The sequence below is a fragment of the Allofournierella massiliensis genome (assembly GCF_964241245.1).
Lineage (GTDB): Bacteria > Bacillota > Clostridia > Oscillospirales > Ruminococcaceae > Allofournierella > Allofournierella massiliensis.
The window spans coordinates 1-109,187 of the sequence record NZ_CAXSWZ010000008.1 but is presented as its reverse complement, the minus strand read 5'-3'; the positions used below and the strand labels follow the sequence as shown (position 1 = coordinate 109,187).

General features: G+C 59.6%; 100 protein-coding genes and 2 tRNA genes. 82 read left to right on the top strand and 20 right to left on the bottom strand.

The annotated features are described in order from the left end of the window. Nucleotides 1–135: 135 nt before the first annotated feature. The 4 genes from ACESYO_RS06320 to ACESYO_RS06305 all read right to left on the bottom strand — a co-directional run bounded on the left by ACESYO_RS06320 (nt 136) and on the right by ACESYO_RS06305 (nt 4,095). The gene (locus tag ACESYO_RS06320) at nt 136–969 is read right to left on the bottom strand and encodes a MetQ/NlpA family ABC transporter substrate-binding protein (protein ID WP_373209601.1); all 834 of its coding nucleotides are present in this window, start codon (nt 967–969) and stop codon (nt 136–138) included. 117 nt (nt 970–1,086) lie between these two features. Then, entirely contained in the window at nt 1,087–1,755 is a 669-nt protein-coding gene (locus ACESYO_RS06315; RefSeq protein WP_058963647.1) for a methionine ABC transporter permease, read from the bottom strand. A gap of 4 nt (nt 1,756–1,759) precedes the next feature. Next, nucleotides 1,760–2,497, bottom strand: a complete 738-nt coding sequence (locus ACESYO_RS06310) for a methionine ABC transporter ATP-binding protein (RefSeq protein ID WP_058963646.1) — start codon at nt 2,495–2,497, stop codon at nt 1,760–1,762. A gap of 476 nt (nt 2,498–2,973) precedes the next feature. Further along, nucleotides 2,974–4,095 carry an N-acetyl sugar amidotransferase gene (locus ACESYO_RS06305; RefSeq protein ID WP_058963645.1) on the bottom strand — a complete coding sequence of 374 codons (1,122 nt, stop codon included), beginning with the start codon at nt 4,093–4,095 and terminating at the stop codon, nt 2,974–2,976. Between the two features lie 334 nt (nt 4,096–4,429). Here ACESYO_RS06305 and ACESYO_RS06300 point away from each other — a divergent pair, with 334 nt between their 5' ends. Beyond that, nucleotides 4,430–5,074: a DUF1648 domain-containing protein gene (locus ACESYO_RS06300; protein WP_058963644.1), complete on the top strand. Its 645-nt coding sequence runs from the start codon at nt 4,430–4,432 to the stop codon at nt 5,072–5,074. Nucleotides 5,075–5,162: 88 nt separating this feature from the next. On the opposite strand, the gene ACESYO_RS06295 is transcribed toward ACESYO_RS06300, so the two are convergent. From ACESYO_RS06295 to ACESYO_RS06280, 4 genes are read right to left on the bottom strand one after another with little or no spacing between them, the layout of a single operon-like run. Then, nucleotides 5,163–6,398 carry a lipopolysaccharide biosynthesis protein gene (locus ACESYO_RS06295; protein ID WP_373209600.1) on the bottom strand — a complete coding sequence of 412 codons (1,236 nt, stop codon included), beginning with the start codon at nt 6,396–6,398 and terminating at the stop codon, nt 5,163–5,165. 6 nt (nt 6,399–6,404) lie between these two features. Further along, complete coding sequence (locus ACESYO_RS06290) at nt 6,405–7,730, bottom strand: surface carbohydrate biosynthesis protein (RefSeq protein ID WP_373209599.1); 1,326 nt, start codon at nt 7,728–7,730, stop codon at nt 6,405–6,407. Between the two features lie 49 nt (nt 7,731–7,779). Beyond that, on the bottom strand, nt 7,780–8,736 hold the full coding sequence (locus ACESYO_RS06285; RefSeq protein WP_373209598.1) for a hypothetical protein: 957 nt from the start codon (nt 8,734–8,736) through the stop codon (nt 7,780–7,782). 30 nt (nt 8,737–8,766) lie between these two features. Continuing rightward, nucleotides 8,767–10,281: an MBOAT family O-acyltransferase gene (locus tag ACESYO_RS06280; RefSeq protein WP_373211220.1), complete on the bottom strand. Its 1,515-nt coding sequence runs from the start codon at nt 10,279–10,281 to the stop codon at nt 8,767–8,769. 11 nt (nt 10,282–10,292) lie between these two features. On the opposite strand from ACESYO_RS06280, the gene ACESYO_RS06275 reads away from it, so the two are divergent. The 19 genes from ACESYO_RS06275 (at nt 10,293) to ACESYO_RS06185 (ending at nt 32,213) form a co-directional block, all read left to right on the top strand. Next, entirely contained in the window at nt 10,293–10,610 is a 318-nt protein-coding gene (locus ACESYO_RS06275; RefSeq protein WP_373211218.1) for a hypothetical protein, read from the top strand. 175 nt (nt 10,611–10,785) lie between these two features. After that, on the top strand, nt 10,786–11,769 hold the full coding sequence (locus ACESYO_RS06270) for an NAD-dependent 4,6-dehydratase LegB (protein ID WP_373209596.1): 984 nt from the start codon (nt 10,786–10,788) through the stop codon (nt 11,767–11,769). Nucleotides 11,770–11,917: 148 nt separating this feature from the next. Continuing rightward, the gene (locus ACESYO_RS06265) at nt 11,918–13,585 is read left to right on the top strand and encodes a DUF2142 domain-containing protein (protein WP_373209595.1); all 1,668 of its coding nucleotides are present in this window, start codon (nt 11,918–11,920) and stop codon (nt 13,583–13,585) included. Nucleotides 13,586–13,622: 37 nt separating this feature from the next. Continuing rightward, nucleotides 13,623–15,641: a hypothetical protein gene (locus ACESYO_RS06260; RefSeq protein WP_373209594.1), complete on the top strand. Its 2,019-nt coding sequence runs from the start codon at nt 13,623–13,625 to the stop codon at nt 15,639–15,641. Beyond that, nucleotides 15,638–16,267 (top strand): hypothetical protein, encoded by a 630-nt coding sequence (locus ACESYO_RS06255; protein WP_058963636.1) that lies wholly within the window; start codon nt 15,638–15,640, stop codon nt 16,265–16,267. The genes ACESYO_RS06260 and ACESYO_RS06255 overlap by 4 nt, the downstream gene beginning before the upstream one ends. 2 nt (nt 16,268–16,269) lie before the next feature. Beyond that, entirely contained in the window at nt 16,270–18,297 is a 2,028-nt protein-coding gene (locus ACESYO_RS06250; RefSeq protein ID WP_132587351.1) for a hypothetical protein, read from the top strand. Next, nucleotides 18,294–18,935, top strand: a complete 642-nt coding sequence (locus ACESYO_RS06245; protein ID WP_058963634.1) for a hypothetical protein — start codon at nt 18,294–18,296, stop codon at nt 18,933–18,935. The genes ACESYO_RS06250 and ACESYO_RS06245 overlap by 4 nt, the downstream gene beginning before the upstream one ends. Before the next feature lie 58 nt (nt 18,936–18,993). Beyond that, nucleotides 18,994–20,154 carry a LegC family aminotransferase gene (locus ACESYO_RS06240; RefSeq protein ID WP_058963633.1) on the top strand — a complete coding sequence of 387 codons (1,161 nt, stop codon included), beginning with the start codon at nt 18,994–18,996 and terminating at the stop codon, nt 20,152–20,154. A gap of 31 nt (nt 20,155–20,185) precedes the next feature. After that, nucleotides 20,186–21,235 (top strand): sugar phosphate nucleotidyltransferase, encoded by a 1,050-nt coding sequence (locus ACESYO_RS06235; RefSeq protein WP_341439598.1) that lies wholly within the window; start codon nt 20,186–20,188, stop codon nt 21,233–21,235. A 96-nt stretch (nt 21,236–21,331) separates the two neighbouring features. Continuing rightward, entirely contained in the window at nt 21,332–22,327 is a 996-nt protein-coding gene (gene neuB / locus ACESYO_RS06230; protein ID WP_058963632.1) for an N-acetylneuraminate synthase, read from the top strand. Between the two features lie 75 nt (nt 22,328–22,402). Next, nucleotides 22,403–23,593 (top strand): UDP-N-acetylglucosamine 2-epimerase, encoded by a 1,191-nt coding sequence (gene neuC / locus ACESYO_RS06225; protein WP_058963631.1) that lies wholly within the window; start codon nt 22,403–22,405, stop codon nt 23,591–23,593. Continuing rightward, nucleotides 23,577–24,689 (top strand): metallophosphoesterase, encoded by a 1,113-nt coding sequence (locus tag ACESYO_RS06220; RefSeq protein ID WP_058963630.1) that lies wholly within the window; start codon nt 23,577–23,579, stop codon nt 24,687–24,689. Before neuC ends, ACESYO_RS06220 begins: the two co-directional genes overlap by 17 nt. Nucleotides 24,690–24,742: 53 nt before the next feature. Beyond that, nucleotides 24,743–25,720 (top strand): Gfo/Idh/MocA family protein, encoded by a 978-nt coding sequence (locus tag ACESYO_RS06215; RefSeq protein WP_058963629.1) that lies wholly within the window; start codon nt 24,743–24,745, stop codon nt 25,718–25,720. A gap of 45 nt (nt 25,721–25,765) precedes the next feature. Continuing rightward, nucleotides 25,766–26,692, top strand: a complete 927-nt coding sequence (locus ACESYO_RS06210) for a Gfo/Idh/MocA family protein (RefSeq protein WP_058963628.1) — start codon at nt 25,766–25,768, stop codon at nt 26,690–26,692. 66 nt (nt 26,693–26,758) lie between these two features. Beyond that, a complete protein-coding gene (locus tag ACESYO_RS06205; RefSeq protein ID WP_058963627.1) occupies nt 26,759–27,523 on the top strand; it encodes an acylneuraminate cytidylyltransferase family protein in 765 nt (254 codons plus the stop codon). 55 nt (nt 27,524–27,578) lie between these two features. Continuing rightward, a complete protein-coding gene (locus tag ACESYO_RS06200) occupies nt 27,579–30,131 on the top strand; it encodes a YfhO family protein (RefSeq protein WP_276870188.1) in 2,553 nt (850 codons plus the stop codon). Further along, the gene (locus tag ACESYO_RS06195) at nt 30,128–30,898 is read left to right on the top strand and encodes a threonine/serine exporter family protein (protein ID WP_276870186.1); all 771 of its coding nucleotides are present in this window, start codon (nt 30,128–30,130) and stop codon (nt 30,896–30,898) included. The genes ACESYO_RS06200 and ACESYO_RS06195 overlap by 4 nt, the downstream gene beginning before the upstream one ends. Beyond that, a complete protein-coding gene (locus ACESYO_RS06190; RefSeq protein WP_276870184.1) occupies nt 30,895–31,347 on the top strand; it encodes a threonine/serine exporter family protein in 453 nt (150 codons plus the stop codon). Before ACESYO_RS06195 ends, ACESYO_RS06190 begins: the two co-directional genes overlap by 4 nt. A 299-nt stretch (nt 31,348–31,646) precedes the next feature. Next, on the top strand, nt 31,647–32,213 hold the full coding sequence (locus ACESYO_RS06185) for a glycosyltransferase (RefSeq protein ID WP_276870183.1): 567 nt from the start codon (nt 31,647–31,649) through the stop codon (nt 32,211–32,213). Here ACESYO_RS06185 and ACESYO_RS06180 read toward each other — a convergent pair. Continuing rightward, the gene (locus ACESYO_RS06180; protein ID WP_276870180.1) at nt 32,159–33,076 is read right to left on the bottom strand and encodes a pseudouridine-5'-phosphate glycosidase; all 918 of its coding nucleotides are present in this window, start codon (nt 33,074–33,076) and stop codon (nt 32,159–32,161) included. The two genes, ACESYO_RS06185 and ACESYO_RS06180, sit on opposite strands and share 55 nt — an antisense overlap. Continuing rightward, nucleotides 33,073–34,002 carry a PfkB family carbohydrate kinase gene (locus ACESYO_RS06175; protein WP_058963621.1) on the bottom strand — a complete coding sequence of 310 codons (930 nt, stop codon included), beginning with the start codon at nt 34,000–34,002 and terminating at the stop codon, nt 33,073–33,075. Before ACESYO_RS06175 ends, ACESYO_RS06180 begins: the two co-directional genes overlap by 4 nt. 214 nt (nt 34,003–34,216) lie before the next feature. On the opposite strand from ACESYO_RS06175, the gene ACESYO_RS06170 reads away from it, so the two are divergent. Next, nucleotides 34,217–34,963: a M23 family metallopeptidase gene (locus tag ACESYO_RS06170; RefSeq protein ID WP_058963620.1), complete on the top strand. Its 747-nt coding sequence runs from the start codon at nt 34,217–34,219 to the stop codon at nt 34,961–34,963. A 94-nt stretch (nt 34,964–35,057) separates the two neighbouring features. On the opposite strand, the gene ACESYO_RS06165 is transcribed toward ACESYO_RS06170, so the two are convergent. From ACESYO_RS06165 to ACESYO_RS06145, 5 genes are all read right to left on the bottom strand, one after another. After that, nucleotides 35,058–37,187, bottom strand: coding sequence for a PTS transporter subunit IIABC (locus ACESYO_RS06165; protein WP_132587350.1), 2,130 nt, complete (start codon nt 37,185–37,187; stop codon nt 35,058–35,060). Nucleotides 37,188–37,192: 5 nt separating this feature from the next. After that, nucleotides 37,193–38,077: a BglG family transcription antiterminator LicT gene (licT, locus tag ACESYO_RS06160; RefSeq protein WP_058963618.1), complete on the bottom strand. Its 885-nt coding sequence runs from the start codon at nt 38,075–38,077 to the stop codon at nt 37,193–37,195. A 291-nt stretch (nt 38,078–38,368) separates the two neighbouring features. Further along, nucleotides 38,369–40,663: a putative bifunctional diguanylate cyclase/phosphodiesterase gene (locus ACESYO_RS06155; RefSeq protein WP_058963617.1), complete on the bottom strand. Its 2,295-nt coding sequence runs from the start codon at nt 40,661–40,663 to the stop codon at nt 38,369–38,371. Between the two features lie 210 nt (nt 40,664–40,873). Continuing rightward, on the bottom strand, nt 40,874–43,105 hold the full coding sequence (locus ACESYO_RS06150; RefSeq protein ID WP_058963616.1) for a sensor histidine kinase: 2,232 nt from the start codon (nt 43,103–43,105) through the stop codon (nt 40,874–40,876). Then, nucleotides 43,080–43,781: a response regulator transcription factor gene (locus ACESYO_RS06145; RefSeq protein ID WP_276869882.1), complete on the bottom strand. Its 702-nt coding sequence runs from the start codon at nt 43,779–43,781 to the stop codon at nt 43,080–43,082. Before ACESYO_RS06145 ends, ACESYO_RS06150 begins: the two co-directional genes overlap by 26 nt. 248 nt (nt 43,782–44,029) lie before the next feature. Here ACESYO_RS06145 and ACESYO_RS06140 point away from each other — a divergent pair, with 248 nt between their 5' ends. From ACESYO_RS06140 to pgsA, 32 genes are all read left to right on the top strand, one after another. Then, nucleotides 44,030–44,953, top strand: coding sequence for a sugar nucleotide-binding protein (locus tag ACESYO_RS06140; RefSeq protein WP_058963614.1), 924 nt, complete (start codon nt 44,030–44,032; stop codon nt 44,951–44,953). Beyond that, nucleotides 44,950–45,735 (top strand): sugar phosphate isomerase/epimerase family protein, encoded by a 786-nt coding sequence (locus ACESYO_RS06135; RefSeq protein WP_058963613.1) that lies wholly within the window; start codon nt 44,950–44,952, stop codon nt 45,733–45,735. The genes ACESYO_RS06140 and ACESYO_RS06135 overlap by 4 nt, the downstream gene beginning before the upstream one ends. Beyond that, the gene (locus ACESYO_RS06130) at nt 45,732–46,529 is read left to right on the top strand and encodes a glycosyltransferase family 2 protein (RefSeq protein ID WP_058963612.1); all 798 of its coding nucleotides are present in this window, start codon (nt 45,732–45,734) and stop codon (nt 46,527–46,529) included. Before ACESYO_RS06135 ends, ACESYO_RS06130 begins: the two co-directional genes overlap by 4 nt. 15 nt (nt 46,530–46,544) lie before the next feature. Then, nucleotides 46,545–47,681: an FAD-dependent oxidoreductase gene (locus tag ACESYO_RS06125; protein ID WP_058963611.1), complete on the top strand. Its 1,137-nt coding sequence runs from the start codon at nt 46,545–46,547 to the stop codon at nt 47,679–47,681. Then, on the top strand, nt 47,662–48,585 hold the full coding sequence (locus tag ACESYO_RS06120; protein ID WP_058963610.1) for a glycosyltransferase: 924 nt from the start codon (nt 47,662–47,664) through the stop codon (nt 48,583–48,585). Before ACESYO_RS06125 ends, ACESYO_RS06120 begins: the two co-directional genes overlap by 20 nt. A gap of 34 nt (nt 48,586–48,619) precedes the next feature. Then, a complete protein-coding gene (locus tag ACESYO_RS06115; RefSeq protein WP_276869886.1) occupies nt 48,620–50,326 on the top strand; it encodes a hypothetical protein in 1,707 nt (568 codons plus the stop codon). Beyond that, entirely contained in the window at nt 50,311–51,525 is a 1,215-nt protein-coding gene (locus ACESYO_RS06110) for a BaiN/RdsA family NAD(P)/FAD-dependent oxidoreductase (protein WP_276869888.1), read from the top strand. Before ACESYO_RS06115 ends, ACESYO_RS06110 begins: the two co-directional genes overlap by 16 nt. A gap of 54 nt (nt 51,526–51,579) precedes the next feature. Continuing rightward, nucleotides 51,580–52,242, top strand: coding sequence for a (d)CMP kinase (gene cmk / locus ACESYO_RS06105; RefSeq protein ID WP_276869889.1), 663 nt, complete (start codon nt 51,580–51,582; stop codon nt 52,240–52,242). Between the two features lie 36 nt (nt 52,243–52,278). Then, nucleotides 52,279–52,896 (top strand): lysophospholipid acyltransferase family protein, encoded by a 618-nt coding sequence (locus tag ACESYO_RS06100; protein WP_058963606.1) that lies wholly within the window; start codon nt 52,279–52,281, stop codon nt 52,894–52,896. A 39-nt stretch (nt 52,897–52,935) separates the two neighbouring features. Then, nucleotides 52,936–54,861, top strand: coding sequence for a bifunctional 4-hydroxy-3-methylbut-2-enyl diphosphate reductase/30S ribosomal protein S1 (locus ACESYO_RS06095; RefSeq protein ID WP_276869890.1), 1,926 nt, complete (start codon nt 52,936–52,938; stop codon nt 54,859–54,861). Between the two features lie 191 nt (nt 54,862–55,052). Beyond that, the gene (locus ACESYO_RS06090; RefSeq protein WP_156417371.1) at nt 55,053–55,193 is read left to right on the top strand and encodes a hypothetical protein; all 141 of its coding nucleotides are present in this window, start codon (nt 55,053–55,055) and stop codon (nt 55,191–55,193) included. After that, on the top strand, nt 55,193–55,858 hold the full coding sequence (gene deoC / locus ACESYO_RS06085) for a deoxyribose-phosphate aldolase (RefSeq protein WP_373209592.1): 666 nt from the start codon (nt 55,193–55,195) through the stop codon (nt 55,856–55,858). Before ACESYO_RS06090 ends, deoC begins: the two co-directional genes overlap by 1 nt. Before the next feature lie 148 nt (nt 55,859–56,006). After that, nucleotides 56,007–56,240 (top strand): hypothetical protein, encoded by a 234-nt coding sequence (locus ACESYO_RS06080; RefSeq protein ID WP_058963603.1) that lies wholly within the window; start codon nt 56,007–56,009, stop codon nt 56,238–56,240. 29 nt (nt 56,241–56,269) lie between these two features. Further along, nucleotides 56,270–56,515 carry a hypothetical protein gene (locus tag ACESYO_RS06075; protein ID WP_058963602.1) on the top strand — a complete coding sequence of 82 codons (246 nt, stop codon included), beginning with the start codon at nt 56,270–56,272 and terminating at the stop codon, nt 56,513–56,515. A 178-nt stretch (nt 56,516–56,693) separates the two neighbouring features. After that, nucleotides 56,694–57,353: a response regulator transcription factor gene (locus tag ACESYO_RS06070; protein WP_058963601.1), complete on the top strand. Its 660-nt coding sequence runs from the start codon at nt 56,694–56,696 to the stop codon at nt 57,351–57,353. Further along, nucleotides 57,350–58,753, top strand: coding sequence for a sensor histidine kinase (locus tag ACESYO_RS06065; protein WP_373209591.1), 1,404 nt, complete (start codon nt 57,350–57,352; stop codon nt 58,751–58,753). Before ACESYO_RS06070 ends, ACESYO_RS06065 begins: the two co-directional genes overlap by 4 nt. Then, the gene (locus tag ACESYO_RS06060) at nt 58,750–59,520 is read left to right on the top strand and encodes a hypothetical protein (RefSeq protein ID WP_373209590.1); all 771 of its coding nucleotides are present in this window, start codon (nt 58,750–58,752) and stop codon (nt 59,518–59,520) included. The genes ACESYO_RS06065 and ACESYO_RS06060 overlap by 4 nt, the downstream gene beginning before the upstream one ends. A gap of 20 nt (nt 59,521–59,540) precedes the next feature. Continuing rightward, on the top strand, nt 59,541–60,746 hold the full coding sequence (locus ACESYO_RS06055; protein ID WP_373209589.1) for a hypothetical protein: 1,206 nt from the start codon (nt 59,541–59,543) through the stop codon (nt 60,744–60,746). Further along, nucleotides 60,743–61,621, top strand: a complete 879-nt coding sequence (locus ACESYO_RS06050) for a hypothetical protein (protein ID WP_373209588.1) — start codon at nt 60,743–60,745, stop codon at nt 61,619–61,621. Before ACESYO_RS06055 ends, ACESYO_RS06050 begins: the two co-directional genes overlap by 4 nt. After that, nucleotides 61,621–61,926, top strand: a complete 306-nt coding sequence (locus ACESYO_RS06045) for a hypothetical protein (protein WP_373209587.1) — start codon at nt 61,621–61,623, stop codon at nt 61,924–61,926. The genes ACESYO_RS06050 and ACESYO_RS06045 overlap by 1 nt, the downstream gene beginning before the upstream one ends. Before the next feature lie 83 nt (nt 61,927–62,009). Further along, the gene (locus tag ACESYO_RS06040; protein WP_373209586.1) at nt 62,010–62,660 is read left to right on the top strand and encodes a GDSL-type esterase/lipase family protein; all 651 of its coding nucleotides are present in this window, start codon (nt 62,010–62,012) and stop codon (nt 62,658–62,660) included. Between the two features lie 64 nt (nt 62,661–62,724). Next, a complete protein-coding gene (locus ACESYO_RS06035) occupies nt 62,725–63,483 on the top strand; it encodes a ZIP family metal transporter (RefSeq protein WP_373209585.1) in 759 nt (252 codons plus the stop codon). A 70-nt stretch (nt 63,484–63,553) separates the two neighbouring features. Next, on the top strand, nt 63,554–64,837 hold the full coding sequence (locus ACESYO_RS06030; protein WP_373209584.1) for a hypothetical protein: 1,284 nt from the start codon (nt 63,554–63,556) through the stop codon (nt 64,835–64,837). A gap of 42 nt (nt 64,838–64,879) precedes the next feature. Next, nucleotides 64,880–65,578 (top strand): response regulator transcription factor, encoded by a 699-nt coding sequence (locus ACESYO_RS06025; RefSeq protein ID WP_058963593.1) that lies wholly within the window; start codon nt 64,880–64,882, stop codon nt 65,576–65,578. A 28-nt stretch (nt 65,579–65,606) separates the two neighbouring features. Beyond that, a complete protein-coding gene (locus tag ACESYO_RS06020; protein ID WP_058963592.1) occupies nt 65,607–67,058 on the top strand; it encodes a sensor histidine kinase in 1,452 nt (483 codons plus the stop codon). 33 nt (nt 67,059–67,091) lie between these two features. After that, nucleotides 67,092–69,008: a hypothetical protein gene (locus tag ACESYO_RS06015; protein WP_373209583.1), complete on the top strand. Its 1,917-nt coding sequence runs from the start codon at nt 67,092–67,094 to the stop codon at nt 69,006–69,008. A 60-nt stretch (nt 69,009–69,068) separates the two neighbouring features. Beyond that, the gene (locus ACESYO_RS06010) at nt 69,069–70,001 is read left to right on the top strand and encodes a DUF1385 domain-containing protein (protein WP_373209582.1); all 933 of its coding nucleotides are present in this window, start codon (nt 69,069–69,071) and stop codon (nt 69,999–70,001) included. Further along, nucleotides 69,995–70,858 carry a peptide chain release factor N(5)-glutamine methyltransferase gene (gene prmC / locus ACESYO_RS06005; RefSeq protein ID WP_373209581.1) on the top strand — a complete coding sequence of 288 codons (864 nt, stop codon included), beginning with the start codon at nt 69,995–69,997 and terminating at the stop codon, nt 70,856–70,858. The genes ACESYO_RS06010 and prmC overlap by 7 nt, the downstream gene beginning before the upstream one ends. Nucleotides 70,859–71,038: 180 nt before the next feature. Beyond that, complete coding sequence (recA, locus tag ACESYO_RS06000; RefSeq protein WP_087180814.1) at nt 71,039–72,205, top strand: recombinase RecA; 1,167 nt, start codon at nt 71,039–71,041, stop codon at nt 72,203–72,205. Between the two features lie 4 nt (nt 72,206–72,209). Next, a complete protein-coding gene (locus tag ACESYO_RS05995; RefSeq protein ID WP_373209580.1) occupies nt 72,210–72,722 on the top strand; it encodes a regulatory protein RecX in 513 nt (170 codons plus the stop codon). Nucleotides 72,723–72,936: 214 nt separating this feature from the next. After that, nucleotides 72,937–74,289, top strand: coding sequence for a 30S ribosomal protein S12 methylthiotransferase RimO (gene rimO, locus ACESYO_RS05990; RefSeq protein ID WP_058963586.1), 1,353 nt, complete (start codon nt 72,937–72,939; stop codon nt 74,287–74,289). Continuing rightward, the gene (pgsA, locus tag ACESYO_RS05985) at nt 74,273–74,848 is read left to right on the top strand and encodes a CDP-diacylglycerol--glycerol-3-phosphate 3-phosphatidyltransferase (protein WP_058963585.1); all 576 of its coding nucleotides are present in this window, start codon (nt 74,273–74,275) and stop codon (nt 74,846–74,848) included. Before rimO ends, pgsA begins: the two co-directional genes overlap by 17 nt. 87 nt (nt 74,849–74,935) lie before the next feature. On the opposite strand, the gene ACESYO_RS05980 is transcribed toward pgsA, so the two are convergent. Next, nucleotides 74,936–75,790: a MurR/RpiR family transcriptional regulator gene (locus tag ACESYO_RS05980; protein WP_058963584.1), complete on the bottom strand. Its 855-nt coding sequence runs from the start codon at nt 75,788–75,790 to the stop codon at nt 74,936–74,938. A gap of 351 nt (nt 75,791–76,141) precedes the next feature. On the opposite strand from ACESYO_RS05980, the gene ACESYO_RS05975 reads away from it, so the two are divergent. The 4 genes from ACESYO_RS05975 (at nt 76,142) to ACESYO_RS05960 (ending at nt 80,020) form a co-directional block, all read left to right on the top strand. Then, the gene (locus tag ACESYO_RS05975) at nt 76,142–77,488 is read left to right on the top strand and encodes an ABC transporter substrate-binding protein (protein WP_058963583.1); all 1,347 of its coding nucleotides are present in this window, start codon (nt 76,142–76,144) and stop codon (nt 77,486–77,488) included. A gap of 163 nt (nt 77,489–77,651) precedes the next feature. After that, entirely contained in the window at nt 77,652–78,596 is a 945-nt protein-coding gene (locus tag ACESYO_RS05970) for a carbohydrate ABC transporter permease (RefSeq protein WP_373209579.1), read from the top strand. Between the two features lie 13 nt (nt 78,597–78,609). After that, nucleotides 78,610–79,443 (top strand): carbohydrate ABC transporter permease, encoded by an 834-nt coding sequence (locus ACESYO_RS05965; protein ID WP_058963581.1) that lies wholly within the window; start codon nt 78,610–78,612, stop codon nt 79,441–79,443. A gap of 106 nt (nt 79,444–79,549) precedes the next feature. Next, complete coding sequence (locus ACESYO_RS05960) at nt 79,550–80,020, top strand: YhcH/YjgK/YiaL family protein (protein WP_058963580.1); 471 nt, start codon at nt 79,550–79,552, stop codon at nt 80,018–80,020. A 94-nt stretch (nt 80,021–80,114) separates the two neighbouring features. Here the strand turns inward: ACESYO_RS05960 and ACESYO_RS05955 are convergent, their stop codons facing one another. Then, nucleotides 80,115–80,318, bottom strand: coding sequence for a hypothetical protein (locus ACESYO_RS05955; protein ID WP_373211217.1), 204 nt, complete (start codon nt 80,316–80,318; stop codon nt 80,115–80,117). Between the two features lie 159 nt (nt 80,319–80,477). Between ACESYO_RS05955 and ACESYO_RS05950 the strand changes: the two genes are divergently transcribed. From ACESYO_RS05950 to ACESYO_RS05870, 17 genes are all read left to right on the top strand, one after another. Continuing rightward, complete coding sequence (locus ACESYO_RS05950) at nt 80,478–82,082, top strand: ABC transporter substrate-binding protein (protein ID WP_058963579.1); 1,605 nt, start codon at nt 80,478–80,480, stop codon at nt 82,080–82,082. Between the two features lie 156 nt (nt 82,083–82,238). Beyond that, complete coding sequence (locus tag ACESYO_RS05945) at nt 82,239–83,201, top strand: ABC transporter permease (RefSeq protein ID WP_058963578.1); 963 nt, start codon at nt 82,239–82,241, stop codon at nt 83,199–83,201. 19 nt (nt 83,202–83,220) lie between these two features. Beyond that, a complete protein-coding gene (locus tag ACESYO_RS05940; protein ID WP_087183655.1) occupies nt 83,221–84,117 on the top strand; it encodes an ABC transporter permease in 897 nt (298 codons plus the stop codon). A 12-nt stretch (nt 84,118–84,129) separates the two neighbouring features. After that, on the top strand, nt 84,130–85,155 hold the full coding sequence (locus ACESYO_RS05935) for an ABC transporter ATP-binding protein (protein ID WP_373209578.1): 1,026 nt from the start codon (nt 84,130–84,132) through the stop codon (nt 85,153–85,155). 2 nt (nt 85,156–85,157) lie between these two features. Beyond that, a complete protein-coding gene (locus tag ACESYO_RS05930; protein WP_058963575.1) occupies nt 85,158–86,168 on the top strand; it encodes an ABC transporter ATP-binding protein in 1,011 nt (336 codons plus the stop codon). A gap of 1 nt (nt 86,169) precedes the next feature. Beyond that, on the top strand, nt 86,170–87,816 hold the full coding sequence (locus ACESYO_RS05925) for an FAD-binding protein (protein WP_373209577.1): 1,647 nt from the start codon (nt 86,170–86,172) through the stop codon (nt 87,814–87,816). Further along, on the top strand, nt 87,813–88,262 hold the full coding sequence (locus ACESYO_RS05920; protein WP_058963574.1) for a YhcH/YjgK/YiaL family protein: 450 nt from the start codon (nt 87,813–87,815) through the stop codon (nt 88,260–88,262). Before ACESYO_RS05925 ends, ACESYO_RS05920 begins: the two co-directional genes overlap by 4 nt. A 68-nt stretch (nt 88,263–88,330) precedes the next feature. Further along, entirely contained in the window at nt 88,331–89,248 is a 918-nt protein-coding gene (locus tag ACESYO_RS05915; RefSeq protein ID WP_087180828.1) for a dihydrodipicolinate synthase family protein, read from the top strand. A gap of 105 nt (nt 89,249–89,353) precedes the next feature. Next, nucleotides 89,354–90,565: an AGE family epimerase/isomerase gene (locus ACESYO_RS05910; RefSeq protein WP_087183650.1), complete on the top strand. Its 1,212-nt coding sequence runs from the start codon at nt 89,354–89,356 to the stop codon at nt 90,563–90,565. Nucleotides 90,566–91,043: 478 nt separating this feature from the next. Next, entirely contained in the window at nt 91,044–93,098 is a 2,055-nt protein-coding gene (gene glgB, locus ACESYO_RS05905; RefSeq protein ID WP_276869913.1) for a 1,4-alpha-glucan branching protein GlgB, read from the top strand. Between the two features lie 72 nt (nt 93,099–93,170). Beyond that, nucleotides 93,171–94,388: a glucose-1-phosphate adenylyltransferase gene (locus tag ACESYO_RS05900; protein ID WP_058963570.1), complete on the top strand. Its 1,218-nt coding sequence runs from the start codon at nt 93,171–93,173 to the stop codon at nt 94,386–94,388. Next, nucleotides 94,382–95,506, top strand: coding sequence for a glucose-1-phosphate adenylyltransferase subunit GlgD (glgD, locus tag ACESYO_RS05895; protein WP_058963569.1), 1,125 nt, complete (start codon nt 94,382–94,384; stop codon nt 95,504–95,506). Before ACESYO_RS05900 ends, glgD begins: the two co-directional genes overlap by 7 nt. 118 nt (nt 95,507–95,624) lie before the next feature. After that, nucleotides 95,625–97,043 (top strand): glycogen synthase GlgA, encoded by a 1,419-nt coding sequence (glgA, locus tag ACESYO_RS05890; RefSeq protein ID WP_283128581.1) that lies wholly within the window; start codon nt 95,625–95,627, stop codon nt 97,041–97,043. A gap of 75 nt (nt 97,044–97,118) precedes the next feature. After that, nucleotides 97,119–97,313, top strand: a complete 195-nt coding sequence (locus ACESYO_RS05885) for a hypothetical protein (RefSeq protein WP_276869917.1) — start codon at nt 97,119–97,121, stop codon at nt 97,311–97,313. Between the two features lie 11 nt (nt 97,314–97,324). After that, nucleotides 97,325–97,525, top strand: coding sequence for a hypothetical protein (locus tag ACESYO_RS05880; protein WP_373209576.1), 201 nt, complete (start codon nt 97,325–97,327; stop codon nt 97,523–97,525). Between the two features lie 101 nt (nt 97,526–97,626). Beyond that, nucleotides 97,627–97,836, top strand: a complete 210-nt coding sequence (locus ACESYO_RS05875; protein ID WP_058963565.1) for a hypothetical protein — start codon at nt 97,627–97,629, stop codon at nt 97,834–97,836. A 165-nt stretch (nt 97,837–98,001) separates the two neighbouring features. Continuing rightward, nucleotides 98,002–99,033: a serine hydrolase gene (locus ACESYO_RS05870; protein WP_373211215.1), complete on the top strand. Its 1,032-nt coding sequence runs from the start codon at nt 98,002–98,004 to the stop codon at nt 99,031–99,033. A gap of 86 nt (nt 99,034–99,119) precedes the next feature. On the opposite strand, the gene udk is transcribed toward ACESYO_RS05870, so the two are convergent. Then, on the bottom strand, nt 99,120–99,737 hold the full coding sequence (udk, locus tag ACESYO_RS05865) for a uridine kinase (protein WP_346671914.1): 618 nt from the start codon (nt 99,735–99,737) through the stop codon (nt 99,120–99,122). Nucleotides 99,738–100,041: 304 nt separating this feature from the next. Between udk and ACESYO_RS05860 the strand changes: the two genes are divergently transcribed. Further along, a complete protein-coding gene (locus ACESYO_RS05860) occupies nt 100,042–100,524 on the top strand; it encodes a GNAT family N-acetyltransferase (protein WP_276869922.1) in 483 nt (160 codons plus the stop codon). A gap of 132 nt (nt 100,525–100,656) precedes the next feature. On the opposite strand, the gene ACESYO_RS05855 is transcribed toward ACESYO_RS05860, so the two are convergent. Further along, nucleotides 100,657–100,732 (bottom strand) — tRNA-Pro (locus tag ACESYO_RS05855). A gap of 39 nt (nt 100,733–100,771) precedes the next feature. Beyond that, a tRNA-Gln gene (locus ACESYO_RS05850) sits at nt 100,772–100,845 on the bottom strand. 230 nt (nt 100,846–101,075) lie between these two features. On the opposite strand from ACESYO_RS05850, the gene ACESYO_RS05845 reads away from it, so the two are divergent. The 7 genes from ACESYO_RS05845 to ACESYO_RS05815 all read left to right on the top strand — a co-directional run bounded on the left by ACESYO_RS05845 (nt 101,076) and on the right by ACESYO_RS05815 (nt 108,940). Beyond that, on the top strand, nt 101,076–102,152 hold the full coding sequence (locus tag ACESYO_RS05845; protein ID WP_276869923.1) for a 6-phosphofructokinase: 1,077 nt from the start codon (nt 101,076–101,078) through the stop codon (nt 102,150–102,152). Nucleotides 102,153–102,519: 367 nt separating this feature from the next. Beyond that, nucleotides 102,520–105,147 (top strand): valine--tRNA ligase, encoded by a 2,628-nt coding sequence (locus ACESYO_RS05840; RefSeq protein WP_346672281.1) that lies wholly within the window; start codon nt 102,520–102,522, stop codon nt 105,145–105,147. Between the two features lie 182 nt (nt 105,148–105,329). Further along, entirely contained in the window at nt 105,330–106,088 is a 759-nt protein-coding gene (locus ACESYO_RS05835) for a VanZ family protein (protein WP_077138506.1), read from the top strand. After that, nucleotides 106,060–107,337 (top strand): bifunctional folylpolyglutamate synthase/dihydrofolate synthase, encoded by a 1,278-nt coding sequence (locus ACESYO_RS05830; protein WP_373209575.1) that lies wholly within the window; start codon nt 106,060–106,062, stop codon nt 107,335–107,337. Before ACESYO_RS05835 ends, ACESYO_RS05830 begins: the two co-directional genes overlap by 29 nt. A 140-nt stretch (nt 107,338–107,477) precedes the next feature. Continuing rightward, the gene (locus ACESYO_RS05825) at nt 107,478–107,774 is read left to right on the top strand and encodes an anti-sigma factor antagonist (RefSeq protein ID WP_058963558.1); all 297 of its coding nucleotides are present in this window, start codon (nt 107,478–107,480) and stop codon (nt 107,772–107,774) included. Nucleotides 107,775–107,790: 16 nt separating this feature from the next. Then, nucleotides 107,791–108,225: an anti-sigma F factor gene (gene spoIIAB / locus ACESYO_RS05820; protein ID WP_058963557.1), complete on the top strand. Its 435-nt coding sequence runs from the start codon at nt 107,791–107,793 to the stop codon at nt 108,223–108,225. Between the two features lie 40 nt (nt 108,226–108,265). Then, a complete protein-coding gene (locus ACESYO_RS05815; protein ID WP_058963556.1) occupies nt 108,266–108,940 on the top strand; it encodes a sigma-70 family RNA polymerase sigma factor in 675 nt (224 codons plus the stop codon). The last annotated feature ends 247 nt before the right edge of the window (nt 108,941–109,187 follow it).

Sequence of the window (109,187 nt, the reverse complement as noted above, 5' to 3'; positions counted from 1 at the left end):
CCCCACACCATTATACCGCATTCCCTTTCCTTATACGAGAAAAAGACCACCGATAGGTGGCCTTTTTCGACAGGCTGAGAGGAAGCCTGCGGGCTTCCTCTTTTTTATTGGTTGCATTTTTTGGGGATGGGGAAATTACTTGCTGAACACGCTCAGATCGGCGGTCTTGCCCGGGTAGATGCCCATGGGCTCGTAGTGGGGGGTGACCACGCTCACGATGTGGGTGCCCTGCTCGGCGTTGAAGTCATCCAGATAGGGCTGGTGCTGGAAGTAGTTGGCATCCAGGCTGCCGTCCTCCACGGCGGTGTTGGGCATCACGTAGTCGTCGAATTCCACGATCTCCAGAGTCACGTTATGCTCGGCCAGAATGGGGGCGGCATACTCCAGAATCTCGGCGTGGGGGCTGGGGGAAGCGCCCACCTTCAGGGTAACGGGCTCGGTGATTTCGGGGATGGTGGCGTCGGTTACGCCCATGGGCATCACCACGCCGTTGTAGTTGGCGGCAATCCAGTCCTGCACGTCCCGGCTCATGAGCACAGCGGCCAGCGCCTGAATGGCGGGCTCGTTCTCCCGGCCCTCCTTCACGGCCAGCACATTGCCGTAGGTCTGGGCGGCCACGCTCTCGGCGTCCTCACTCACCAGAACGGTGTCGCCGATGCCGGCGCCGGAGGCGTAGTTGCCGTTGATCACGGCGAAGTCCAGATCAGGCAGGCTGCTGGGCAGGGCAGCGGCCTCCATGGGAACGATTTCCACGTTGTAGGGGTTTTCGGCAATGTCCCGCTCGGTGGCCTCCAGACCAACGCCCTCGGTCAGGGTCAGGATACCCTGCTTCTGCAGCAGCTGCAGGGCGCGGCCGCCGTTGGTGGCGTCTGCCGGGATGCCGATCTTGTAGCCGCCGGATTTGCCGCCGCAGGCGGCCAGGCTCACGGCCAGAACGGCACACAGAGCCAGAGAAATCAGTTTTTTCATGATACACACTCCTCTATGTTGATGGGTTGATAATAAGCGTTGAAAAGCGAAAACAGCGCACCAGTCAGGCTCGCGCGCCGCCGGGCGGGGCGCTGTTTTTTCAAAAGGAAAAGGGAATCAGCGGTTGCGCTTGTCGGCCTTGCGGGCCAGCAGGTTGCAAACGCTCTGGATGATGCACACCAGAATGACCACCAGAACGATGGTGGCGTACATCACGTCGCTCTGGTAACGCTGGTAGCCGAAGCGGAAGGCAATGTTGCCAAGGCCGCCTGCGCCCACCGCACCGGTCACGGCGGTGTAGCCGAAGATGGTGATGATGGTGATGGACAGGCCCCGCAGCAGGCTGGGCACGCTTTCCACCAGCAGCACCCGGGTGATGATCTGCCAGTTGGTGGCGCCCATGCAGCGGGCGGCCTCCACAACACCGGCGTCGATCTCCTCCAGGCTCTGCTCTACCATGCGGGCCACGAAGGGAGCCGCCGCGATGGACAGGGGAACGTTGGCGGCAGTAGCGCCGATGGAGGTTCCCGCGATCAGCCGGGTGAAGGGGAGAACGAAGAAAATCAGAATCATGAAGGGAATGCTGCGGAACAGGTTTACAAACCAGCCGAACACCGCGTTGAAGCGGGGGGCGGCCATGATGCCGCCGGACTTGGTGGTGGTGAGCAGCACGCCCAGAGGCAGGCCGATCAGATAGGCCACCATCGTGGGAACAAAGGTCATATAAAGGGTTTCCAGCGTGCCCTCCCACAAAAGGCTGCCGTATTCTGCGAAAAATTCTGCCATGGGTTTATTCCTCCTTGCCCAGCAAAAGGCGGGCCACGTCGCTTTGGGGATGTTCAAAAATCTGGGCCGCGTCGCCCTGCTCCACAAAGCGGCCGCCGTCGATGACCACCATCCGGTTGCAGATGGCCTTGACCACCGCCAGCTCGTGGGTGATGATGATCACCGTCACGCCCAGTTTTTTGTTGATGGCCTGCAAAAGCTCCAGTACGCTCTTGGTCGTCAGTGGGTCCAGTGCGCTGGTGGGCTCGTCGCACAGCAGCACCTGGGGATTGGACGCCAGCGCCCGGGCCAGGGCCACCCGCTGCTTCTGGCCGCCGGAAAGCTGGCTGGGGTAGCTGCCGGCTTTATCGGAAAGACCTACCAGCTCCAGCAGCTCGGCCACCCGTTTTTCCACCTCGTCCTTTTTGTAGGGGGTGAGTTTTAAGGGGAAGGCCACGTTCTCGGCCACGGTTTTCTGCATCAGCAGGTTGTAGCCCTGGAACACCACGCCCATCTGGCGGCGGGCCTCCAGCAGCTCCTTGCCCTTCAGGTGGGCAAGATCCTTGCCGTTCAGCAGAATCTGGCCCTCGGTGGGCTTTTCCAGCAGGCACAGGCAGCGCAGCAGGGTGCTTTTGCCTGCGCCGCTCATGCCGATGATGCCGAAGATGTCGCCATCCTGAATGGTGGTGGAAACATCCCGCAGGGCTTCCACCTTATTGGCGCTTCCCGTAAAGATTTTGGACAGATGTTTGATTTCAAACATGATTGCTTTCTTTCGCTCCTTTTTTCGGTTCGGCGGTAAAACGGCAAAACAAAAAGGCTGCCGTCCTTGCAACACAACAAGGACGACAGCCTGTAACAGACTTCGTGGTACCACCTTGGTTCACCGGCCCCTTGCGGGGACAACGGCCTTTCCGGCTGCGGCAGAAATGAACTGATTACAGCCTGACGCTTTAACGGGCGTTCCCGGCGGGCACTTAGAACTCATGCTCTTCGCACACGCAGCTCCGAGACCATGTTCAGCTTCCTGTTCCCTGCCCGTTTCCACCGTCGGGGCTCTCTAGTAAGGGTCGATGCCGAAAGCCTACTCTTCTCTTCTTCGCTTTTGGATGATAGTATGCGTTTATGATACCGTCGAATTTACGGTTTGTCAAGCATTTTTTTGCGCGGTTTGACGACAAATGCAAAAAACGCCCCGCTTTTTTGCCAAAAAGCGGGGCGCAGTATCACAAATTGTGATTATTTATTCTCTTCCCAGATGGGGTGATTCAGCACCCAGCGGCTGTACTCGTCCTTGTGGAAGATGTCGGTGTTGTAGAACTTGTCCAGAATGGCCCAGAACTCGCTCTCGGTGTAGCCGCAGAACTCGCAGAAATCACGCACGCACAGGGGATCCAGCGCGCCGTCCCGCTCCCTGATCAGAGGAATGGCCTCTTCACGGGTCATCAGGCCGTAGCGGATGTAGCGGGCGGTGTAGTCGGTGGCGGCGGCGTGGCCGAACTTGGGGTATTTCAGCCAGGAGTGCACCAGATAGGCGCGGGAGTCGATCTGGTCGAAGTTTTCCACATGATGGCGGCGATCCCACTCGTGGGTCAGGTCGTGGAAGCCGCGGCTCTTGGCCAGCTGGTAGTTCTTGTAGCTGTTCCAGGGCAGGAAGTAGCTCATGTAGAAGGGGTCAAGGCGAGCCAGCTCCTCGGCGGTGGGGGCCTTGGTCAGAGCCAGGTCGTTGGCAGAGACGCCGTAGCTGAGCAGCTCCTCCTCGGGGAAGCCGACGGCCACACCGTTTTCAATCTGGCCGCGGGCGGAATAGGTTTCCTCGTCGGCGTTGCCGCCGTACTCAAAGCTCACGTTCTCGCCGTAGCACAGCAGGGGAGTGTTGAACTTCAGGGCCATGTGCAGCGGGAAGGTGTAGATCAGCCGGTCCACATACCAGGTGGGCTTGCCGTATTTCTCGAAGAAGGCGCGCATCAGGGTTTTCTGGGCCTTGATGTTGGGCTTGCAGCTGATGATGGTGCAGCCGAACTCCTCGCTGATGTTCTTCAGGTTGTGCTTGCCTGCCTCGGTCATGGGGAAGTTGTCCTCCACGCTGAACAGGATGGGGTTCATCTTCATGACCTCTTTCAGGATGTACACCTGGAAGTGGCTGTCCTTACCGCCGGACACGGCAACGGCGCAGTCGTAGCCGCCGGGGCCGTTGCAGCCGCGGTATTTGTCGCACAGGGCTTCAAATTCCTTCCAGCGGGCATCCCAGTCCACCTTCGAGCGGCTCTCGTAGTGGCGGCAGGCGCTGCAAACGCCCTCGGCATCGAAGGTGATGCCGGGCCGGGTGTCGGGCATGGTGCATTTTTTACAGTATTTCATGGGTCGATCCCCTCCCTTGAAGTTAAGGCTTGTGCACAGGGGTTCCTGTGCCGTCGCTTCATTATAGCATGCCCCGGGCCATATTACAAATTCCCACCGGGCCACCGGCGCAGAATTCATGAATTTTTTGCAAAACAGCGCCCCGCCCCGCCCGCAAAAGAGCCGGGGCGAACGGGCCGGACAAACGGCGCAAAACCGCCCGCCGCCGGGTTTGACCGGGGCGGCAAAAGCGCGTTATGATAACAGTAGAAAAATATCCGCATCCCATAAGCGATGCGTTCCGTTCGATCGCGTCGGCACAGGGATGCCTGAGCAGGAAAGGAAGTGCTGTGGGATGAAAAAGCAGATACAAACTCCGTTCTGGGCGGGCCTTGCGGCCTGCGCTCTGCCGCTGGTGGCCGGGCTTCTGGCCTACGGCCGCCTGCCCGGGCAGATGGCGGTGCAGTGGAGCGGCGAAACCGGCGAGGTGATCAGCCTGATGAGCAAGCCATGGGCGGTGATCGCCATTCCCGCCGTGCTCATGGTGATGCACTGGGTGGTGTATGCCACGGTACACAGCATGGTGCTGGGCCCCCGGCTGATGGGCGCGCTGCGGGAAGGTCTGGGCTGGCTGATCCCGCTTTTGAGTGTGGCCATGTACAGCGTGATCTTTGCGGCGAACCTTACCGGCAGGATACAGATTCTGGTGCTTTTGTTCAGTCTGGTGGGTCTGGCGGTGCTGATCGTGGCGGCCCATGTGGCCGAGCTGCCCTTCGGTTCCCGCTGGGGCGTGCAGGAGCGCTTTTCCATGGCCAGTGAAGAGAACTGGACCCATATCCACATGGTTACCGGCGGGATCTGGGGCCTGTGCGGCGCGGCGGTGATTCTGGGCAACTGGCTTTGGCCCCAGAATACAGGCAGAATGATGATCTGGCTGGTTCTCATGGGTGTACCGGGGATCTATTCCCACTGGATGGGCCGCCGGATGCAGAAAGGCTGAACGATACGAAAGAAACGGATACAACGACAGCCCCTTCCCTTATGTCATAATGGCTAAGGGAAGGGGCTGTCGTTTTGCATTTTTGAGTTTATTGATTGGCCGCAAACTGCTTTTTGCAGCGAACGAGCAGGAAGGCCAGCAGGGCGATGGCCTGCACGCCGATGCCCAGAATGGTGGCCCAGGCCGCGCCGTACACATCGAAGGCGCGCAGCAGGGGCTGGCTGGCCAGGAGAGCGGAGGCAAGGCCTGCCAGATTGCCCAGGATCAGACCACGCATCTCCCGGGCGATGGTGAGCAGATGGCACAGCACCGTGGCCGCCACCGTGCACACAGTGGCCAGCACCAGCGGCCCAAGCAGCGGCGCGTAGTCCAGCACCTCGGGGGTGGTGGGGTACAGAATCGACAGCCCCCACCGGCCCAGCAGGGCCACGCCGATGGTGCCGACAATCCACAGGGTCACCAGTGCCGCACCCAGCAGGCGCAGCCCCTTGTAAAAGCCCTTGCCGTTCCGGTCGGTCCACAGGCGGGCAAAGGTGGTGATGAAGGGCACAAACAGATAAATCACCGCCACCTGCAGAATCATCACTGGCAAAAACACGTTGTTGAAATAACCCAGTTTCACGCTGCCCAGAATCCGCTCGCAGTAGTAGCGGGGTACCGAGGCGATGGTGGTGTTCAAAAAGGCGTACACCGCAAGCGGCAGGCATTCCAGCAGCAAAGCCTTCACGCCTGCACCGCCGGTGCGTTTGAAATCCGCCCGGCGGCGGGCCAGGGGAATGTCCACCACCAGCACATAGGCGGCGTTCAGTGCAAACAGAACGGCCAGCGTGAGCACTAGATCTTTGGTGAGCAGAAGGCCCAGCGTCACGCTCAGGGCGGTTACGATGCCGCGAACCCCGAAGCTGATGCCCACGATGTCGATCCGCTCGGCCTTTTGCAGATAGCCGTGCCACACGTCCGACCAGCTTTCGATCAGCCGGTAGCCGGTGTAGAGGAAGATCACCCACCGCTGCTCGGCAGAATAGCTGTTCACAAAGGAGAATACAAGGCAGCCCAGCCCCGCCGCGGTCAGGGTGATATAGCGGCTGAGCAGGTAGCTGCGGTCGGTGTATTTGCCCGAAAGGTCAGACACCTGAAAGGTGCGCATGCCGTAGCTGGCAGCGGAAAGACACACGTTGGCAATGGTCATGCCGGTGGCCAGCAGGCCGTTGGCCTCGGCTCCGGCCAGTGCGGTGACCAGCAGGGTGATGGCCGCCTGACAGATATAAAAAAGCAGGCTGCCCGCGGTGTTGAACAGCACGTTGCGGCGCATTTGGCGTTCCATGGCAGGTTACTTGCCCCCTTTCATCACGAAGGGGCGGATCTTGTCCTCCATGGCCCTGATCTGGGCCTTCGGCACATAGGCTTTTTCCACATAACCGTAGATGCGCTGTGCAAAATCCGCCAGCCCCTTGTGGAAGAAGAACACCTTCTTCGGGGGCAGGCGCAGGGCGAACAGGATGTGCACGCCCCACAGCGCGAAGAACTTGAGCAGGTTGAAATGGGGCGTGAAGCCTTCGCCCATGGGCTCGTCCCGGGGCGGCTCCTTATACACGGTTTCCAGCAGGTCCGCCATGCGAATGTAAGCGGGGGTTTCGCTGGGGTCAAAATAGCCCTCGATCACCTCGCGGGCGATGGGGAAGGGCGGGGTTTTGTCCGCCATGGCGGCGAGGAACTCCTCGTAGCTGGTCACATACTTTGCGCCGGCGTAGATCACCGGGTCGTATTCGTGCTCGATGGGGGCCGGGCGCAGGATGTGGCAGCTCTTGCCCGCCATGTATACCTCGGCAATGGCGGTGCTCATCCAGATGGAGATGGAGTCCGCCGCCATGATCCAGTCCTTCACGCCGTAGGCGAAGATCACATGAAAGTTGGGCCGCTTTTTGGCCAGCTCGGCCAGCTGGGGGCTGTTCCACTCGCTGGGGTGGCGGCGGTAAACCAGCTCCACCTCCGGGTGCTGACCCAGATACTCGTCGAACCAGCGCAGGGTTTCGGCCATGCTCACCCGGTTGGTGGCGGCAAAGCCGGTGAAGTCGGTGCCCGCCATCTCGCTCAGCTCTTTGACCTCCTGCTCGGTCATGCTGGCATAGCCGAAGCTGGAAATGTACAGGTGCAGTTCCCTGGAGGCGTCCAGCCCGAACTCGGCGCACAGGTCTGCCTTGTTTTTGAAATAGCCGGAAAATTCCGGCCGCACGAAGTCCATCATCACCGCGCCGGTCACCGGGCAGTTTTTCTCCTCCATGCCGTGGGCGATCAGCCGGTCCGCGGTGCGGCGGCCCCAGCAGGTCTGCACGCACTTTTTGGCGTTGCCGTTGAAGTTGAACCAGTCGCCCTCCTCCTGGGTGTCGCTGAGCATCTGCTCCCAGTGCAGGTTCACGATCTTGTTCAGCCTGCCCACGTTGTTGTAAACGTGGCTGTTGATGGCCTCGTTGTCGTACATGCAGCTGGACACCAGCACCTTGGGCTTTTTCCAGGTGAAGTACTTCAGCTTTTTGCGGTCCAGCAGCTGGCGGATTTCGGCGGTGTAGCCCCGCCGCTCCAGCTCCAGCTTCAAAAGAAGGTCGCTTTCGTATTCCCGCACCGTGTGCTCATAGAGGATCAGAAAATCAAGACTCACTTTTTTCGCTCCTTTTTGTGGGGGCTTTTTCAGGCAGTAACGGCTGCCCTCAGCCCAGATCGGTGAACAGCTGCTCGGTCCACTGGGGCAGGCCGTAGCGCTCGTCCAGATGGAAGCCGTCGTAGAATTGGGTATCGTCGTCAAAGTCTGGCCGGTTCGACCATTCGTAGTCCAGCACCGAGAGGCCCAGTTCGGCGGATTTTTCCGCCAGCTGGGGCAGCACGGTGGTTTCCATCTGGTCGGTGATGGTGCCGCCCTCGCCGTACACATCGCAGACTTTGGTTTTCACGATGTCCGCCATGGGGGCCAGCACCACGGTCAGCTTCACGCCCTGTTCGGCACACCGGGCGGCGGCTTCGTACAGCCGATCCAGCTGGCTGGTGTTCAGCGCCCAGTTTTCACACTTGGTGATCAGGGCGGCGGGGTACTCGGCCAGCAGGGTGTGCACCTCATACACAGTGCCGTCGGCAGCGGTGTAGTCCTGCGGGTAAACCCAGTCGCCGGTTTCGGGGGCGTCCACCCGGCCGGTGATCTGGTTTTGCAGGTTGGTGAGCATGTTCACGTTGTATTCCAGATTAAAGAGGTAGGCGAAGGGATTGTTCAGCGTCTTTTCCAGGTTGCTCATCCGGTCGGTGTCGTAGCCCTGGTTGATGGTGTAGAAGGAAAAGCCGAAGATCACTTCCTCCAGATCCGGGTTTTCGTCCAGCGCCCAGTTTAAAAGGTCAATGCCCTCCCGCAGCGACGCGCCGCCGAAGGCCAGATTCTGCCAGCTGCGGCCGCTGGTTTGTTCCACCAGCTCCATGTCGAAGTGGGCAAAGCGGGAATCGCCGATGATGATGGAATTGCCGGGCTCGCGTTTGAAATCCTTCAGCCGGCTGATGGGGGCGTCGCTGTCGGTATTCGGGTGCAGGCCGAAGTAATTGTTGGGCTCAAAGGCCACAAACAGGCAGAAGTACGCCAGCACCGGAACCAGCAGCAGCGCAAGGTTGCGTAGAATATGTTTCATGGGGCCGTGGGTTCCTTTCTGCAAAAATGATCAAAAGCCGCCGTAGGCAAAGCTGCCCCCGGCAAAGCCGCCGTTCTGCATGACGAGCCCGGCGAAGCTGAACAGCACCAGCGCATAGTAAAGCGCCCAGCGTACAGCGGGCTTCTGGGCGGTGAGCACCAGCTCCTCGCTCTTGTTCTTGAACTGGAAGTTGCGCTGCCAGTCCAGCCAGAAGGCCAGCGCCAGCGTGCAGGCCAGCATCAAAATCCAGGCCGCGCCCATAAGGGTGTTGTTGTAGAAGCCGCCCAGAATGGCCTGCCAGCTCTCGGAAGCAAAGCGGGCGGGGGACCAGCCGGCGAACCAGCCTTTTACAATGGCGAAGGCCTGGCCCACGCCGTAGCTTTCGCCCTCCGGCTGGCCGATGGCGCTGCCCATGGCGAAGAACACCATGCTGAAGTTCCACAAAAGGAACACGCCCAGCCGCTTGGCCCACTGCTGGCGGGCAGGGGCTTTCTTTTTGGGCTTGCCCAGCTTCTGGTGCAGCAGCTCTTCGCCCACCCGGTAGGCGGCCTGCAACAGGCCCCAGATCACAAAGGGCAGGGTGTTGCCATGCCAGAAACCGGAAACAAAGAACACGCAGAACACGCAGAACACCGGCGAGAAACGGCTGATCTTGCGGCCCAGCAGCGGCAGCTTGGAAGCGTCCGCCCAGACCAGCGTGGTAAACAGGTAGTCCTGCAGCCAGCTGGAAAGGCTGATGTGCCACCGGCTCCAGAAGCCGGAGAAGTTGGTGGCGAAGAAGGGGGTCTTGAAGTTTTCCGGGATTTCCAGCCCCAGCAAAAGGGCGCTGGCCCGGGCCATCTGGGAATAACCCACGAAATCAAAGTAAAGATAAAAGGTGTAGCCCACCGTAGCCGCCAGCAGCGCGGGGCCGCCGTGGCCGGGAATGTCTGCAAAGACCTGGCTCACGTACATCATCAGCACATCCGCCACCGCCACCTTTTTGAAAAAGCCCAGCGCGAACAGCTGCAGCGCCCGCACGGTGCGGGCCGCGTCGAACCGGTGTTCCTCATTCAACTGGGGTAACACCTTTTGAGCCCGGCAGATGGGCCCGGCGGTGATGGTGCCGAAAAAGCTGAGGAAGGCTGCCAGATTGACAAACTTTTTTTCGGCAGGCATGTCGCCCCGGCTCACGTCGATCAAATAGGAGAGAGCGGCGAAGGTATAGAAGCTGATGCCCAGCGGGAAGGGCAGCCGGTGCAGCACGCCGGGCGCGAAGGGCAGCACGGCCAGCGCCAGATTGAAGTACTTGAACACCGCCAGCACCGCCAGCAGCACCACCACAGCTGCGGCAAGTTTCCGCCCGCGCTGTTCGGGCGGGGCGGCCTGCAGGCTCAGGCCCATGCGCCACACGAACACACAGCTGGCCGCCAGCAGGGCAATGGGAAGAGCCTGCCACAGACCGGCAAAACCGTCGCCGGTGGGGCGGTTGCACCAATAGAAAACAAGGCTTGCCGCAAGCAGAAAATGATTTTGCCAGCGCCGGGGCATAAGCTTCAGATACACAAAAGCCACCAGTGGCGCAAAGGCAAGGTAAGAAAGATTTTGAAAGCTCAAAACGGTTGCCCATCCTTTTTATTTCGGTATATTGTGGGAACTTCTTCCCAAACCCTCATTATACCGGCTTTTTTGGGGCCTGTAAAGGAAAACGGGTGTTCAGGCGTGCTGACGATGGGCAAGGGTGCTCTTTTCAGGCAATACCGCACAATTCCAGGTGGTGGAGCACGCCGGAAAATTTTTTGCGATATGAACCAAAAAGCGCAGCCAATCCTTGGTGGATTGGCGAGCATTTTTGGAAAATAGCACGGAAAATTTTGGCGGGATACGCCGCCTGAGCCTCGGGGCGTGAATTGTGTGGTGTTGCCTTTATTGAAATTATCGATGGTTTATATTATACTTAGTAACAACTGGGTAACAACCAAAGCGGCCCCTCCCTGCTATGCAGCGGGCGGCGGGGCGGCAGATTTTTAGAATAAAAACAAACGAAGTTGTAAAGGAGATTTTTGCGATATGGCGAACACTGTGATGGTCACCGGAGCCGACGGCTTCATCGGCAGCCACCTCACCGAAGAGCTGGTGCGGAAGGGCGAGAAGGTCAAGGCTTTCTGCTACTACAATTCCTTCGGTACCTGGGGCTGGCTGGACACCCTGCCCAGGGAGATCAAAAACGAGATTGAGGTGTTCATGGGCGATATCCGCGACCCCAACGGCGTGCGCCATGCCATGGAAGGGCAGGACATCGTTTACCATCTGGCGGCGCTGATCGCCATCCCCTTCAGCTACCACAGCCCGGACAGCTATGTGGACACCAACATCAAGGGCACCCTGAACGTGCTGAACGCAGCCCGTCAGGTGGGCACCAAGCGTCTGCTGGTCACCAGCACCAGCGAGGTGTACGGCACCGCCCAGTATGTGCCCATCGACGAGAAGCATCCCTATCAGGGCCAGAGCCCCTATTCCGCAACCAAGATCGGCGCGGACCGTCTGGCCGAGAGTTTCTACCGCAGCTTTGATCTGCCGGTCACCATCGTACGGCCCTTCAACACCTACGGCCCCCGCCAGAGCGCCCGGGCCGTGATTCCCACCATCATCACCCAGCTGCTCACCGGCGCCACCGAGATCAAGCTGGGCAGCCTGACCCCCACCCGCGACTTCAACTATGTGAAGGACACCGCGGCGGGCTTTATGGCACTGGCTGGCTGCGATGCCGCCATCGGCCAGGAGGTGAACATCGCCACCGGCGAGGAGCATTCCATCGGCGATCTGGCCAATGAGCTGATCCGCCAGATCAACCCCGAGGCGAAGATCGTGTGCGACGAGCAGCGCCTGCGCCCCGAGAAGAGCGAGGTCAACCGTCTGCTGGGCGATGCCACCAAGATCCGCTCCATGACCGACTGGAAGCCCCAGTACACCTTCGAACAGGGTCTGGCGGCGACCATCGAGTTTTTGAAAAACAATCTGGACCGCTACAAGCCGGACGTTTATAATCTGTAAGCTCACGGGCAGGGCATGCCCCCGGGCTTGCCTTGCCATTGCCGGGCGGACTTTTGCAAAAAGGTCTGCCCGGCTTATGCCGTTTAAAAAGGGGAGTTTTCCCGCCGCGGAGAAACGGCAAAAAACAACAAAGCGAAAAGGAATTTCTATGACGCAACAAAACATTTTGGCCCGGCTGCGGCGGCTGCCCGGCGGGGTGTTCTGGCTGCTGGGCTGGCTGTGCGCCTGCGCCGGTGCCGTGTGCTTTGCCTATTACTGGCGGGTGTTTTATTATCTGGAAGGCCGCATCGGGGCGCTGCCCCTCACGGCGGCGATGGTGGGGCTGGCCAGCGCCGCCACGCTGGCGGTGTTTCTGCTGGTGCGTTTTGTCAAGCAGCTGGACACAAGGGCCGCAATCTGCATTTTTCTATGCGGCGCGCTGTTCTGCTTTGCCAACCCGCCCCTGCAAACGCCGGATGAGACCAATCACTTTCTGCGCAGCTATTCGCTGAGCCTTGGGCATCTGGACTTCGACGCCAGCCGCACCTATCCGGATGTCGTGGCCAAGCTGGTGGAGAGTTTCCCCGGCGCCTGGGTGAACAGCCACACCAGCCAGGGCATGACCACCGATGAGGACGGCAACCCCAGCGTCTACACCACCGAGGGCTATGCCCTCAAGCAGCAGGGCGAGGGCGGGCCGGTGAGCGGCGTGGCCGACGGCTTTGCCGCCTACTTTGACGGCCAGCCTGCGAAAACTCAGGTGAGTGAGCCCTATTTCTTCATGACCATCTCCATGGCGCCTCAGGCGCTGGGCATCCTGATCGCCCGGGTGCTGGGCTTCGGCGCGCTGGGCTGCATGTACGCTGCCCGGCTGGCCAATCTGGCCGCCTATGCGGCGCTGTGCTGGCTGGCGCTGCGCAACTGCAAACGCTACAAACCGGTGTTTCTGGCCTTCATGCTGCTTCCGTTGAGCCTTTACATGGCCGCTTCGGTGAGCTACGACGCCACCCTGCTGGGCTTTTACTATCTGGTGGCCAGCTTCTACTGCAAGGACGAGATCACCGACCGGGACATCGGTCTGTTCCTGTTCGCCTTCGTGATGATGAACGTGGCCAAGCCCTACATCAACCTGCTGTGGCTGGTGCTGCCCATCGTGCTGCCCAAAAGCGCATGGAAAACCCGCTGGAAAAAGTGGCAGCTGGCACTGGCCTGTCTGATGGGCGGGTTTGCTCTGGGCAAGTTCTTCGACTGGTACGGCACCGCCTTCCGCTACAACTACCCCTATGTGGGGCGGCAGATTGCCGGGGCCAGCGAGGTGGACCAGCTTGCGTTCATCCTCTCGAACCCGCTGCGTTACATCGCGGTGCTGCTGGGCACCTTTTACGAGAACAACTTCTATGTGGGCCAGATGGGCGTGTTCGGCGCGCTGGATCTGGAGGTGCCCTTCATCAGCCTGATCAGCCCCATGCTGCTGTTGTTCGGCGCGGTGCTGTCGGTGCATGAAAAGAGCAGCCTGAAGCCCGCGCCCGCGCTGGGCCTGGGTGCGCTGAGCGTGCTGTACATCGCCGGCGCAGCCACCGCCATGTATATCACCAGCACGCCGGTGGGCATGATTCGTATCATCGGCGTGCAGGCGCGGTACTTCCTGCCTGCCTTCCTGATGCTCACGGTGCTGCTGGCAGCGGTGCTCAGCCATGTGCTGGAGCCCCGCCTTTCCGCCGGGCAGAAAAAGCCCCAGGCAGTGGCGCTGTGGACCTTTGCCGCCTTCGGTATGCTGGGGGCGGTGCTGCTGTTCCAGCATTACTTCATCGGGCCGGTGTTTGTGCTGCCCGCATGATGGATTCTGACTTGACTGAAAAGGGGGAAAACGCGCGATGGTGATGGTAACGATCAGCGGATTCCTGGCGCTGGCGGCCATTGGGCTGTACAGCGCCTGCCTTGCCCGGCTCTGCCGGGCGGATGCTGCCCTGTTTGCGCTGCCGGTGATCGGCGGCGGGGCGGTGTGGCTCTGCCTCTGGGGCTTCGCTGGCCTTTTGCCGGTGGGCGGCTGGCTGTTTTATCTGGGCGCGGCGGCGCTTGTGGCCGTTCTGCTGGCCCGCCGCCAGCTGGCCGAAACGCTGGAGACCCTGTTCACACCGGCCTTCGGCGTATTTCTGGCGGCTGGTGTGTTCTTTCTGGTGGTGTTCGCCATCACACGGCCGGAATTTGCCCAAAACGACGAGTTCACCCTGTGGGGCTCCGCCGCCAAACTGACCAAGCTGCAGAATGTGCTGCATCCGGCGGCCCAGGGCAACCTGCTGGCCAAGGCCTCCAACCCGGGCATGATGCTGGTGGTCTATCTGTTCCAGTTTTTCAGCGCCGGGTTCTCGGAGTGGAGCGCCTACTTTGCCTACGATGCCATGCTGGCCGCGGCGGTGGCCGCCATGGCTGCGCTGGCGGGCAAACGCTGGAGCAGTACGTTGGTGCTGGCAGGCTGCGGCTTCTTGCTGCCTTACTTTTTCAGCGCCCCCTCGGTGGGGGAACTGTCCACCGTGTATCTCTCGGTGCTGGGTGACCTGCCCCTGGGCTTTGTGTTCGGGGCCACGGTCTGCCTGTATTTTGCGTTAAAGGATAAGGTCTGCTGCCTGCCGGTGCTGCTGGTGCAGGTGAGCTTCCTGACCCTGATCAAGGACATGGGCCTTGCCTATGCCCTGATCGCGGTGGGCCTTGTCTGCGCGGATGCCCTGTTCACCGGGCCGCTGGCGGGCTTTGGCCGCCGTCTGGCCAAGGCAGTGGGCGGCGGCGTGCTGTTGGCCATTCCGGTGGCCGGGTTTTATCTGGGCTGGACCCGCTATGTGGCGGCCATGACCGGTGCGGACAAAACCACTGTGGGCAGCGGCGATGCGGCCATGAGTCAGGGCGCGGCCATCCTTTCCGGCGTGCGGCAGCTGCTGCGGCTGGAGGAGCCCACCGAAAAGTTCACCCAGGTGAGTGCCCTGATGCTGAAAAGTCCGGTGAGCGTGCCGGTGTGCCTTTTGGGCGGCGGTGCGCTGGCGCTGGCGGCCATTTTCCTTGTGCTGGCTGTGGTGTTCTTTGCCCAGAAAAAGGGGGAGGAGCGCCGCCGGCCGGTGGTGCTGGCAGTATTCGGCACCCTGGCGCTGGTGGCCTTTCTGGTGTTCCACCTGTTCTTGTATGTGTTCAACTTCAAGGACGCGGAGGCCCTGGAGCTGAAGGATTACATCCGCTACATCGGGCCTTATTATCTGGGCTTTTTCCTGATGGCGCTGGGCCTTCTGGCCCGGGCGGGCTTTGGCGGCGCGTGGCAGAAGCTGGCCCGGCTGGCCGGTGTGGGCGTGCTGGCGGTGTTCTGTGTGCTGATCGGCTGGCGGGGCGTGCCCGCCGCGGGCTTCTGGAACTACCCCCATGTGGTCTACTCGGTGCGGGATGACGTGAAGGAGCGGGCCGGGCAGGTGAACGACCTGCTGAGCTGGGACGACATCGTTCTGCTCATCAGTCAGGGCGACGACGCCACCCGCTGGAACTACTTCGGCTACGATCTGAACGCCACTCTGGCCCGGGGCTTCGGCGGCTTCGGCTACGGCCACGAGGGCGACTGGAGCTGGGACACCACCCACATGAATCTGGTGGACCCGGCCCGTGCGCAGGAGGGCATGCCGGAGGTGTACAATTACCAGACCGTCTGCACGGCGGACGATCTGCGCCTGTTCCTGCTGGACAAACGCTACACCCACATTCTCATTGACGAGAGCGACGATTACATCGCCGGAACCATCGGCCCCGCCTTCGGTGTCGACGATCTGCCCGACCGGCGCACCGATTCGGTGATTCTGCTGCGGGTGGAGTATGAGGGCGACACCGTGCGCTGGGTGTATGAGGAAGGAGGCGCGGCATGAAACGACCGATTCGCTGGCTGGCGGCGGCCTACCTTGCCGTGCTGGCCCTCTGGCTGATTCTGAGCGGGGTGAGTTTGGGCAAAAACGCCTGGTACGCCCACAAGGGCATGAAGGCGCAGACCGAGCTTGCCTGGCAGGATTTGACCGGCGTGGGCGTGCAGGAGCTGGAAGGGCAGGGGGAAGGCGTGTGGTACGTCTCCACCGATACCGACCCCCAGCTGCACTGGATTGCCCCGAACCCGGAAGGGATTTATCTGGAAACGGTGGAACTGCGCATGGAGCAGCTTACCCCCGGTCAGGCAGTGGTGCTTTACTGGAAAGCGCCGGGTCAGGCGGATTTTTCCGCGGCCCAAATGGTGTATGCCCAAAAGACCGCCGACGGGGTGTACCGCTTTGATCTGGGCGGGTGCGTGGTAAGCGAGATCCGCCTGGACCCGGACAGCGTGGGCGGTGTGACCACCCGCTTTGACGGGGTCACCCTGAACCCGGCCGAGGGCTGGTATACCGCCTTTGTTCCCACCGCCACCGGCCTTGTGCTGGGGCTGCTTGTGCCGCCGGTGCTTGTTGCGGTGCTGTGGGAGCTGTGGGCAATTTTAGAGCCTGAACCTTTCAAAAAGGAGAAATGAGCTTGCAGTATTTTGATCTGGTTTTAAGTTTTACGGCCCTGTTCGGCCTGTGCGCCTTCCTTACGCTGAAGGCACGGCTGCACAGTGCGCTGGCTCCGCTGACCGCGCTGGGCATCACCGGCATCTGGTTTACGTTGGTCGGCGTGGCGGATCTGCTGGTGGCGGGCGGCTGGGTGTTCTATCTGGCGGCCTGGGGCCTGGGCGCGTTTGCTCTGGTGCAAAAACGCAGCGAGGCCCGGCGGCTGCTCAGCCCCGGCGCGGTGGTGTTCTGGGGATTGGCAATCAGCTTCGCGGTGTATTTTTCCATCCGCCAGCCCATGTTCCACAAGTTCGACGAGTTCAGCTTCTGGGGCCCGGCGGCACAGATGACCAGTACCACCAACCACCTGTACACCATCTGCGAATACGGCGCCCCCTGGCAGGCCACCCAGAACTGCGGCCTGATCGTGCTGAGCTATTTTGTGCAGTTCTTCGGGGCCTTTGCCCCCTTCAAGGTATATCTGGCCTACGACCTGCTTCTGTTTGGCTGCATTGCCGCGCTGGTGGGGGCCATCGGGTTCAAAAATTACCGGCTGGCCCTGCCCATGGCGGTGATCGGCTGGTGCACGCCCTGGTTCTTCACGGTATATGCCCGCACTATCTACCTGGACGACACCTACATGAGCACCTACGGCGACGTGCCCGCCGGTATGCTGGCGGGCGGCGCGGTGGCCATGTGGATCGCCCTGCGCAGCGAAAAGGGCACGGGGCCCCGCTGGGCGGTGCTGCCGGTGCTGGCTCTGATGGCTAACATCAAGGACAACACCTTCCCCATTGCGCTGATTGTGGCGGGCTGCATCGCGGCGGATGCCTTCCTCTTTGACTACGCGGCCCGCTGGAAAGAGGGCCTTGCCCGGCGCTTCGGTTTTGCGGTGCTGTGCCTGGCGGTGCCCATGGCCCAGTATAAGGTGTGGAGCAACTATATCGCGGTGCTGGTGCAGAAAAACGCCGAGAGCGGCGGTACCGGCACCACCTCGCTGAGCCCCTTTGGCGCAGCGCTGCAGGGAACGAAGATGCTTCTGGGTCTGTCGGTACCGGAGGAGTACGCTGCCCGACAGGAGCAGTTCTACACCGCCATGGCCAACATGTGGGACGCATTTTTCAGCAGTGAAAAATGGACTCTTTCCATGATCGGCCCGGGCGTGGTGGTCACGGTGCTGATCCTCGTTCTGTTTGTGATCGCGCTGGTGTTCGCAAAGGGAATGCGCCAGCGGCTGCGTGTTTTGTGCTGGATGGGCTTGAGTTCCCTCGGCTTTGTGGCGTATAACTATGTGTTGGCGCTGAGCTACGGCTTCATCTTCAAACCATCCCAGGCCACGGATCTGATCGATTATTCCCGTTATATGTACACCTATTACATCGCCTGGTTCCTGATGGCCGCGGCTGTTCTGGCCTGGGTGGTGCAGACCGGCCGATGGCGGCTGCTGGGGCAGGCCGGTGCGCTGACCTTTGCCTGCCTGATGCTGGTGCGGGTGAACATGATGGTGCTGCCCCAGATGAGCGTGCTGGGCTTTTCCGATGCCACCTTTGCGGATCAGTATCTGATCATGGAAAAGGTGGACGCGGTGAAGGATGAGATTGACGAGGACGACCGCATCTTCTTTGTGAGCCAGGGCGACGACGGCCTGCTCTGGTTCACCTACAGCTGCTACTTCCAGCCCAACATTCTGGATTACAGTGGTTGGGAGAAAAACGAGGAATCCGGCCTGTACGGTGCGGGCGGCGGCAGCTTCTGCCTGCCCGAGAACATGCCCGACCCCAGTGTGGAGGGCGCGATCTACTTCCACGCCTACAGCACCGAGGACTTTGCAAAGGCAGTGGCCGAGAGCGGTTGCGACTACATCTTTGTGGACAAGCTGGACGCGGGCTTTGTGGCCGGATACGGCAGCCTGTTCACCGACGGCTTGGCCGCCGCCGAAAATGGCGAGACGTTGCTCTACCGCATCACGCCCGACGGCTATGAGCCGGTCGCAATGGAGGTGCCCCGATGATCGCAAAACTGAAACAATGGCTGGGCCGCCCGGCCTTTCTGCCGATTTTGTGCTATGCGGTGGCGGTGATCGTCTGGCTGGGGAGCAGCGTGTGGAGCCTTGGTACGGACATGATCGCCAAGGCGGGCGGAACGCTTTATGAGTGCGAGCTCACGGTGGACAATTTTGAACTGGTGGACATGCAGCTGCTGGAAAACGGCAGCTACATCACCACCAGCGGCGACCCCCAGATGATCTGGCGCAACACCGACGGCATGACGGTGCGAACTCTGCGCCTGACCGCCAGCTTTGACCGCAGCCCTCGGGAGATGTGCCTGTACTACACAAACGCCGAAGGGGAGCCCTTCAGCGTGAACAAGCGGGTGTTCGCTGCCCAGCAGGACAACGGCAGTTATGTGTACACCCTGCCCCAGGGCAACATCGCCGCTCTGCGGCTGGACCCCTGCAGCCCGGAGGAGGAAAAGCCCGTAACCATGACGCTTTCCGGCTTTTCCATGAACGAGTCGGCCAGCGTGGTCAGCTACTTTGCCCCCGGCTGGTACGGGGCCATGGAACTGGTGCTTTACCCGGGGCTCGCAGCCTGCGCACTGTCGCTGGCTCAGAGCGCCTGGCAAACATACAAAAGCAAGAAGCGCTGAGCGCCGCCCCAAAAGCGGCCCGGCGCCAGCCCAATGTTTGGAAAAGAGGTTATTGAAAATGGCAAACTTTATTCCTTTGTCTGTTCCCAATTTTTCCGGCAAGGAAAAAGAATATGTGAGTGACGCGGTGGTCAGCGAGTGGGTGTCCACCGGCGGCAGCAAGGTGGGCGACTTTGAAAAGGCCATCGCCGACTATGTGCACATGGACCGGGCCGTGGCCTGCAACTGTGGCTCCTCCGGCCTGCATTTGGCCATGCTGATTTCCGGCGTGGGTGCGGGCGACGAGGTGATCGTGCCCACCCTCACCTTCATCGCCGCGGTCAACCCGGTGCGCTACGCAAACGCCGAGCCGGTGTTCATCGGCTGTGACGACAGCCTGTGCATGGATCCCGCCGCCGCCGAGCGCTTCTGCAAAGAGGAGTGCCACATGGAAGACGGCAAGCTGATCAACAACACCTCCGGCCGCCATGTGAAGGCCCTGCTGGTGGTGCACGTGTTCGGCAATATGGCGGATATGGTGGAGTTCACCCGCATTGCAAAGGAATACAACCTGATCCTGATCGAGGATGCCACCGAGGCGCTGGGCACCTACTACACCAGCGGCCCCTTCGCGGGCAAATACGCCGGCACCATCGGCGACGTGGGCGTTTACAGCTTCAACGGCAACAAGCTGATCACCACCGGCAGCGGCGGCATGGTGGTTTCCAACCATCCGGACTGGGCCGAGCATGCAAAGCATCTGTCCACCCAGGCCAAGGCCGACGAGCTGCAGTTCTTGCACGACGAGGTGGGCTATAACTACCGCCTGACCAACCTGCAGGCGGCGCTGGGTCTGGCTCAGATCGAGCAGGTGGAGGGCTTCATCGCCCATAAGCACGAGATGTGGCAGATGTACAAGGACGCGCTGGACGGCAAGAACGGCTACCGCATCCTGCCCTTCCGGGACGACTGCACCCGCCCCAACAAGTGGTTCTTCTCCCTTTATCTGGAGGATCCCCGCCATCAGCGGGATCAGGTGATCCAGGCGCTGAAGGAGCAGAAGATTCAGACCCGCCCGGTGTGGGCCCTGATCCACGAGCAGGCCGACTACGGCAAAAATCAGGTGTTCAGCGACGAAAAGGCCCAGGATTACCGGGCCAAGATCGTGAACCTGCCCTGCTCCACCAACCTGACCCGCGAGGACTGCCAGCGGGTCATCGACGCGCTGCTGGCGCTGTAACAATACATCGACGAAAGAGAGGCGAGCGCCCATGCTGCGCATCGACGAGCTGCTGATCGACGAAAACACCAGTGTGCTGGATACCCTGAAAAAGCTGGACGAGACCGGCCAGCGCATCCTGTTCATTGCTCCGGAGGGAAAGTTGGCGGCAGCGGTGACCGACGGCGACATCCGCAAGTACATTCTGCGGGGCGGCGCGCTGGAAGGCCCGCTGCGCGAAGCCGCAAACTACCACCCCAAGAGCCTGCCGCTGGAGCAGCGTGCCCGGGCCCGTTCCTACATTGAGGAGCAGGGTATCGACGCGCTGCCTCTGCTGGACAAGCAGGGCCGTATTGCGGACATCATCTTCACCAGCGGCGTGGATCTGGACAACCGCACCTGCGCCGGGCTGCCGGTGGTTATCATGGCCGGCGGTCTGGGCACCCGCCTGTACCCCTACACCAAGATCCTGCCCAAGCCCCTGATCCCGGTGGGCGAGCGCCCCATCCTGGAGCTGATCATCGACCGCTTCTGTGATTTTGGCTGCACCGATTTCCATCTGGTGGTCAACTACAAAAAGAACATGATCAAGAGCTACTTCAACGATCTGGAGAAGAGCTATCGTGTTTCCTATGCGGATGAGGACGAGCCTCTGGGCACCGGTGGCGGTCTGTGCCTTTTGAAGGGCAAGCTGGACAACACCTTTTTCCTGTCCAACTGCGACATCCTGCTGGATGCCGATTACGGCGATATCCTGAACTACCACAAGAGCCAGGGCAACATCATCACCATGGTCTGTGCGGTGAAGCACTTCACCGTGCCCTACGGCGTGATCGAGCTGAACAACGACGGCACCATCCAGACCATGCGGGAAAAGCCGGAGATGAACTTCCTCACCAACACCGGCGTGTATGTGGTGGAGCCCCGTGTGGTGGAGGAGCTGGAGGACGGCAAAAAGCAGGGCTTTACCGACATCATCGAGCATTACCGGGCTGCCGGCGAAAAGGTGGGTGTATACCCCATCAGCGAGCAGAGCTGGATGGACATGGGCCAGATCGAAGAGCTGGATCACATGCGCCGCCGGCTGGAAGGAAACAGCTGAATTTCCACAAAACGGCCGGAAGTCGGTCGAAAACCGGTGAAAATCAGTTGAAAAGTGTATAAAAATTACGTTTTGTATAAGAAATGGAGCGATTCCATGAGCGTTTTGATCATTGCGGAAGCCGGTGTGAACCACAACGGCAGCCTGGAGCTGGCCAAGAAGATGGCCCTTGTGGCCAAGGAGTGCGGCGCGGATGTGGTGAAATACCAGACCGCCGTGCCCGAGCTGGTGATCTCCAAATTTGCCCAGAAGGCGGAGTACCAGAAGCGGGAGACCGGGGCCGAAGAAAGCCAGCTGGAGATGGTGCGCCGCATCCACTTCGGCTTTGAAGCCCATAAGGAGCTGAAGGAATACTGCGATTCCATCGGCATCCAGTATCTGTCCGCCCCCTTCGATCTGCCCAGCGTGGAGTTTCTGGCCGGGTTGGATCTGCCCATGTGCAAGGTGCCCAGCGGCGAGATCACCAACCTGCCCTATCTGGAGGCGGTGGGCCGCACCAAAAAGCCGGTGATTCTTTCCACCGGCATGAGCACCCTGCCCGAAATCGAGGATGCCCTGAGCATTCTGGAGGACAACGGCTGCCCCGGGGTGACCGTGCTGCACTGCAACACCGAGTACCCCACCCCTTATGAGGATGCGAACCTGCTGGCCATGCTGGAGCTGGGCGAACAGTTCGGCCTGCCCTACGGCCTTTCCGACCACACCTCCGGCTGGGAGTGTGACGTGGCGGCGGTGGCACTGGGAGCTACGGTCATTGAAAAGCACTTCACGCTGGACAAAACCATGGAGGGCCCGGATCACAAGGCAAGTCTGGAGCCCGCCGAGCTGAAGGCCATGGTGCAGGCGGTGCGCCACACCGAGGCCGCCCTGGGCACCGGCCGCAAGGCAGTGAGTGCCAGCGAGGCCAAGAACAAGCCCATCGCCCGCAAGAGCATCGTGGCGGCCCGGGCCATCAAGGCGGGGGAGACCTTCACCGCCGAAAACCTGACCACCAAACGCCCCGGCGACGGCATCAGCCCCATGCGCTGGTACGAGGTGCTGGGCAAGACCGCTGGGCGCGATTTTGAAGAGGACGAAAAGATCGAGCTGTAATGCGTGCAGCGCCGCGCTTTTGACGCTCTGTGTTTCAGGGCGGCGCGATCCAAAAAGCAAAAGGGGGTGCTGCCCATGGCAGCCCAGCCAAAGACCCTTGCGGTCGTCACCGGAACCCGGGCCGAGTACGGCCTGCTGCGTCCGGTGATCCAAAAACTGTTGAAATCGGACGATTTTATACTGAAAGTATTGGTTACCGGCGCCCATCTGGCCCCGGAATTCGGCAATACCGTGCAGGAGATCGAGGCGGACGGGGTACCCATTGCCGCTCGTATCCCCATTCTGAAATTCGGCACCGGCCCGCTGGCTACGGCGGACACGGTGGCTTATACCATCCAGCAGTTCAGCCGCTGGTTCTGGGAGCATAAGCCGGACGCAGTGCTGGTGCTGGGCGACCGGTACGAGATTTTTGCAGCGGCACAGGCCGCGGCCATGACCGGGGTGCCCATCGCCCACATCAGCGGCGGCGACGTGACTCTGGGTGCAGCAGACGACTACTACCGTCACTGCATCACCAAAATGGCCCACCTGCATTTCCCCAGCTGCGCGGAGTATGCCCGGCGGGTCATCCGTATGGGCGAAGCGCCGGACACCGTGTTCAACGTGGGCGGTCTGGGGGATGAGAACATCCGCACCATGCCCAAGATGAGCCGGGAAGAGCTGAGCGAGAGCTTGGGCTTTGACCTGAGCGGGCCCTTTGCGCTGGTCACCTTCCACCCGGAGACTGCCGGAGGGGCCAGCCCCACCCAGCAGGTGGCCCAGCTGCTGGATGCCATGGAGCAGCTGCAAAAGACCCAGCCGGTGCGCTGGCTCATCACCAAGGCCAACGCGGACGCGGGCGGCCTTGCCATCAATGAGCTGATCGACCGGTGGGTAGAAAAATATCCCGACAGGGCAATTGCCTTTACAAGCCTCGGGGTCAAGCGGTATCTGTCCGCCATGGCCTGCGCGGCGGCGGTGGTGGGCAATTCCTCCTCCGGTGTGGTGGAAACCCCCACCTTTGGGGTGCCCACGGTGAACATCGGCGAGCGGCAGGCCGGGCGGATCATCTGCCCCAATGTGATCTGCTGCCCCGCCGAGAAAACAAAAATTCTGACGGCGCTCAAAACCGCCTTTAGCCCGAAATTTGCTGCAAAGGCAAAGCGGACCGTGAGCCCCTACAATGGGGGCGATACCAGCGGTCGCATCGTGCAGATTCTGCGCCAGCAGCTGGCCCGGCCGGAGTTTGGCGCGCCCAAGGGGTTCTACGATGGACCCGTGGAGTAAGCATTATCCCATGGCCCCGGGTATGGTCCGCAAAGCGGCGTTCAAACCGGGCCAGCGGGTGCTTGCCATCAGTGACATCCATGGCTGCAAAGCCCTGCTGGAACGGCTTTTGCAAAAGCTGGACTACCGCCTCGGCACCGATGCGCTGGTGCTGGCGGGGGATCTTCTGACCAAGGGCGAGGAGAACATGGCCATGCTGGAATTCGCCATGGAGCTGGCAGCGTTGCCGGACGTGTACATTCTGCTGGGCAACTGCGACGGCATGAACGATGAGGCCGAGGCCCCCTGGCTGCCGTTCTTTCTGGACCGCCAGCCAAGGCAGCTGTTCTGGGAGCAGTGCGCGAAACAGGGCATTGGCCGCAGCGAGGCGCTGGCGGATGCCCACGGCACCATTCAGGCCCTTTGCCGGGCCTATCCGAAGCAGGCGGCCTTTCTGGCTGGGCTGCCCCGGATTCTGGAAAGCGAGCAGTACTATTTCGCCCACGCGGCCATGGATGCGGCCCTGCCGCCGGATAAACAGGATCCGGTGGATGTGATTACCCGGCGCGCCTTTCTGCAAAGTGCCGGGGCCTTTGACCGGCTGCTGGTGGTGGGCCATTACCCGGCCTGCAATTACGACCTGACCGAGTGCCGCCTTTCCCCTTATGAGGATAAGGCGCGGAAGATCCTCTGCATCGACGGGGGAAACCGGGTCAAGACCGGCGGCCAGCTGAACGGCGCGGTTTTGCAGGATGGAGAATACCTGGGCTGTGAGTGGGTGGACGATCTGCCCGCCGTGCGGGTGCTGTGCCCGCAGACGGAAAGTCCCGCCACCGTGAACATCAACTGGCCCAATTACGCGGTGCAGCCGCTGGAATGGCAGGGCGGCTGGTGCCGCTGCCGCCACGAGGCCACCGGCCGGGAATTCCGTGCCCCTGCAAAGCTGGTGAAGCAGACGGAAACCGGCTGGAAGCTGGCGGACGATTACACCGACTACCGCCCGCCGTTGAAAGCGGGCCAGCAGGTGGGCCTTGCCGCCCGGGCAGGGGACTGGGCCCTTATCAAAACCGGCGACCGGCCCGGCTGGGTTCCGGCCGACCGGCTGCAACTGGAATGATTCCCGGCGGGCGGCAAAAGAACCGCCGGAACAAAAACGCGAGGTGTGAACAAATGAAACTTTTGATCGTGGGTCTGGGCAGCATGGGCAAGCGCCGTGCCCGCCTGGCCAGGGGAATGGACGCATCCATCCAGATCAGCGGCGTGGACACCACCGAGTCCCGCCGGGCCGAGGCCGAGGGCCTGGGCATCACCGCCTATGCCAGCATCGGCGAAGCGGTGGCGGCGGACAAATTCGACGCGGCGCTGGTCTGCACCGCCCCCATCACCCATGCGGCCATTATCAGCGAGCTGCTGGACGCCGGCCTGCCGGTGTTCACCGAGCTGAATCTGGTGAGCGACGGCTACGAGGAGAACATGAAAAAGGCCAGAGAGAAGGGCCTGCCCCTGTTCCTTTCCTCCACCATGCTCTACCGGGGCGAGACCCAGTACATCAAGCGGCAGGTGGAAGCCTTCGATAAACCGGTGAACTACATCTACCACATCGGCCAGTACCTGCCGGACTGGCACCCCTGGGAGAACTACAAGAACTTCTTCGTGGGCGACAAGCGCACCGGCGGCGTGCGGGAGATCTTCGGCATCGACCTGCCCTGGCTGCTGGATACCTTCGGACCGGTGAAGAGCCTGCATGTGGAAAAGGATAAGATCAGCCAGCTGGAGGTGGACTACCCGGACAGCTATTTTGTGACCCTGCGCCACGAAAACGGCGTGAAGGGCATGCTGGCGGTGGATGTGGTAAGCCCCAAGGCGGTGCGCAACTTTGAATGCTTTGGCGAAGGGCTGCACCTGTTCTGGGAGGGCAACCCCAGAAGCCTTTACACCTTCGACCACGACAAGGGCGAAAAGCTGCCGGTGAACACCTACGAGAGCTTTGAGCACGATTCCCGTTACAGCGACAACATCGTGGAAAACGCCTATGTGGACGAGCTGGCCAACTTCTTCGCGGTGCTCAAGGGCGCCGAGCAGCCCCGTTACAGCTTTGAAAAGGATCTGGAGACCATCCGGCTGATCGAGGCCATCGAGGAGGCGTAAGCCTGTTTTGGCCAATCTCCAACACAAAGAAAAGGAGGAAGCACCATGAAAGTATTGTTTGTGGGCCTGGGTTCCATCGGCAAGCGGCATCTGAACAACCTGATCCACATCGCCTCCCGACGGGGCATTCCGCTGGAGGTGGACGCGCTGCGCTCCAGCCTGAAGCCCCTGCCCCCGGAGCTGGCGGCGGTAATCAAGCACCAGTACATCGACTTTGAGCAGCTGGGCCATTACGACGTGGCCTTCATCACCAACCCCACCAGTCTGCACGCTTCCACGCTGGCGGATCTGGCGGGCAAGGCCGAGAATCTGTTCATCGAAAAGCCCATCTTTGACCACACCAATTACGATCTGGCCGAGCTGGGGCTGGAAACCCAGAAGGCCTATGTGGCCGCGCCCATGCGCTGGTGCGGCACCTTTCTGGCGCTGAAAAAGCTGATGCCCACCCTGCGGCCCTATTCTGCCCGGGTGATCTGCTCGTCCTATCTGCCGGACTGGCGGCCCGGCGTGGACTACCGGAAGGTCTACTCCGCCCACAAGGACATGGGCGGCGGCGTGACCATCGACCTGATCCACGAGTGGGACTATATGGTGGAGCTGTTCGGAAAACCTCTGGAAAGCTACAACTTCAAGGGTACCTACTCTGATCTGGAAATCGATTCGGACGATCTGTCCGTCTACATCGCCCGGTATCCCCACATGCTGGCGGAGATCCATCTGGACTACTTCGGCCGCACCTACCGGCGCACCATCGAGCTGTTCTGCGCCGACGGCACCGTGACTGCCGACTTCGGCGCGGGTACCCTGACGCTGGCCAACGGTCTGGTGCAGCATTTTGAGGAGCCGGTGAACGACCGCTATATGCGGGAGATGGAATACTTCCTGGACTATGCCATCAACGGCCAGGGCGAGAGCATCAACAGCCCGGCCATGGCGCTGGATGTGCTCAAGCTGACTCTGGGCGAGGAATAAAGCAAGGGGGCCGCCTGCAATCATGCGGTGGCTCCCGAGGAATCAATCCGAAAGAAGGAACGAAACGTGGAAAAACTGCTCATCACCATCTGCGGCCGTGCCGGCAGCAAGGGATTTAAAAACAAGAACCTGAAGGTGTTCTGCGAAAAGCCGCTGGTGTATTACACCCTGAGCGCCGCTTCGCTGTTCAAGGCCACCCGGCCGGACGTGCAGGTTGACATCTGCCTGAACACCGACAGCCAGGCGCTGGCGGATCTGGTGGCCGCCAAATACCCGGAGGTGGTGTTCCTGCCCCGCGGCGAGGCTTTGGGCGGCGACACCGTGCCCAAGATGGCCGTCTTTCAGGACAGCCTGGCCCGCATGGAAAAAGCCAACGGCTGCACCTATGATTATGTGATGGATCTGGACATCACCAGCCCGCTGCGCACCGCAAAGGACGTGCAGAACGCCTTCGAAATGAAGGCTTCCCGCCCGGATCTGGATCTGGTGTTCAGCGTGACCGAGTCCCGCCGGAACCCCTGCTTCAACATGGTGCGGGACTGCGGCGACCATGTGGAAAAGGGCATCGACAACGCCACCTACACCGCCCGCCAGCAGGCCCCGGTGTTCTACGATGTGAACGCCAGCATCTATGTGTTCCGCCGGGATTTTCTGACGAACAACACCACCGGCATTCTGTGGGACGGCAAGATCGGCGTGAGCAAAATGCTGGACACCGGCGTGCTGGACATCGACAGCGAGGAGGATTTCCTGCTGATGGAGGTTATCGCGGGTCATCTGTTCAAAACGCTGTCGGAGTTTGCCCAGGTGCGGGACAACATTCGGGAATAAGACGCGGCGCGGGGGCAAAATGCCCTCGCGCTGAAATCTGTTATCGAGGGATACCATGGGAAAGACACAAACATCCTGCGCCCGTGCGCAGCGGAATAACCTGATTTTCTGCTTTGCACTGGCCATGGTGCTGGTGGGCGGCATCTATCTGCTGTTGGGCTTCTGGCCCTTTGGCGATGGAACCATGCTTACCGGTGACCTGAACGGCCAGTATGTGGCCTACCTGGCCGATCTCAAACGCCGGGCAGCGGAAGGCGGCTTTTTTTACAGCTTCGCCAAGCTGTGCGGCGGCAGTACGCTGGGGCTGTTCGCCTATTACATGGCCAGCCCCTTTAATCTGATCCTGCTGGCGCTGCCACTGCGCATGATTCCGGTGGCGGTGCAGCTGATGTTCTGGCTGCGCACCGCCTTTACTGCCACGGCCTGCTGCTTCTTTTTGCAAAAGCATCTGAACAGCGCCAGCCCGCTGCTGGCGGCAATCAGTCAGGGCTACGGCCTGTGCGCCTTCTGTGTGGTGTACAGCCAGAATGTGATCTGGATGGACGTGGTACTGCTGGCGCCGCTGGTGCTGTGGGCGCTGGAGCGGCTGGTAGACACCGGCCGCCACTGGCCCTTTCTGTGGCTGGTGTTTGCCTGCGTGGTATTGAATTTTTACAGCGCCTGGGCGGTGTGTCTGTTCAGCGTGATCTACTTTTTCTATTACTGGGTCACCAGCGAGCGGCTGGCGCAGCGCACGGCACAGCTGTTTGCCCGGCGATTCGCCCGGTTTGCCGGCAGCGGTGTGCTGGCGGCGGGGCTGGGGATGGTGCTGCTGTATCCGGCACTGACGGAAATTGAAGAGAGCAAGGGCGCGCTGTTCGCCATGGGTCTTTCGCTGGAAACGAATTTCAGCCTGCCCCGGCTGGTGTGGCAGCTGTTCTTCGGCAATTTCTTCTGGGAGGACGTGACCGGTGGCCTGCCCAACATTTACTGCGGCGTATTCTGTGTGGCGCTGGGGCTGTTCTTCTTTTTCAGCGACCGGATTCGCCTGCGGGAAAAGCTGGCCGCGGCCGGGGTGCTGGCGGCGCTGGTGCTCAGCTTCTGGGTCAGCGGTATTGACCTTGTCTGGCACGGCTTCAAGGAGCCGGTCTGGTTCCCCTACCGTTACAGCTTTCTGGCCAGCCTGTTTCTGTTGCTGCTGGCGGCGCGGGCACTGCTGACAGCACGCCCAAAGCTCTGGGCTTTCGCCGCTGCCGCCGTGCTGGGGGCACTCTGGCTGGCGGGTTACACCGCCACCGCCGGTGAGGAATTCTCCGCCCTCAAGCTGGTTATGTGCGGCGGGCTGTATTACGGTGTTCTGATCTGTGTGTGGCTGCTGGGCGCAAAACGCAGCGCAGCCCTGCTGGGCACGGCGGGCTTTTGCTGCCTTGCTGCGGCGGACATGGGCGCCAACAGCATGCTGAGCCTGCGCAAGTTCGAGAGCTACTCCAAAAGCGGTTTTGAGACCTTTTATGATCAGGGCCGCCAGGTTGTGGAGGCGCTGGAGCAGAAGGACGAGGGATACTACCGGCTGGAAAAGAACTACATGCGCACCCTCAACGACCCCATGCTGCTGGGCTACTGGGGCATCAGCCATTATTCCTCCACCAAGGCCAGCACCGCAAAGCCCATGTTGGAGCAGCTGGGCTATGTGAACTATACCACCTACGGCTGGGGCTCCACCGCTGTGGCAGACAGCCTGCTGGGCATTAAATACTTATATACCGACGGCAGCCGCCCGATACCCGGGCCCTATCAGAAGCTGGAGCTGGGCACCGAGCTGGAGGTGTACGAAAACCCCTATGCGCTGCCGCTTGCCTATGTGGGCAGCACCGATGCGCTGGCTGTGGACGTGGAAAGCAGCGGAAATACCTTCCAGCTGCAAAACGAAATGCTGCAGGCGCTGGTGCCCGGCACGGCCGACGCGCTGCTGCCTGCCGGGAACGTTACGGTGGACGAGCAGGCCAAGGGGCTCACGGTGTATTTTACTGCACCGGTGAGCGGGCCCTGTTATCTGGCGGTGCCGGATACCGGCAACTTCCTGCCGGCAGACGTGAAGGTGGACGGAGAGCTGCTGGGCGAGTATTTCCAGGGGGATTCTCTGGGCGGCGTGTTCCCGCTGGGCAGCTTTGAAGCAGGCCAGACCGTATGCCTGCAGCTGGGCGTGGAGGATCCGGCGCAGTATCTGGACAAACTGCAGGTTTACAGCCTGAATGAATCGGTGCTGGCCGGGGCCGTTGACCGGCTGAAGGCGAGCGCCCCTGTTGATCTGACCATCCGGGAGGGGGGCAGCATCCGGGTGACCGCGCAGGGCGGCGAAGAGAATGATCTGCTGGTGCTGCCCTTTGCCTGGGAGGATGAAGCCCACTGGACCGCTGAGCGAAACGGCGAGCCGGTGGCGGTGGAGCAGGTGTTTGAGGGCATGATGGGCGTGCGGCTGGAACCGGGCGAAAACCAGATCCGGCTGACCTACCATCACCCGGGTGCGGCTGTTGGTGCGGCAGTAAGCGGCCTGTGCCTGATTGCCGTGCTGGGCTGGTATGGAGCGCAGCGATACAAAACCCAGAAGGATAGGAGAGAAACGATATGAACGACCAGCAGAGCGTGCTGGAATTTGTGATGGAGGCAGCCGAGGTACTGCTGAAAAACGGCGCCGAGGTGAGCCGTACGCAACAGACCATGGAGATCATGGCCAAAAGCCTGGGAGTGGACAGCTTCCACGGCTATGTGCTCACCAACGGTCTGTTTGCCAGCATGGGCTTGGATTACGGCCAGCCTGCCCAGATCCGCAGTGTGCCTGCCAGCGAGGTGCATCTGGGCCGGGTGGAGGCGGTGAATGCCCTTTCCCGAAAAATCGCCCAGGGGCAGGTGAGCCTGGGGGAGGCCCGTGAGGAGCTCCAGCGCATTAAAACCATGCCCTACGCGCCCAACCGGGATCAGATTCTGGCCTGCGGCGTGGGCAGTGCCTGCTTTGCGCTGATGTTCGGAGGCATCTGGCAGGACGGCCTGATCGCGCTGGCGGTGGGCCTGGGTCTGCAGGTGTTTCTGCTGTGGATGGGCCGCTGGGGCCTGAACAAGCTGATCACCAAGTTCCTTGGGGCGGCTTTTGTGGCGCTGGCCACCATGCTGCTGTTCCTCACCGGTTTCGGGCAGAACATGGACAAATCCATCATCGGTGCGCTGATGCCGCTGGTGCCGGGTATGGCGCTCACGCTGGGAATTCGCGACCTGATCATGGCGGACTTTCTCTCCGGAACCATCCGCATGCTGGACGCTCTGCTCACTGCTGCCTGCATTGCCTGCGGTGTGGGCCTGATCCTTGGTCTGGCCACCATGATTCCGGGGGTGAACGTATGATGATGCTGATTGAATTTCTCCGGCAGCTGGCGCTGGCTTTTTTGGGCACCGTCTGCTTTGGCCTGCTGTTCCATGTGCCGCCCCGGCATTTTGCCGCCTGTGGCATTGTGGGCGCCATCGGCTGGCTGGTCTACTGGGTCATGATGCTGGTGCAGCCCAGCGCGGTGCTGGCAAGTCTGGTGGCGGTGATTCCGCTTACCGTTGCCACCCGGGTGTTCGCGGTGGTACGCCGCGCTCCGGTCACCCTGTTTCTGATTCCCGGCATCTTTCCGCTGGTACCCGGTGCAGGCATCTACTACACCGCCTACGCCTTCATCACCGGCGACACCGCCCAGTGTGCGGCCAAGGGCGCCGAGACGCTGAAGATCGCCGTGGCGCTGGCAATGGGAATTGCAGTGGTCATGTCCATCCCCATGAAGCCCAGCAACCTGCGCCGGGATCGGCGCTGAATGAAAACAGAAAAAATTACTTTCCATAAAAATCCCCCTGCGGACGGCAAGCCGCAGGGGGATTTTTTGCGCAAAAGGGCGACTCCGGGCGAAGTGTTGCCCGAACCGTCCGGAACCCTGTTCCCGCTTTCGGCATAGCCTGTCGAAAAAAGGGGGGATTCGGGTGAAGAAAAAATTCATCCTTTCCGTGGGGTTCGGCGTGCTGTGGCTCACACTGTCGATATGGCTGTCGATCCCGTGGATTCAGTCGGCCGCAGAGTTTTTTGCCACCGGTCTATGTGTGGGCGGTGCTCACGGGGGTGGCGTTTCTGTCGGGCTATCCGATGAGCGCCATGTTCTTTTCCAATCTGCTGCACCGAAGGGTGCGGGAATATCCGAAAACCGATGAGGATACCACAGTCATTCTGTGCGCCCACAACGAGGAGGAAAGCATCGCCGGCACCATTCAGGCGCTGTTGTGCCAGAACTACGGCGGACGCATCTGCATTCTGGCGGTGGACAATGCCTTCACCGACGGCACAAAGGCCCGGATTCAGGCTATGGCACGCCTTGCGCCGCAGAATCGGCCGGTGCGGTATCTGTACTGCGGCCAGCCGGGCAAGGCGAATGCGCTGAATCTGGGGCTCAGTCGGGTGCGCACCCGCCATTTTCTCACGGTGGATGCGGACACCTGGCTGGAGAAAAACGCGGTGCAGCGGATCATGAACCATATCACGGCGGCCAGACGGGGCTGCGTGGCGGGTAACCTGTTTGTGCAGAAAAAAGCCCCCTGCCGGCAGGCAGAGGGCTTTTGCGGGTTTGAGAAAAACGCTTACAGCGCGGTGTACTCGCGGGCGATGCGGGCAGCCACACGGGCATTGTTGTAGGCCAGCTGGATGTTGGTGGCCAGGCTGCGGCCCTGGGTGTATTCCACAATATGGGCCAGCAGGTAGGGGGTGATGTTCTTGCCGCGCACGCCGTCGGCGTTGGCGCTGGCCAGAGCCTTGTCGATGATGGCGCTCATCTCGTCGAAGTCCATGGCGAACTCCTCGGGCACCGGGTTGCCGATCAGCATGCCACCGGCAAGGCCCAGATCCCACTTGGTCTTGGCGATCCTGGCAACGTCGGCAGCGTCCTTGGCGGCGTAGTCCACGCCGAAGCCGCTCTTACGGCAGTAGAAGGCGGGGAAGTCGCTGGTCTGGAAGCCCAGAACGGGAACGCCCATGGTCTCCAGATATTCCAGAGTCAGGCCGATGTCCAGAATCATCTTGGCGCCCGCGCAGACCACGGCCACAGAGGTGTGGGCCAGCTCCTGCAGGTCGGCGCTGATGTCCATGGTGGTTTCGGCGCCGCGATGTACGCCGCCGATGCCACCGGTGGCAAAGAACTTGATGCCAGCCAGGCTGGCCAGAATCATGGTGGAAGCCACAGTGGTGGCGCCGGTGCCGCCCTCGGCCAGAATGATGGGCAGGTCGCGGCGGCTTACCTTCACAACGCCTTCGCCCTTGCACATCAGCTCCAGCTCCCCGGCAGACAGGCCCACCTTCATGCGGCCGTCGATGATGGCCATGGTGGCGGGAACAGCGCCCTCGGCGCGGATGATCTTCTCTACCTCAGCGGCGAATTCCAGGTTCTGGGGGTAGGGCATACCGTGGGAGAGGATGGTGCTCTCCAGCGCAACAACGGGCTTGCCCTCTTCCAGAGCGGTCTTAATCTCGGGGGTGATGTCCAGATACTGCTTCAGATTCATTTCACATACTCCTTTATCATTTGTTGAATGGCTTGTTCGCTCATGTCGGGGTTGATGGTGTCCTTGCCGCTGATGGCCACAAGGCCGGCGCCCAGAGCCCAGTCCAGAATCTCACTTTCGTCCAGCCCCTTGCGGGTGGCGTGCAGGATGCCCGCCATGGTGGCGTCGCCTGCGCCGGTGGCATTGACCATCCTGTCGAAGCGGCGGCTGCGCCGGTGGATGCTGCCGCCCGGCCCCTTGTAATAGATGCCGTCCGCGCCGAGACTCACAAAGACCCGGCGTACGCCTGCGGCAAGCACGCGGGTGCAGGCCTCTTCCAGATCCTCTTCGGTGGCAATGGGCATGTCCGCCAGAATCTCCATCTCCAGCCGGTTGGGTTTGATGGTGTCGAACCGGCCCAGAATGGGCACCAGCTTGCGGGCCCAGGTGGTGCTCACCGGGTCCACACACAGGGGCGCAGTGCAGTGGGCGGTCAGATAATTCAGCGCGCTGGCGGAAAGGTTACCGTCGCACACCACCAGTTCGGCCCCGTTCAGAAGCTCCATCTGGCCGGCCACAAAGCCCTCGTCCATCTCGGTGAGAATGCGCATGTCGCTCATGGCTACCAGCATATCGCCGGCGGAGTCCATGATGGAGATGTAGGTGGAGGAGGAATGCCTCGGCCGGGTGAGCATGCCGTCGGTGCCCATGCCCAGTGCCTGGCAGCCGGTGCGCAGCATCTGACCGTAGGCATCGTCGCCCACTGCAGTTACAATCTGGCAGGCTTCGCCCAGACGGGTGAGGTTGTCCAGAATATTGCGCATCACGCCGCCCATGGACAGATGCAGCCGACCGGGATTGGAATCCCGCATGATCAGGGGCGCGAAGCTCTGGCCGTGAATGTCCACGTTGGCGCCGCCGATGCCGGCAATGTAAGGTTTCGTCAAAAACAGCCCCCCGTTCCTTGAATTGGCCGCCGCCTGCGGCCGGTGAGGTTTTTCAACCTTATTGTACTATCCGCAAAAGGGGATTTCAAGTGACAGACGGCACATGTATAAACCGGCGGCTTTGGCGCAAAACTAAAGGCAAAGCGGCAACGGAACACCGACGAGGCAACCGGCTGTGCCGCCGCAAAACTGCAAAAGATAAGGAGCAAAGGGAATGAAATGGATCGCTTCGTTGTTTCGGGGCAGGGGGCTGTACTGGGCCCTTTCGCTGTGCATCGTGATCGCGGCGGCGTGCAGCTTTTTTGCCGTGAAAAACATTGTGGAACAAAACAAACCGCAGACCGATCAGGGAGGTGAGGCAGTATGGGATTTGCCCAAAGCGCCGGTAGAACAGGATGTGGAGGATGTGCCCATCAAGGCCACTCCCGCCCCCACCGCTACGCCCAGGCCCAGCGCCTCGGCCAGGCCATCGCCCTCGCCGGCTTCCTCCTCTGGCTCGTCGGAGCAGCCCGCGCCTACTGCCGCACCCGAAGAGCCTGCCGCTGCGCCGGCGCCCTCCTTCGTGTGGCCGGTGGATGGGCAGACCGGGCAGGAATATAGCGGCGATGAGCTGGTGTATAACGAGACCCTGAAGGACTGGCGCACCCACAACGGACTGGACATCTTCTGTGAGGCCGAAAGCCCGGTAAAGAGCGCGGTGGCCGGGCGGGTCACCGCCGTGTATGAGGACGGCATGTGGGGCCAGATCGTGGAGATCGACGACGGCGCCATCACCTGGCGCTACTGCGGCCTTGCCAGCGGAAGCGTGCTGGTGAAGGCAGGCGACGAGGTGCTGGCCGGTCAGGCCATCGCTACGCTGGATCAGGCCCCGGCGGAAAGCGCACTGGAGCCGCACCTGCATCTGGAAACCCTGCGCGGCGGCAATTACGAGGACCCCCGCCAGTATCTGAGCGAGGGCTGAGCCTATAAAACATCAAAACAAACACAAAGCCCCGGCCTGAAAACAGGCCGGGGCTTTGCGCATCTGTGTATTTAGGAGTTGAGAGGATAGCAGATCAGAAAACTTCCATCACCGCGTCGCCGGCCTTTACCTCGCCGGTGCGGGTCAGCTTGAAGCCGCCCAGATCGGCCAGATTGCCCACCACAACGGGGGTCACGGTGCGGTAGCCTGCGGCCAGAATGGCGGCGCGGTCCATGGTGCCGATGGGCTGACCGGCCTTCACGACATCGCCCTGCTTGATGCTCAGGGTGAAGGGTTCGCCGTTCAGGCGGATGGTGTCGATGCCCATGTGAACCAGAAGATCCACGCCCTGGGCGGTGCGCATGGTGAAGGCGTGCTTGGTGTCGAACACCAGAGTGATCTCACCGTCCGCCGGGGCCAGAACCTCGTCCGCCTCGGGTTCCACGGCGAAGCCGTCGCCCACCATCTTTTCACTGAATACGCCGTCGGCAACCTCTTCCACTGGGATGATCTTACCGGCCAGAGGGCTTACCACGGTCAGTCGCCCGCCTCCGGCCTTGGGGGCGTCGGCGGGTTTGGTCTCAACGGGTTTCGCTTCCTGCGCGGGCTTTGCCACCGGAGCGGGATGATCGGAAGCGGAGGATTTCAGGTAGGCCTCCAGATCGGACTTGATCACGGATACCCGGGGACCGTAAACCACCTGAACGCCCTGGCCCTTGCAGATTACGCCGGAAGCGCCGGTGGATTTGAGCAGCTGCTGGTCCACCTTGGCGGGGTCCTTCACGGTGCAGCGCAGGCGGGTGATGCAGCAGTCCACGTCGGAGATGTTGTCCTTGCCGCCAAGGCCCTGGGTGATCTGAGCGGAGAGCTCGTCCGCCGCTTCGGCCTCGGTTACTTCACCGGCCTTCTTGCGGGCTTCCAGATCCTTACGGGTATAGAGCTTGGCCTCGGCGTTGTCGTCGCGGCCAGGGGTCATGTAGTTGAACTTGCGGATCATGAAGCTGAACACGAAGTAATAAACCACGAAGTAGACGACGCCCACCACGGGAATCCACAGCCAGCTGGTCTTTTCGTTGCCCTGCATGATGCCGAACAGGGTCAGGTCGATCAGGCCGCCGGAGAAGGTCAGGCCCACGCCCACGTTCAGGATGTGCATGATCATGTAGGAAGCGCCGGCCAGCACACAGTGCACCATGTACATGGCGGGAGCCACGAACAGGAAGGTGAATTCCAGGGGCTCGGTGATACCGGTGAGCATGGAGGTGAGGGCTGCGCTGAGCAGCAGGCCGCCCACAGCCTTGCGGTTCTCGGGCTTTGCGCAGCGGTACATGGCGAAGGCAGCACCGGGCAGGCCGAAGATCATCAGGGGGAACTTGCCGGTCATGAAACGGGTGGCGGATACCGAGAAATGGGTGATGCCGGGGGTAGCCAGCTCGGCAAAGAAGATGTTCTGCGCGCCTTCCACCAGCTGACCGCCCACAACGGCGGTGCCGCCCACGGCGGTCTGCCAGAAGGGGATGTAGAACACATGATGCAGGCCGAAGGGGATCAGTGCGCGTTCGATGAAGCCGTACAGCCAGGTGCCCGCGTAGCCGGAGGCCAGCACAAAGCCGCCCAGAGCGTTGATGCCGATCTGAATGGTGGGCCAGATGTAGTACATGGCGATGCCCACCAGCAGGTAAACGGCGGAGGAGATGATGGGCACGAAACGGGTGCCGCTGAAGAAGGAGAGCACCTGGGGCAACTGGATCTTATAGAACCGGTTGTGCAGCGCCGCGGTGCCAAGGCCCACCAGAATGCCGCCGAACACGCCCATCTGCAGGCTGGTCATGCCCAGCACATCGGCGGTGGCGCCCGCCAGATCCGGCGCGCCGAAGGCGCCGATCATGGCGCCGATGGTGGCGTGCATGATGAAGAAGGCGATGGCGGAAGCCAGGGCCGCAACTTCCTTTTCCTGCTTGGCCATGCCGATGGCTACGCCCATGGCGAAGATGATGGGCAGGTTGTTGAACACTACCGAGCCGGCGGAGTTGAGCACCTGCAGAATCGCGTTGGCAAAGGTGCCGGGGCCCAGCAGGCCCATCAGGCCGTAGGCCTCCAGCATGGTCTCGTTGGTCAGCGAGCCGCCGATGCCCAGAAACAGGCCGGCCACCGGCAGGATGGCGATGGGCAGCATGAAGGAGCGGCCCACACGCTGCAATACGCCGAAGATTTTGTCTTTCATAGGTTTCATTCCTCCTCTGTACTCAGGCCCATCGACACCGAAAGCCGGTGCAGATGGACGGTTAAAAAGAACTGTTCGCTGCTGGGAAAGTTCAAATCAAAGGTTTCGCGGATGTGCTGGCCGATGGCCTGTGCGCATTCGTAGTCGGCTGCGTAGTGACGGGCGATCAGATTCTGGAAGCCGGTATCGCCATCCGGCGCGTAGCGGCCCTGGAACAGCCGCTGGGCCAGAAACTTCAGGTGCACCACGAATCTCTCGTAGTCCACCGAGCTTTCGTCAAAGGTCACGCCGTAGTAGGCCTGGGCGTAGTTGACCACCTCGCGGATCAGCTTGGTGATGGGAACCATGTCCGCCATGCGGCCGTCCAGCTCGGCGTTCACGATATGAAGCGCCATGAATCCGGCTTCGTCCTCGGGCAGCCGCAGGCCCAGCACGCTTTCGATCACGTCCAGCGCCTGCTGGCCCAGTGCGTATTCCTGGGGATAGAAGTTTTTGATCTCCCAGAGCAGCTGGTTGGGGTATTCCACCCCGTTCCGGAGCCGCTCCACCGCAAAGGAGATATGGTCCGTGAGGGTGATATACACGTTTTCGCTGAGCCGCCGCCCCAGCACCCGCTCGGCGGTTTCGATGATGTGGGTGCTGATGTCCAGATATTCGCTGGGAACATCCTGCATCAGCTGCATCAGCCGGTCGCACTGGCCGGGATCCCGCAGGGCATAGATCTTTTCCACCCGGGCGGCGGGCAGAAGATCCCCGGCAGATTTTTTGAACCCGATGCCCAGCCCACGCAGAATGATTTCCTGGCCGCTGGAGTCCTGGGAACAGACGAAGTTGCTGCCGATCACCCGCACAATTTTGTAGGTGCCGTGCTGTTCCATGGGGGAGGTCATGCGTGCATCCCCCCGGAAAACGCACCGGCAGACATGCCATGCTTCATGCGTTTTATCACCTTTCCTTCCATCACGTAGCCTTGAAACGACCGGTTTCGGCAAATAAAAAAGACCAAACCACACCCGGCGATCAAATCGCACCGGGAGAAGTTTGGTCTTGCCTGCATTACCAGTCACAAGCCGTATCGACTTTGAACTGTTCACAGAATAGCACAGGTGGGAAAGCCTTGTCAATAAAAAAACAGGGGCGAAAAAAACTTTGGAAGTTCTGCCGGAAATGCAGTGAAAATCTTATGAAATATGCCGATCCGGATGGGGGATGGGCAGGTATTTCTGTTCGAATTCCTCCACACTGATGGGCCGGTCGAAGTAGTAGCCCTGGGCCAGATCGCAGTGCATGCGGCGAATGAAATCCAGCTGAGCCTCAGTTTCCACACCCTCCACCACGGTGGTGATGTGCAGCTCCTGGGCCAGATGAATCACATTTTTCAGAACCAGATCCCGTTTTTCCTCGTCGGTTTCATCCCGGGCGGCCAGGAATACCCGATCCAGCTTCAGCTCGTCGATGGGCAGATCCTTCAGGGTATTCAGCGAGGAGTAGCCGCTGCCGAAATCGTCCATCGAGATGGAAAACCCCTGACCATGCAGCCCGAGCAGCACGGCCCGCACCCGGTCGATGCTTTCCAGCGCAAGGCTTTCGGTCACCTCCAGCACAATCAGCCGGGGCGGAATGTTCCAGCGGTTCAGAATGCTGCACAGGCGCTGCACATACCCTGCCTCATACAGCATCAGCCGGCACTGGTTCACCGAGATGGGAATCACATCGCGCCCTTCGTCCAGCCAGCGGCGCAGGGTGCGGCAGGCCTGATCCACCATGTAAAAATCCAGATCCACACAGAAGCCGTTCTTTTCGAATACGGGAATGAACTGGTCCGGGTAGAAGGAAAGCCCGTCCGGCCGGACCCAGCGCACCAGCGCTTCGGCACCGCCGGGGCGGCCGGTGACAAGGTCGATTTTGGGCTGCAGCTTCATCACGAATTCACCGCTCATCAGTGCGGCGTCCATGCTTTCCTCAATCTGATTGCGCAGGATGACCGGTTCGTAGATGGCCGGGTCGAAGAAAAGCAGTTCGTCCTGCCGGGAACCGGAGGTGGTTTCGGCGGTCATGGCCGCTTCGGTGATCGCCCGCTCCAGGTCCGGGGTGGTGTTGGTCACAAAACGCACACCTGCCGAACACACCGCCTGATAGTTCTGATGCTCCGACACCCGGAACCGGCGGATCTGAGCAAAAAAGCGGCTCATGCGCTGATGTACCTGATCCGGGTCTGAGCAGTCCAGAAGCAGCAAAAAGCGTTCGTTGCGGCCCATGCAGAACAGCTCGGTGGGGCCTATCTGCTGGTCCAGCGCCTCCTTGATATGCCGCAGCAGGGAGTTGAAGCGCTCCAGTCCGTACAGGTCTTTGATGGTGGGGGCGTTGTCGATGTCCAGCACGATCAGGGCTTTGGGGTCGGCGGTGAGCTTGCTGGGCATCTCCTGCAAAAAGCGAACCCGGTTGTAGGCCCCGGTGATGGAATCGAAATAAGTCAGTTTGTTCATAGAGCGGTTGTTCTGGCGCATCATCCGGTAGATATAGAGGGTAAGCAGGATCACCAGCAGGAAAATCACAAAAAAGGTGATGCGCTGCAGGTTAAACCACTGGCTCAGATCGGTGACCAGAATGCGCTGGGGAACCACGCACATGATGTACCAGTCGTTGACTCCCATGGGAATCAGCGCCACCTCATACAGGGTACGCTCGTTGGTCAGGCTGAAAAAGGCGGATTCGTTCACGGCGAAGGCGCTCAGGATGGTCTGCTGCAGCTCATCGCTGAAGGCGGGGGTATCGAAGATGCTGCGGGCGTCTTCGCTGATGAAATAGGTCTGGTTGCGCACTACGAACTTGCCCTCAGAGTTTACGATATGGGCGTGGACCTGGCCGTTCAGCAGCAGGCTGGGGCTGAGCAGCTCCCGCAATGCGTCGGTGTTGTTGGTGCCGGTGAGCACTCCGATCACCGGACCGTCCACGCCGCCCTGGTAGATGGGCACCGCGTACCGGTTCACATAGCAGCCCAGGGTATCATCCCAGAAGGTGAAGGAGATGTTGCCTTCACCGGCCAGTGCCCGCTGCACGGCGGAATCCTGGCTCAGGTCCTGCTCCAGCTGGGCGCTGCCGTCCAGCAGAACAAAGCTGCCCTGCCCGGCGGTGTCCACCACACCCATGCGCAGAAACGCATTCTGAGAGTTTACCACATCCAGCTGGTCCAGAAAGGCGGGATCGTGAAGCAGCTGCTGCGAATTGAGCCCATCCGCGGAGTCGTAGCCGATAAAGGAGGAAAGAGTTACCAGTGTTTGCAGATTCCCCTGAATGTGGGAATTCACAATATTGCGGGCGGTTTCCGCAGTGGCTTCCAGCGAATGGGCTGCTTCTTCGTGCTGCACCTGCGCGCCGTTGCGGGAAAAAATATAGAAGGAAACGGTGAGCGCGATACAAACAGCGGTAATCAGCGAAAAAGCCACCACGATCTGGCGATGAATATGTTTGGTCACGGGCAACGCTCCCTTCCTGGCAGAGCTCCCCCGGCAAGTGTACGGGGGATGTATTGTGAAAAAATCAACTGTATTTTATACAGTATAATCGAATTTTGAACGGAAGGAAAGAGCCGCGGAGGGATTTGACGGTTACTGTTGGCGGAAAACGGTGGATTTTCCACCAGTGAATAAAAAATCTCCCCGGCCCTGAAAGCCGGGGAGATATGATCAGACGGGTGGCTCTGCCGGGTCAGATGGCTCATAAGCCGGTTGAGAAGGATACTCTGTTTCCGGTTCCGATGCAGGCGGCGGGCAGAGGGGAAACTCCACCAGTACACAGAACAGATCCGCCACCGCGTGAACCGAGAACCGGCCGCCGCAGGCCTCGGCAAAGCTCTTGGCGATGGAAAGGCCAAGGCCGCTGCCCTCGCCGCTGCGGGCGGAATCCCCCCGCACGAACCGTTCCAGAAGATGCTCCGCATCCTCCGGGGCAATGGGATCCCGGGTCACGTTTTTGATGCTGATGGAAACCCGGCTTTCGCCCCGTTCCATCTGGGTATAGACCCGGCTGCCGGGCAGCGAGTAGGCCAGTGCGTTGGTATAAAGATTCTGGAACACCCGATACAGCCGGTCGCCATCCGCGCAGACCCAGGCCTGTTCCGGCAGCTGGGTCACAAAGGAGAGGGGGCTGGCTGCAATGGCTTCATCCATATCCGCCAGCGTCTGGCGGATCAGCTTTGCCAGATCCAGCGGCCGGGTCTGCAACGGCAGCTCGCCGCTGGCGGCCTTGCTCACCTCGAACACATCCCGCACCATGGTTTTCAGCCGGTCAGCCTTGACCTTCAGGATTTTGGCGTAGTCCGCCGCGGGCTGGTCAAGCGGTTCCTCACAGAGAAGCCCCGCATAGTTGATGATGCTGGTCAGGGGTGTTTTCAGGTCGTGGGACACATTGGTGATCAGCTCCAGCTTGAGCCGTTCGGCCTTCATCTGCTGTTCCACCCGGGCCTGAATGCCTTCTTCCAGCGCGTTCAGGTCCGCCGCGGGCACCGCACAGAGAGAACCCTCGGGCAGGGCCAGCGGGGCGGTATGCTGCCCGGCGCGCAGGGCGGCCAGCTTATCCGCCAGTTGATTCGCCTGCTCCAGAAAACGGAGCAGACGAACAATACCGGCTACAAAAAGGAAAGCACCGCCCAGGAAGAGGGCAAGAAACAGAAGAACAGCCAGCTGCAAATCCAAGAAATAAAAGACCTTGTAATAGCAGAAGAAGGACAGAGGCAGCGCCGCCATCAGGCAGGGAGGCCCGATCAGGATAGGCGCCAACAGGCTCAGGGCTGCCTGACGTTTCCATGGCTGGGCGGCGGCAAACTGCTTGTATCGGCGGATCAGGCGGGCGGTCAGGCTGGTGCGCAGGGTGTGGCGCAGATTAAAGCGGAATTCCAGCCAGAACAGCCAGACCAGCGGCAGATCGATCACCAGAAGAAACGCCGTCAGGAAGGGGGACGCAAAGAAGGTGACCGAGTAGCCATACAGGTAGCTTTGCGCCGCGCAGCTCAGGATGGCCAGCAGAAGATAGCCGGAGAAGAGCAGGAAAATCAGAGCAGGCAGCTTCACCAGCAAGGGAACCCGGCGCAAAAGCCCGGCCGCCCATTGGGCTGCCGCCCGCCGCTTTTTCCACAGAGCAAGCCATACCGCCAGGCAGAGCAGCCCCCAGGCGCCCAGCCCCACCAGAATGCGGGCGATGATGGGCACGGTGGAATTGTTGATCCACCGGTAGGCAAAGCCGAGGGTGCCGGTGTCGCTGGAGGGGACCTGCTTGACCGCGATCACCAGCTTCGCATTGGACAGAAAGCCCTGCGGTTCCACCCGGGTGGGGGTGATGTCCTCGACAAGAATCTCCTGAGTGCTGCTGAAGGCGGTTACACTGACCAGATAAGACATCTGGTCACAGACGTCCAGCAAAAGGCTGTTGCCGCCGATGCTGCCGTCCTTCAACTGAAAGACGATTTCGTAGCCCTGGGGGATCTCATCCGGAGAGCGGAGCAGGGAGGATGAGATGGTCTCTTCGCCCTCGGCGCTCAGATACAGCAGGATGTCCCGGCTGGTGTATTCCTCACTCTGCTGCAGTTGTTCCAGCGCCTGCCGGGAAAGCAGCTTCTGCTGCGCTACCGCCTGGGGAGCGAGGGCCTCACCGCTGGGGGTGACCAGCCCGTCGGCGCACAGCACCCGGGCATGGTAGTAAACGGTGCTCAAAAAATACTGGTATTCCGGTACCGCCTCGATTTCCCGGTTCATCAGCGCAGAATAGGAGCGGGGCCCCTGCAGAAAAATCTGCACCAGCCGGTCATCCAGCGGGATGCAGTAAAAGATCAGAAACGCGCACACCGCCGCCATCCAGCCCGCCAGAATGCGAACGATCAGCGGCCATTTTTTGCCCTCAGTGCTTTTCCAGTTTATAGCCAAGACCCCACACCACCTTTACATATTCCGGTTCCTTCGGATTCAGTTCAATTTTTTCCCGGATGCGCCGGATGTGCACCATCACGGTATTCTCCGGGGCGTACACATTGCCCTCGCCCCAGGCGCCGGCATAGATTTCTTCCGCCGAGAACACCCGCCCCGGGCTGCGGAAGAACAGTTCCATGATCCGGGTCTCGGTGGGGGTCAGCCGCACCGGCTCGCCGTCCGCCGTGAGCTGATGGGCTTCAAAGTCGTATTCCAGCCGCCCCACCCGCACCAGCGGGCCGCCGGACTGCGCGCCGCCCAGGGTCAGGTACCGGCGCAGATGACTTTTCACCCGTGCTACCAGCTCGGTGGGGCTGAAGGGCTTGGAAATGTAGTCGTCCGCCCCGATGGAGAGCCCCAGCACCTTGTCGCTGTCCTCGGTTTTTGCGCTCATCACCAGAATGGGCAGGTTGCGTTTCTGCCGGATGCGCAGAATGGCGGAAAAACCGTCCATCCGGGGCATCATCACATCCATTAAAATCAGGTGTACTGTGCGCTGTTCAAGAACATCCAGCGCTTCAAAGCCGTCCGACGCGCCGTATACGCAAAAACCCTCTTTTTCCAGATAAAGCCGCACCGCGTTCACGATGTCGGCGTCGTCGTCCACCACCAGGATACAGGCCTGCTGGTCCATGAAACCGCCTCCTCTTTGCAAAACCGCTCTTTTGTTGATTGTAGCCAAAACCGGGGCGTTTTCCAAGGCCCCTTTGAGCGCATCCTTATTATAGCAAAGGATTCTTACAGCCGGAGGGTGGTTTCTCTTACGGTTTTCTTACAATGGAAAAAGGGCCTCAAACGGGCGCGAACCTTGTAACTTCGGGGCTTTTTGTGTATAATGTACCCTGTATGACTATGAGAAAAAGCGGCGAAAGGAGCAGCGGCATGGCAAACAGTGTTCTGGTGGGCAGTACCGGCTTTGTGGGAGGCAACCTGATGGCGAGTCATCCCTTCGATGCGGCCTACCATTCCAGCAATGTGCAACAGGGCTTTGGCAGGGAGAACGATCTGGTGGTTTATGCCGGTGTGCCCGCCGCCATGTTTCTGGCCAATCAGGACCCGGAGGCGGATCTGGCGGTAATGCGCGCGGCCCGGGAAAACCTGCGTCGCCTTGCGCCCAAAAAGCTGGTGCTGATCTCCTCCATCTGTGTTTATGTAGATAGCAGAGGCAAAACCGAAGCGGACGAGCCCCAGCCTGAGGGCCTTGCGGCCTACGGGGCCAACCGGCTGCAGCTGGAGCGCTGGGTGCGCGAGGACTGGCCGGACGCTCTGATCGTGCGCCTGCCCGCCCTGTATGGTCTGGGCCTGAAAAAGAACTTTCTGTACGACCTGCACACCATTACCCCGGCGCTGCTGCGCCCGGCCAAGTATGAGGAGCTGGCGGCAAAGAGTGAGCTGGTGAAAAACGCCTACTCCGACGCGGGCAATAACTTTTATAAATTGAACGGCAGTCAGGACTCCGCAGCCTTGAAACAGTGGTTTGCGGCCAACGACTTCAACGCGCTGGCCTTTACCGACAGCCGCTCGGCCTACCAGTTCTACGACCTGCGCCGCCTCTGGGCGGACATTCAGAAGGCTCTGGAGCTGGATTTGCGGGTGCTGCATCTGGCAACGCCCCCGGTGAGCGCCGCCCGGGTATATGAGGCGGTGGCCGGCGGCCATTTTGAAAATCATCTGGCGGCGCAGCCCTTCGACTACGATCTGCGCACCCTGCACGCCGAGGCCTTCGGCGGCAGGGATGGCTACCTTTGCACCGAGAAAGAAGAGCTGGCGAATATCTGCGCCTTTATGAAAGGATGGACGGAATGAAATTATCGGCTTCCAACATCGGCTGGGCCGCTGAAAACGACGAGCAGGTCTGGCAGCTTTTGAAGGACCTGGGCTATCAGGGCATCGAGATCGCCCCCACCCGGGTGATCCCGGAAAACCCCTATGACTGCCCGGCGGGCGCGGCCCTGTTTGCCGGCGTCATGCACCAGAAATACGGCTTTGCCGTCCCCAGCATGCAGAGCATCTGGTTCGGCAAAACCGGCAATATCTTCAACCCGGACGAGGCGAAGGAGCTGGAGGAATACACCCTGCGGGCCATTGAGTTCGCGGTGAGCTGCCGCTGCCGGAATCTGGTGTTCGGCTGCCCCCGCAACCGGAATATGCCGGAAGGCGCCGACCCGCAGCAGGGTGAGGACTTTTTAAGCCGCATTGCCTGGATGGCGGCCCAGCGGCAGGTGGTCATCGGTCTGGAGGCGAATCCCCCGGTGTATAACACCAATTACATCAACACCACCGCCGATGCCTTCGCCATGGCTAAAAAGCTGGACAGCCCCGGCCTTGGCGTCACGCTGGACGTGGGCACCATGATCGCCAATGGCGAGCGGCCCAACGACTTCGCGGCGGATATGAAATATGTGAGCCATGTGCACATCAGCGAGCCGGGCCTTGCCCCCATCGAAAAGCGGGCGATTCACCGGGAACTGGCGCTGCTGCTGGGCGCGCTGGATTATCAGGGCTATGTGTCGCTGGAGATGAAAACCGCGGACACGGACACCGTGCGCCGCAGCCTGGAATATGTGGCGGAGGTGTTCGGCGCATGAGCGAATGGGTGAAAAACGTGCCCGGCGTGCCGGACTACACGGTGGACGCCTTCCGGGAAAAGCGCAGTGACTACTGCCTGCTCATCCCCATCATCAACGAGGGCAAGCGCATCCTCACCGAGTTGGAACGGGCCCAGAAGGGCGCCGTGGATGGTCTGTGTGACATCATCCTGTGCGACGGCGGCTCCACCGACGGCAGCATGGAGCCCCGGGGCCTGGAGCGCCGGGGCGTGAACACTCTGCTCACCAAAAAGGGCCCCGGCAAGCAGGGGGCCCAGCTGCGCATGGGCATCCACTATGCGCTGGAACGGGGCTACGAGGGGATTCTGACCATCGACGGCAACAACAAGGATTCCATCGAGAGCGTGCCCCTCTTTATTGAAAAGCTGGAGGAAGGCTACGACCTGATTCAGGGCAGCCGGTTTATCCCCGGCGGCAAAGCCATCAATACCCCCGTCAGCCGTTACTGGGCGGTGCGCCTGATTCACGCGCCGGTGATCAGTCTGGCGGCCCGCCACTGGTTTACCGATACCACCAACGCCTACCGGGGCTACAGCCGGGCCTATCTGACCCATCCGCTGGTGAAGCCCCTGCGGGATGTGTTCGTGGGCTACGAACTGCTGGCTTACCTGAGCGTGCGTGCCACCCAGCTGGGCCTCAAGGCCTGCGAGGTGCCGGTGGAGCGAGCTTATCCCAGGAACGAGCCCACCCCCACCAAGATCAAGGGCTTGCAGGGCAACACCAATCTGCTGAAAATTTTGTTCGCCGCACTGCGGGGAAAATACAACCCTTAAAGGGGAGAATGCGACATGCAGGTTTACGATAAGATCATTGTGGGCGCGGGCCTTTATGGCCTGTACGCGGCGCAGAAATGCGGCGCTGCGGGCCAGCGGGTGCTGGTGCTGGAAAAGGATGCCGGCCCCTTTATGCGGGCCACCTACATCAACCAGGCCCGGGTGCACATGGGTTACCACTACCCCCGCAGCTATTCCACGGCCATCAAGAGCGCCCATTATTTTGAGCGCTTCTGCCGGGATTATGACTTCTGCCTTTTAAAGGAATTCGATCAGGTCTATGCCACCAGCGCCCATTTTTCCTGGACCAATGCCCGGGAGTTCCGGGATTTCTGCGCTGCGGCGAACATCCGCTGCGACGATGTGGCCCCCACCAAATATTTCAACCCGGGCCAGTGCGACGGCGCGTTTCTGACCACCGAATACACCTACGACGCTCAGGTGCTCAAGGAGTATTTTCTGAAGGAGCTGGCCAAGCTGCCGAACGTGACCATTGCCTACGGCCACAAGCCGGAAGCGGTGGAGCGGGTGGGCAGTGCCTGGCGGGTGAAGGCGGGGGACATCGCCGCCGAAGCGCCTTTCCTTTTGAACGCCACCTATGCCGGGGTGAATGAGCTGCACGCCATGCTGGGCTTCGAGCCCTTTAAAATCAAGTATGAGCTGTGCGAGATCATTCTCTGCACCGTGGACGACAGGCTGAAAAACACCGGCATCACCGTGATGGACGGGCCGTTTTTCTCCATTATGCCCTTCGGTCAGACCGGCTACCACAGCCTGACCAGCGTGACCTTTACCCCCCATGTGACCAGCTACGACAGTGTGGCCACCTTCGAGTGCCAGAGCCGCAGCGGGGGAAAATGCCGCCCGGGCGACCTTTACAACTGCAACGAGTGCCCGGCAAAGCCCGCCAGTGCCTGGCCCATGATGAGCCAGCTGGCCCGCAAATATCTGAAGCCGGAATACGGCTTCCAGTATGCCGGGAGCCTGTTCAGCATGAAGCCCATTCTGAAGGCCAGCGAGATCGACGACTCCCGCCCCACGGTAATCCGGCAGTATACGTCGGATCCGGCCTTTGTGAGCGTGCTGTCCGGCAAGATCAATACCGTTTACGATTTGGATGAGGTGCTGCAATATGGCGCAGATCACGAATAAGGAAAAGAATTTTGTCTCGGCGGTGGTCTATCTGCACGACTGTGCCGGGCAGGTGGAGCCGTTCTTTGACCGGCTGCTGGCTCAGCTGGAGGAACATTTCACCTACTACGAGATCGTGGCGGTGAACGACGGCTGTACCGACGACACCGTGGCCCGCCTGAAGGCCTTTGCCGCCGCAAAAATGGAAAAGCCCCTGACCATTCTGAACATGAGCCTGCATCAGGGGGTGGAGCAGGCCATGAACGCCGGTCTGGACGCAGCCATCGGCGACTTCGTGTTCGAGTTCGACAGTCTGGACACCCCCTATCCCGCCGAGCTGGTCTGGCAGGCATACGAGACGGCACTCACCGGCTTTGATGTGGTGACCGTCAGCCCCAGCAGCCAGAAGGCGGCCAGCCGGGCCTTTTACACCCTGTTCAATGCCTTCAGCAACAGCGTTTACAAACTGGAAAGCGATGCCTTCCGGCTGGTGAGCCGCCGGGCCATCAACCGGGTGAAGGCCATCAGCGAGAACCTGCCCTACCGCAAGGCGGCCTATGCGGCTAGCGGCCTTGCCTGCAAAACGCTGCATTTCGAGGGAAGCATCCGCGGCCAGCGGGAAGCCCGGCTGGACAAGGCCATCGACAGCCTGGCTCTTTACACCAATGCCGGCTACAAGATCAGCTTCGGCATTTCCTGCATGATGGCGGTGCTTACCCTGATTGCGCTGGTCTACACTGTGGTGGTATGGCTGGTGGGCGAGCCGGTTACCGGCTGGACCACCACCATGCTGGTGCTCAGCGGCGGTCTGGCCGGCATGTTCGTGATCCTGACCATTGCGGTGAAGTACCTGAGCCTGCTGGTGGATCTTTCCTTCCGCAAACAGGCCTACCTGATCGAGGGCATCGAGAAGATCCAGAAATAACCGATATGTCTACATCTACAAAGGGAGAAACGCCATGAACAAACGGCTGCGCAGTGCGCTGCAACAGGATATGAGCCGCCGGGCCTTCTGGGTGCTGGTGGCGCTGGTGGTGCTCGTCAAGCTTCTGATGACCCGCTTCCAGATGGCCTATGTCTGGGTGGGCGGCGCCCCGCTGGACGATGAACTCATGTTCCGGGCGGCTCAGAGCATCACCGACGGCCAGTGGCTGGGCGCCTACGACTGGCTCACCCTTTCCAAGCACATGTTCTTTGCGGTGTGGCTGGCTGTGTGCAACCTGCTGCACCTGCCGTATCTGGCGGCGGGCCAGCTGCTCACCTGTGGGGCGGCGCTGGCCTGCGCCTTTGCCTTTGCGCCGGTGATGCGCCGGTGGAAGAGCAGGTTTGCCCTGTTCGCGCTGCTGGCCTTCAGCCCGGCGGCTACCGCATCCTTCACTCTGCGCGTCTACCGGGATAATATCTTCCCCGGCCTGTGCATGCTGTTCTTTGCCGGGCTGTGCGGCTATGCGCTGCGCTGCCGCCGGCCGGTGAAACAGGGCATCGGCTGGCTGGTGCTGTCCGGCGTGGGGCTGGGCCTCGCCTGGCTCACCCGGGAGGACGGCGTGTGGCTGCTGCCCTTCGCGGCGGCGGGCACCCTGATTCTGATCCTCACCGCTCTGCGGGATAAGGGCTCTCTTGTAAAAAAGCTGGGCCGCTGCGCTCTGCTGGCGGTGCCTTATGGTCTGCTGGCAGCGGCAATCCTTGTTTACAGTGCGGTAAACTACGCCTGCTACGGTCTGTTTGCGGTGAGCGATTTCTCCTCCGGCAGCTTTGCCGCAGCGGTGGGGGCCATGAGCCGGGTGAAGGCCGAGGAATGGAAGCCCCTGTGCAGCGTACCCACCGACGTGCGCATGAAGCTGTACGATGCGGTGCCCGAACTCAAGCCGCTGGAATACTGGCTGGAGGAGGACGAGAACCTGCAGAACAGCTTCCGCAACCCGGAGCTGGACGATTACCAGTCCGGCAGCTTCTACTGGGCGCTGCGCAAGGCTGCCTGGAACGAGGGCGTGTACGACAGCTCGCAGAAGGCGGAGGAATACTGGCAGCAGGTGGCGGACGCCATCAATGCTCTGTGTGATTCCGGTCAGCTGGAGTCCAATGGGCCAAAGCGCAGCAGCACCACCCCGCCCATCCGGATGGAATATGTGCCGGACGTGCTGGCGGAGGGAGTGCGCAGCCTGCTGCATACCCTCACCTTCCGGGACTGCGCACCTTACTATGCCGACCAGCGCAGCCTGATCCTGCCGGAGGACGAGGCGGTTTATGAGGCATATCTGGGCCAGCAGGTGAACAGCGCGGCCCAGGCGGGCAGCGATCTGCCCTATTACAGCCCGCTGCAGAAGCTGGTGTTTGCCGGTATGGAAGCCATCCGTCTTGTGTATGCAGTGGGGCTGCCGGTGTTGTTTGCGGCTGCGGTGGTGCTGCAGATCCGGCAGGGATTCAGGCTGCTGCAGCTGAGAAAGCAAAAGGCCATTCAGCCCGGGCGGGCCCTGTTGTGGGTGCTGCTGCTGGGCCTTGTGGCCATGGCGCTGCTGCGCTGCTTTATGATCGCGTTTGTGGAGGTGGCCTCCTTTAACATCGGCACCTCCACCATGTACCTTTCCACCGTGCATCCGCTGTTGCTCCTTTACAGCGGGGCCGGTATCCTGACCCTTTGGAGGAAAAATCAGTGGCAAACATCCTGATTGTGGGCGCGGGTGCGGCCGGGCTGATGGCTGCGGGCGCGGCCGTGCGGCTGGGCCATTCGGTCACCGTGCTGGAGCACACCGAAAAGCCCGGCCAGAAGCTGCTTATCACCGGCAAGGGCCGGTGCAATGTGACCAACAACTGCGACGAAAATACCTTTTTGCAGAATGTGCGCACCAATCCGCGTTTTCTGTATTCCTCGCTCTACGCCTTTCCGCCAGCAAAGACCATGGAGCTGTTCGAGGAGCTGGGCGTTCCCTTAAAAACCGAGCGGGGCCGCCGGGTGTTCCCGGTGAGCGATAAGGCGGAGGATATCCGCCAGGCTTTGCTGCGCTACGCGGACGGGGCACAGATCCTGTACGACGGGGCGGAAAAGCTTTTGATTGAGGAAGGCCGGGCCGCGGGCGTTGTGACCAAAAGCGGCCGCACACTGACCGCGGATGCGGTGCTGGTGGCCACCGGCGGTGTGAGCTACCCGGTGACCGGTTCCACCGGCGACGGCTACCAGCTGGCCAGGCAGGCGGGCCACAAGATCGTTCCCACCGTGCCCAGCCTGTGCAGCCTGGTCTCGCCGGACGAGGATTGCCGGGCCATGATGGGCCTCTCGCTGAAGAACGTGACACTGACCCTTTACCGGGACAAAAAGGCCGTGTTTACCGAAATGGGCGAGATGCTGTTTACCCATTTCGGTATCTCCGGCCCGCTGACCCTGATGGCATCCAGCTACATCAAGGACATGCAGAAACACAGCTGGAAGGCGGTCATCGACCTGAAGCCCGCTCTGGACGAGGAGCAGCTGTATAAGCGGGTCACCAACGATTTTGCCCTGCTGGCCAACAAGAGCGCACAGGGCGCGCTGGTGAAGCTGCTGCCCGCCAGCATGCAGCCGGTGATGGTTAAGCGCTGGGGGGTGGATCCGGCCACCCGGGCCAACCAGATCACCAAGGAGCAGAAGCGGGAGCTGGTGCGGCTTGTCAAGCACTGGGAGGTGCCCATTACTAAGCGGGGCGACCTTGCCCACGCGGTGATCACCGCCGGCGGCGTGGATGTGAAGCAGGTGGACCCGAAAACCATGGAGTCCAAGCTCTGCCCGGGCCTTTACTTTGCCGGCGAAGTGCTGGACGTGGACGCATACACCGGCGGCTACAACCTGCAGATTGCCTGGTGTACCGCTCAGGCGTTTGCCACAAATCTGTAACATAAGCGGCGGGGCCGCTTTGCATAGAATAAATAGAAGGAAGTAAGAAAAAACATGATCTCTGTTGCCATCGACGGCCCCTCCGGGGCGGGAAAATCGACTCTTGCCAAGCGCCTGGCAAAGGAGCTGGGCTATCTGTATGTGGACACCGGCGCCATGTATCGCTCCATCGGTCTGTTCGCCCTGCGCAAGGGCGTGGATCCGAAGGATGAGGCCGCGATTACGGCCCTTCTGCCCCAGATCCAGATTGAACTGCGCTATGTGAACGGCGCCCAGCGTGTGCTTTTGTGCGGTGAGGACGTGAGCGAGGCCATCCGGGCCGAAGAGGTGGGCATGGCCACCAGTGCAGTGTCGGCTCATCCGCCGGTGCGCGCCTTTCTGCTGGAGCTGCAGCGGGGCATGGCCCGCACCCACGATATCCTGATGGACGGGCGGGACATCGGCACCGTGATCCTGCCGAACGCCAGTGTGAAGATCTTCCTCACCGCCAGCGCCGAGGCCCGGGCCACCCGCCGCTTCAGGGAATTGCAGGAAAAAGGTGTGGACACTGATTTCGAAACCGTTCTGGAGGACATCCGCCGCCGGGATTATCAGGACAGCCACCGGGCCACCGCACCGCTGCGGCAGGCGGAGGACGCTGTTCTGGTGGATACCAGCGAGATGGATCTGGAAGAGAGCTTTCAGGCATTGAAGTCGCTGATCCTCAGCCGGGTTTGAATCCCCCGGAAAAGCCAATCGAGAAAGGAAACAAGCATGTTTTATGGTATTATGGTGACCGGTGCCTGGCTGATCTGGCATCTGGTGTTCCGCATCCGGGTGGTGGGCAAGGAGAACCTCCCCCGGGATGGTCGGGGCTTTGTGCTGGCCCCCAATCACATCTCCGCCATTGATCCGGTGTTCGTGGTCATTGCCCGTTTCTGGGGCAAACGGATGCTGATTATGGCCAAGGAGGAACTGTTCGAGGTGAATCCGCTGCTGAGCTGGATGTTCCGCAACGTGGGTGTGTTCGGCGTGGAGCGGGGCAAGGGCGATACCGGCGCGGTTGAAGTGGCCGTGGAGAAGGTGAAGAAGGGCCAGGGCCTTCTGATCTTCCCGGAGGGCACCCGCTCCAAGACCGGCGAACCCGGTAAGATCAAGAGCGGCGCCTTCGTGGTGGCCAGCGCCGCCGGGGTGGATATGATCCCCTGCCGCATCATCTACCGCCACGGCCGCATGAAGCTGTTCAGCGGGGTGAAGGTGTGCTTCGGCAAGCCCATTCCCGCCGCCGTGCTGGATATGGGCGAACATAAATCTGCCGCAAAGCTGCGGGAGTGCAAGGCCATGCTGGCGGATGCCTGGGAAGAGCTGTATCAGCAGAATAAGTATGAATAAACCCCGCATGCGCGGGGCAGAATAAAGGGAGAAGCACCCATGAAGATTTTGAAAGCCAAGACCGCCGGGTTCTGCTTTGGCGTGGACCGGGCCGTGAAGCTGACCTATCAACTGGCCGACGAGGGCCACAAGGTGGCCACCCTGGGCCCGCTGATCCACAACCCCCAGTGCGTGGCGGTTCTGGAATCCAAAGGTGTAGTTACCGCTGCCGGGCTGGACGATGTGCCCGCCGGATACGAGGTGGTCATCCGCAGCCACGGCGTGGGAGCGGATGTGTACGAAGCCATTGCCGAAAGAGGCCTGGTGCTTCACGATGCCACCTGCCCCTTTGTGGCCAAGATTCATCGCATTGCAAAGCGCGCCAGCGACGAGGGCAAAACCCTGCTGGTGGCGGGCGACAAGACCCATCCGGAGGTGCAGGGCATCGTTGGCCACACCAGAGGTGAGGTGTTTGTGTTTGCCGATTTGGATGAATTAAAGGCCTGGCAGGGCCCGAAAAATGGGCAAAATGGTATAATCGTGGTGGCACAAACCACATTTCAGGTAACAAAATGGTTAGAATGTACAAACTTTATAAAAAAAGACTATACAAACGCCGAGATTTTTGATACAATATGTAATGCGACGTGGACGAGGCAACAGGAGGCGGAAGACCTCAGCCGAAAATGCGACCTTATGGTCGTTATTGGAGGTCATCATTCTTCCAATACCCAGAAGCTTGTAAAAGTCGCTGAAAAACACACAAAGGCCGTTACGGTGGAAACTGCAAAAGAGCTTTTGCCGGAATGGTTTGAGGGTGTGGGCACAGTGGCCGTCACAGCCGGGGCTTCCACGCCATCGTCTATAATTGAGGAGGTACTTAACAGTATGAGTGAAGAAATCCGTGAAGAGATGAGCTTTGCCGAGATGTTCGCAGAAAGCGAGGCCAATCTCAAGCCTGTTTTCGCAGGTAAGGTAGTGGAGGGCACTGTTACCAGCATTACGCCCAATGAGGTGCAGGTTGATATCGGCACCAAACACACCGGTTTTGTGAAACTGAGTGAGCTTACCGACGACCCCGCAGCCCGTGCGGAGGATCTGGTCAAGGTTGGGGACAAGCTGGACCTCGTCGTTGAAAAAGTGAACGATCAGGAAGGCGTTGCCTACCTGTCCCGCAAGAAGCTGGAAGCCCGCAAGGGTCTGGAAGAGGTGGCCAGGGCCGCTGAGGAAGGCACCGTCATGGAAGGCGTTGTCACCGAGACCAACAAGGGCGGTGTAATCGTTCTGGTGAAGGGCGTGAAGGTATTCGTGCCCCGCAGCCAGGCCACCATGCGCCGTGATGAGGACATCAACGCTCTGGTAAAGCAGAACGTGAAGCTGATCATCACCGAGTGCGCCGGCCGCAAGATCGTTGGTTCCATCAACAAGGTTACCGCCGAGGAGAACGCTGCCAAGCGCGAGGCCTTCTGGGCTGACGTTGAGGTTGGCAAGACCTACACCGGCGTTGTGAAGAGCCTGACCGCTTACGGTGCCTTCGTGGACATCGGCGGCGTGGACGGTCTGTGCCACATCAGCGAGCTGAGCTGGAACCGCATCAAGCACCCCAGCGAGGTTGTTTCCGTGGGCGACACCATCGAGGTGTATGTGAAGGCTCTGGATCCCGAGAACCACAAGGTTTCTCTGGGCTACAAGAAGGCCGAGGACAACCCCTGGGAGAAGCTGAAGAACGAGTATCCCATCGGCAGCGTATTCACCGCTCCCGTTGTGAGCATCACCAAGTTCGGTGCTTTCGTTCGCATCCTGCCCGGTGTGGACGGTCTGGTTCACATCTCCGAGATCAGCAACGAGCGTGTGGAGAAGGTTGGCGACGTGCTGAAGGTTGGCGATGAGGTCAACGTGAAGCTGCTGGATGTCGACTTCGACAAGAAGCGCATCAGCCTGTCCATGAAGGCTCTGCTGGACGACGAGAACAGCGACGCTGAATAATCAACATGGCTTCCAAGCCGCCCGGCAATTGCCGGGCGGCTTTTTTGTTTGCCATGCGTATTTACATGCAAATCACTAGGAATCAGGGCAAAAACATGCTATACTGGAACTATTCCAGAGCAGGGCATGTGACCTTGATGCAACGGCAGGCCATTTTGCCCCGCACCCCAGGGAAAGGAGATCGTGAGTTTATGAAAGCATTTCGTTTGACCGGCCTGATCCTCGGGATCGTTGGCCTGATCCTGTCTGTAACGGCGATTGTGTTCAGCGCGGTGGGCATGTTCAAGGCCCGCCAGTGCAAGCAGTGCAAGTTGGGAGGTCAGATCAAGTAATGGAGAAAAAGGAAATCCTTGCAAAGGTGGATCATACCCTGCTGAAGGCTGACGCCACCTGGCCGGACACTCAGAAGATCTGCGATGAGGCCATGGAAAACCACACCGCTTCCATCTGCATCAACCCCGGCTATGTGAAGCAGGCCTGCGAATACATGAAGGGCGCGATCCCCGTGTGCACTGTGGTTGGCTTCCCTCTGGGCGCCACCGACACTGCCACCAAGGTGTTCGAGGCGAAAACCGCCATCGAGAACGGCGCCGAGGAAGTGGACATGGTCATCAACATCGGCCGCCTGAAGAACGGCGAGTACGATTTTGTGCGTGACGAGATCGCCGCCATCAAGAAGGCCATTGGCGACAAGGTGCTGAAGGTCATCATCGAGACTTGCCTGCTCACTGATGCGGAAAAGGAAAAGATGTGCGACATCGTGTGCGAGGCCGGCGCGGACTTCATTAAGACCAGCACCGGTTTCTCCACCGGCGGCGCAACCTTTGCGGACATCGAGCTGTTTGCACGCTGCTGCCGCGGCCGCTGCAAGATCAAGGCTGCGGGTGGCATCTCCACCATCGAGGACATCGAAAAGTTCCTGGAACTGGGTGCCGATCGTCTGGGCACCAGCCGTGCGGTGAAGATTCTGCAGGGCCTGGAGTCCAGCGGATACTAATTGCATCAATTTTTGAACGGGCCGCCGGGGTTTTCCACCGGCGGCCCGTTTTTGGTTGAAAACCAGCCGGATAAGATGCTATACTCAAGGCAAACAGAAACGCAGTGATGGAATGCTTGGAAACGGCAAACAAGAAGGAGGAGAACGCATGAGCAGAAAAATGGTTTTGGGGTTGGTCCTCATGTGTATGGGGTTTTTGGGCGGGATTTTACTGATTGGAACCATGGTACTGAGCCCCATGAATCCATGGAGCTACAACGGAATTACCGGCTGGTACGGCTACCTGCTGGAGATGCAGCTGCAGCTTCCGCTGGGGGTCTGTATTGCTGTGACACTGGCCGGATTCGCGCTCAGTGTGATTGAAGCATTCCGGAAAGAATAATCCAAAAAAGAGGAAAGGACGGAACGGATATGAAGTCTGCATTGGCGGGGATTTTGACCTTTGTGGTATTTTTCTTTGGCAACAGCTATTTTCTGGGCGGGCTGGGTCAGCTGTGTCTGATCGGGGGCGATGCCTTTGTGAATTCCTATTTTGCCCCTATCATGACCGGTTTGGCGCTGCTGGCGGGCCTGGTGGTGGGCTGCACGCTGGCGTTGCTGCAAAAGTTGGACGCTGTGCAGAAAGCCCTGAATGACAGGAAGTCCCACGAACAATAACACCGGCACGCAGCGCGGCAAAACTGAGAAAACAGGTCTCGGACCCGAGGAAAGGGTCCGGGGCCTGTTTTTTCTTTGTGCCGTTTGATATCATGGAGAAGAGCGGAGAATCTTGTAACAACTCGGAAAGATGGCGCTGTTATCATCAGGATGGAAAAGAAAACAGGGGGCATGAAAAATGAAGCCGATTTTGATCGTGGACGACGAGGTTGCCATCGCACAGCTGATTGCCATGACGCTGGCCCGGATGGGCTACACCTGCCAGATGGCCTTCGACGGCCTGAAGGCTGCCGAGCTGCTGGAGAAAAACGAGTATGATCTGGTGCTGCTGGACATCATGCTCCCCGGGGCGGACGGCTATGAATTGATCGATTTCATCCGCCCCACCGGCATCCCGGTGATCTTCATCAGCGCAAAAACCACCGTGGCCGACCGGGTGAAGGGGCTGCATCTGGGCGCCTGCGATTACATCGTGAAGCCCTTCGCGCCGGAGGAGCTGCTGGCCCGGGTGGAGAACGTGCTGCGGCTTTCCGGCCGGGGGCAGGCACTGCTGCAGGCCGGCGATGTAACGGTGGACGTGGGAACCCGTCAGGTGAAAAAAGCCGGGCAGGAGGTGGCGCTCACCCCCACCGAGTACCATCTGCTGCTGGTGCTGCTGCACAACAAGAACATTGCCCTTTATCGGGACACCCTGTATGAACGGGTCTGGGGGCGGGACGCCGAGCTGGACACCCGCACGCTGGATATCCACATTCATCGGCTGCGCAAAAAGCTGGGCTGGCAGCAGATGATCCGAACCATCCCAAGGGTGGGCTATCGGCTGGAGGAAACGTCATGAAACTTGCACCGAAACTGGTTTTGACCATCCTTCTGCTGCTGGGCGTTCTGCTGGCGGCAGGCGGCGGCTGGCTGACCAAAACGGATTTTGAACGGAATTTTGAGCAGGCCCGCACCCAGAACACCCTTGCACACCGCAGGGATACCTATTCGTTGCAAAACGGTCTGCTGGCCAAAGCAGGCAGCGGGGAGATCACCAGCCAGGAGGTGGCGGATTACGGCAGCAGCCTGGGGCTGTATGTGGGGCAGGAGCAGGGTGGCTTCGCGGTGTATCAGGACGAACAGGTGATGTATTCCAGCCTGCCCGCCGCCCTGGGGCAGGAGGCTGCCTGTCAGGCGATTGAGGCAGGCGAGGAGGCACTGCTGCTGCGAAAGGCAGGCCAGAACAGCTATATGCTGATGGCCAGCCCGGTGCAGGCGGCGGGCAAGCAGTACTGGCTGGTCAGCGCCTATGATGTGACAAATCTGTTCCGGGCCCGGGAGGAAAAATTCCGGGAGTTGTTCCGGCTGGAGCTGGCCGCACTGGCACTGGCAGGTACGGCGGCGGCGCTGGCGGTAAGCTGGATGATCCGCCCGCTGAAAAAGCTGGAAAAGGCCAGCCGGGCGGTGGCGGCGGGGGATTATACCCTTTCCACCGCCACCAAAAGCCGGGATGAGGTGGGCGCGCTCAGCCGCAGCTTTGATGCCATGACCGCCACCGTGCGGGACAAGGTGGATCAGATGGAGGACACCATTCTGCGGCAAAAGCAGTTTGTGTCGGCCTTTACCCACGAGCTGAAAACCCCCATGACCAGCATTCTGGGCTATTCCGACCTGCTGCGCAGCGGCGAGATGAACCCGGAGGATCAGCGGCAGGCGGTGCAGTACATCCACCGGGAGGCCCTGCGTCTGGAAACCCTGAGCGGCAAGCTGATGCAGCTGATGGGCCTTGTGGAGCAGGAGGAGCTCACGTTGGAGCCGGTGCGCCTGGTGCTGGTTTTGCGGGATACGGCGGCCAGCCTGCCGGAGCTCGCCCCCATGCTGGATATCCGGTGTGACCCGTCGCTCACGGTAATGGCCGACCGGGATTTGCTGGCCGATCTGGTGCGCAATCTGGTGATCAATGCGGCCCGGGCCCAGCCGAAGGATGGCCGGGTGCACATCACGGCGGGCCGTACCGAAGAGGGTGTGGCGCTGCGGGTGGCGGACCGGGGCCGGGGTATCCCGGAAGCGGACCTGCCTCACATCACCGAGCCCTTTTACATGGTGGACAAGTCCCGCGCACGTGCTCAGAACGGCAGCGGCATGGGCCTTGCTCTCTGCGCCCGCATTGCCCGGCTGCACGGCAGCGAGCTGCGGTTTACAAGCAGGCTGGGGCAGGGTACCGTGGTGGAACTGATCCTGCGGGAGGGAGAGGAATGAAACAGAATCTTTTCACGGCGGCGGCATTCCTTGCGGCGTTTGCCTTTCTGGCACTGGCGCTGGCTGCGCCGCTGCCTTTGATGGAGCAAAGTGATCAGGTGCTGTATACCCAGGTCATGACCCGTCAGCTGGCGGACGATGGACTCAGTGCCCAGGCCCGCAGCAATGAATTTGCACGCCAGCTCTATGACCGGGATCAGCTTCTGCGGGTAAAAAACTACGCGGGTGCGATTTTGCAAACGACCACCGCCGAAATCGAAGCCGCAGCCCCCTACCGGCTGTACGACTTTTTGCAGCAGCTGGATTTCTGGAGCAGCGAAAATCAGGCGGAGCTGGAGCAGCAGATCAGCCAGGCCCAGCGGTGGGAGACCATATCCGACAGTGTGGGCTTCTCTGCCTGGCGGGTGTACACCATGTGGGAAGATGCGGAATGGGCGGAGCTGGAATGGGAGCTCAGCGCCCAGGATCGGCTGGTCCGGCTGCGGATGATGACCGAACAGGAATATACCTGGGAGGATCTGGAGCACATGATGGATGAATATCTGGCGGCCACCGGGTTGGAAGAAATTGACGACTGGCAGGCAGTGGATGTGGCGCCCCAGTTTTATGTGGCGGAAGGGATTACCGCCACGCTGCGGGCACGGTATTCGCCGGGGGCCAAGCTGTATCTGTACGCAAACTATGTGGACGGCGTTCTGGCGCTGGGGGTCTGCCCGCTGGAGCAGGAGGAGCTGGCCCAGTTCGGCGCAAGCCTGATGGAGGAATGACAGGGAAAGGGCGAGGTTTTGTGAGAAGCAGAAAAGGAATTCTGGCACTGGTGCTGACGGTTGCGCTGCTGGCGGGTTGTGGGCAGCCTGCTGCCGAGATGGTGAGCATCCCCGCGACGCCGGCCCCCACACCGGAAGTGTCGCAGACCCAGGTGCTGCGGAGCATCGACGGCCAGAGCTATTACACCCAAACCACATGCTATGATCTGAAAACCATGACCGCCTGCGACTGGAGACCGGAATTGCCCGCAGGATATCAGATGGCCGGCGAGGGCCCGGTCTCGGACGGGCAGGCTCTGTACTTTCTTATGAGCCGGGAAGGGGGCCTGACCGGGCAGGCGCTGGGCCGGATGCCGCTGGAAGGCGGAGACGTGCAGATTCTTTACAAATGCGGCGAGCGCGAGCAGATCGGCATTGCTTATACCGACGGTGCGGGCGAGGATTGCAAACGGCCCGTCCTGCTGCGCAGCGGAGAACGGCGCTGCTTCCTTGTACACCGGTGGACCGGGGAAGAGGGGAATTCCACCTGGCTCTATGGATGGGATCTGGAATCCGGAGTTTGTGAGCCGGTGAAGCAGCTGGGGAGCCATGTGCGCTTCTGGGGCGAGTATCAGGGCCGGGCGGTACTGGAGGATTCCAGGGAACCGGAGGCGGGCCTGTTCCAGCTGGATGCGGACACCGGGGAGCTTACCGTTCTTTTGAGCGGCGAAAACACCGAGGCAGCCGAGCTGTTTCTGGGGCCGCCGCTGCTGATCCGGGAGAATTTCGTCTGTGTGGGTACCATGCTTGCTGACAATCCGGATGGCAAGGAGCGGGTGTATTGCCTGGACCTGAAAACCGGGGCGATCCGGCAGCTTGCCAGCTCGGATGACGGTTATCTGCTGATCCGCATGCAGGATATCTGGGACGGAAAGCTGCGGGTTCGGGGCACAGAAGGCTACGAGTCGGGTCTGTGGTATGTGGACTGCGTCACTGGTCAGCGGGTGGAGGGCGCGCTGGCGGATGAGAGCGGCATACCGCTGCACATCCGGGCGCAGATCGGGGAATACTACCTGATCGATGTGCCGAGCGAACAGATGGCGGAGTACCTCTGGCTGAACGAGAATGGGGAACCGGTATATTCCCGGGATATTGGCCGGAAGCTGGCCCTCATTGCCAAGGAGGACTACTGGGCGGGCCAGCCCGATTATCAGACGTTTGAACGGGAAGCGAGGGAGACGGAATGAAGGCGGCAAAACGGCTTTGGGCGGCGGCACTGGCGTTTGTGTTGCTGGCGGGCTGCGGGAAACCGACCGCGGGCACGGCCCCGGCGGCTTCGGCGGCACCGGAAAATCAGGAGCAGCCGGTTACAGGGCTGCTCACCGCATGGGACGGGCGGCGCTATTACACAAAGGCAAATGTGATTTGTGATTCTGCCGATATGACTGCCCGCGACCTTGTGCTGCAGATGGACGGGCAGAGAATGCTGAGCGGTTATCCGGTCACCGATGGGAAGTTCCTGTACTATTCCACAGAAACGATTTTGGAAGCGCCGGAACACCGCACACAGATATGGCGAAGCGGGCTGGATGGAAGTGAGCCTGTGCTGCTCTGGCAGAGCGAAGCCGAAACGGGCATTTCGCCCGTTAGCGCCTCACTGAACGGCTGGTCGGACAACATTGGCCGGCTGGTGGTGTTTGCATGGCAGGATGCGGTCTGGTTTTTCATCGGGCAGGAAGGCTGGCTCGACAGCCCGCAGGTGCTTCGCTGTGGGAACGGCGAAACCCAGGCGCGCCCGGTGGAATATCCGGAGCCGCTTGCGCAGGGAACGTTTGCGGGCGAAATGGATGACCAGCCGGTGTTCCAAAGTTTTGAGGAGGAGCGGTGCGTCTACTGGCAGCTGGACCTTGCCACCGGAACGGTGCGGGAACTGGCCGATTTTCCGGAAACGGTCCATTCCAACCTGTTGGTGCAGGATGGGATACTGTATTTGCAGGACGATGAAAGCTGGGAGCTTTGTGCGGTGGATCTGGCCAGCGGTGAGCGGCAGGTTCTGTGGCGCCCGGAGGAGCCGGATCAGGGATTGGGGGTACAGTATGTGTGGGATGACCATGCTTTTTAATGAGTGTGGAACGGCCTCTGCGGTATTATTCACTGGATCTGAACGATGGCAGCACACAGGTGATGACGTTGCGGGGAAAATGGGAAAGTGACGGCAGAGAATTTGTGGTATATGCCAAGGCTCCTCTGGAGGACAGCTATGTGGTGGTATGCCGGCGGAATGAATTCATCGGCATAGGGATGAGCCAGGCGGGCGAACCGGAGCGGTCGAAGGAGACGCAGGAATATTACGCCCTCATCAAAAAGGAGGATTTTTGGAACAGCGTGCCCGAGTACCGGTATTTTACCTGGGTGGATGGCAGGTGAAATTTGCCCGCGGGCATTGTTTTGCTTTTCCCACTCTGCTACAATAGGGGCAGAAAACAACGCAAAAAGGCGGTTGAACATCCATGAACAGAAAACATATTGTATGTTACGGCGATTCCAACACCTGGGGCTACTGCGCGGCCACCGGCGGCCGCTATGCGGACGACGCACGCTGGACCCGCCTGCTGCAGGAGCAGCTGGGCGAAGGCTGGCTGGTGGCCGAGGAAGGGGTGTGCGGCCGAACCACCGTGTTTGAGGACCCCCTCACCGAGGGGCTGTGCGGTTTTGCTCATCTGGCCCCGGCGCTGTATGCGAACAGCCTGCTGGATCTGCTGGTGGTGATGCTGGGCACCAACGACTGCAAACAGCGCTATTCTGCCACCGCCCAGAACATTGCCGACGGGCTGGCCCGGCTGGTGACGAGGGCAAAGCAGCTGCCGGTGTGGGCGGGTGAGCCCAAGGTGCTGATCGTGGCGCCCATCATGATCGATCCCCGGGTGCATCAGGTGCCCCGGGTGGGTCAGGAAATGGGCGAGGGCTGCGTGGAGAAATCCCGCCTGCTGCCCGGCCTGATGGAGCAGACCGCCCGGGAGACCGGCTGCGAATTCATGGACTGCAACCCCTATGTGCAGCCGGGCGAGGCGGACTGGATGCACTTTGACGCGGCCAGTCAGGCCCGCTTTGCGCTGGCGCTGGAGGCAAAGATCCGGGTGCTTCTGGGCAGCCGGGGCTGAACCGCTGCATAGGCGTTTTGAACACCCCATATCCTTGTAAAAAAGGGATATGGGGTGTTGTTTTATGCTGCATGCGCTCACGTTGACGATATTGGCCGGGCTGAGCACCGGCATCGGCGGGCTGGTGGCGGCTCTTTTTCGCCCGGGGCGGCGGGCCATGGCCCTCTGTGGCGGGTTTGCGGCCGGGGTGATGCTGGCGATGTGCCTGCTGGACCTGATCCCTCATGCGCTGGAGGGTTACCGGCCGGCCATGGGGTCGTTGGGAGCAGGGCTGGCGGTAACCAGCCTGGTGTTGCTGGGAATGGGGGTGGCAGCATTGCTGGAGCAGCTGCTGCCCCGGGCAAAAACGGGCAAAAGCGACGGCGGGCGGGCCAGCGCCATGCGGGGCGCACTGGTCACCGGTCTGGCGCTGCTGGCGCATAATCTGCCGGAAGGCGCGCTCACCCTGTTTGCAGGAGTGGCAGACCCGGCGGCGGGCCTGCGGCTGAGCCTGGCGGTGGGGCTGCACAACCTGCCCGAGGGCATGGCGGTGGCCGCACCCCTGTACTACGCCACCCGCAGCCGGTCAAAGGCGGTGGGGGCGGCATTTGCCAGCGGGCTGGCCGAACCGCTGGGCGCGGTGCTGGCCTTCGGGCTGCTGGGCTCCTTCCTCACGCCCGGCTTTTTGAACGGGCTGCTGGCCGGGGTGGCCGGGGTGATGTGCTGGGCGTCCTCCTTTGAGCTGTTGCCCATGGCCTACCGGTTGGGGCCTGCGCCCCGGGCCGCAGCGGGCTTTGCGGCCGGGGTTTTGACGATGCTACTTGGAATCAGCCTGTTAACGTGATATAATAAAGCAGATTATCTTTTTTGGCTTGCGGCACGAGCTGCCGCAAACGGAAAGGGGGGCGACGGCTGTGAAACGGATGGTTCTGGCACTTCTTGTGCTGGCAGCAGGTCTTTTGTGCGGCTGCACCGGCTCCATGAGCAGCGGCGTGGAAGAGCTGCTGCGTGCGCCCCAGCTGGCGGGGCCGCAGAGCAGCGTGCAGAAGGCCATCACCGCATATCTGGGCGAAGCCCCGCAGCTGAAGTATCCCCAGACCGGCGATATTCTGTCGCCCTTTCTGTTTGGCGACTGGAACGGAGACGGCAGCATGGATGCTGCGGCACTGTATACAAGCTCCGGAATGCAGAACGTCTGCCTGGCGATTCTGGAGCAGACCGGCGGTTCCTGGGAAGTGACCCAGGAGCTGGAGGGCCTGTCCGCCGAGGTGGACAGCATAAGCACCGCGGCCATGAGCGGCGACGGCGGAATGCAGCTGCTGGTGGGCTATGTGGGCACCAGCGGGGAAAAATATCTTTCGGTATATGCCTATCAGGAGCACACCCTTACGCAGGTGATGGAGCAGGCATATTCCCAGTATGAATTGCAGGACATCACCGGCAGCGGGCTGAAGGATCTGATTCTGATCGGGCCGCAGAGCGGAGAAGGAGTAAAGGTTCAGCTGCTTACTGCCATCCAGGGTGAGCTTACCATGGCGCAGGAGCTGTGGTTGGGACCGGGCCGTTTTTCCAGCTGCGAAGGGCTGCACCTGAGCAGCGGAGCGGATGGCGGATATTATCTGGTGCTGGATGGCTACAACGGCACCGGCACGGCTCTTGCCAGTATCCTGCTCAGCTACAATGCCGCAACCCAGAAGCTGGAGGAATATATCCCATTGCTGCCGGTGGATATCTACACCGAGAGCACGCGGTATTCCAGCCTGCTCACCAGCACGGACATTGATGGCGACGGAACCGTGGAAATTCCCGTTGAGCTGGCCGAGGATAACAGCCAGATCACTGTGGGGCGGCTGACTTTTCTGCAGTGGATGGACTATACCAGTACCGCACCGGAAAAAAGCTTCGGCATTGCGGATCTGGAAAACGGATTTTATCTGGAGCTGCCCCCCAGCTGGGAGGGCAATGTGCTGGTTACCGAGGGCGCCCAGGAGGGCAGTTGGGCCATTCGCAGCCTGACGGACGGCACCGGATACCTGGAGGTGCGGGTGGTTGACCCCAGCACCGAGGGTGGGTCCTATTTCCGTTTGGGAAATGTGGGCGGCAAGAAGGTTCAGGCCAGGATTCTGGCCTCACACATTGGAGAAAACGGCGAAAACCTGCAGCCGGCTGCACTGACCGACTGTTTCCGGGTTTTGTGAGCGGCAGGCACTGCGCTCCGTTTTTATAGGAGGTTTGATTGCATGCGTAGAGTGTTAGTTGTGGAAGACGAGGCCAGCATTCGCGAGCTGATCGCCTTGAATCTTCAGATGGGCGGCTACCAGGTGCTGGAAGCAGGAAGTGCCGAACAGGGCCTTGCGCTGCTGAGCCAGGGCCAGAAATGCGATGCCGCCGTGCTGGACGTGATGCTGCCCGGCATGAACGGGTTTTCCCTGTGCGAGACCATTCGCCGGGACGACCCCAACATCGGCATTATTATTCTGAGTGCCAAGAGCATGGAGCAGGACAAGATCCGCGGCCTTTCCATCGGTGCGGACGATTATATGACCAAGCCCTTCAGCGTGTCTGAACTGCTGGCCCGCATCGAGGCGCTGTGCCGCCGGGTGAATCGGGGCACGGCGGAAAGCCCTGTGCCGGATGAGACCCGCATGGTAAGCGGTCAGTTCATTCTGGACCAGAAGAGCCGGGTGCTGTATAAGGCGGGCAAGCCCATCGACCTGACTCAGGTGGAGTTCCAGATCATGGAGCTGTTTTTCCAGAACCCCGGCACCGCCCTTGTGCGGGAAAAGATTCTGGAAGGGGTCTGGGGCGAAAATTATTATGGCGATGTGAAGATCGTGGATGTGAACATCCGCCGCCTTCGTATGAAGGTGGAAGACGAGCCCTCCAGCCCCAAGCATATCCTCACGGTGTGGGGCTACGGTTACCGCTGGAATGGCTGACAAGCAGGCACAAGGGAAGGGGGCTGCCATGAACAGCATCACCAAACGCTGGCTGCGCAGCAGCCTTCTGATCACCTTTTTGCTGGTGGCGGGAGCAGTGAGCATCTACATCTACACCCTCATTTCCAGCAGCTACAACGGGGTGCAGCAGGCCATGTTCAGCCGAATTTTCAGCATGGGCGGCCAGCTGAAGATCACCACCGGTCAGACGGCGGAGCAGACGGCGCAGAACCGGGGCCGTTTGCTGCGGCGTATGGTGGAACAGTTCGACGAAAAGGACAAGTTCGAGTTCATGCTGCTGGACAGCGAGGGTCAGGTGATTGCCACCTCCTCAGGCGGAACCCTCGGCTACAAGGAAATTCCGGAGGATTTTTTCCTGGCGATGGAATCGCCCAACAGTACCGGGCGAAGTGTGTATACCAGTGTGACCGGCGAACGGGTAATGGCTCTTACCGTGATGGTGCCCTACCCGGCGGAGGATGTGGCGGCGCTGCGTATGGTGACCAGTCTGACCATGGTGGATCAGATGATGGTGGAGCGGGTGCTGCTGGCGCTGGGCATCGGGGCGGCAATTCTGCTGTTCAGCGTATGGAGCGGCGTGTTTTTCATCCGCTCCATTGTGCGCCCGCTGGATGAGGTGGCCCAGACCGCCAATGCCATCGCCCGGGGCGATCTGAGCGCCCGTTTGCCCGAAGGCAGCGACAGTGACGAGATTGGCCGGCTGTGCAATACCATCAACCAGATGGCGGGGGAGCTGTCCAAAACCGAGCGACTGCAAAATGAATTCATCTCGTCGGTCAGCCACGAGCTGCGCACGCCGCTTACCAGCATCCGGGGCTGGGTGGAGACCATTGCTCATATCCGGGATCCGGAGGATGAAAACTACCGCAAGGGCCTGTCCATCATCGGGCGGGAAACCGACCGGCTGTATGATATGGTGGAGGAGCTGCTCAGCTTTTCCCGGCTGCAGAGCGGTGTGAAGCTGGACTGCTGCCCGCTGGATCTGGTGGCGGAGCTTACCGATGCGGCCCTCTTCATGGAAGCGCGCATCCGTGCCGAGGGGCTGCATCTGGTGTATGAGGAGCCGGAGCTGCCCCTGCCCATCTGGGCGGACGCGGGCCGGCTGCGGCAGGTATTCATCAACGTGATGGACAATGCGGTGAAATATTCTTCACCCGGCGGGGCCATTACGCTGGACCTTTTGCAGGACGGCGAAAATGTGTATGTGCTGATTCAGGATGAAGGCCGTGGCATCGCGCCGGACGACCTGGAAAACGTGAAGCTGAAATTTTTCAAGGGAAAGGGCGCGGTGCGCGGCAGCGGCATCGGCCTTGCGGTGGTGGATGAGATCATGACCGCACTGGACGGCTCGGCGGACATTTCCTCCGAGCTGGGCAAGGGCACCACCGTGACCCTTCGGCTGCCCATCTACCGGGGCGGCGGCGAGCCGCCGGCCTGGGCGGTGCAGCAGGCCCGGTGAGCGGGCAAACCACAAAACCGAAGAGGAAACGGAATGCTTTCGATTGTTGGAAATCTGTTTATGCTGGTGCTCACGGCGGTGCTTCTTGCATCGCTGTTGAAGCGCAGCTTTGCCCATACACTGCCCCTGGTGCTTACCATGGGGTCGCTTTTGATTTATCTGTTCACCGCCGTGGGCGAAAAGGAGTTCATGACTCTGCCCATGGTTCTGGTTCCGCTGGCACTTCTCTGGTGGCTGCGGAAAACGAAGCAGGGGTGGTCTTTTTCCCTGCGGGGGCTGGGGCCGGTGTTCTGGGCCTTTCTGCTGGCGCTGATTCCGGCGCTGCTGTGCACCGGGCACCTGCAGCTGACCATTTTTGACGACGTCGCCCACTGGGGGCTGTTCACCCGCCAGATGTGCGGCATTGACCAGTTCCCGAACGCGGCGCAGAGCGCCTCCACCTTCAGCGACTACCCGCCGGGCATCCAGATGCTCACGGTGCTGTTGTATCAGGGGGCGCGGGATGTGCCGGATGCACCCGGCCTGTTTACCGGGCAGCTTGTGTGGTACATCGGCCTGACTCTGCCGCTGTTTGAAGCCATTCAATGGACAAAAAGCCGCTGGAAAAATATCCTTCTGGTTCTGGGCCAGGCGGCATTTCTTTTGATCTTTCCGGCGTATTTCACCAAGTATCATCAGATGAGCCTGGTGGTGGAGCCGGTGATGGCCCTTCTGCTGGGGTGGGCATTGCTCACCGCCTGGCGCAGCCCGAACCCCACGCTCATCGATCTGGTGAGTGTGAGCGGGGCGCTGAGCCTGCTGATTATCTCCAAGAGCACCGGCCCGCTGTATGCCTTCACCGGAATGGCAGCGGTGGCAGTGCTCTGGTGGAGGCCGCTGCGTGCGCTGTTTGCAAAGGGCGCGTCCCGATGGGCCCGCCTGCTGGCACTGGGAGCAGCGGCCGCACCGCCTGCCTTCTGGCTCAGCTGGCAGCTGCTGTGCCGGCTGAAGGGAACCAGTTCCTATTTCAGCCAGGACGTGGCCGGCGGAGCGTACAGCCCGGCCAATCTGCTGGAGTTTTTCACCGGCAGCGGCGAGGCGGGGCCGGTAATCCGCCATTATCTGGAGTATTTCTGCCTGAGCCCGCTGAACCGGGGGCTGGGGCTTTCGGCCCTGGGCTTCCTGCTGGTGTTCGCGGTCATGGTGTGGCTGCTTGGCCGTTTGTGCCCGGAGCGCCGCGCCGTGCTGCGGCGGGCGGCACTGCTGCTCACCGCCGTGTTTCTGATCTATGCGGTAATGCTGTGCTACTCCTATCTGTATTTGTTTGACCCGGACGAGGCCCAGCAGCTGGCGGCCTATCACCGCTACATCATGCCGCTGCCCACCGCCATGATCTACTGGGGGCTGGGGGCGCTGAGCGTCTTTTGTCCCATGCTGAACACCGCAAAGCGCAGGCTGGCAACCGGCGCGCTGGCGGCGGCATCGTTGGTGTTTTGCGTGAACTGGGTGGCGGCCACCGAGCTTGTGCCGGGGCTGTTTTTGCAGCACCGGCAGCTGGATGCGGAGGAAGCCCAGTGGGCCAAGGAGGAAAACGAACTGGAACCGGTGCGGCAGGCGTTTTTCGACCTGCTGCGGCAGAACGAGACCGGCATCCTGATTCTTACCCAGCAGCCCCAGTGGGGCCACTATTCCCGGCTGTACAAATATTATCTGCTGCCGGGGCGCACGCTGGCTTTGAACCCGGTGGAATATGGCGACAGTGAAACCATGCGCAGCCGGTATGAGCAGTGGGCCGGGGAGGAAACCGGCCTGCGAATGGTCTACTGCGCTGCGGACGGCGAGGAAGTGGCCCAGAGCATTGGCCTGACCGATGAAGCGGGCAATCCGCTGCGGGCCAACACCGTTTATTGCCTGAAGGTGGATGGAACCCTGAGCTGGTTCCAGGATCTGCCTGCTCCGGCAACGGCCTGAGGCCGACCGGAAATTCAATGAACATAACAGGGGGCGGCAGACCGCCCCGAAGGAGAAAGAATGGAAAAACCAAAGGAATGTTTTAAAACCAGCGTGGGCGGTCAGGCCCTGATGGAGGGCATCATGATGCGCGGCCCTAAAAAGATCTGTGTGGCCGTGCGCAAGCCGGACGGGGAGATCGACCTGACCATGGAGGACGTGAAACACCACAAATGGCAGAAGATCCCCTTTGTGCGGGGTGCTTTTTCCATGATTGAGAATCTGGTGCTGGGTTACCGGTATCTGATGCACTCCGCCGAGGTGAGTATGCCCGAGGAGGAGCAGGAGGAGCCCGGCAAGCTGGACAAATGGCTGCAGGAGCATACCGGCCCGAAGTTCCAGAATTTTCTGATGGGGCTTGCCGCGGTAATGGGCGGTATGCTGGCCATCGTGCTGTTCATGGTATTGCCCACCGCCATTGTGGGCGGTGTGAACCACTTTGTAAATCTGGGCTGGGGCAAGGTGCTGCTGGAGGGCGTGCTCAAGATTGTCATGTTTGTGATCTACCTGTTCCTGTGCACCCGCATGAAGGACATTCATCGTGTGTTCGAGTACCACGGTGCAGAGCACAAGACCATTGCCTGCTATGAAGCGGGCGAGGAGCTGACAGTGGAAAACATCCGCCGTCACTGCCGCTTCCATCCCCGTTGCGGTACCAGCTTTATGATCCTGGTGCTGATTGTGAGCATTCTGCTGTTCAGCGTGCTGCCTTGGAGCAGCACCGGTCTGCGCGTATTCCTCAAGCTGCTTTTGCTGCCGGTTGTCATGGGCATCAGCTACGAGCTGATCAAGCTGGCCGGCCGGTACGACAATCTGGCCACCCGCATCATCAGCGCACCGGGGTTGTGGCTTCAGCGGCTGACCACCTTTGAGCCGGACGATTCCATGATTGAGGTTGCCATTGCTGCGGTGAAGCCGGTGCTGCCCAGCCGCCCGGAGGACGGGCTGTGGTAAGCGGCGCGCCCCGGGCTGCCCATGCATGGGCACGGACCCGGCTGGAACAGGCCGGTGTGGAGGATGCCGCCTTCGATGCCGCCTGCCTGATGGAGCTGGTGGCAGGCAGAAACTGGCGCTGGATGGACGGCGAGCTGACCGAGGCGCAGAAAAAACGGCTGGAACAGCTGGTGGAAAAGCGGGCGCAGCGGTATCCGCTGCAATATCTGGCGGGCCGGTGGCCTTTCCTGGACTTTGAGCTGGAGGTGGGCCCCGGGGTGCTGATTCCCCGGGCGGACACCGAGCTTCTGTGCGAGACCGGCGCCGAGCTGCTGGCAGGCAAAGCGGAACCGGAGGTTCTGGATCTGTGCGCCGGCAGCGGCTGTGTTGGCCTTGGGCTGAAGCGGCTGGTTCCCGCCGCCCGGGTCACCTGCCTGGAAAAAAGCCCGGATGCCTTTGCCTATCTGAGCCGGAACGCTGCCGGGGCTCTGCCCGGTTCTGGCCCGGAGCATCCGGCGGTGCGGCCGGTGGCAGGAGATGTGTTCTGCTACCAGCAGCAGCTGGGAGCGGAAACGCTGGATCTGATCCTTTCCAATCCTCCCTATGTGACCGGCGACGAGATGAAGGCCCTGGAGCCGGAACTGCGCTTTGAGCCGGAAATGGCACTGGAAGCTCCTCATGAGGGGCTGGCCTTTTACGAGCACATTGCCCCCGCCTATTTCGGTGCGCTGCGCCGCGGCGGCTGGCTGGCGGTGGAGATCGGCTGGGCCCAGGCGGCGGCAGTACGCGGTATTTTTGAGGCCGCAGGTTACCGGAATGTGGCCGTCCGGCAGGATCTGGCGGGCAAAGATCGGGTGGTTTTGGGGCAAAAAGCCTGAAAAACAGGAGTATTGGTCCGATAAAACGGTCGATCAAGAAGAAACTTACAACTTGCAGTTGTAAGTTTCTTCTCTTTTGTGTATAATAAGAACATGCGAAACAAAAAGCGGCCCGGTCAGTTGACCTGTGGCGGCAAAGATAAAACATCAATCCGGTTTGAATAAAGGAGCAGAAGCATTATGGCAGACAAGAAACCTCTTCCTTCCCCCAGCAAGAAGGCTGCGGGCGACAAAAAGGCCGCGCTGGAGACTGCGCTGGCCCAGATTGAAAAGCAGTTCGGCAAGGGCGCAGTGATGAAGCTGGGCAGCAATGTGGCCATGCAGGTGGATGCCATTTCCACCGGCAGCCTGTCGCTGGATCTGGCGCTGGGTGTGGGCGGTATGCCCCGCGGCCGTGTGGTGGAAATTTACGGGCCGGAATCCAGCGGTAAGACTACTCTGGCACTGCATGTGCTGGCCGAGGCTCAGAAAGCCGGCGGCGAGGTGGCCTTCATCGACGTGGAGCATGCGCTGGACCCGGTGTATGCCCGCGCTCTGGGTGTGGACATCGACAGCCTGCTGGTGAGCCAGCCGGATACCGGCGAGCAGGCGCTGGAAATCTGCGAGGCGCTGGTGCGCTCCGGCGCCATTGACGCCATCGTCATCGACTCGGTTGCCGCCATGGTGCCCCGCGCCGAGATCGAGGGCGAGATGGGCGACTCCCACGTGGGCCTGCAGGCCCGCCTGATGAGCCAGGCGCTGCGCAAGCTGACCGGCGTCATCGGAAAGACCAACACCGTGGCCATCTTCATCAACCAGCTGCGTGAGAAGGTGGGCGTGACCTACGGCAACCCGGAGGTGACTGCCGGTGGCCGTGCGCTGAAATACTACTCCTCCGTGCGCATCGACGTGCGCCGTATCGAAGGCCTGAAGGATTCCACCGGCGCCTTCATCGGCAACCGCACCCGTGCCAAGGTGGTAAAAAACAAGGTGGCTCCTCCCTTCAAGGAGGCCGAGTTTGACATTATGTTCGGCGAGGGCATCAGCAAGACCGGCGAGATTCTGGATCTGGCCGTCACCCTGGGCATCGTGCAGAAGAGCGGCGCATGGTTCAGCTATGGCGAGACCCGCCTGGGCCAGGGCCGCGACAATGTGAAGATCTACTTCAAGGAACACCCTGAGCTGATGGCGGAGATCGAGGAGCTGGTGCGCCAGAATGCCGACAAACTGGTAAAGGGCGGCAAGAAGGCGAAGGGCTCTGTAACCCCGGTGGTGGCCGCGCCCGCGCCCGCCGCAGCGGAAGCCCCCGCCAAGGAGAAGGCGGCCGCGGTGAGCGAGGCCGACCTGGACATCATGGTCGAGGACTGAGCCGGTGCTGTTTGAAGAGGAGGACAAAGCCTACCGCCGCGCACTGGACAAGGCCATGGAATACCTTTCGCTGCGGGATCATTCCAGCGGCGAGCTGTATGACAAGGTGCGCAAAAAGGTGGAGGATGACCAGGCAGCAGCCGCAGCTGTGGCCCGCTGCGTGGAGCTTGGGCTGATTAACGACGAGGCCTTTGCCCGCCACCGGGCCAAATACCTGCTGGCCCGCCATAAAAGCCCGGCCCAGATCCGGGCTCATCTGGCGGAAAAGGGCGTGGACCGGCAGATCGCCGCTCAGGTTCTGGAGGAGCTTTTTGAAGAGGAAAGCCCCGCCGACGCGGTGTATCAGCTGTTGTGCCGCAGCTATGGCCGCAAGCTGGCGGCAGGCAAGCGCCAGAACGTGATTGCTGCCATGGCACGCCGGGGCTTTTCCATGGGGCACATCCGGGAGGCGCTGGCCCGCTGGGAGGAGGAAAATCCAACCGAAGAGGAGCAGCCGGACTGGGAGCCGGAGTTCTGAGCCGTCAAAGAGTGAAAAGGGCGGGGAAATGGCCGGATTTCCGCCAACTTCCACCCTGCAATGCTGGACTTTGCCCCTATAAACATGATAGAATAACAGGGCGAGGGAGTGTTCTCCCTCGCCTTTTCCTGTATGGCCGCCCGCCCGAGTTTGTTCAAAATGCACACAGGGCGCGAAGCGGCGTGAACCAACAAGCAAAAAGGAGAATACTGCATTGAATATCGCAATCATTTCGCTGGGCTGCCCCAAAAATCAGGTGGATGCCGACGTGATGTGCCACGGTCTCATCGCTGCCGGCCACACCACCACCGCCGACCTGAGCTTGGCGGATGTGATCATCGTGAACACCTGCGGCTTTATTGAGAGCGCAAAGACTGAGGCCATCGAGAATATCCTGAACGCCTGCTCCTATAAGGAACAGAACCCCAACCTGAAGGTGGTGGTTACCGGCTGCCTGGCCGAGCGGTACCAGCATGAGATCCGCACCGAGATTCCCGAGGTGGATGCGGTGGTGGGCATCGGCTCCAACAAGGCCATTCCCCAGATCATCGACCGGCTGTGCGGCGGCGCGGAGGATCAGAACCGGGAGTACTACGGCCCCAAGACCGATCTTCCCCTGGGCGGTCGACGGGTGATCTCCACCCCCCATCACTATGCCTATCTGAAAATTGCCGAGGGCTGCAACAACCGCTGCCACTACTGCGCCATTCCTCTGATTCGTGGCCCGCTGCGCAGCCGCCCCATGGAGGACTGCCTGGCCGAGGCCCGCTGGCTGGCGAATGAGGGCGTGAAAGAGCTGGTGCTGGTGGCCCAGGATCCCACCGCCTACGGCGACGACTGGGGCAAGAACAGCATCTGCGAGCTGCTGGATGAGCTGAACAAGATCGAGGGCATCCGCTGGATTCGCATCCTGTATGCCTACCCCGAGCGCATTACCGACGCCTTTATCGCGGCTATGGTTCGCAACGAGAAGGTTGTGCCCTATCTGGATCTGCCCATTCAGCACTGCAACAGCCGGGTGCTCAAGGCCATGAACCGCAAGGGCGACCGTCAGGTGGTGGAAAGCGCCATCCAGCGGCTGCGGCAGGCCATTCCCGGCATCACCCTGCGCACCACCCTGATTGCAGGTTACCCCGGCGAGACTGAGGAGGAGTTCGACGAGCTGTGTCAGTTCGTGAAGGACACCGCCTTCGAGCGGCTGGGCTGCTTTGCCTTCAGCCCGGAGGAGGACACCGTGGCCGCCTCCATGCCGGATCAGCTGCCGGAAGAGGAGAAGCAGCGCCGGGCCGACATCATCATGCGTGCCCAGGCCAACATCAGCGCCGCCAAGCTGGAAGAGAAGGTGGGCAAGACCCTCACCGTGATCTGCGACGGCATCGACGAGGAAAGCGGCCTGTATCTGTGCCGCAGCGAGGCGGATGCCCCGGAGATCGACGGTAATGTGTGCGTGTCCAGCGAGGATCCGATGTATCCCGGCGAGTTTTATCAGGTGTACATCGAGGAGAGCGACATGTACGATCTGTATGGCTATGTAGTGGAGGATGAGAAGGATGAATCTGCCCAATAAACTCACACTGGCCCGCATCGTGCTGGTGCCGGTATTTATGGTATTGGCCCAGATGAGCCAGTACGGCACTTCGAACTTTGTTCCGGCCTGGTACCTGGCGGCAGGCGTGGTGTTTGCCGTTGCCAGTTTCACCGATTTTCTGGATGGCTATCTGGCCCGCAAGTGGAATCTGGTAACCGATTTCGGCAAGTTTGCCGATCCTCTGGCCGACAAACTGCTCACCACCGTGGCTTTCCTGTACATGATGCGGGACGGTGTGTGCAGCATCTGGGTGGTGGCCATCATTCTGGCCCGGGAGTTTGCTGTGGCCGGCGTGCGTATGGTGGCGGCTTCCTCCAATCATGTGATCGCTGCCAATATGTGGGGCAAGGTGAAAACCGTGCTGCAGATGCTCACAATCCTGTTCTACTATTTCGCGGCGGCTTTCTCCAGTGGCGGAGATATCATGGCCGTGGGTCTGATCTCCATGGTGCTGTGCTGGCTGGTGGCGCTGGTGACCCTGCTCTCCGGCGGTATCTACCTGTGGCAGAACCGGGAATGCTTCATGAACGCAAAATAATCCGGCCGGACCTGAATCTTCCGGAAAAAATGAAAAAGGCTTGCCTTTCCATGTGGAAGGCAAGCCTTTTTTGTGTAAAAAGCCGGGTTACAGGTGGCGGATGGCCAGTGCGTTGGCGGTCAGATCCTTGTTGCGCATGGTGGTATCCATGTCGCGGCGGCAGAACTCGTTTACCAGCATGTCCACCACGAACAGCATGGCCATCTTGGCAGCAATGCTGCCGGTCTGCAGCGGGCGTTCGTGACCGCCGCACAGCAGCACCACGTCCGCCATGCTGGCAGCAGGGGAGTCGGCATAGTGGGTGATCAGCACGATCTTTGCGCCGCGGGCCTTTGCGGGCCGGAGCACATCCTCCGCATCCCGGGTAGAGCCGGAATAGGAAACAAACAGAATCACGTCGTTTTCCTCCAGCAGGCTGGCGGCCATGATCTGCATGTGGTTGTCTTCAATGGTAAAGAATTTTGGGGTCACGGTGAGAAAACGGCTCCAGGCCTCCCGCACGGTGGCCATACTGCCGCCGTAGCCCAGGCCAAGAATTTTGCCGGCCCCGGCCAGAAGATCGCCCGCCTTGATCAGCGCTGCCTCGTCCAGAAGCGACAGAGTCTGGTTCAGGGCCTGAATATTGGCTTCATACAGGCGGCGGCACATGGCCTCCACGGTGTTGTCCTCGGGGGTGAGCTCGCCGTAGGCCGCATAGGGGTTGGGCTGATTCAGAATACTGGACTTGGCCAGGGCGAGCTTGAATTCGTTGTAGCCGCCGAAACCCAGCTGCTTGCAGAACCGGAAGATAGTGGCCTCGGCCACCCCGCATTCGCTGGCCAGCCCGGAGATGGACAGATACTGCGCCTGGGCACAGTGCTCGCGCAGATAATCTGCGATCTTACGGGAAGAAGGGGTGAATTGATCGTAGTGGGTATTGATTTGATACATAACATCTAACATAAGCGATACACTCCCCGGAGAATGCTCCTTTCCGCTGTTTCCTGCGAAAAAATTTTTCAAACATAATGTGGAAAGAAGAGAATGCGAATATTTTGTAACTTTATGTAATCATTACAAAATAGAATCAACAGTACTATATATTATAAGGCAAAAGTGACGGAATCACAAGAAAAAAAGGCCTAAAAAGCTGTTGTGCAAGTTCACTGAATATTCATAGAAAAGATAGGTGGACTTCACAATTGAAAAAATTTTTCACGAATGGTAGAATTTGAGTAAAGCGAGACGGCATGGTTTTTCCGTGCCCTGATCGAGTCGAACAGACTGAAAAATCCTTAAGGAGGAGAATTTCAAATGAAAAAAGCGTTAGCACTTGTCATGGCCGGCGCAATGGCGCTGTCCATGGTCGCTTGCGGCGGCGGCAGCACCAGCACCGCCACCTCTGGTTCCACCGCGGCCAGCACCGGCACCAGCACCGCTTCTTCCGGCGCTGCTACCGAGATCACCCTGTGGACCTACCCCATCGGCTCCTGGCAGAAAGAGGAGACCGTGAACGGCTTCATCGCTGAGTTCAACAAGCAGTACCCCGACATCAAGGTCAATGTGGAGTACCTGGACTACACCAACGGCGACGATAAGGTAACCACCGCCATCGAAGCCAAGAACACCCCCGATATCATCTTCGAGGGTCCCGAGCGTCTGGTATCCAACTGGGGCGCCAAGGGCCTGATGGTTGATCTGAGCGACCTGTGGACCGAAGAGGCCACTGCCGACATCAGCAAGACCAGCGAGGCTGTTGTGAATGCCTGCAAGGGTGCCGACGGCAAGTACTACGAGTACCCCCTGTGCATGACCGCCCACAACATGGCCATCAACTACGAGCTGTTTAAGGAGACCGGTGCTCTGCAGTACATCGACGAGGAGACCCGCACCTGGACCACCGATAACTTCGTGAAGGCTCTGGAAACCCTGCGCGACAGCGGTAAGGTTATGACCCCCGCCATCGTTTACTGCGGCGGCCAGGGCGGTGACCAGGGCACCCGCGCTCTGGTGAACAACCTGTACAGCGGCACCTACACCAACGCTGATCACACCGCTTACACTGCCAACAGCGCCGAGAACGTGAAGGCTCTGGAGCTGCTGCAGAAGCTGAACAACGAGAAGGCCCTGACCTTCGATCCCGCTCTGCAGGCTTCCGACGAGCTGCAGATGTTCGCCAACGGCACTGCTGCCATGACCTTCTGCTGGAACGCTTCCAACGAGGCTACCTACGCTGAGCAGGTTACCTTCACTCCCTACGCCATGAACTTCCCCACCGATGACGGCAAGGTTGAGCTGTGCGGCGGTATCTGGGGCTTCGGTATCTTCGACAACGGCGACGACGCCAAGATCGAGGCTGCCAAGACCTTCATCAAGTTCATCTGTGACGACGCCACTCAGGGCCCTGCCAGCGTGCAGGCTACCGGCTTCTTCCCCGTGCGTTCTTCCTTCGGCAACGTGTATGCCGGCACCGAGGATGAGACCCGTATGGCTACCTTCCAGACCTTCCTGCCCAACATGGGTGACTACTACAACGTGACCGGCGGCTGGACCGAGCAGCGCACTGCTTGGTGGAACATGCTGCAGGAAGTTGGCAACGGCAGCGACGTTCAGGCTGCTGCTGACAAGTTCGTTGAGACTTCCAACGCCGCCATCGGCTAAGGAACAGCCCTTCCGACTGATTCGTTAGAGTAGGGACGCGCACCTCTCTTTTTCGCCCGATGCGCAAAAAGAGAGGTGCGCTCTTTCTTAAAAGGCATGAACATGATTCACCCGCTGTTCCGGCGTTAGAGGAACCTGTGAGAGATGAGAGGAGAGGATCCATTTGACTACATCTGCAACCAAGCAGCCTGTAAAAGGACCCAGCAAGCGCTCCGGCCTTGGCATCAGCCGGGCGGAGGCACGCCGTGAGACCATTGCGGCCTACCTTTTCCTGTTGCCGTTTTTGATCGTTTTCGTCGGCTTTGTTCTGATCCCCATGGTCATGTGCCTGTGGACGAGCTTCTTCGATTCCACCATGGCCCGTGAGGATATTTTCGTTGGATTTGGCAACTACATCAAGATGTTCCAGGATGATATTTTCTGGAAGGCTTTGATGAATACCGCACTGATCGTGGTGGTGGCCGTGCCCACTGTTACCGCGTTCTCTCTGTGGGTGGCTTCGGCCATTTATAAAATGAAGGCAGCTTCCTGCTCCTTCTTCCGCTGCATCTTCTATCTGCCCGTTGTAACCGGTACCGTTGCCGTTACCGTGGTGTGGAAGTGGATGTTCAACAACTACTACGGCATCATCAACTATGTGGCCAAGGGCGTTGGCGTGATCGACAACAACGTGAACTGGCTGGGCAACCCCAAGACTGCCATCTGGTGTATCATCCTGATCCTGTTCACCACCAGTATCGGTCAGCCCATTGTTCTGTACGTTTCCGCTCTGGGCAACGTGGACGCCAGCCTGACCGAAGCTGCTCAGGTGGACGGTGCCACCAAGCTGCAGATCTTCTGGAAGATCATGTGGCCCCAGATCACTCCCACCACCCTGTACATCCTGGTTATCACCACCATCAACAGCTTCCAGTGCTTCGCTCTGATTCAGCTGCTGACCAGCGGCGGCCCCAACCATGCCACCGATACCATCATGTACTACATCTACTACCAGGCCTTCAAGCTGTATCAGTACGGCTACGGCAACGCCATGGGCGTGATCCTGGCCATCATCATCGCTCTGCTGTCTGCCCTGCAGTTCAAGGTAGCCGGCAAGGGCAACGACTAAGGAGGCATAGAAGATGAATACTGTAACTGGCAAAATGACTCCTTATAAGGTCATCTCTGGCATCATCCTTGCTATTCTGACCGTGTTCCTGGTGTTCCCCCTGTACTGGATCTTCACCGGTTCCGTAAAGACTGCGGCGGACATCAACACCCCCACTCCCCAGTGGTTCCCCACCAACCCCACTCTGGCCAACTACGAGAAGCTGTTTGACAACCCGGCTCTGCTGTGGCTGTGGAACACCATCTTTATTGCTGTGGTTGCCATGGCCCTGACCTGCATCACTGCCGCCATGGCCGGCTATGTGCTGGCCAAGAAGAAATTCTACGGCCGTACCGTGATCTTCAGCCTGATCGTCTGCGCCATGGCTCTGCCCAAGCAGGTTATCCTGATCCCCCTGCTGAAGGAGATGTCCTTCCTGGGCATCCACGATACCCTGTGGGCCGTGATCCTGCCCACCGTCGGCTGGCCCTTCGGCGTATTCCTGATGAAGCAGTTCAGCGAAGGCATCCCCAACGAGATGCTGGAAGCTGCCCGCATCGACGGCGCCGGCGAGATCCGCACCTTTGTGCAGATCATCCTGCCCATGGTCAAGCCCGGTATCGGCGCGCTGGCCATCTTCACCTTCATCACCGCCTGGAACGATTACTTCATGCAGTTGATCATGCTGACCAAGAACACCAGCCTGACCATCTCGCTGGGTATTGCGAACCTGCAGGCTGAAATGGCCACCGACTTCGGCCTGATCATGGCCGGTGCTGCGGTTGCTGCCATTCCCATCCTGGCCGTGTTCCTGATGTTCCAGAAGTACTTCACTCAGGGCATCACCATGGGTGCGGTAAAGGGTTGATTTTCAGAACCCGTTTGTTTCCCAAAACCAGGTGGCTGCCGCCACCTGGTTTTTTTGTCAATATCGGCTGCTGTGTGAACAGGTGGCCGGAAAAGGAGAGAATACCATGATCTACGATAATTTCAGCAATCTGAGCGCCTACAAGGGCTTTTCCAAAGGCCTGGACAAGGTGATCGAATGGGCCAAAACCCACAAGGTGGAGGAGCTGCCCCTGGGCCGTACCGAGATCGACGGCAGCCGGGTTTTCGTGAATGTGATGGAAGCGGATACCCGCCCGGAAGCAGGCGCCCATTATGAAGTGCATCATAAGTATATGGATCTGCAGATGGACATCGAGGGCTGTGAGGACTTCGAAGTGCCCAGCAGCTACTGCCAGGACGAAAAAGGCTTTGACGATGCGGCAGACATCGGCTTCGGAGATGGCCCGGTGGGCGACCTGGGTCATCTGGGCGGCGGCAAATTTGCGCTGTTTCTGGCCGGCGAACCGCACATGCCCACGTTGAGCAACGGCAGCTGCACCCATGTGAAAAAAGCCGTGTTCAAGATTTTGAGCAACGAATATTACGACGAGGTCTGATCGGGACCCTTTGTCTGTGAGGTTTAAATGGAAAAAAATGAGTGAAAAATCTGCAAAAGCGACGGAGAATGGGGCCAAATGATGAAAAAATTTTTCATTTCTGCTGGAAATAGAAAAAGAGAGAAGGGGAAACGGGAAGCGGATGAATCAGAAAAATCGTTTCAATGGAAGCGTCAAAAGTAACAAAAAATAACAATTCAAAGCTGTTAATTGCCCACAGATAGCCAAAAAATGACTTTTGAAAGAATGGCTTGTGCAAAATGACAAATTTGCCTCGGGTAGATTCGTAGGACTTCATAATTGAAAAAATTTTTCATAGATGGTACCATAAGAGTAAAGCAAGGGGCGCGTGAGCGCACACCTTGTTCCAAGGGAAATGGAGCACCTTGGCTCTGATGCATACTTATTAATAAGCGATTGGAGAAGGTGCTCTCGATTTTTGAAGGAGGCAAAAAACATGAAGAAAGTTCTTGCACTTGTTCTCGCAGCTGCCATGGCACTTTCCATGGTAGCCTGCGGCGGTGGCTCGACCACCACCACCAGCGGTTCCACCGCAACCAGCGGCGCAGCCAGCACCGGCACTGCCGCTGCCGCCAGCGATGGCACCCTGAAACTGATTCTGTCCACCACCGACGGCAGCAGCACCGACGACAAGGTGCCCATCCCCTGGCTGAATCGTACCATGCCCACCAACCTGATGTTCCGCAGCCTGTTCATTTCGGACAGCACCCTGAACGAGGCAAGCCCCGACCTGGCCGAGAGCTATGAGGTCAGCGAGGACGGCCTGACCTACACCATCACCCTGAAGGACGGCCTGAAGTGGAGCGATGGCGAGCCCCTGACCGCTGACGACGTTCTGTGGTCCATCGATGCCGCTCTGCAGACCACTCAGGTAAACTCCATCTACACCTCCGCGTTCAAGAAGATCGCTGACAAGAGCGCCGAGGGCAACGTGATCACCCTGACCCTGAGCGAGCCTTACAGCTCCCTGCCTCAGATTCTGAGCCAGTTCGCCATCCTGCCCAAGCACAGCCTGGAGAACGTGGACGTTCTGAAGCTGGATGCCGACACCACCTTCTGGCAGAACCCCGTAACCAGCGGTTACTACATGGTTGGCGAGTTCAACGTGGGCAACTACTTCACCATGGTTCCCAACCCCAACTATGAGGGCACTCCCGCCAAGATCCAGAAGGTTACCGTTTCCTATGTGAACGATTACCTGACCGCAGCTCAGTCCGGCAACGCCGACTACCTGTACGGCAACGCCACCGACCTGGTGGAAGCCATGCAGGGCATGAGCAACTATACCTCTCACGAGGTTGACGTACTGTTCTACAAGTACTTCATCTTTAACATGGAAGGCACCGACGGCACCCAGAACGAGGCCATGCAGAACGTTGAGGTCCGCAAGGCTATCATGGAAGCCATCGACCGCGCCACTCTGGCCACCCTGTATCCCAGTGCAACCGTGCTGAACTCCGGCGTGCCCGATTCTCATCCCGCTTACAACGGCTTCACCTACACCTTCGACACAGAGAAGGCCAAGGCTGACATCGCTGCTTCCGGCTACGACATGAGCCGTCCCATCCGCATCTGCTACTACAACAACGATCAGACCAGCATCGACCTGATCAACACCATCGTTTACTACCTGGAGCAGGCTGGCCTGACTGTTGAGTCCACCCTGTCCAACGACGGTACCACCGATCTGTTCACTACCCGCCAGTACGACATCGGCTTCAAGGGCAAGAGCTCCTTCTCTCTGGACGAGTGGTACAGCGAGTACCTGAGCACCGATGCTCTGTTCCAGAAAATCTGGGGCGGCGACACTTCCTTCGACGAGGCCATTGCCACCTACTCTGCTGCCACTACCGAGGAAGAGAAGAATGCTGCTCTGAAGACCCTGCAGGATCTGGAGCAGGAGAAGCTGTACAAGGTTCCTCTGTTCACCGTTGGTAACTATGTGTTCACCAGCAGCAACGTGAAGATCCCCGAGGGCGTCACCTTCTGCAACCCCCTGTACAGCTGCGATCTGGATTTCGCCAACTGGGAAATGGCCTGATCCGCTGATACTGCTGCAATCCCTGGCATAATGTGATTGCTGGAAAGGGAGAGACATTGGCCTTTGCCTTTCGTCTCTCCCTTTCCCCTTTTCGGCAGGCTCCTGCGACGGGCCTGTGCTTCGCCCCATTTGAATCACCGAGATTGGAGTGAGAACATGCTAAAGTTCATTCTCAAAAAGCTTCTTCTGATGATCCCGATGCTGCTCGTCATCAGCCTGATCGTGTTCTTCGGCCTGCAGGCGACCGGTATCGATCCCATCAACTTCATGCTCAGTCCCGAACAGCTTTCCGCCAGCCCCGAGGTGGTGGAGCAGCTGCGTGAGGAGCTGGGCCTGAACGATCCTCTGATCGTTCAGTATTTCAACTGGCTGGGCAACATGCTGCACGGTGACTTCGGTTATTCCATCACCGACGGTACCTCCATCGCCAGCACCCTGGCGGTCCGCATGCCCTACACCCTGGAGCTGGCCGGTTATTCCCTGGTGCTGTCCGCCATCATCGGCATCGGCATCGGCATCATCTCCGCCATTCGTCAGAACGGCATCATCGACTACATCGGCCGCGTGCTGGCCGTTCTGGGCCAGGCGGTTCCCCAGTTCCTGGTGGGCATCATCCTGATCCAGATCTTCTCCATCAAGCTGGGCATCTTCCCGGCGGCGAACCGTGTCAGCCCGGATGCCACCAACGCTTTTGTGGACGCCTTCATGCATCTGTTCCTGCCTGTGGCCACCCTGACCATCGGCATGGTGGCGGTTCTGATGCGTTACGCCCGCAACACCATGCTGGACGTGCTGAACAGCGACTACATCAAGACCGCCCGCAGCAAGGGCATCCCCGAGTGGAAGGTTTACTTAAAGCACGGCTTCCGCAATGCCATGAAGCCCGTTCTGGTGATTCTGATGTTCCGTATCCCCACCCTGATCGGCGGCTCCGTGGTTGTTGAGAGCGTGTTCTCCTACCCCGGCATCGGTATGACAATGACCAACGCCATCGTTGCCAACGACTACAACGTGGTTATGGTGACCACCCTGATCATCGCCGCCACCATGCTGGTGTGCTCCTTCATGGTGGACGTGCTGAACGCCATCATGGACCCGCGCGTGCGGCTGGGCGAATAAGCGAGAGGAGGAGTAGAATATGAGCAATCCCAATGCGGCAGCAAGCATCAAGGAACAAAACAAAAGCGCGGCCTCCTCTTTGCTGAAAAAGAATGTCCGCAAGTTTTTGAACAACAAGCTGGCTGTGTTTGGTCTGGTGGTCGTGGTAATCATGACCCTGGCCTGCATCATCGGCGCCATTATGGGCGTGGACTACGCCACCCCCGACCTGACCAACATGAAAGCCGCTCCCGAGGCAGGCCACATCTTCGGCACCGACACCATCGGCCGTGACCTGCTGGCCCGTGTGCTGATCGGCGGCTGCTATTCCATCCTGATCGGCGTGTTCTGCGCCGTGCTCAGCAGCGTGATCGGCGCAGCGCTGGGCGCCATCGCCGGCTACTTCGGCGGCTGGGTGGACGGCGTGATCGTGCGTATTTCCGAGATCTTCCAGGCATTCCCCCAGCTGGTGCTGGTCATGATGCTGGTTGCCATTCTCAACCAGCGCGGTCTGGGCAACCTGCTGTTCATCTTCGTGGTCACCGGCTGGATGACCACCTTCCGTATGGTGCGTAACGAGTTCATGAGCCTGAAGAACGAGACCTACGTCAAGGTCTGCGAAGCTTTTGGCATGAAGCGCAGCAACATCATGTTCAAGCAGATCCTGCCCAACGTGATGAGCCCCATCATCGTTTCCACCACCACCAACGTGGCGTTCTTCATCCTGCAGGAGGCTTCCCTGAGCTTCATCGGCCTGGGCGTTGCCGACAGCACCCCCACCTGGGGCAATATCCTGAACGCTGCAAAGTCTGTTTCCGTGGTTACCAACCAGTGGTGGATCTGGGTATTCCCCGGTCTTGCCATCAGCCTGTTCGTTCTGGCCATCAACTTCTTCGGCGACGGCCTGCGGGACGTTCTGGACCCGAAACAGCAGTAAGGAGGCGGCAGTATGGATACAAAAGAGATCATCTTAGACGTAAAAAATCTGAATACCACCTTTATTTCCGACCGCAAGGAGATCCGGATCGTAAAGAACGTTTCTTTCCAGTTGAAGCGCGGCACCGCGCTGGCGGTTGTGGGTGAGTCCGGCTGCGGCAAGAGCGTGACCATGAACTCCATCATGCGTTTCCTGGGCAAGAACGCCCGGGTCGAAGCGGACAACATCCAGTACAACGCCCTGCGGGACGGCAAGGTGACCGAGTATCATCTGGAAAAGATCAAGGAGCCCAACGGCCCTGAAATGCGCGCTCTGCGCGGCCCGGACATGTCCATGGTGTTCCAGGATCCCATGTCCAGCCTGAACCCCGTTTACAAGGTGGGTGACCAGGTGGCTGAGGGTCTGATCCAGCACACCGGCATGAAGAAGAAGGAAGCCCGCCAGAAGGTGCTGGAAATGTTCCGCAAGCTGGGCATTCCCGATCCCGAGGAGCGCATCGACAACTACCCCCATCAGTTCTCCGGCGGCATGAAGCAGCGCGTGGTGATTGCCATCGCCATGATCTGCAACCCGGAGCTGATCATCTGCGACGAGCCCACCACCGCGTTGGACGTTACCATCCAGGCACAGATCATGGAACTGCTCAAGGATCTGCAGGTGAAGGAAGGCAAGTCCATCGTGCTGATCACCCATAACATGGGCCTGGTGGCCGAGATGGCCGATGAGGTCTGCGTCATGTACATGGGCCGCGTGGTGGAATTCGGCAGCCTGGAGGATGTGTTCGACCGCACCTCTCACCCCTACACCAAGGCGCTGCTGCGCAGCGTGCCCGTGCTGGGCCTGGCCGACGGCCAGAAGCTGGAGACCATTCCCGGCTCCACCCCCAACCCGGCCAACCTGAAGCCCGGCTGTGAGTTCGCGGACCGCTGCCCCGAATGCACCGCCGCCTGCCGTGAAAAGGATATCCCGACCTTCGAGATCAGCCCCGGCCACCGGGTTCGCTGCTTGAAGTATAAGAACTTCCCGGAGGTGGACTGATCATGAGCGAAAATCGTGAAGTTATCTTTAAGATCGAAAACCTGAAAACCTGGTTCCCCATCACCAAGGGCGCCTTCAAGAAAGTCGTGGGCCATGTGAAGGCCGTGGACGACGTGAGCCTGGAAGTGTATAAGGGCGAGACCCTGGGCATCGTGGGCGAGTCCGGCTGCGGCAAGTCCACCTTCGGCAAGACCATTATGATGCTGGAGAAGCCCACCGGCGGCAAGGTGCTGTTCAACTACGGCGGCGAGTTCAAGGACGTGACCAAGTTCAACAAGGAGGAAATGTTCCAGTTCCGCCGCAAGGTGCAGATGGTATTCCAGGATCCCTATTCCGCCCTGAACCCCCAGAAGAAGATTTACACCTCCTTCGAGGAACCCCTGAAGGTTCATGGTGTGAAGAGCGAGGCTGACCGTGAGGCCGTGATGCAGAAGGTGCTGAAGATGGTTAACATCCAGCCCGACTACCTGATGCGTTACCCCCACGAGTTCTCCGGCGGCCAGCGCCAGCGCCTGTGCATTGCCCGTGCGCTGGAGGTTATGCCCGAAGTTCTGGTGTGCGATGAGCCCGTTTCCGCGCTGGATGTGTCCATTCAGGCGCAGGTTCTGAACCTGATGAAGGACATCCAGAAGGAGATGAACCTGACCTACCTGTTCATTGCTCACGACCTGAGCGTTGTGCAGTACATGTCCGACCGTATCGTGGTTATGTACCTGGGCAAGATTGTGGAAATCGCTGACAGCCGTGCGCTGTACGACGAGCCCCTGCATCCCTACACCCAGGCGCTGCTGAGCGCCATTCCTGTGCCTGACATTCACAAGACCAAGAAGCGTCAGGTGCTGGAGGGCGAGGTGCCCAGCCCCATCCACAAGCCCAGTGGCTGTGCCTTCCACAACCGCTGCCCCAAGTGCATGGAAATCTGCAAGACTGTGGATCCCGCCATGGTGCACCACGGTGCAGAGGGCCACATGGTCGCCTGCCATCTGTATGACAAAGAGGCGGCGAAGGCCTGAGATGCGGCTGAAATATTCAAGGCACTGTGATGTGCTGGTGGTCGGCTCTGGCATTGCCGGAATCATGGCGGCCCTTGCTGCGGCGGTGGCCGGCCGTTCGGTGATTCTGGCAAGCAGTGGCCCGGTGTTCTCCGGCTCCAGCTTCTACCCTGGAACCTGGGGCCTCGGGCTGATCGGGCCGGAAAACGAAGCCGACCAGGAGGATCTGGTTCAGAGCATTCTGGAGGTTGGCTGCGGCATGGCGGATGAAGCCATGGTACGGGCCTTTGTGGCGGGCATTGCCCCGGCCATCGAGGGCGTGAAGGCCATGGGCGTTCAGCTGAAGGCTGCTGCCGACCAGAATCAAAAGGATTTTATTCCCTGTTTTGACCGCAAGCACCGCAGCTGGAACGGTCTGCTGTTCGACAGTATGCGCCAGGTGTTCTCCCGCAAAATGGAGGAATCCGGCGTGGAGCAGCTGCCCGGCTGCGAGCTGCTGCAGCTGATCAAAACTGACGGACGGGTGAGCGGTGCAGTGGTCTGCTGCGGCAAAGAGCTGACCGCCATCCGGTGCGGTGCGCTGGTGCTGGCCACCGGCGGTTATGGCGGCCTGTTCCGGGATCGCCTCACCACTGATGATGTGGCTGGCGCCGGCCAGTGGCTGGCGCTGGAAGCCGGGGCAGAGCTGGTGAATCTGGAGTTCATGCAGATGATGCCCGGCTATCTGAACCCCTGCCGCAAAACCATTTTCAACGAAAAAACCTTCCGCTACACCCGCTTGACAGGGCCGGACGGAAGGGATATTCTGGAGAACGAACCGGACCGGCAGGCCCTTCTGGAATGCCGGTCCACCCACGGGCCGTTCACCAGCCGGCTTATTTCCAGGCGGGTGGATCTGGCCATGGTGAAAGCCGCGCAGGCCGCGCCGGAGCAGGGAGTTACCGTGACCTACGGCCCTGAAATCCGGGAAAACACGCCTGAGTTCGTGCGTACTTACTTTGACTGGCTGTGGGAGAAAAAGCATCTGACCATGGATGACCCGGTGCAGATTGCTCCCTTTGCCCATGCGGCCAATGGCGGTGTGCGCATCGATCCCAGCGGTTTTACCGGAGTGCCCGGGCTGTTTGCCTGCGGTGAGGTGACCGGCGGCATGCATGGCGCGGACCGGATCGGCGGCCTTTCCACCGCCAATGGTCTGGTGTTCGGCAGAAAAGCGGGCGAGAGTGCGGCGGCTTTTGCGGCAGCACAGCCCGTGCCCAGGGCAGATGGCCCGGTGGAATTTGATGCCCGGGTTATTCCGGATCAGGCCCAGCGCCGCCGCCGGATGCAGGACGTGATGAGCGAATGCGGCATGGTGGTTCGTACCGGCGAAGCGCTGCGGCAGGGCATGGAGCGCCTTGCGCAGCTGGCAGACGGATGCGCGTTTACCGAAGGCGACGACGCCACGCAGATCGCGGCCAGCCGCCGGCTGTGGGCGCAGCTGCACCTGGCACAGGCCATTCTCAGCGCGCAGTGCATGCGCACCGAGAGCCGCGGTTCCCACTACCGGGCGGACTACCCGGAACGGAATCCTGCCATGGAGCGGCGGATTCTGGTTCGGCTGGAGGGCAGCACAGCCCGCGCCGCCTTTGAACAGAACCTTGCAGAAGAGAGGTCTGAAAAACAATGATTTATACCAATTACCAGCAGATGGAGCGCTACCTGGGCGTAAGTGACGCACTGGACACCGCCATCCGCTATCTGAAAACCGCCGACCTGAGTCAGTTGCAGTTCGGCCGCAACGATGTGGACGGCGACAACGTTTACATCAACCGTTTTGATTACGACACGCTGCCGCTGGAGAAGGCCGCCTGGGAGGGACACGCCCAGTATGCCGACATCCATGTGCTGCTCAGCGGCGAGGAAAAGATCGGTGTGACCGATGTTTCCCGTCTGAAGGCCACCACCCGGGATGAAGCCACCGATTTCATCGGTTACGAAGGCCCGGTGGAGACCTGGTTCACCATGCACCCCGGTGACGTTCTGGTGGTATTCCCCGAGGACGTGCACATGGTAAAGGTGCAGCTGAACGGTGAGGCACACGTACAGAAAGCTGTGTTTAAAGTGCGGGCCTGATCCCGCAGTTTAAATAGTCCTTGCGGACAAATTTTTAAGGTGTATTTCCAAAAAAGGAGAGGAAAAACATGAAAGACATTTCCAAGTACCAGGGCATTATTCCCGCGTTTTACGCCTGCTATGACGACGAAGGCAACATCAGCGTTGAGCGCACCAAAGAGCTGACCCGCTACTTCATCAAGAAGGGCGTTAAGGGCGTATACGTTTGCGGTTCCTCCGGCGAGTGCATTTACCAGAGCAAGGAAGAGCGCAAGCAGACCCTGGAGGCTGTGATGAGCGAAGCCAAGGGCAAGCTGACCGTGATTGCCCATGTGGCCTGCAACAACACTGCCGACAGCATGGAGCTGGCTGCTCATGCCGAGAGCCTGGGCGTTGACGCCATTGCCTCCATTCCTCCCATCTACTTCAAGCTGCCCGAGCATGCCATCGCTCAGTACTGGAACGACATTTCCTCCGCTGCTCCCAACACCGATTTCGTGATCTACAACATCCCGCAGCTGGCCGGCGTGGCCCTGACCATGCCCCTGTTCCGCGAGATGCGCAAGAACCCCCGCGTTGCCGCTGTGAAGAACAGCAGCATGCCCGTACAGGACATCCAGATGTTCAAGATGGAAGGCGGCCCGGACTTTGTTGTATTCAACGGTCCCGACGAGCAGTTCATCTCCGGCCGCGCCATGGGCGCTGACGGCGGCATCGGTGGTACCTACGCCGTAATGCCCGAGCTGCTGCTGAAGGCTGACGAGCTGCTGAAGGCCGGCAAGGTCAAGGAAGCTGCCGAGGTTCAGTACGCCATCGACGCCATCATCTACGCCATGTGCGCCTGCAAGGGCAACCTTTACGCTGTGATGAAGGAGATCCTGCGCATCCGCGAGAATCTGGACATCGGCGGCGTTCGCAAGCCCCTGCCCAACCTGTTCCCCGAGGATATGGATCAGGTTAAGAAGTGCGCCAAGATGATCGACGAGGCCATTGCCAAGTTCTGCTGATCGTACTTTGTTTTTCAGCCCGGATCCTGCAACGGGGCCCGGGCTTTCAGAGATTTTAAAAAGCGGCTGTTTTCCGGCCGCTTCGCACAAGGAGTTGTGATTATCATGGATAAGCATGCAGAGCAATTGAAAGAGTATCAGAAGTGGGTTCGCGAGGAGCTGGAGCGCAGCGTGAACTTCTGGCTGAAGAACGGCATGGATCACGAGCATGGCGGCGTTTACACCTGCCTGGACCGCACCGGCAAGCTGTTCAGCACCGATAAGAGCGTCTGGTTCCAGGGCCGCTGCGCCTGGACCTTCTCCTACCTGTGCCATGTATACGGCAAAAAGCAGGAGTGGCTGGATGCGGCCAAGAGCTGCCTGGACTTCATGGAGAAATACTGCATCAACCGGGAAGCCGGCGACCGCATGTACTTCACCGTGACCGCCGACGGCAAGCCTCTGCGTCAGCGCCGTTACTGCTTCTCTGAAGGCTTCTACGCCATCGCCAACGCCGAGTACTACGGCGTGACCGGTGAGAAGGAGTGCATCGAGCGCGCCCGCCGCGCCTACGAGCTGATCTATCAGCTGAACAACGGCCTGATCAAGGATCCCACCGGCATGGGCCCCAAGACCATCCCCGAGACCCGCACCGGCCGCGCTCTGGCTGATCCCATGATCTACCTGAACATCACCGCCGTGATGCGCCGTTGTGACCCCGAAAACAACGCGCTGTACGAAGCACGCGCCAAGGAGTGCTGTGAGACCATCTTCAAGTATCACTTCAAGCCCGAACTGAAGTGCACTCTGGAGACGGTTGGCATGAACGGCGAGCTGCAGATGGACTACACCGCCGGCCGTGTGGTCAACCCCGGCCACGACATCGAGTGCAGCTGGTTCGTGATGGAGCAGGCCAAGCACACTGGCGACGAGGAGCTGCGCAAGAAGGCTCAGACCCTGTTCGATTACGCTTACGAAGGCGGCTGGGACAAGGAGTACGGCGGCCTGCTGTATTTCATCGACTGCAAGGGTCTGCCCCCGGAGGCTTACGAGCATGACATGAAGCTGTGGTGGCCTCACAACGAGCTGCTCATCGCCAGCATGATGATCTACCGCGATACCCAGGATGAGAAGTATCTGAAGATCTTCGATGAGACTCTGGAGTACTGCAAGAAGGTGTTCAGCGATCCCGAGTACGGCGACTGGTACGGCTACCTGCGCCGCGACGGCAAGCCCACCGAGCCTGCCTGCAAGGGTTCCACCTTCAAGGGCCCCTTCCATCTGCCCCGTTGCCTGATGATGGTGGATCAGCTGATCGACGAGATCCTGGCCCGCTGATTCAACTGGCGGAAAATCAACCAGAAACAGGAACCCCCGTATCGGAACTGCCGGTACGGGGGTTCTTTTTGTGAAAAAACAAAAAACATAGTATAAAACTTGGAATTAACGCACATTTTACAGTTCTGCGTGTACAGAGAGAAAAATATCCTGTATACTAAAAGAAGAACATGTTTTACCATAAAAAATGTACCCGGGAGAAACACGGTTGTCCGCCTTGAAAATCTTCTGCTCCAGCCGGGAAAAGAATGTATAAAATGGCAGTAAAAAAGTAGGAAAAACCCAAAACCGAAAGCGTTCGGAAAATCCGCCGCTTTGCCCAACTAAGTGGAAAAAGCATTGTGCAAATATGCCAAAACGAAAAAAATGCAAAATGGTTTTTTGGCACTATATGACATAAAATACTTGAAAAATATCTTAAAAATGGTATGATAAAGGTAACGTATTGGGGTAAAAAGCCCCAGGGAGGGAGACAGGCGTGAAGAAAGAACATAAACATGCGGAGCTGCCCATATATTTGTTTAAGCAGGGCAACAATTTTGAGGCTTACCGGTTCTTTGGCGCCCACATGGAACGGCAGGGAGACCGGGAGGGGGTCGTGTTCCGCACCTGGGCCCCCCACGCGAAAGCGGTGTGCATCGTAGGCGATTTCAACAGCTGGGTGCCGGGAAGTCATCCCATGCAGCAGCTGGAGGACACCGGCATCTGGGAAGCATTCATTCCGGGGATTCAGGAATATGATGTGTACAAGTACTGCATCACCACCCCGGGTGACGAACTTCTGTTTAAGGCGGATCCCTATGCGTTCCATGCAGAGACCCGGCCGTCCAACGGCAGCAAGGTGTACAACCTGGACGGGTACCAGTGGCAGGACGATGAGTGGGAAGCCAGGCAGAAAAAGGCGGATCCCATTAACGGCCCCATGAACATCTACGAGTTGCACGCGGGCAGCTGGAAGGTGAAGGAAAACGGAGATCCCTACAACTATTCCGAGTTGGCGGATCAGCTGATTCCGTATCTGCAGTACATGGGCTACACCCATGTGGAGCTGCTGCCTGTGACCGAGCACCCCTTCGATGGGAGCTGGGGCTATCAGGTAACCGGATATTTTGCGCCCACCAGCCGTTATGGCACCCCCAAGGACTTTATGAACTTTGTGGACAAGTGCCATCAGGCCGGAATCGGCGTGATCATGGACTGGGTGCCTGCGCATTTTCCGAAGGATGCCTTCGGCCTTTACATGTACGACGGCGCGCCCTGCTACGAGGATCCCAACCCCCGGCGGGGCGAACATAAGGAATGGGGCACCATGGTCTTTAACTATGGCATGCCCGAGGTGGAGAGTTTCCTGGTGTCCAGCGCGCTGTTCTGGATCGAGCAGTACCACATCGACGGCCTGCGTGTGGACGCGGTTGCCTCGATGCTGTATCTGGATTACAACCGGCGCGACGGGGAATGGGAGGCAAACATCCACGGCGGCAAGGAAAACCTGGAGGCCATCGCCTTCCTGCGCAAGCTGAACAGCACTGTGCTGGGCCGCCATCCCCACAAGCTGATGATCGCCGAGGAATCCACTGCCTGGCCCATGGTGTCCAAGCCGGCGGAGGACGGCGGCCTGGGCTTCAACTTCAAGTGGAACATGGGCTGGATGAACGACATGCTCAGCTACATGAGCACCGACCCGCTGTTCCGCGCAGGCAACCACAACAAGGTGACCTTCAGCTTCTTCTACGCTTTCAGCGAGAATTTTGTTCTGCCCATCAGTCACGATGAGGTGGTACACGGCAAGGGCAGCCTGATCAACAAGATGCCCGGCGAATACAAGGACAAGTTCGCAAACCTGCGCACCTTCTATGGCTATATGATGGCGCATCCCGGCAAAAAGCTGCTGTTCATGGGCCAGGAATTCGCCCAGTTCAGCGAGTGGAACGAGGCCAAGGGCCTGGACTGGATGCTGCTGGAATACGACAGCCACCGCCAGATGGAGGCCTATGTGCGGGATCTGAACCATTTCTACACCGAGCATCCCGAGCTTTGGGAAGTGGATTACAGCTGGGAGGGCTTCCAGTGGATTGTGCCGGATGACAACCAGCAATCGGTGATTGCTTTCCTGCGGCGGGACGCCAAGGGCAAGATGATCATGGTGGTCTGCAACTTCAACCCCATCGAGCGCGTGGATTACCAGATGGGCGTGCCCAATCCCGGTACATACAAGGAGCTGCTGAACAGCGATGATGTGAAGTACGGCGGCGGCGGTGTGCACAACCCGGCCAAGCGTACCCGCAAAAAGCCTCTGCATGGCTTTGATCAGAGCATTCAGCTTACGCTGCCTCCGCTGAGCACCGTGTACTTGGCCGTGCCTGAAGCGAAAGCGCAGCCCAAAAAGACCGCGGCCAAGAAAACAGCCGCCAGAAAGTCTGCTGCCAAAAAGCCCGCCGCAACGGCAGCCAAAACCGCAAAAACCACCGCAGCGGGAACCAAACAAGCCAGGAAGCCTGCCGCCTCCAAAAAGGCGGCTCCCAAGGAGAAGTAACTGCTTCTTTCTGGGCGCTTTGGAATAAAACAGCACATTAAGGCGGAAAAACCGCCGATAAGGGGAGAAAAAATTATGAAAGAATGTATCGCAATGCTGCTGGCCGGCGGCCAGGGCTCACGGCTTTATGCCCTGACCCAACGGCTGGCAAAACCGGCTGTACCGTTTGGGGGAAAATACCGCATCATCGATTTCCCCCTGTCCAACTGTGTCAACTCCGGCATCGACACTGTTGGCATTCTGACCCAGTACCAGCCTCTGGTGCTGAACGAGTACATCGGCAATGGCCAGCCCTGGGATTTGGACCGTCTGTATGGTGGCGTTCATGTGCTGCCCCCTTACCAGACGGCAACCGGTTCCGACTGGTACAAGGGCACTGCCAATGCCATTTACCAGAACATCAACTTCATCGACCGGTATAACCCCGGCTATGTGGTGATCCTTTCCGGCGACCACATCTACAAGATGGACTACGGCAAAATGCTGGACTTCCACAAGGAGAACGGCGCCGACTGCACCATCGCCGTAATGGAAGTGCCCTGGGAAGAGGCCAGCCGTTTCGGCATCATGACCGCCGACGAGAACAACGTGATCACCAAGTTTGAAGAGAAGCCGAAGGAGCCCAAGAGCAATCTGGCCTCCATGGGTATCTACATCTTCACCTGGGAGAAGCTGCGCAAATTCCTGATTGAGGACGAGGCCAACCCCGCTTCCGACAACGATTTCGGCAAGAACATCATCCCCAGCATGCTGGCCAGCAAGGAAAAGATGGTGGCCTACCACTTCGAGGGTTACTGGAAGGACGTGGGAACCATCAGCAGCCTGTGGGATGCCAATATGGACCTGCTGAACCCCAACGTTTCTCTGGATGTGTGGAGCGATGACTGGAAGATCTACTCCCGCAACTCCGGCATGCCCGGCCAGTGGATCGGCGCCAACGCAGTGATCGACAACTCCATGGTTACCGAGGGCTGCCGCGTGGAAGGCAAGCTGATTCAGAGCGTTCTGTTCGCCGGTGTTAAGGTGGGCGAGGGCGCCGTGGTGGAGGATTCCATCGTAATGCCCGGTGCAGTGATTGAGCCCGGTGCTACCGTTAAGTATTCCATTATTGCCGAGAACGTGGTCGTGAAGAGCGGCGCGGTTGTCGGTGAACGCCCGGAAGACATGGAGAACGTGGACGACTGGGGCGTAGCCGTTGTGGGTGAGGGTGTGACCATTGGCGCAAATGCGAAGGTTGGCCCCAAGGCAATGGTTGTTAAAGATGTTAAGGATGGTGAGGAGCAATGGTAAAATCGAACACGGACGCTCTGGGAATTATTTTCCCCAACGCGCATGACTCCCTGGTGCAGGAACTGGTGGCCGAGCGTACCATGGCTTCCGTACCCTTTGGCGGCCGCTACCGCCTGATCGACTTTGTGCTGTCCAGCATGGTGAATTCCGGCATCAGCAACGTGTCCATCGTGGTAAAGCAGAACTACCACTCCCTGATGGATCATCTGGGTTCCGGCCGTGAATGGGACCTGACCCGCAAGCGCGGTGGCCTGAATCTGGTTCCCCCTTATGCGGAAGCCAACGTAAAGCTGTACCGCGGCCGTGTGGAAGCACTGGCCAGCCTGGTGGAGTTTCTGGAGGATCAGAAGGAAGAGTTCGTGATCATGAGCGATTCCGACGTGGCCTTCAACTTTGATTTCAACGAGCTGATTGCCGCTCATGTGGCCAGCCAGGCCGACGTAACCGTGATGTATCAGCGCAGCGCCATTCCTCAGGGCCTGAAAGAGGATAACTACACCCTGAAGCTGCAGGATGGCCGTGTGACCGAGCTGCTCACCAACGATTACCGTCCCGGCGTGCAGAACCTGTCCATGAACGTGTACATCATCCAGCGCGAGAGCCTGGTTGCCATGATCAAGGACGCCTCCATCCGTGGCCTGCTGTACTTCGAGAAGGACATTCTGGCCCGTAATCTGGAGCTGCTGAATGTGCAGGGCTTCGAATACACCGGCTACACCGCCCGTATCGCGGACCGCAAGAGCTACTTCGAAGAGAACATGCGTCTGCTGGATCCCAAGAATCTGGATGCGCTGTTCCCGGAGGACAAGCCCATTTATACCAAGGTGCATGACAATGCTCCCACCCGCTACGCCATGGACTGCCAGGTGAAGAACAGCATGGTGGCCGACGGCTGCATCATCGAGGGCGAAGTGGAGAACTGCGTTCTGTTCCGCGGTGTCAAGGTCAAGAAGGGCGCGAAGGTGAAGAACTGCGTTCTGATGCAGAACACCGTCGTGGAAGCCGGCGCCGAAGTGGAATACGCTGTGACCGACAAGAACGTGAAGATCACTGCCGATAAGAAGCTGTCCGGCACAGATACCTTCCCGGTATATGTGGCCAAGGGGCACACAGTATAAATAAAGCCTTGAGGGGAATGGCAACATTCCCTGATCTCTCTCCCCGGGGCGGGAGCCGGGGATTCCGCCGGCTCCCGCCCTATCCCATATATATCCCTCATTGAAGGAGGACAACACGATGAATGTTCTTTTTTGCGCCAGCGAGGCCAATCCCTTTGCCGCCTCCGGCGGTTTGGGCGATGTGGCGGGCAGCCTGCCCAAGGCCCTTGTGAAAAACGGTGTGGATTGCCGGGTGGTCATGCCGCTGTACGGTGATCTGAAATTCCGCGATAAGCTGACCTATGTGACCAACTTCAGCGTTCCGGTGGGCTGGCGCAGCCAGTACTGCGGCCTGTTTACCTGCCAGTGGGACGGTGTGACCTTCTATTTCCTGGACAACGAATACTACTTCCGCCGCAGTGGCCTGTACGGCTTCTATGACGACGGCGAGCGCTTCGCCTTCTTCAGCCGGGCCATTCTGGAGATGCTGTTCTACACCGATTTTGTGCCGGATGTGATCAACGCCAACGACTGGCAGACCGCTCTGGTGCCGGTGTTCCTGAACCTGTATTACCGCCATCTGGACAAGTTCAGCCGCATCAAGACCGTGTTCACCATCCACAACATCCAGTATCAGGGCAAATACGGCCTGGATATTCTGGAGGATACCTGCGGCATTGGCCGACGGGATGCACACATTGTGGAATACGATGGCTGCGCCAACTTCATGAAGGGCGCCATCGAGACCTCCGACAAGGTGAGCACCGTGAGCCCCACCTACGCGGGCGAGATTCTGGACCCCTGGTTCAGCCATGGGCTGGACGGCCTGTTGCGCCAGAAGCAGTACAAGCTGTGCGGTATCCTGAACGGCATTGATGTGGACTCCTACAACCCGGAGACCGACCCCAACATTGCCGCCCATTACAACGCGGATACCTTCCATGAAGGCAAGGCCGCCTGCAAGAAGGCGCTGCAGGAGGAATTCAATCTGGATCAGGACGGCAGCCCTGTAATGGCCATGGTCACCCGTCTGGTGGGCCACAAGGGCGTGGATCTGGTGCGCAGCGTGGCCGAGGGCCTGCTGGAGCAGGGCATCCAGCTGGTGATCCTGGGCAACGGTGAGCACGCCTATGAGGCCTTCTTCAGCGATCTGGCAGCCCGTCATCCCGGCCGGGTGGGTGTGTACATCGGCTTTGTGCCGCCGCTGGCCCGCCGCATCTATGCGGGCGCGGACATGTTCCTGATGCCCTCCAAGTCCGAGCCCTGCGGCCTGGCTCAGATGGTGGCCTGCCGCTACGGCACCATTCCCATTGTTCGCGAGACCGGCGGCCTGCGGGATTCCATCCACGATTCCGGCGACGGTTACGGCAATGGCTTCACCTTCAGCCAGTACAACGCCCACGACCTGTACGAGGCCTGCTGGCGCGCCAAGGAAGGCTACTGGCAGAAGGAGGGTTGGCCGGTGCTGGTGCGGCGAGCCATGTGCTGCGATTTCAGCTGGAACGTTTCCGCCCAGAGCTACATCGACATGTACAATCAGGTGACCACTCTTTGGTGATCTGGCCAAAAGAATTCTTCTTGCTTTTTGAAATTCTGTGTGATATTCTAAAGGCGAGGAGAGGAGGTAGGAATTATGAATTACGGGCCGAATCAGATCCAGCAGGGGCTGAATGCCAAGCTGTATAACGAGACGGAGGGCTTTGCCTCTGCCGGAGAAAAGAATGCGGAAAAGGCGATGAAGGCTGCCGAGGCTGCGTATCAGAAGGAGCTTGGAATTTATAAGCCCACCCTTCTGGAGCGGATCAAGGCCATGTTCCGCAGCGCGTGAGGGCGAGATCCGTGAACAGCAGTATTCCCCGCACAGCTGCGGAGATGCGGCAGTTCGATGAGACCGGATATTCCCGCCGCCAGACCGCGGAGCAGAAAAAAGCCGAAAAGCAGATGAAAGCCGCTCAGGCGGCCTATCAGAAAGAGCTTGGAACCTACCGGCCCGGCATGGCCGAAAGGTTGCAGACCCTGCTGCACAAATTCTTCAAATGAAAAAAGCGGGGGATGCGAAGGCATTCCCCGTTTTTCGCGCACAGCCACCGGGGCTTGTGCGCATGCTGGTACGAACGCTGTTGAAAGGAGATGCGCGTTTTATGTTGTTTTTGATGCCTGCACAATCCGGCCGGGTAAAACCCGAGATCGAGATCGATGTGAACAGCTACGGAATGGTGAACTACACCACCGAGCAGCGCAAAGCGGATAAGGCAATGCGCGCTGCGGAAAAGGCTTACCACAAGCAGTTGGGAACCTACGAGCCCACCTGGTGGGAACGCATGAGCGACAACTGGAAGAAGGGCGCCTGAGGATCGAACGTATCAGTAGCGGAAAGCCACGCCAGCATTGCTGGCGTGGCTTTCTTTTGCTGCAAAGCAGGGCAGAAATTGAAAAATTTGTGTAATTGGCTTATTTCGACAGAATTGTAGTATAATATTAAAAACAAGCCGGTGTGTGATTCGCCTGCCGGCGATATGTTTTTTGGGGGGAAAGAGGAAGAAGCGGCGGCAAAAGCTTCGCCCGAGGGAACCATGAAAACGCAGACGAGAAAACAACGAAAGAAACGTACCCGCTGGCCCTGGATTGTGATGATCCTGATCATGATTCTGGTCATTGCGGCAGCGGCCCATTCCATGATGCGGCAGGCTTCGAATACCGACAGCAGTGCGGCGCAGAGCAGCAGTGTCAGTCAGGCACATCCGGCACCGGCCCCGGAGTCGGAGTCGGAGCCGGAACCAACGGCAACGCCTGTGCCAACGGCTACACTGGAGCCGGAGCTGGCAACCGATCGCCCGATTACCACAGAGGAAGCTGCTGAAATGGATGCACTTCTGGACAGTATGCCCGGCAGCATTTCGGTGTGGATTCAGGACATTGGTTCGGGTCAGACCTATACATACAAGCCGGACAATGGATTTTATTGTGCCAGTACCTTGAAGGCGCCCTATGCCCTGTGGCTTTGCCAGTGGGATGAAGACGGGCTGATCGATCTGGATGCTGCAGTGGGCAGCGGAAGCGGATGGGATCTGATCTATCCGATGATCGCCCACAGCAGCAATGGCGCAGCCCATGATCTGGGAGCCATGTGGCCGGGCGGTCTGGACACCGGCTTTTCCGATTTTCTCACCGAGCTGGGATTTGCCAGCCCGGAGGGATGTGAAGTGGTGGAAGAAGGTATCCACGGCTGGGTCACCGGTGCCGATGGCGGCCGGGCCATGCGTGCGTTGTACGATTACTTTGAAACCGGAACGGAAAATGCGCTGGAATTGCAGGAAGCATTCCTTGCGGCAGATCACGATCTTCTGTATTGCCCGGCCCCGGCAGCGAAAAAATACGGCAGCTGGGATCAGGCCCTGCACGACATGGCCATTGTGTATGCAGAGCGGCCCTACATTATCTCCATGTTCACCGACTGGGGAGATCAGGAGGTCTCCTTCCCGGAGGAGGGGCGCGAGCGGATGCAGCAGGTGGGTCAGCTGGCGGCTGAAATCATTTTGAATGACTGATTGCTTACGAAATCCTATGGACAGAGCATAAAAAAGCGGCCCCGCGTGCCTTGAAAAAGGACGCGGGGCCGCTATATTTGTGCAGATCAGGCCTGATTCAGATGACTTTCCAGCCGGTGGATGAGCATTTCCAGTGCAACGGGATTTTTGCCGCCTTCGGGAATGATGAGGTCGGCCCGGCGCTTGCTGGGCTCCACAAACTGTTCGTGCATGGGCTTCACGGTGGTCAGATACTGGGAGACCACACTGTCCAGTGTGCGGCCGCGCTTTTTCACGTCCCGCACAATGCGGCGCAGGATGCGCACATCGGCGTCGGTGTCCACAAAGACCTTGATGTCCATCAGGTCGCACAGCTCCTGGCTGGCAAAAATCAGAATGCCCTCTACCAGAATCACCGGCGCGGGCTTGATTTCCAGCAGATCGTCTGAACGGTTGTGTTCGGAGAAATCGTATACCGGGCAGTAAATGGTTTCGCCCCGTTTCAATGCGGCCAGATGCTCCACCATCAGGTCGGTATCAAAGGCATCCGGATGGTCGTAGTTGGTGCGGCAGCGTTCGGCATAGGTCAGATGATCCTGACGCTTGTAATAATTGTCGTGGCTGATTACGCTGATCTGGTCTCCAAAGCGTTCCTTCAGCCGTCGGGTCAACGTGGTTTTTCCGCTGCCGGTACCGCCGGCCACACCCAGTACCATAATATCCATGCCAGATTGCCTCCTTGCACATCCAAGAGAACCCGGAAACCGGCGAGTGCCTGCCAGCCCCGGACAGATTGTTATTTTATTTATTATACCATATCTGTGCCCACAAGGGGAACAAAAAATGAGAATTTGGGGGAGTGTGGAGCGATTGTGTCATTGAATGGCGAACTGGCGCACAGCAGACCGAAAAACAATGGCGAGGAACAGGGGAGCAATGTGGACTTCACTGCTGTGTTGTGATAAAATTTGTTTCATGCAGGCGCTGCCGGTTATTGGTATGCGCAAAACGAAAAGGGAAGGGATCAAGATGAAAAAAGAGCCTGAATTCCGGTTTGCCCGGAGGGAAGATGTTCCGCTGATCCTGCAATTCATCCGGGAGCTGGCCGATTACGAACAGCTGCTTTCCGAGGTGGTGGCGGATGAGGCCACACTGGAACAGTGGATATTCGACAAACAGAAGGCAGAGGTCATCTTTGCCGTGGTGGATGGAAAAGAAATCGGCTTTGCGCTTTTCTTCCACAACTTCTCCACCTTTCTGGGGCGGGCCGGACTGTATCTGGAGGATTTGTATGTGCAGCCGGAGTACCGGGGCAATGGTTACGGCAAGGCAATTTTGAAGAAGCTGGCCGCCATTGCGGTGGAGCGAGGATGTGGCCGCCTGGAGTGGTGGTGCCTGGACTGGAACAAACCCAGTATTGAATTTTACCGGTCGCTGGGAGCACAGCCCATGGATGAATGGACGGTCTATCGCATTGCAGGCGATACATTGACAAGTCTGGCCGGGGAATGATTTGAACAAACAAAAATACCGCAGAAGCCGAGGCTTCGGCGGTATCCAAAGAAAAAGCTGTACTACTTTTTGTGAAGAGTGAAAAGTGAATAAGTAAAAATCGGCAAGCCCCTGACGGTGCTTGCCGATTTTTGGTCGGAGTGACGGGACTTGAACCCACGGCTTCCTGGTCCCGAACCAGGCGCGCTACCAGCTGCGCTACACCCCGATGTAAAAATAGCAGCAGCGTGCGGGCTGCTGCTATTTCTGGTTGGAGAAGAAGGATTCGAACCCTCACAAACAGAGTCAGAGTCTGTCGTGCTACCCTTACACAATTCTCCAATATTCATCTGCCGGAGCGTTTGCCCCAACAATAATTTATTATAGCACTGAACGGGAAAATGTCAACTACTTTTTTTCAATTTTTTTACAGTCCTTTTTTCGGCAAAAAAGATTGACAAACCACCAAAAAGGGCGATACTCTAAAAAAAGAAAATGTATGCGGTTTTCGGCGGCAGCCCAAAGCCGCTCTCCCGGCGGATCGGCCGGGCTGTGAGGGAGGAATTGGAACAATGAAAAAACGGATCGGTATTCTTACTTCCGGCGGCGACTGCCCCGGCCTGAACGCCACCATTCGCGGCGTGGCAAAGGCGCTGTATCAGCGCATGGGCGATGATGTGCAGATCGTTGGCATCACCAACGGCTACTCCGGTCTGATCAACGGTCAGTGGCGGGAGATGGAGCCGGAGGAGTTTTCCGGCATTCTGACCATGGGCGGCACCATTCTGGGCACCAAACGCACCCCCTTCAAGCTGATGCGTGTCATCGGGGAGGATCAGGTGGACAAGGTGGCCGCCATGAAGAAAAACTACGAGGAAATGAAGCTGGACTGCCTGCTGTGCCTGGGCGGCAACGGCACCCACAAGACCGCCAATCTGCTGGCCCAGGAAGGCCTGAACGTGATCGGTCTGCCCAAGACCATCGACAACGACATCTACGGCACCGACGTGACCTTCGGTTTCCACACCGCCGTGGACATCGCCACCGAGGTGATCGACCGCATCCACACCACCGCTTCCAGCCATCGCCGCTGCATGGTGGTGGAGCTGATGGGCAACAAGGCCGGCTGGCTGACCCTGTACGCGGGCGTGGCCGGCGGTGCGGACATCATTCTGATTCCCGAAATGCCCTATAACATTGATAATGTATGCGCCGCCGTGGAGCGCCGTGCTTCTCAGGGCAAGACATTCTCCATTCTGGCGGTGGCCGAGGGTGCCTTCGACAACGAGGAAGCCCGCATGAAGAAGAAGGAGCGTGCCGCCCGCCGCAAGGAGCAGGGCTACACCACCGCCACCAACCGCATCGCGGCCCAGATCGAGAAGATGACCGGCTTCGAGACCCGCGTCTGCGTGCCTGGCCACATGCAGCGGGGCGGTTCTCCCTCGGCGTATGACCGTGTGCTGGCCACTCAGTTCGGCACCTATGCCGCAAAATTGGTGGAGCACGAGAAGTACGGCGTGACTGTGGCCATGCGCAACAACCACGTCACCGAGAACCCGCTGGACGAGATTGCCGGCAAGAGCCGCCTGGTTCCGGACGGCCACGGCATGCTGGAGGTTGCCCGCCGCATGGGCATCTCTCTGGGCTAAAGGCAGCACCGCAAAGCTTTTGCGCCGCCGGTGATTGACGCGGCGGCCGGATGTTGCTATAATCATTATTACAAATGCGCTGAAAAAGAGGGCGCGCGGCAATGCGTTTTGGAAAAGAGAGCCGGGGGCAGGTGAAAGCCCGGCAGAACGCGCCGGGTGCTGTCGCTTTTGAGCAGGCGGGGTGAACCTTCAGTAGCCTCTGCCCGTGCCGCCCGCGTTAAGGGCTCCGAGTGGCTGCCGGTTTTCGGCGGCAATTTGGGTGGTACCGCGGTATTGTATTGTTTTGTACAGGCCGTCCCAAGTGTGAACACACGCCTGGGGCGGCCTTTTTGTTTGCCCCGGCAGAAACCAAACAGGAGGGAATACAATGAAAGAACTGGAAAAATTGTATGATCCCGCCCGTGTGGAAGACGACATCTATGCCTTCTGGCTGAATGGCGGCTACTTCCACACCAAGGCGGATAAGAACAAAAAGCCCTACACCATCGTGATGCCGCCGCCGAACGTAACCGGTCAGCTGCACATGGGCCATGCCATGGACGAAACCTGGCAGGATATCCTGATCCGCTACAAGCGCATGCAGGGCTACGCCGCCCTGTGGGTGCCCGGTACCGACCACGCCTCCATCGCCACCGAGGCCAAGGTTGTGGCCAAGATGAAGGAAGAGGGCCTGACCAAGGAAATGCTGGGTCGCGACGGTTTTCTGGAGCGCGCCTGGGCCTGGAAGAACCAGTACGGCGACCGCATCGTGAGCCAGCTGAAAAAGCTGGGCTGCTCCTGTGACTGGGACCGCGAGCGATTCACCATGGACGAGGGCTGCAGCAAGGCGGTGCTGAAGGTCTTTAAGTATCTGTACGACAAGGACCTGATCTATCGCGGCGAGCGCATCATCAACTGGTGCCCCCACTGCAAGACCAGCATCTCCGATGCCGAGGTGGAATATGAGGATCAGGAGGGCAGCTTCTGGCACCTGAAGTACCCCATCGTGGGCACCGACGAATTCCTGGTTCTGGCTACCACCCGCCCTGAGACCATGCTGGGCGATACCGCCGTGGCCGTCCATCCAGATGACGAGCGTTACAAGCACCTGCACGGTAAGAAGGTGCTGCTGCCCCTGCTGAACAAGGAAATCCCCATCGTCACCGACACCTATGTGGACATGGAGTTCGGTACCGGCGTTGTAAAGATCACCCCTGCCCATGACCCCAACGACTTCGAGGTGGGCCAGCGCCACAACCTGCCCATTGTGAAGGTTCTGGACGAGACCGCCCACATGACCGCCGACTGCGGCAAGTATGCCGGTATGGATCGCTACGAGGCACGCAAGGCCATCGTGGCCGATCTGGAGGCGGGCGGCTATCTGGAGAAGATCGAGCCCCACGCTCATAACGTAGGTACCTGCTACCGTTGCGGCACCACCATCGAACCCATGGTTTCCAAGCAGTGGTTCGTGCGCATGGTTCCTCTGGCCGGCCCGGCCATCGACGCGGTGCGGGACGGCCGCATCAAGTTTGTGCCCGAGCGGTTCGACAAGCAGTACTACCACTGGATGGAGAACACCCGTGACTGGTGCATCAGCCGTCAGCTGTGGTGGGGCCATCGGATTCCCGCCTACTACTGCGACGCCTGCGGCGAAGTGCATGTGAGCGACGAGCCCATGACCACCTGCCCCAAGTGCGGCGGCGCTCTGCGTCAGGATGAGGACACTCTGGACACCTGGTTCTCCAGCGCTCTGTGGCCCTTCAGCACCCTGGGCTGGCCGGACAAGACTGAGGATCTGGATTACTTCTATCCCACCAACACTCTGGTCACCGGTTACGACATCATCACCTTCTGGGTGAGTCGTATGATCTTCTCCGGTCTGGAATACACCGGCAAGGTGCCCTTCGATACCGTGCTGATCCACGGTCTGGTGCGTGACGCTCAGGGCCGGAAGATGTCCAAGAGCCTGGGCAACGGCATCGATCCGCTGGAGATCATTGCCCAGTACGGCGCCGACGCCCTGCGCCTGACTCTGGTTCTGGGCTCCACCCCCGGCAACGACATGCGCTTCTCCGACGAGAAGATCAAGGCCAGCCGGAACTTCGCCAACAAGCTGTGGAACGCTACCCGCTTCGTGATGATGAACCTGCCCGAGGACTTCCAGGCCGGTCTGCCCACTGCGGACAAGCTGGATCTGAGCGACAAGTGGATTCTGTCCACCCTGAACAATCTGGCCCGCACCGTCACCGACAATCTGGACAAGTTCGAGCTGGGCCTGGCTGCCCAGAAGGTGCAGGACTTCATCTGGGAGGTTTACTGCGACTGGTACATCGAGATCGCCAAGGTTCGCCTGAACTCCACCGATCCCGAGGAGGCCGACAACGCCCGCAAGGTACTGGTGTATGTGCTGACCCAGGCGCTGAAGCTGCTGCATCCCTTCATGCCCTTCATCACCGAGGAGATCTACCGTGCTCTGCCCGGCACTTCCGAGACCATCATGACCGAGCAGTGGCCGGTATTCACCGAGGAGCTGAACTACGCTGCTGAGGAAGCGGACTTCGAGAAGCTGATGGATTACATCAAGGCGGTTCGTACCATCCGCGCCGAGATGAACGTGCATCCTGCCAAGCGCAGCAGCATGATCATCGAGACCAGCGAGACCGAGGCCTTCCGCCGCGGCGGCGATTATCTGGCCAAGTTTGCCTTCGCCACCGACGTGATCCTCACCGAGAAGTACACCGGCGACACCGCCGGCATGGTGCAGGTCATCACCCATGCGGCCCGCGGCTTCATCCCCATGATGGAGCTGATTGACCGGGAGAAGGAACTGGCCCGCCTGAACAAGGAAAAGGCCGGCGCTGAGAAGGAGATCGGCATGTTCAGCCGCCAGCTGAGCAACGAGGGCTTTGTGAACAAGGCCCCCGCCAATGTGGTGGAGGAGATCCGCCAGAAGCTGGCCCGTGCCCAGGAAAAGCTGGCTCGCGTGGAGGAGTCCATCGCGGCTCTGGGTTGAGCGACTGTTGTGATTTTGTAAAAAATTCATGAAAAAGGAGTCCGGTTTGCAGAAAACCGGGCTCCTTTTTCGTATATCAGGCAGAATCCCGGAGCACCCGGGGTTTGACAGATGTGCTATAATGGCGAAAGACACAAGGGAAAGTGTTGTGTGTTCAACAATCATTTAGGAGGGATGGATTTTTGTATCAGAAGAAACGAACGAGCCCGTTCACAATCTTTTTTCGAATCCTCTTCACTGCCTGTCTGATTTACAGTGTGGTGTTCATTTTTCAAAACTCTCTGCAGATTGCAGAGCAGTCCAGCCTGCGCAGCGAGCAGGTACAGCAGGTGGTCAACGAGGTGGCCGGCACCGTGGGCCTTGGCCCCTTCAGCCTGCATGTGATCCGCAAGATGGCCCATTTTACCGAATTTATGATGATGGGCTTCTGGTTCATGCTCTGCCTGCGGGTGTATACCCGGCATTTTATCAAGCATATAAGCTGGCCGCTGTTCCTGGGGCTGGGCACTGCAGTGACCGACGAGACTATTCAGATCTTTGTGGATGGTCGCGGTTCCAGTGTGAAGGACGTATGGATCGACTTTGCCGGTTTTCTGGTGGGTCTGTTTGTGGCGCTGGTAATCCTGATGTTCTTCCGCATGTGCGTGATTCTGTTTGTACATCGGCATGATGATCGGGAATTTGTGGAACCGGAGCCTCAGCCGCGCCCGGCAAAAAAGCGCCCGGCGGCCCGCCCCGCGCCTCAGCCTCAGGAGGAATGGGAGGACGAGGAGGAAGAAGAGTGGCAGGAAGAGCCCCGGTCACAGTATGAGCCTCCTGTACGATCCGCCCGAAAGACCACCCGGCGGGCCCCGGAGCCGCAGCCCCAATGGGAGCCGGTTCCCCAACAGCAGAAGGAGGAAGAGGAAAGCTATGACACCAGCATCGAAATCGAATACTGAGTGGCTGCAAAGTCTGCCCCGCACCAACGGCAAGCCCGGGGTGGAGGGGATGCGCCAGCTGCTGGCAAAGCTGGGGGACCCTCAGAATTATCTGGATTTTGTACATGTGGCGGGCACCAACGGCAAGGGCACGGTGTCCACTCTGACGGCCAATATTTTAAAGGAGGCCGGGTATAAGACCGGGCTGACCATCTCGCCCTATGTGCTGGAATTCCGGGAGCGGATGCAGATCAACGGCGAGATGATCCCGGCGGATGTGCTGGAAGAGGTGGCAGGTCAGGTACGTGCTGCCGCTGAAACGCTGGATGAGGAGCCGGTACAGTTCACCGCGGTTACCGCGGCGGCACTGCTGTGGTTCTATCAGGAGCAGTGCGATCTGGCGGTGCTGGAAACCGGCGTGGGCGGAAAAAACGACGCCAGCAATGGGGTGGACAATACCCTGGTGGCGGCCATTACCCGCATCGATCTGGATCACACCGAGGTGCTGGGCGATACGCTGGAAGCCATTGCGAAGGAAAAGGCTGGCATCATCAAGCCCGGCTGCACGGTGGTTTGTTATCCGTTGCAGGACCCCGAGGCTCAGCAGGCTATCGTGGCGGAGTGTATCCGCCAGAAGGCAGAGCTGGTGCAGCCCCAGCCGGAGGATCTGAATCTGCCCGAACAGTCTGAGCCGCTGACAAACCCGTTTTCTTATGGCGGTTACGAGGTGGAGCTGCCCTTTCTGGGCGCTCACCAGAGCTGCAACGCGGCCATGGCGGTGGAGATCGCCCTGGCCTTGTGGCGCAAGGGCTACGAAATTTCCGACGAAGCCATTCTGAAAGGGCTGGAGACCGCCCGCTTCCCGGCCCGCATTGAGGTGCTGCGCAAGGAACCGCTGGTGATACTGGATGGCTGCCACAACCCGGCGGGGGCAAAAGCTCTGGCGGGTGTGCTGCGCACTCATACCAAAAAGAAGCCGGCGGTGGTGCTGGGCGTTCTGGCAGACAAGGCGGCTGCCCAGATTCTGGAGACGCTGGCCTCTTGCTTTGATGCCATTTACACCGTAACGCCTCCCTGCCCCCGGGCGATGGAGGCGCAGGAGCTGGCGGAACTGGCTCGAACCGCAGCGCCCAAGGCGAAGGTGACCGCCTGTGCAGACCTGAATCAAGCCTTGGATCAGGCACTGGCCCATCCGAATGGCGCAGTGGTGTGCGGCTCGCTGTATCTGGCGGCCCAGGCCCGGCTAGAGCTGCTGAAGCGGCTTTCCTGAAGAGGAGAGACGACACTAAAAAATTCACCGCAGCTGACCGGTTGCGGCAAAATATTCACACAAGACCCCGTATATTGGTAAGTGCCAAGAATACGGGGTCTTTTTTTGCCCCGAAAAAAGGATGTGAAAGGAGAACGGAAATGGCACAGGTGATGTTTACCAGCGCGGATGATCTGCTGGCGGCTTATTTAAGCGGAGAGATCGACCATCATTCCGCCCAGATGCTGCGCCAGCAGATTGACGCGGAGCTTTCTGCCCGGATGCCCGCCCGGCTGATTCTGGATTTCGGCGGGGTGACCTTTATGGACTCCTCCGGCATCGGGCTGATTTTGGGCCGTGCCCGGCGAATGCAGGCCACCGAAGGGCAGCTGGTGGTGCAGCAGGCGCCGGAATCCATCAAAAAGATGCTGGATCTGGCCCATGTGGAATATCAATAGAAAAGGAGCGGCAAGCATGAAAGCCTATAATCTGATGAAGATCAGCTTTTATTCCCGCAGTGTGAACGAGGGGTTTGCCCGTGGGGCGCTGGCGGCCTTTCTGGCTCAGGCGGACCCCACCGTGCCCGAACTGGCGGATATGAAAACCGCGGTAAGCGAGGCGGTGACCAACTGTATCGTCCATGCCTATCCCCAGCAGGTGGGGCTGGTCTACCTGACTGCGGCTCTGTATGAAGGCGGCGGGGTAAAGATCACCGTGACCGACCGGGGCGTGGGTATTCCCGACGTGGAAAAGGCGATGCAGCCCATGTTCACCACCGGCAATCCGGAGGAACGGGCCGGGCTGGGGTTCGCGGTGATGCAGAGCTTTATGGATAAGGTGCGGGTGACCAGCACCCCGGGCAAGGGCACCCGTGTGGTGATGACCAAGGCGCTGAGCACAAAACAATGATCCCCCTTTTACATAAGATAATAGAAAGGGGAAGGGAACAATGCCCACAACACTTGGCCCAAGGGAGGAATTCATTGAAAATAATCTGGGGCTGGTCCATGCCTGTGCCGGCCGGTTCCGGGGCAGAGGCGTGGAATACGACGATTTATACTCCGCGGGCTGTATGGGGTTGATTAAAGCCTACGATGGATTTGATCAGGAACGCGGGGTGCAGTTTTCCACCTATGCGGTGCCGGTCATTCTGGGCGAGATCAAAAAGCTTTTCCGGGACGGGGGCACCGTTAAGGTGAGTCGTTCCCTCAAGGAGCTGGGCCTGCGGGTGAGTGCTGCCCGGGAGCGAATGATCAAGCAGAACGGCTGCGAGCCCAGTGTGAGCCAGCTGGCCCAGGCGGTGCAGGCAAAGCCGGAGCAGGTGGCCCTGGCTATTCGAGCCAGTCAGCCGGCACTGTCACTTACTCCGGTGGCGGAGGAGGAAGGCGGCCGGGAGGTGGACATCCCGGTGGAATCCCCGGAAGAGGAGCTGGCGGATCGCATCAGCCTGCAGGAGGTGCTGGCAACTCTGCCGCCTCAGGACCGACAGCTGATCTTTCTGCGTTTTTTCTCCGGCAAGACCCAGAGCGAGACCGCAAAGGTACTGGGGACCACGCAGGTGCAGATCTCCCGCAGAGAACGGAAAATCTTACAGAATCTACGGGGGCAACTGCTGCAGGAATAAAGGTTTCAGGAGGCTTTGGATGGCTTCCTGAATTTTTTTGAATTTTTTTGTCGAAAACGCTTGCATTTTGAAAACAGGTGTGGTATTATAACTGAGCCGTCAAAAACGGCAAGCCGCTGAAAAGCTGATAAAAAATATTTCAAAAAAGTGCTTGACAAACAAGACTTTGCGAGATATAATAAACAAGCTGTCCCGCGAGGGAGAGCGGCACAGGACCTTGAAAATTGAACAATATCGAAGCTTGAAC

Coding starts and splice junctions, on each gene's coding strand:
- ACESYO_RS05920 (WP_058963574.1), top strand. CDS start 87,813: ATGATTTATACCAATTACCAGCAGATGGAGCGCTACCTGGGCGTAAGT.
- ACESYO_RS05840 (WP_346672281.1), top strand. CDS start 102,520: ATGAAAGAACTGGAAAAATTGTATGATCCCGCCCGTGTGGAAGACGAC.
- ACESYO_RS06235 (WP_341439598.1), top strand. CDS start 20,186: ATGCTGCGCATCGACGAGCTGCTGATCGACGAAAACACCAGTGTGCTG.
- ACESYO_RS06190 (WP_276870184.1), top strand. CDS start 30,895: ATGATGATGCTGATTGAATTTCTCCGGCAGCTGGCGCTGGCTTTTTTG.
- ACESYO_RS05815 (WP_058963556.1), top strand. CDS start 108,266: ATGCCCACAACACTTGGCCCAAGGGAGGAATTCATTGAAAATAATCTG.
- ACESYO_RS06025 (WP_058963593.1), top strand. CDS start 64,880: ATGCGTAGAGTGTTAGTTGTGGAAGACGAGGCCAGCATTCGCGAGCTG.
- ACESYO_RS06120 (WP_058963610.1), top strand. CDS start 47,662: ATGGCGCAGATCACGAATAAGGAAAAGAATTTTGTCTCGGCGGTGGTC.
- pgsA (WP_058963585.1), top strand. CDS start 74,273: ATGAATCTGCCCAATAAACTCACACTGGCCCGCATCGTGCTGGTGCCG.
- udk (WP_346671914.1), bottom strand. CDS start 99,737: ATGGATATTATGGTACTGGGTGTGGCCGGCGGTACCGGCAGCGGAAAA.
- ACESYO_RS06240 (WP_058963633.1), top strand. CDS start 18,994: ATGGCAAACTTTATTCCTTTGTCTGTTCCCAATTTTTCCGGCAAGGAA.
- ACESYO_RS06195 (WP_276870186.1), top strand. CDS start 30,128: ATGAACGACCAGCAGAGCGTGCTGGAATTTGTGATGGAGGCAGCCGAG.
- ACESYO_RS06075 (WP_058963602.1), top strand. CDS start 56,270: ATGAAGTCTGCATTGGCGGGGATTTTGACCTTTGTGGTATTTTTCTTT.
- neuC (WP_058963631.1), top strand. CDS start 22,403: ATGGCAGCCCAGCCAAAGACCCTTGCGGTCGTCACCGGAACCCGGGCC.
- ACESYO_RS06265 (WP_373209595.1), top strand. CDS start 11,918: ATGACGCAACAAAACATTTTGGCCCGGCTGCGGCGGCTGCCCGGCGGG.
- ACESYO_RS05825 (WP_058963558.1), top strand. CDS start 107,478: ATGGCACAGGTGATGTTTACCAGCGCGGATGATCTGCTGGCGGCTTAT.
- ACESYO_RS06125 (WP_058963611.1), top strand. CDS start 46,545: ATGCAGGTTTACGATAAGATCATTGTGGGCGCGGGCCTTTATGGCCTG.
- ACESYO_RS06180 (WP_276870180.1), bottom strand. CDS start 33,076: ATGAATCTGAAGCAGTATCTGGACATCACCCCCGAGATTAAGACCGCT.
- ACESYO_RS06045 (WP_373209587.1), top strand. CDS start 61,621: ATGAGTGTGGAACGGCCTCTGCGGTATTATTCACTGGATCTGAACGAT.
- ACESYO_RS05915 (WP_087180828.1), top strand. CDS start 88,331: ATGAAAGACATTTCCAAGTACCAGGGCATTATTCCCGCGTTTTACGCC.
- ACESYO_RS05980 (WP_058963584.1), bottom strand. CDS start 75,790: ATGTTAGATGTTATGTATCAAATCAATACCCACTACGATCAATTCACC.
- deoC (WP_373209592.1), top strand. CDS start 55,193: ATGGAGAAAAAGGAAATCCTTGCAAAGGTGGATCATACCCTGCTGAAG.
- licT (WP_058963618.1), bottom strand. CDS start 38,077: ATGACCTCCCCCATGGAACAGCACGGCACCTACAAAATTGTGCGGGTG.
- ACESYO_RS06090 (WP_156417371.1), top strand. CDS start 55,053: ATGAAAGCATTTCGTTTGACCGGCCTGATCCTCGGGATCGTTGGCCTG.
- ACESYO_RS06260 (WP_373209594.1), top strand. CDS start 13,623: ATGGTGATGGTAACGATCAGCGGATTCCTGGCGCTGGCGGCCATTGGG.
- ACESYO_RS06165 (WP_132587350.1), bottom strand. CDS start 37,187: ATGAAAGACAAAATCTTCGGCGTATTGCAGCGTGTGGGCCGCTCCTTC.
- ACESYO_RS06300 (WP_058963644.1), top strand. CDS start 4,430: ATGAAAAAGCAGATACAAACTCCGTTCTGGGCGGGCCTTGCGGCCTGC.
- ACESYO_RS06015 (WP_373209583.1), top strand. CDS start 67,092: ATGCTTTCGATTGTTGGAAATCTGTTTATGCTGGTGCTCACGGCGGTG.
- neuB (WP_058963632.1), top strand. CDS start 21,332: ATGAGCGTTTTGATCATTGCGGAAGCCGGTGTGAACCACAACGGCAGC.
- ACESYO_RS06320 (WP_373209601.1), bottom strand. CDS start 969: ATGAAAAAACTGATTTCTCTGGCTCTGTGTGCCGTTCTGGCCGTGAGC.
- ACESYO_RS06060 (WP_373209590.1), top strand. CDS start 58,750: ATGAAACAGAATCTTTTCACGGCGGCGGCATTCCTTGCGGCGTTTGCC.
- ACESYO_RS05945 (WP_058963578.1), top strand. CDS start 82,239: ATGCTAAAGTTCATTCTCAAAAAGCTTCTTCTGATGATCCCGATGCTG.
- ACESYO_RS06245 (WP_058963634.1), top strand. CDS start 18,294: ATGATCGCAAAACTGAAACAATGGCTGGGCCGCCCGGCCTTTCTGCCG.
- ACESYO_RS06315 (WP_058963647.1), bottom strand. CDS start 1,755: ATGGCAGAATTTTTCGCAGAATACGGCAGCCTTTTGTGGGAGGGCACG.
- ACESYO_RS06210 (WP_058963628.1), top strand. CDS start 25,766: ATGAAAGTATTGTTTGTGGGCCTGGGTTCCATCGGCAAGCGGCATCTG.
- ACESYO_RS05860 (WP_276869922.1), top strand. CDS start 100,042: ATGAAAAAAGAGCCTGAATTCCGGTTTGCCCGGAGGGAAGATGTTCCG.
- ACESYO_RS06010 (WP_373209582.1), top strand. CDS start 69,069: ATGGAAAAACCAAAGGAATGTTTTAAAACCAGCGTGGGCGGTCAGGCC.
- ACESYO_RS06040 (WP_373209586.1), top strand. CDS start 62,010: ATGAACAGAAAACATATTGTATGTTACGGCGATTCCAACACCTGGGGC.
- ACESYO_RS05975 (WP_058963583.1), top strand. CDS start 76,142: ATGAAAAAAGCGTTAGCACTTGTCATGGCCGGCGCAATGGCGCTGTCC.
- ACESYO_RS05925 (WP_373209577.1), top strand. CDS start 86,170: ATGCGGCTGAAATATTCAAGGCACTGTGATGTGCTGGTGGTCGGCTCT.
- ACESYO_RS05940 (WP_087183655.1), top strand. CDS start 83,221: ATGAGCAATCCCAATGCGGCAGCAAGCATCAAGGAACAAAACAAAAGC.
- ACESYO_RS05885 (WP_276869917.1), top strand. CDS start 97,119: ATGAATTACGGGCCGAATCAGATCCAGCAGGGGCTGAATGCCAAGCTG.
- glgA (WP_283128581.1), top strand. CDS start 95,625: ATGAATGTTCTTTTTTGCGCCAGCGAGGCCAATCCCTTTGCCGCCTCC.
- ACESYO_RS06255 (WP_058963636.1), top strand. CDS start 15,638: ATGAAACGACCGATTCGCTGGCTGGCGGCGGCCTACCTTGCCGTGCTG.
- ACESYO_RS06310 (WP_058963646.1), bottom strand. CDS start 2,497: ATGTTTGAAATCAAACATCTGTCCAAAATCTTTACGGGAAGCGCCAAT.
- spoIIAB (WP_058963557.1), top strand. CDS start 107,791: ATGAAAGCCTATAATCTGATGAAGATCAGCTTTTATTCCCGCAGTGTG.
- ACESYO_RS05960 (WP_058963580.1), top strand. CDS start 79,550: ATGATCTACGATAATTTCAGCAATCTGAGCGCCTACAAGGGCTTTTCC.
- ACESYO_RS06285 (WP_373209598.1), bottom strand. CDS start 8,736: ATGAAACATATTCTACGCAACCTTGCGCTGCTGCTGGTTCCGGTGCTG.
- ACESYO_RS05830 (WP_373209575.1), top strand. CDS start 106,060: ATGACACCAGCATCGAAATCGAATACTGAGTGGCTGCAAAGTCTGCCC.
- ACESYO_RS06270 (WP_373209596.1), top strand. CDS start 10,786: ATGGCGAACACTGTGATGGTCACCGGAGCCGACGGCTTCATCGGCAGC.
- ACESYO_RS05845 (WP_276869923.1), top strand. CDS start 101,076: ATGAAAAAACGGATCGGTATTCTTACTTCCGGCGGCGACTGCCCCGGC.
- ACESYO_RS05950 (WP_058963579.1), top strand. CDS start 80,478: ATGAAGAAAGTTCTTGCACTTGTTCTCGCAGCTGCCATGGCACTTTCC.
- ACESYO_RS05955 (WP_373211217.1), bottom strand. CDS start 80,318: ATGAAGTCCTACGAATCTACCCGAGGCAAATTTGTCATTTTGCACAAG.
- recA (WP_087180814.1), top strand. CDS start 71,039: ATGGCAGACAAGAAACCTCTTCCTTCCCCCAGCAAGAAGGCTGCGGGC.
- ACESYO_RS06080 (WP_058963603.1), top strand. CDS start 56,007: ATGAGCAGAAAAATGGTTTTGGGGTTGGTCCTCATGTGTATGGGGTTT.
- ACESYO_RS05870 (WP_373211215.1), top strand. CDS start 98,002: ATGTTTTTTGGGGGGAAAGAGGAAGAAGCGGCGGCAAAAGCTTCGCCC.
- ACESYO_RS06070 (WP_058963601.1), top strand. CDS start 56,694: ATGAAGCCGATTTTGATCGTGGACGACGAGGTTGCCATCGCACAGCTG.
- ACESYO_RS06220 (WP_058963630.1), top strand. CDS start 23,577: ATGGACCCGTGGAGTAAGCATTATCCCATGGCCCCGGGTATGGTCCGC.
- ACESYO_RS06050 (WP_373209588.1), top strand. CDS start 60,743: ATGAAGGCGGCAAAACGGCTTTGGGCGGCGGCACTGGCGTTTGTGTTG.
- ACESYO_RS06305 (WP_058963645.1), bottom strand. CDS start 4,095: ATGAAATACTGTAAAAAATGCACCATGCCCGACACCCGGCCCGGCATC.
- ACESYO_RS06140 (WP_058963614.1), top strand. CDS start 44,030: ATGGCAAACAGTGTTCTGGTGGGCAGTACCGGCTTTGTGGGAGGCAAC.
- ACESYO_RS05935 (WP_373209578.1), top strand. CDS start 84,130: ATGGATACAAAAGAGATCATCTTAGACGTAAAAAATCTGAATACCACC.
- ACESYO_RS05930 (WP_058963575.1), top strand. CDS start 85,158: ATGAGCGAAAATCGTGAAGTTATCTTTAAGATCGAAAACCTGAAAACC.
- ACESYO_RS05965 (WP_058963581.1), top strand. CDS start 78,610: ATGAATACTGTAACTGGCAAAATGACTCCTTATAAGGTCATCTCTGGC.
- ACESYO_RS06295 (WP_373209600.1), bottom strand. CDS start 6,398: ATGGAACGCCAAATGCGCCGCAACGTGCTGTTCAACACCGCGGGCAGC.
- ACESYO_RS06130 (WP_058963612.1), top strand. CDS start 45,732: ATGAGCGAATGGGTGAAAAACGTGCCCGGCGTGCCGGACTACACGGTG.
- ACESYO_RS06035 (WP_373209585.1), top strand. CDS start 62,725: ATGCTGCATGCGCTCACGTTGACGATATTGGCCGGGCTGAGCACCGGC.
- ACESYO_RS06020 (WP_058963592.1), top strand. CDS start 65,607: ATGAACAGCATCACCAAACGCTGGCTGCGCAGCAGCCTTCTGATCACC.
- ACESYO_RS06115 (WP_276869886.1), top strand. CDS start 48,620: ATGAACAAACGGCTGCGCAGTGCGCTGCAACAGGATATGAGCCGCCGG.
- ACESYO_RS05875 (WP_058963565.1), top strand. CDS start 97,627: ATGTTGTTTTTGATGCCTGCACAATCCGGCCGGGTAAAACCCGAGATC.
- ACESYO_RS06170 (WP_058963620.1), top strand. CDS start 34,217: ATGAAATGGATCGCTTCGTTGTTTCGGGGCAGGGGGCTGTACTGGGCC.
- ACESYO_RS06095 (WP_276869890.1), top strand. CDS start 52,936: ATGAAGATTTTGAAAGCCAAGACCGCCGGGTTCTGCTTTGGCGTGGAC.
- ACESYO_RS06065 (WP_373209591.1), top strand. CDS start 57,350: ATGAAACTTGCACCGAAACTGGTTTTGACCATCCTTCTGCTGCTGGGC.
- ACESYO_RS06215 (WP_058963629.1), top strand. CDS start 24,743: ATGAAACTTTTGATCGTGGGTCTGGGCAGCATGGGCAAGCGCCGTGCC.
- cmk (WP_276869889.1), top strand. CDS start 51,580: ATGATCTCTGTTGCCATCGACGGCCCCTCCGGGGCGGGAAAATCGACT.
- ACESYO_RS06145 (WP_276869882.1), bottom strand. CDS start 43,781: ATGGACCAGCAGGCCTGTATCCTGGTGGTGGACGACGACGCCGACATC.
- ACESYO_RS06100 (WP_058963606.1), top strand. CDS start 52,279: ATGTTTTATGGTATTATGGTGACCGGTGCCTGGCTGATCTGGCATCTG.
- ACESYO_RS05910 (WP_087183650.1), top strand. CDS start 89,354: ATGGATAAGCATGCAGAGCAATTGAAAGAGTATCAGAAGTGGGTTCGC.
- ACESYO_RS06200 (WP_276870188.1), top strand. CDS start 27,579: ATGGGAAAGACACAAACATCCTGCGCCCGTGCGCAGCGGAATAACCTG.
- ACESYO_RS06135 (WP_058963613.1), top strand. CDS start 44,950: ATGAAATTATCGGCTTCCAACATCGGCTGGGCCGCTGAAAACGACGAG.
- glgD (WP_058963569.1), top strand. CDS start 94,382: ATGGTAAAATCGAACACGGACGCTCTGGGAATTATTTTCCCCAACGCG.